At 71.6% G+C, this 92,664-nt stretch carries 80 protein-coding genes and 5 pseudogenes; 37 read left to right on the top strand and 48 right to left on the bottom strand.

Going from position 1 to position 92,664, the window contains the following annotated elements; genetic code table 11:
• Together AB0L95_RS22180 and AB0L95_RS22175 are read right to left on the bottom strand one after the other, a co-directional pair.
• The coding region (locus AB0L95_RS22180) for a maltotransferase domain-containing protein (RefSeq protein ID WP_365163735.1) at positions 1–641 on the bottom strand (641 nt) is incomplete at its 3' end.
• A gap of 81 nt (positions 642–722) precedes the next feature.
• A complete protein-coding gene (locus AB0L95_RS22175; RefSeq protein ID WP_365163734.1) occupies positions 723–1,067 on the bottom strand; it encodes a DUF5133 domain-containing protein in 345 nt (114 codons plus the stop codon).
• 323 nt (positions 1,068–1,390) lie between these two features.
• Here AB0L95_RS22175 and AB0L95_RS22170 point away from each other — a divergent pair, with 323 nt between their 5' ends.
• Positions 1,391–1,900 (top strand): pep a2, encoded by a 510-nt coding sequence (locus AB0L95_RS22170; RefSeq protein WP_365163733.1) that lies wholly within the window; start codon positions 1,391–1,393, stop codon positions 1,898–1,900.
• A 195-nt stretch (positions 1,901–2,095) separates the two neighbouring features.
• Here the strand turns inward: AB0L95_RS22170 and AB0L95_RS22165 are convergent, their stop codons facing one another.
• Positions 2,096–3,325 carry an erythromycin esterase family protein gene (locus tag AB0L95_RS22165; RefSeq protein WP_365163731.1) on the bottom strand — a complete coding sequence of 410 codons (1,230 nt, stop codon included), beginning with the start codon at positions 3,323–3,325 and terminating at the stop codon, positions 2,096–2,098.
• A 58-nt stretch (positions 3,326–3,383) separates the two neighbouring features.
• Between AB0L95_RS22165 and AB0L95_RS22160 the strand changes: the two genes are divergently transcribed.
• The 3 genes from AB0L95_RS22160 (at position 3,384) to AB0L95_RS22150 (ending at position 6,324) form a co-directional block, all read left to right on the top strand.
• Entirely contained in the window at positions 3,384–4,133 is a 750-nt protein-coding gene (locus AB0L95_RS22160; protein ID WP_365163730.1) for a TioE family transcriptional regulator, read from the top strand.
• A gap of 60 nt (positions 4,134–4,193) precedes the next feature.
• Positions 4,194–5,597 carry a Si-specific NAD(P)(+) transhydrogenase gene (gene sthA, locus AB0L95_RS22155; protein WP_365163729.1) on the top strand — a complete coding sequence of 468 codons (1,404 nt, stop codon included), beginning with the start codon at positions 4,194–4,196 and terminating at the stop codon, positions 5,595–5,597.
• Positions 5,598–5,703: 106 nt separating this feature from the next.
• Entirely contained in the window at positions 5,704–6,324 is a 621-nt protein-coding gene (locus AB0L95_RS22150) for an L-threonylcarbamoyladenylate synthase (protein WP_365163727.1), read from the top strand.
• An 87-nt stretch (positions 6,325–6,411) separates the two neighbouring features.
• On the opposite strand, the gene AB0L95_RS22145 is transcribed toward AB0L95_RS22150, so the two are convergent.
• The 3 genes from AB0L95_RS22145 to AB0L95_RS22135 all read right to left on the bottom strand — a co-directional run bounded on the left by AB0L95_RS22145 (position 6,412) and on the right by AB0L95_RS22135 (position 10,293).
• Positions 6,412–6,954: a hypothetical protein gene (locus AB0L95_RS22145; RefSeq protein ID WP_365163725.1), complete on the bottom strand. Its 543-nt coding sequence runs from the start codon at positions 6,952–6,954 to the stop codon at positions 6,412–6,414.
• Positions 6,955–7,021: 67 nt separating this feature from the next.
• Entirely contained in the window at positions 7,022–9,391 is a 2,370-nt protein-coding gene (locus AB0L95_RS22140; protein ID WP_365163724.1) for a glycosyl hydrolase family 65 protein, read from the bottom strand.
• Between the two features lie 26 nt (positions 9,392–9,417).
• Positions 9,418–10,293, bottom strand: a complete 876-nt coding sequence (locus tag AB0L95_RS22135; protein WP_365163723.1) for a universal stress protein — start codon at positions 10,291–10,293, stop codon at positions 9,418–9,420.
• Between the two features lie 587 nt (positions 10,294–10,880).
• Between AB0L95_RS22135 and AB0L95_RS22130 the strand changes: the two genes are divergently transcribed.
• Entirely contained in the window at positions 10,881–11,336 is a 456-nt protein-coding gene (locus AB0L95_RS22130) for a cyclic nucleotide-binding domain-containing protein (protein WP_365163720.1), read from the top strand.
• Positions 11,337–11,346: 10 nt separating this feature from the next.
• Positions 11,347–12,000 (top strand): CBS domain-containing protein, encoded by a 654-nt coding sequence (locus tag AB0L95_RS22125; protein ID WP_365163719.1) that lies wholly within the window; start codon positions 11,347–11,349, stop codon positions 11,998–12,000.
• A gap of 252 nt (positions 12,001–12,252) precedes the next feature.
• Here the strand turns inward: AB0L95_RS22125 and AB0L95_RS22120 are convergent, their stop codons facing one another.
• The 4 genes from AB0L95_RS22120 to AB0L95_RS22105 all read right to left on the bottom strand — a co-directional run bounded on the left by AB0L95_RS22120 (position 12,253) and on the right by AB0L95_RS22105 (position 15,545).
• A complete protein-coding gene (locus AB0L95_RS22120) occupies positions 12,253–12,852 on the bottom strand; it encodes a hypothetical protein (RefSeq protein ID WP_365163717.1) in 600 nt (199 codons plus the stop codon).
• Positions 12,853–12,990: 138 nt separating this feature from the next.
• Positions 12,991–13,728 (bottom strand): CBS domain-containing protein, encoded by a 738-nt coding sequence (locus AB0L95_RS22115; protein WP_365163716.1) that lies wholly within the window; start codon positions 13,726–13,728, stop codon positions 12,991–12,993.
• A gap of 52 nt (positions 13,729–13,780) precedes the next feature.
• Positions 13,781–14,455 (bottom strand): pyridoxamine 5'-phosphate oxidase family protein, encoded by a 675-nt coding sequence (locus tag AB0L95_RS22110; RefSeq protein ID WP_365163715.1) that lies wholly within the window; start codon positions 14,453–14,455, stop codon positions 13,781–13,783.
• A 19-nt stretch (positions 14,456–14,474) separates the two neighbouring features.
• Positions 14,475–15,545 (bottom strand): zinc-dependent alcohol dehydrogenase family protein, encoded by a 1,071-nt coding sequence (locus tag AB0L95_RS22105; protein ID WP_365163714.1) that lies wholly within the window; start codon positions 15,543–15,545, stop codon positions 14,475–14,477.
• 307 nt (positions 15,546–15,852) lie between these two features.
• On the opposite strand from AB0L95_RS22105, the gene AB0L95_RS22100 reads away from it, so the two are divergent.
• Positions 15,853–16,197 (top strand): STAS domain-containing protein, encoded by a 345-nt coding sequence (locus AB0L95_RS22100; RefSeq protein ID WP_365163712.1) that lies wholly within the window; start codon positions 15,853–15,855, stop codon positions 16,195–16,197.
• 297 nt (positions 16,198–16,494) lie between these two features.
• Complete coding sequence (locus AB0L95_RS22095; RefSeq protein WP_365163748.1) at positions 16,495–18,732, top strand: PAS domain S-box protein; 2,238 nt, start codon at positions 16,495–16,497, stop codon at positions 18,730–18,732.
• A 97-nt stretch (positions 18,733–18,829) separates the two neighbouring features.
• Here the strand turns inward: AB0L95_RS22095 and AB0L95_RS22090 are convergent, their stop codons facing one another.
• The 3 genes from AB0L95_RS22090 to AB0L95_RS22080 form a co-directional block, all read right to left on the bottom strand.
• The gene (locus tag AB0L95_RS22090; protein ID WP_365163711.1) at positions 18,830–21,211 is read right to left on the bottom strand and encodes a phosphoketolase family protein; all 2,382 of its coding nucleotides are present in this window, start codon (positions 21,209–21,211) and stop codon (positions 18,830–18,832) included.
• An 80-nt stretch (positions 21,212–21,291) separates the two neighbouring features.
• On the bottom strand, positions 21,292–22,197 hold the full coding sequence (locus AB0L95_RS22085) for a universal stress protein (RefSeq protein ID WP_365163709.1): 906 nt from the start codon (positions 22,195–22,197) through the stop codon (positions 21,292–21,294).
• A gap of 207 nt (positions 22,198–22,404) precedes the next feature.
• Positions 22,405–23,313 carry a universal stress protein gene (locus AB0L95_RS22080; RefSeq protein WP_365163708.1) on the bottom strand — a complete coding sequence of 303 codons (909 nt, stop codon included), beginning with the start codon at positions 23,311–23,313 and terminating at the stop codon, positions 22,405–22,407.
• A 405-nt stretch (positions 23,314–23,718) separates the two neighbouring features.
• On the opposite strand from AB0L95_RS22080, the gene AB0L95_RS22075 reads away from it, so the two are divergent.
• Positions 23,719–24,420, top strand: a complete 702-nt coding sequence (locus AB0L95_RS22075; protein WP_365163707.1) for a response regulator transcription factor — start codon at positions 23,719–23,721, stop codon at positions 24,418–24,420.
• 57 nt (positions 24,421–24,477) lie between these two features.
• Here AB0L95_RS22075 and AB0L95_RS22070 read toward each other — a convergent pair whose 3' ends face one another.
• Positions 24,478–26,211: a GAF domain-containing protein gene (locus AB0L95_RS22070; RefSeq protein WP_365163705.1), complete on the bottom strand. Its 1,734-nt coding sequence runs from the start codon at positions 26,209–26,211 to the stop codon at positions 24,478–24,480.
• Between the two features lie 313 nt (positions 26,212–26,524).
• On the opposite strand from AB0L95_RS22070, the gene AB0L95_RS22065 reads away from it, so the two are divergent.
• A complete protein-coding gene (locus tag AB0L95_RS22065; RefSeq protein WP_365163704.1) occupies positions 26,525–27,634 on the top strand; it encodes an AI-2E family transporter in 1,110 nt (369 codons plus the stop codon).
• Between the two features lie 290 nt (positions 27,635–27,924).
• Complete coding sequence (locus AB0L95_RS22060; RefSeq protein WP_365163747.1) at positions 27,925–29,334, top strand: N,N-dimethylformamidase beta subunit family domain-containing protein; 1,410 nt, start codon at positions 27,925–27,927, stop codon at positions 29,332–29,334.
• 30 nt (positions 29,335–29,364) lie between these two features.
• Here AB0L95_RS22060 and AB0L95_RS22055 read toward each other — a convergent pair whose 3' ends face one another.
• The 11 genes from AB0L95_RS22055 to AB0L95_RS22005 form a co-directional block, all read right to left on the bottom strand.
• Positions 29,365–30,897, bottom strand: coding sequence for an AMP-binding protein (locus AB0L95_RS22055; RefSeq protein ID WP_365163703.1), 1,533 nt, complete (start codon positions 30,895–30,897; stop codon positions 29,365–29,367).
• Positions 30,894–33,011, bottom strand: a complete 2,118-nt coding sequence (pabB, locus tag AB0L95_RS22050; protein ID WP_365163702.1) for an aminodeoxychorismate synthase component I — start codon at positions 33,009–33,011, stop codon at positions 30,894–30,896. The genes AB0L95_RS22055 and pabB overlap by 4 nt, the downstream gene beginning before the upstream one ends.
• A gap of 315 nt (positions 33,012–33,326) precedes the next feature.
• Positions 33,327–34,406 (bottom strand): hydrogenase expression/formation protein HypE, encoded by a 1,080-nt coding sequence (gene hypE, locus AB0L95_RS22045; RefSeq protein ID WP_365163701.1) that lies wholly within the window; start codon positions 34,404–34,406, stop codon positions 33,327–33,329.
• Positions 34,399–35,523: a hydrogenase formation protein HypD gene (gene hypD, locus AB0L95_RS22040; RefSeq protein WP_365163699.1), complete on the bottom strand. Its 1,125-nt coding sequence runs from the start codon at positions 35,521–35,523 to the stop codon at positions 34,399–34,401. The genes hypE and hypD overlap by 8 nt, the downstream gene beginning before the upstream one ends.
• A complete protein-coding gene (locus AB0L95_RS22035) occupies positions 35,520–35,828 on the bottom strand; it encodes a HypC/HybG/HupF family hydrogenase formation chaperone (protein ID WP_365163697.1) in 309 nt (102 codons plus the stop codon). Before AB0L95_RS22035 ends, hypD begins: the two co-directional genes overlap by 4 nt.
• A gap of 53 nt (positions 35,829–35,881) precedes the next feature.
• Positions 35,882–38,281, bottom strand: a complete 2,400-nt coding sequence (gene hypF / locus AB0L95_RS22030; protein ID WP_365163696.1) for a carbamoyltransferase HypF — start codon at positions 38,279–38,281, stop codon at positions 35,882–35,884.
• The gene (hypB, locus tag AB0L95_RS22025) at positions 38,278–39,129 is read right to left on the bottom strand and encodes a hydrogenase nickel incorporation protein HypB (protein WP_365163693.1); all 852 of its coding nucleotides are present in this window, start codon (positions 39,127–39,129) and stop codon (positions 38,278–38,280) included. The genes hypF and hypB overlap by 4 nt, the downstream gene beginning before the upstream one ends.
• A 3-nt stretch (positions 39,130–39,132) precedes the next feature.
• On the bottom strand, positions 39,133–39,528 hold the full coding sequence (locus tag AB0L95_RS22020) for a hydrogenase maturation nickel metallochaperone HypA (protein WP_365163691.1): 396 nt from the start codon (positions 39,526–39,528) through the stop codon (positions 39,133–39,135).
• Between the two features lie 167 nt (positions 39,529–39,695).
• Positions 39,696–40,271 carry a hydrogenase maturation protease gene (locus AB0L95_RS22015; protein WP_365163689.1) on the bottom strand — a complete coding sequence of 192 codons (576 nt, stop codon included), beginning with the start codon at positions 40,269–40,271 and terminating at the stop codon, positions 39,696–39,698.
• Complete coding sequence (locus AB0L95_RS22010; protein WP_365163686.1) at positions 40,268–41,581, bottom strand: hypothetical protein; 1,314 nt, start codon at positions 41,579–41,581, stop codon at positions 40,268–40,270. The genes AB0L95_RS22015 and AB0L95_RS22010 overlap by 4 nt, the downstream gene beginning before the upstream one ends.
• Before the next feature lie 118 nt (positions 41,582–41,699).
• On the bottom strand, positions 41,700–43,463 hold the full coding sequence (locus AB0L95_RS22005; protein WP_365163746.1) for an enoyl-CoA hydratase-related protein: 1,764 nt from the start codon (positions 43,461–43,463) through the stop codon (positions 41,700–41,702).
• Between the two features lie 313 nt (positions 43,464–43,776).
• On the opposite strand from AB0L95_RS22005, the gene AB0L95_RS22000 reads away from it, so the two are divergent.
• Both AB0L95_RS22000 and AB0L95_RS21995 read left to right on the top strand, forming a co-directional pair.
• The gene (locus tag AB0L95_RS22000) at positions 43,777–46,599 is read left to right on the top strand and encodes a SpoIIE family protein phosphatase (RefSeq protein ID WP_365163684.1); all 2,823 of its coding nucleotides are present in this window, start codon (positions 43,777–43,779) and stop codon (positions 46,597–46,599) included.
• Positions 46,600–46,736: 137 nt separating this feature from the next.
• The gene (locus AB0L95_RS21995; RefSeq protein WP_365163682.1) at positions 46,737–47,585 is read left to right on the top strand and encodes a chitosanase; all 849 of its coding nucleotides are present in this window, start codon (positions 46,737–46,739) and stop codon (positions 47,583–47,585) included.
• On the opposite strand, the gene AB0L95_RS21990 is transcribed toward AB0L95_RS21995, so the two are convergent.
• Both AB0L95_RS21990 and AB0L95_RS21985 read right to left on the bottom strand, forming a co-directional pair.
• On the bottom strand, positions 47,570–49,495 hold the full coding sequence (locus AB0L95_RS21990) for a DUF2264 domain-containing protein (RefSeq protein ID WP_365163680.1): 1,926 nt from the start codon (positions 49,493–49,495) through the stop codon (positions 47,570–47,572). The genes AB0L95_RS21995 and AB0L95_RS21990 overlap by 16 nt on opposite strands.
• The gene (locus AB0L95_RS21985) at positions 49,492–50,523 is read right to left on the bottom strand and encodes a hydroxyacid dehydrogenase (RefSeq protein WP_365163744.1); all 1,032 of its coding nucleotides are present in this window, start codon (positions 50,521–50,523) and stop codon (positions 49,492–49,494) included. Before AB0L95_RS21985 ends, AB0L95_RS21990 begins: the two co-directional genes overlap by 4 nt.
• A gap of 175 nt (positions 50,524–50,698) precedes the next feature.
• On the opposite strand from AB0L95_RS21985, the gene AB0L95_RS21980 reads away from it, so the two are divergent.
• Positions 50,699–51,043, top strand: a complete 345-nt coding sequence (locus tag AB0L95_RS21980; RefSeq protein WP_365163677.1) for an NUDIX domain-containing protein — start codon at positions 50,699–50,701, stop codon at positions 51,041–51,043.
• Here the strand turns inward: AB0L95_RS21980 and AB0L95_RS21975 are convergent.
• Together AB0L95_RS21975 and AB0L95_RS21970 are read right to left on the bottom strand one after the other, a co-directional pair.
• Positions 50,955–51,542, bottom strand: a complete 588-nt coding sequence (locus AB0L95_RS21975; RefSeq protein WP_365163674.1) for a cysteine hydrolase — start codon at positions 51,540–51,542, stop codon at positions 50,955–50,957. The two genes, AB0L95_RS21980 and AB0L95_RS21975, sit on opposite strands and share 89 nt — an antisense overlap.
• A 48-nt stretch (positions 51,543–51,590) precedes the next feature.
• Positions 51,591–52,421, bottom strand: a complete 831-nt coding sequence (locus AB0L95_RS21970) for an SDR family oxidoreductase (protein WP_365163672.1) — start codon at positions 52,419–52,421, stop codon at positions 51,591–51,593.
• A 120-nt stretch (positions 52,422–52,541) separates the two neighbouring features.
• Here AB0L95_RS21970 and AB0L95_RS21965 point away from each other — a divergent pair, with 120 nt between their 5' ends.
• A complete protein-coding gene (locus AB0L95_RS21965) occupies positions 52,542–53,108 on the top strand; it encodes a helix-turn-helix domain-containing protein (RefSeq protein ID WP_365163669.1) in 567 nt (188 codons plus the stop codon).
• A 118-nt stretch (positions 53,109–53,226) separates the two neighbouring features.
• Positions 53,227–53,676, top strand: a complete 450-nt coding sequence (locus tag AB0L95_RS21960; RefSeq protein ID WP_365163667.1) for a MarR family transcriptional regulator — start codon at positions 53,227–53,229, stop codon at positions 53,674–53,676.
• A gap of 148 nt (positions 53,677–53,824) precedes the next feature.
• Here the strand turns inward: AB0L95_RS21960 and AB0L95_RS21955 are convergent.
• Positions 53,825–54,184, bottom strand: a pseudogene (locus AB0L95_RS21955) (transposase); the annotation flags it as partial.
• Between the two features lie 287 nt (positions 54,185–54,471).
• Here AB0L95_RS21955 and AB0L95_RS21950 point away from each other — a divergent pair.
• Positions 54,472–55,002, top strand: coding sequence for a maleylpyruvate isomerase N-terminal domain-containing protein (locus AB0L95_RS21950; protein WP_365163665.1), 531 nt, complete (start codon positions 54,472–54,474; stop codon positions 55,000–55,002).
• A 263-nt stretch (positions 55,003–55,265) separates the two neighbouring features.
• Here the strand turns inward: AB0L95_RS21950 and AB0L95_RS21945 are convergent, their stop codons facing one another.
• The 3 genes from AB0L95_RS21945 to istA form a co-directional block, all read right to left on the bottom strand.
• Positions 55,266–56,006: a methyltransferase domain-containing protein gene (locus tag AB0L95_RS21945; RefSeq protein ID WP_365163663.1), complete on the bottom strand. Its 741-nt coding sequence runs from the start codon at positions 56,004–56,006 to the stop codon at positions 55,266–55,268.
• A 104-nt stretch (positions 56,007–56,110) separates the two neighbouring features.
• Complete coding sequence (gene istB, locus AB0L95_RS21940) at positions 56,111–56,935, bottom strand: IS21-like element helper ATPase IstB (protein ID WP_365163661.1); 825 nt, start codon at positions 56,933–56,935, stop codon at positions 56,111–56,113.
• Positions 56,932–58,569: an IS21 family transposase gene (gene istA / locus AB0L95_RS21935; protein WP_365163658.1), complete on the bottom strand. Its 1,638-nt coding sequence runs from the start codon at positions 58,567–58,569 to the stop codon at positions 56,932–56,934. Before istA ends, istB begins: the two co-directional genes overlap by 4 nt.
• A 152-nt stretch (positions 58,570–58,721) precedes the next feature.
• Between istA and AB0L95_RS21930 the strand changes: the two genes are divergently transcribed.
• Positions 58,722–59,180: a maleylpyruvate isomerase family mycothiol-dependent enzyme gene (locus AB0L95_RS21930; protein ID WP_365163656.1), complete on the top strand. Its 459-nt coding sequence runs from the start codon at positions 58,722–58,724 to the stop codon at positions 59,178–59,180.
• 194 nt (positions 59,181–59,374) lie between these two features.
• Here the strand turns inward: AB0L95_RS21930 and AB0L95_RS21925 are convergent, their stop codons facing one another.
• From AB0L95_RS21925 to AB0L95_RS21910, 4 genes and pseudogenes are all read right to left on the bottom strand, one after another.
• Entirely contained in the window at positions 59,375–60,763 is a 1,389-nt protein-coding gene (locus AB0L95_RS21925) for an MFS transporter (protein WP_365163653.1), read from the bottom strand.
• Between the two features lie 322 nt (positions 60,764–61,085).
• Positions 61,086–62,023, bottom strand: a pseudogene (locus AB0L95_RS21920) (SDR family NAD(P)-dependent oxidoreductase); the annotation flags it as partial.
• Positions 62,024–62,146: 123 nt separating this feature from the next.
• Positions 62,147–63,031, bottom strand: coding sequence for an MBL fold metallo-hydrolase (locus AB0L95_RS21915; protein ID WP_365163651.1), 885 nt, complete (start codon positions 63,029–63,031; stop codon positions 62,147–62,149).
• Between the two features lie 105 nt (positions 63,032–63,136).
• Positions 63,137–63,394 (bottom strand): annotated as a pseudogene (locus AB0L95_RS21910) (hypothetical protein); the annotation flags it as partial.
• Between the two features lie 185 nt (positions 63,395–63,579).
• On the opposite strand from AB0L95_RS21910, the gene AB0L95_RS21905 reads away from it, so the two are divergent.
• Both AB0L95_RS21905 and AB0L95_RS21900 read left to right on the top strand, forming a co-directional pair.
• A complete protein-coding gene (locus AB0L95_RS21905; RefSeq protein WP_365163648.1) occupies positions 63,580–64,158 on the top strand; it encodes a TetR family transcriptional regulator in 579 nt (192 codons plus the stop codon).
• Positions 64,159–64,271: 113 nt separating this feature from the next.
• Positions 64,272–64,991 carry a DUF2071 domain-containing protein gene (locus AB0L95_RS21900; protein WP_365163646.1) on the top strand — a complete coding sequence of 240 codons (720 nt, stop codon included), beginning with the start codon at positions 64,272–64,274 and terminating at the stop codon, positions 64,989–64,991.
• On the opposite strand, the gene AB0L95_RS21895 is transcribed toward AB0L95_RS21900, so the two are convergent.
• Entirely contained in the window at positions 64,963–65,388 is a 426-nt protein-coding gene (locus tag AB0L95_RS21895) for a phage holin family protein (RefSeq protein WP_365163645.1), read from the bottom strand. The genes AB0L95_RS21900 and AB0L95_RS21895 overlap by 29 nt on opposite strands.
• Positions 65,389–65,594: 206 nt before the next feature.
• Between AB0L95_RS21895 and AB0L95_RS21890 the strand changes: the two genes are divergently transcribed.
• From AB0L95_RS21890 to AB0L95_RS21850, 9 genes are all read left to right on the top strand, one after another.
• The gene (locus tag AB0L95_RS21890) at positions 65,595–66,845 is read left to right on the top strand and encodes a hypothetical protein (protein ID WP_365163643.1); all 1,251 of its coding nucleotides are present in this window, start codon (positions 65,595–65,597) and stop codon (positions 66,843–66,845) included.
• On the top strand, positions 66,817–67,362 hold the full coding sequence (locus tag AB0L95_RS21885; RefSeq protein WP_365163642.1) for a hemerythrin domain-containing protein: 546 nt from the start codon (positions 66,817–66,819) through the stop codon (positions 67,360–67,362). The genes AB0L95_RS21890 and AB0L95_RS21885 overlap by 29 nt, the downstream gene beginning before the upstream one ends.
• Positions 67,359–68,486 carry a hydrogenase expression protein HypE gene (locus tag AB0L95_RS21880; protein WP_365163641.1) on the top strand — a complete coding sequence of 376 codons (1,128 nt, stop codon included), beginning with the start codon at positions 67,359–67,361 and terminating at the stop codon, positions 68,484–68,486. The genes AB0L95_RS21885 and AB0L95_RS21880 overlap by 4 nt, the downstream gene beginning before the upstream one ends.
• Positions 68,483–70,276, top strand: a complete 1,794-nt coding sequence (locus AB0L95_RS21875) for a nickel-dependent hydrogenase large subunit (RefSeq protein WP_365163640.1) — start codon at positions 68,483–68,485, stop codon at positions 70,274–70,276. The genes AB0L95_RS21880 and AB0L95_RS21875 overlap by 4 nt, the downstream gene beginning before the upstream one ends.
• Complete coding sequence (locus AB0L95_RS21870; RefSeq protein ID WP_365163639.1) at positions 70,269–70,820, top strand: NifU family protein; 552 nt, start codon at positions 70,269–70,271, stop codon at positions 70,818–70,820. The genes AB0L95_RS21875 and AB0L95_RS21870 overlap by 8 nt, the downstream gene beginning before the upstream one ends.
• Entirely contained in the window at positions 70,817–71,407 is a 591-nt protein-coding gene (locus AB0L95_RS21865; protein WP_365163637.1) for a DUF5947 family protein, read from the top strand. The genes AB0L95_RS21870 and AB0L95_RS21865 overlap by 4 nt, the downstream gene beginning before the upstream one ends.
• 18 nt (positions 71,408–71,425) lie before the next feature.
• Complete coding sequence (locus AB0L95_RS21860; protein ID WP_311697690.1) at positions 71,426–71,632, top strand: hypothetical protein; 207 nt, start codon at positions 71,426–71,428, stop codon at positions 71,630–71,632.
• Positions 71,633–71,691: 59 nt separating this feature from the next.
• Entirely contained in the window at positions 71,692–71,841 is a 150-nt protein-coding gene (locus tag AB0L95_RS21855) for a hypothetical protein (protein ID WP_365163634.1), read from the top strand.
• A 283-nt stretch (positions 71,842–72,124) separates the two neighbouring features.
• Positions 72,125–72,355 carry a hypothetical protein gene (locus tag AB0L95_RS21850; RefSeq protein ID WP_365163633.1) on the top strand — a complete coding sequence of 77 codons (231 nt, stop codon included), beginning with the start codon at positions 72,125–72,127 and terminating at the stop codon, positions 72,353–72,355.
• 25 nt (positions 72,356–72,380) lie between these two features.
• Here the strand turns inward: AB0L95_RS21850 and AB0L95_RS21845 are convergent, their stop codons facing one another.
• The 3 genes from AB0L95_RS21845 to AB0L95_RS21835 form a co-directional block, all read right to left on the bottom strand.
• On the bottom strand, positions 72,381–74,564 hold the full coding sequence (locus AB0L95_RS21845) for a SpoIIE family protein phosphatase (protein ID WP_365163632.1): 2,184 nt from the start codon (positions 74,562–74,564) through the stop codon (positions 72,381–72,383).
• A 92-nt stretch (positions 74,565–74,656) separates the two neighbouring features.
• The gene (gene glpK, locus AB0L95_RS21840) at positions 74,657–76,171 is read right to left on the bottom strand and encodes a glycerol kinase GlpK (protein ID WP_365163630.1); all 1,515 of its coding nucleotides are present in this window, start codon (positions 76,169–76,171) and stop codon (positions 74,657–74,659) included.
• A 40-nt stretch (positions 76,172–76,211) separates the two neighbouring features.
• Positions 76,212–76,979, bottom strand: a complete 768-nt coding sequence (locus AB0L95_RS21835) for an IclR family transcriptional regulator (RefSeq protein WP_365163629.1) — start codon at positions 76,977–76,979, stop codon at positions 76,212–76,214.
• 142 nt (positions 76,980–77,121) lie between these two features.
• Between AB0L95_RS21835 and AB0L95_RS21830 the strand changes: the two genes are divergently transcribed.
• Positions 77,122–77,538 carry an ATP-binding protein gene (locus tag AB0L95_RS21830; protein WP_365163627.1) on the top strand — a complete coding sequence of 139 codons (417 nt, stop codon included), beginning with the start codon at positions 77,122–77,124 and terminating at the stop codon, positions 77,536–77,538.
• 18 nt (positions 77,539–77,556) lie between these two features.
• On the opposite strand, the gene AB0L95_RS21825 is transcribed toward AB0L95_RS21830, so the two are convergent.
• A complete protein-coding gene (locus AB0L95_RS21825) occupies positions 77,557–78,600 on the bottom strand; it encodes an amidohydrolase family protein (protein WP_365163626.1) in 1,044 nt (347 codons plus the stop codon).
• A gap of 61 nt (positions 78,601–78,661) precedes the next feature.
• Positions 78,662–80,257: an FAD-dependent monooxygenase gene (locus AB0L95_RS21820; protein ID WP_365163743.1), complete on the bottom strand. Its 1,596-nt coding sequence runs from the start codon at positions 80,255–80,257 to the stop codon at positions 78,662–78,664.
• Here AB0L95_RS21820 and AB0L95_RS21815 point away from each other — a divergent pair.
• Both AB0L95_RS21815 and AB0L95_RS21810 read left to right on the top strand, forming a co-directional pair.
• Positions 80,162–80,371: a hypothetical protein gene (locus AB0L95_RS21815; RefSeq protein WP_365163752.1), complete on the top strand. Its 210-nt coding sequence runs from the start codon at positions 80,162–80,164 to the stop codon at positions 80,369–80,371. The two genes, AB0L95_RS21820 and AB0L95_RS21815, sit on opposite strands and share 96 nt — an antisense overlap.
• A 173-nt stretch (positions 80,372–80,544) precedes the next feature.
• The gene (locus tag AB0L95_RS21810) at positions 80,545–81,822 is read left to right on the top strand and encodes a cytochrome P450 (protein WP_365163625.1); all 1,278 of its coding nucleotides are present in this window, start codon (positions 80,545–80,547) and stop codon (positions 81,820–81,822) included.
• Here the strand turns inward: AB0L95_RS21810 and AB0L95_RS21805 are convergent.
• From AB0L95_RS21805 to AB0L95_RS21795, 3 genes and pseudogenes are all read right to left on the bottom strand, one after another.
• Complete coding sequence (locus AB0L95_RS21805) at positions 81,743–82,606, bottom strand: tetratricopeptide repeat protein (RefSeq protein WP_365163623.1); 864 nt, start codon at positions 82,604–82,606, stop codon at positions 81,743–81,745. The two genes, AB0L95_RS21810 and AB0L95_RS21805, sit on opposite strands and share 80 nt — an antisense overlap.
• A 1,325-nt stretch (positions 82,607–83,931) precedes the next feature.
• Positions 83,932–84,102 (bottom strand): annotated as a pseudogene (locus AB0L95_RS21800) (helix-turn-helix domain-containing protein); the annotation flags it as partial.
• A gap of 156 nt (positions 84,103–84,258) precedes the next feature.
• Positions 84,259–84,939: a TMEM175 family protein gene (locus AB0L95_RS21795; RefSeq protein ID WP_365163621.1), complete on the bottom strand. Its 681-nt coding sequence runs from the start codon at positions 84,937–84,939 to the stop codon at positions 84,259–84,261.
• A 341-nt stretch (positions 84,940–85,280) separates the two neighbouring features.
• Between AB0L95_RS21795 and AB0L95_RS21790 the strand changes: the two are divergent.
• Both AB0L95_RS21790 and AB0L95_RS21785 read left to right on the top strand, forming a co-directional pair.
• Positions 85,281–85,634, top strand: a pseudogene (locus tag AB0L95_RS21790) (helix-turn-helix transcriptional regulator); the annotation flags it as partial.
• A gap of 62 nt (positions 85,635–85,696) precedes the next feature.
• On the top strand, positions 85,697–86,290 hold the full coding sequence (locus AB0L95_RS21785; RefSeq protein WP_365163751.1) for a hypothetical protein: 594 nt from the start codon (positions 85,697–85,699) through the stop codon (positions 86,288–86,290).
• Between the two features lie 33 nt (positions 86,291–86,323).
• Here AB0L95_RS21785 and AB0L95_RS21780 read toward each other — a convergent pair whose 3' ends face one another.
• Positions 86,324–86,449: a helix-turn-helix transcriptional regulator gene (locus AB0L95_RS21780; RefSeq protein ID WP_365163742.1), complete on the bottom strand. Its 126-nt coding sequence runs from the start codon at positions 86,447–86,449 to the stop codon at positions 86,324–86,326.
• A gap of 297 nt (positions 86,450–86,746) precedes the next feature.
• Between AB0L95_RS21780 and AB0L95_RS21775 the strand changes: the two genes are divergently transcribed.
• From AB0L95_RS21775 to AB0L95_RS21765, 3 genes are all read left to right on the top strand, one after another.
• Positions 86,747–87,982 (top strand): glycosyltransferase, encoded by a 1,236-nt coding sequence (locus tag AB0L95_RS21775; protein WP_365163620.1) that lies wholly within the window; start codon positions 86,747–86,749, stop codon positions 87,980–87,982.
• 100 nt (positions 87,983–88,082) lie between these two features.
• A complete protein-coding gene (gene helR / locus AB0L95_RS21770; protein WP_365163619.1) occupies positions 88,083–90,227 on the top strand; it encodes an RNA polymerase recycling motor ATPase HelR in 2,145 nt (714 codons plus the stop codon).
• 229 nt (positions 90,228–90,456) lie between these two features.
• Complete coding sequence (locus tag AB0L95_RS21765; protein WP_365163741.1) at positions 90,457–91,209, top strand: NPP1 family protein; 753 nt, start codon at positions 90,457–90,459, stop codon at positions 91,207–91,209.
• Positions 91,210–91,218: 9 nt separating this feature from the next.
• Here the strand turns inward: AB0L95_RS21765 and AB0L95_RS21760 are convergent, their stop codons facing one another.
• A complete protein-coding gene (locus tag AB0L95_RS21760) occupies positions 91,219–92,607 on the bottom strand; it encodes a M1 family metallopeptidase (protein ID WP_365163617.1) in 1,389 nt (462 codons plus the stop codon).
• Between the last annotated feature and the right edge of the window lie 57 nt (positions 92,608–92,664).

Below are 92,664 nucleotides of genomic sequence, written 5' to 3'. Positions count from 1 at the left end.
AACGCCCGCTCCCGCTCCACCAGCAACGGCAACGCATCCGAACACGTCACCGACTCCCGCAACGGAAACCGCCCCAACACCCCAACCACCTCGGGAGACAGGGCGGCGGCGAGCCGGGCGACCGGGGGCCGGGACTCGTCGCGCAGGGCGCGGGCGGCGGCCCGTACCGTCTCCCGCCGCGGTCCGTCCGGCACTTCGGCGGCGGCCCGCTCGTACAGGTCGGCGCCCTCCTCCAGGACCAGGGCGACGTCGATGCGGTAGGGCACCTTGATCCGCGCGTGCCGCCGCCAGGTGGTCACCGGATCGGCCCATGCCTCCACGGTGTACGTCCAGTTGCCCATCGACGTCGGGGTCACGTCCGCGCCCCAGCGATCCGACCCGGGCTCCAGTTCCCGCATCGGTGTCCAGGGACCGGGACGGCCCTCGGGGTCCCTGAGCACCACGTTGGCACCGATCGCGCCGTGTCCCTCACCGAAGACCGTTGCGGTGACCTGGAAGGTCTCTCCCTCCACCGCCTTGGCCGGATGCCTCCCGCCATCGACGGCGGGCCGCACGTCCACGATCGGGATGCGCCCGGTCACGGACCGCACGCCGCCGATGGCAGGGGTGTTCGCGTCCCGGTGCGTGGCCTGCGGTTCCATGGACTTCGCCTCCTCCGCCGTTCTCGAGCCTCGGTGAGCGCCGGCTCTGTGGGGTTCACTTCCAGCTCCGCCTGACGTGCGCTACGCGTTCGCCGACCGTGCGGGACAGGTCCTGGCTGCGGTCCGCTCACGAGGGTCGCGACGTTCTCGCGGGTCGCGCCGCTCGCGGGTTTCGCGCGGGCCGTACGGATCGTGCGGGTCGTACGGAACGCCCCCTGGACGGGGTTGACGGGGGTTCAGGTACAGCTCGGCGGCGTCGACGGCCTCACGGGCACAGCGCTTCCCCATCAGCACGCACAGCGTGTAGCCGGTGTTCTCGAAGCTGCCGCGGACGGCTCTGTTGTCGGGCGACGCGAGCATCAGTCGCTCCCAGGCCCGGTACTGCTCGAGATGGCGGGCGACCTCGGCTCTGGCCGGCTGCAGCATGGCACGGTCACCTCCCACTCAGCACTGAGCACGGATCCGGAGGGTCCACGGGTGCGCCGTCCGGAGGGTGCACGAAAGCCGGGCACGGAGCGGGGGTGATCCGTTACGGCGATCGAGTCCTTCACCCATGGTGCACGGTGCAACACAAAGCGTCCTGTTCAAATGTGAACTACCGTGGCGGGCGGGCTTCGTGTTGCACGAATGGAGTAGCGCTCTCACTCTGGGACTGACTCAGAAGCGATGAGTGCTCACGCTTCGTGATCGGGGTCGGTCCCCTGGGCCGGAAGGGAAGCGAGAGCTTCGCCGGTGAGGAGCCAACGACAATGAAGACCGCAGCACCCTGCTACTACCACCTCGACGTGGAACTCAGCCCGGAACGCATCGGGCAGGTCCGGCGGATCCTGGCCGCCCATCTCCGGCACTGGGACCTCGATACACTCGTAGAGCCCGTATGCCAGTGCACCGACGCTCTACTGCGCACGATCGACCGGCACGCGACGGACAAGAACACCACGATCGAGATGTGGTGGAACGGTCAGCACCTGATCACCGCGGTCCAGGACACCGAACGGGACATCCGGCCGCACTACGCGCCGAGCGGCTGTCTGACGCAGATCGCGGCGCTGAGCAACGGCTGGGGCTACTGCGCCACCGCCGCCGGCGGCAAGATCGTCTGGTTCTCGCAGCGGGCCCGGGCGGGCGACCGGGCCCCCCTCGTCCCGGTGTCACCCTCGCCGAGCCTGCGCGAGACCCGCCCCCTCCCGCGCGCCCTGCCGCTCCCGGCGGTGGCCGCGGCACGGGACCGGGAAGAGCCGGCCCTCATCGGCGTCTAGCGGCGCACGGCGGGCCGTGCGTGCCCAAGGGCTGGGCACGCACGGCCGCAGCTACGGGCGCTTCCCGTCCCTCGGCCAACTGCCCTCCCCGAAAGGGAACTTCCCGGGGCGTTAGGGGCGAAGTGCCGTCAACTCCGTTCCATCGGGCGAGGGGTGGGTGCTGTCAGGCTCCGCACGGACTCATCGACGCCCCCGTCAATTCTCACGGTCACCCTGGTGGTGCCGGCTCTGCGGGACGTCCTTGACGAACACGATGCCGTCGGTGTCCGTCAGATGGGCGGGGTCGAGCGGGGCGTAGCCGAACCAGGGGGATACGCGGGCCGCGGGCCGCGCGTCACCGAGGGCGGTGGCCAGCCGCGCGGCGTCGATGACGCAGCGGTCCTCCGGGAGCGCGTACAGGAGTCCTTCGACGGTGTCCGGCGGCGGCGTGTCCACTCCCTGGTGCCGGATCGTGCCGAGGGCCGTGGCCACGAAGGCGTACCCCTCGCCCAGTCGGCTGCTCACCAGCGCACCGGCGCTCCACCACTCCAGCGGCATCCCGCCCATCCGCATCGTGCTCCTGGCCCGCTGGAGATGCCCGTTGTGGGCGTGCGCCAGCGCCGGGGCCCGCTCGGCGATGGCGAGCAGGTTGGCGGCCATCATCGAATCCCGCACGCTCACCAGCCGGCTCATCCGGGCGGGTGAGGTGTCGGCCATCCAGTGGTGGTAGCGCAGCAGGCCGGTCGCCGTACGTCCGTACAGGCGCGCCCGGTCCCAGTCGTCCCGCGGGGTCGCCGTGATCAGATGCGGCGTCTGCTCGTCCAGCAGCGCCACCAGATCGTCGGCGAGCAGCCGCAGTTGACCGGCCTCGGCCGACTGCCCCACGGACCGGGTCGGGTCCGTCATCGCGGCGGGATCGGTCCACCGGCCGTCGGCGCCGAGCAGGCGGTCGAGCGTTTCCGCGGTACAGGGGAGCAGATCCGCGTCCACCTGGGCGGAGAGATAGCCGTGGAGTGCGGTGAGGGCCTGCCGGGGGCTCGCGGCGCCGGTGATCTCCAGCGGGCCGTCGAATCCGGCGAAGCGGAGCCGCTCGGACGCGGGCCGGCTGTCGTTGTAGGCGCGCATCCAGCGCACGAGCTCGCGGTTGGCCGCGAAGGTGCCCCAGCCGTGGCTGAATCCATGCTCCATGACCTCGTCGAGAGAGCCCGTGCCCGAGGTGACGTAGTCGTCCACGACCAGGCCCGTCATGCAGTCGCTCTCGATCGCGATCGTCCGGTAGCCCTGCTGCTCGACGAGCTGCCGGAAGAGCTCGTTGCGCAGGTCGAGCAGAGTGTCCTCGCCGTGGGTCGGCTCGCCCAGGGCGAGCAACCGGGGCCTGGCCGGGAGCAGCCTCATGACCGCGGCAGCCTCGACGACATGGACGGCGTCCTTGATGTCAGTAGCCATGCCTTCAACCGTATCGTTGAACCTTCGGTTGAAACTTTTCCGCGCTATCATCGGCCTTATGGGCCAAAACCTTCAAAGGGGTGTGCGCCTCAGGCCGGTTGATCTGGCGCGTGGGCACGGTCTGTCCACGCAGGCGGTCAGGAACTACGAGGAGGCCGGCATCCTTCCGGCCGCCGGGCGCACTCCCCACGGCTACCGCGCCTACACCCCGCTGCACGTGGGGGCCCTGCGCGCGTTTCTCGCCCTGGTGCCCGGCCACGGCCACCGAACGGCGACGTCGATCATGCGGGCCGTGAACCAGGGCGCGGTCGATGAGGCGTTCCGCCTCATCGACGAGAGCCACGCCCAACTCCTCGACGACCGGCACACCCTCCAGGCCGTGGAGAGCGCCCTCCGCGACCTGGAGCCGACCGCGGCGCCCGAGCCCGGTGTGGGGTCCGAGCCGGTCACGGCGCCCGAGTCCGGCGCCACGTTCATCGGGCCGCTGGCAGGGAAGCTCGGAATCCGGCCCGCGACACTGCGCAAGTGGGAGAGCGCCGGGCTGGTACGCCCGCACCGCGACCCGCGGACCGGGTACCGCGTCTACGACGAGGCCGACGTACGGGACGCCCGACTGACCCACCAGCTCAGGCGGGGCGGCTACCTGCTGGAGCAGATCGCCCCGCTGATCGCCCAGGTGCGGGCGGCCGGCGGGCTGAAGCCGCTGGAGGCCGCACTGTGCGACTGGCACGGCCGGCTGTCCGCTCGCGGGCGGGCGATGCTGACCGGAGCCGCGGAGCTGGAGGCGTACCTCCGCGAGCGCGGATGAGACGACTTGCCGTCAACTCCGCTCTTTCGGCCAAGGGGTCGGTGCTGTCAGACTCCGCACGTGCCCGACTTCGACATACTCGTCATCGGATCCGGACCGGGCGGCCAGAAGGCCGCCATCGCCGCGGCCAAGCTCGGCCGCCGGGTCGCCGTCGTCGACCACCCCGACATGGTCGGCGGGGTCTCCATCCACACCGGCACCATCCCCTCCAAGACCCTGCGCGAGGCCGTCCTCTATCTCACCGGTCTCACCCAGCGGGATCTGTACGGGCAGAGCTACCGGCTCAAGGAGGAGATCACCGTCGGCGACCTGACCGCGCGCACCCGGCACGTGGTCGGCCGCGAGGTCGATGTCATCCGCAGCCAGCTCTCCCGCAACCGCGTCTCCCTCTTCACCGGGACGGGGCGGTTCACGGACCCCCACACCGTCGCGATACGCGAAGTGTCCGGCGAGGAACGGCGGTTGAGCGCCGAGCACATCATCATCGCCACCGGCACCCGGCCCGCCCGGCCCGCGAGCGTCGAGTTCGACGGCCGGTCGATCATGGACTCGGACAACGTCCTGGACCTGGAGCGGGTGCCCCGGTCGATGGTCATCGTGGGCGCGGGTGTGATCGGCATGGAGTACGCCTCCATGTTCGCCGCCCTGGGCAGCAAGGTCACGGTGGTCGAGAAGCGGCACGCGATGCTCGACTTCTGCGACGTCGAGGTGATCGAGTCGCTGAAGTACCATCTGCGGGACCTGGCCGTCACCTTCCGCTTCGGGGAGACCGTCGCGGCGGTCGAGCGGCACCCAAAGGGCACCCTCACCGTCCTGGAGAGCGGCAAGAAGATCCCCGCCGACGCCGTGATGTACTCGGCCGGACGCCAGGGCCTCACCGACGAACTCGACCTCGGCCAGGCGGGCCTGACCGCCGACGCGCGCGGCCGGATCAAGGTCGACGCGCACTACCGCACCGAGGTGGGGCACATCTACGCCGTCGGTGACGTGATCGGCTTCCCGGCGCTCGCCGCGACCTCGATGGAACAGGGCCGTATGGCGGCGTACCACGCCTGCGGCGAACCCGTGGAGGAGATGACCGCCCTGCAGCCGATCGGCATCTACACCATCCCGGAGATCAGCTTCATCGGGCGGACGGAGGATCAGCTCACCGAGGACTGCGTGCCGTTCGAGGTCGGCATCTCCCGCTACCGGGAGCTGGCCCGCGGGCAGATCATCGGCGATGCCCACGGCATGCTGAAGCTGCTGGTCTCCCCGGAGGACCGCACCCTGCTCGGAGTGCACTGCTTCGGCACGGGGGCCACCGAGCTGATCCATATCGGCCAGTCGGTCATGGGGTGCGGCGGCACCGTCGACTACCTGGTCAACGCGGTCTTCAACTATCCGACGCTCGCGGAGTCGTACAAGGTCGCCGCGCTCGACGCGACCAACAAGATCCGGCAGATCGCCCGGCTCAAGGACTGACGGCCCCGGGGCGCATCGGGCCCGTTGGGCCGTGCGGATGACCTGTGCGGCGGCCGACGGGCGGCCCGCATGGACAGCACGGCCCTGTGTGATCGAGACTCGGCGGGTGGCCAGGTACTACGACGTTCACCCAGACAACCCCCAGCCGCGCACGATCGGTCAGGTCGCCGACAGCATCCGCGAGGGTGCGCTCGTGGTCTATCCCACGGACTCCTGCTTCGCGCTGGGGTGCCGACTGGGCAGCCGCGACGGCATCGACCGCATTCGCGCCATCCGCCATCTCGACGACCGACATCACTTCACGCTCGTGTGCCAGGACTTCGCACAGCTGGGTCAGTTCGTGCACGTCGACAAGGACGTGTTCCGTGCGATCAAGGCGTCGACGCCGGGCAGCTACACCTTCATCCTCCCCGCGACCCGCGAGGTGCCGCGCAAGCTGCTGCATCCCAAGAAGAAGACGGTCGGCGTCCGGATCCCCGACCATGTGGTGGCACAGGCGCTGCTGGCCGAGCTCGGGGAGCCGATCCTGTCCAGCACCCTGCTGCTGCCGGGCGAGGAGGAGCCGATGACACAGGGCTGGGAGATCAAGGAGCGACTCGACCACATGGTGGATGCCGTGGTCGACTCCGGCGACTGCGGTACCGAGCCGACGACGGTCATCGACTTCTCCAGCGGCGAGCCGGAGATCGTGCGCAAGGGGGCGGGCGACACTTCGCGCTTCGAGTGACGGACCGGCGCAGAGCGTCCCGGCGACCTGGTCGACCGGGGCTGCTCGCCGGTCCTGGTGCGCCGGCGGACCTCGGACGTCAGCCGGTCAGCCGGCGCCCGAGCGGGCAGCCTCGTCCACGGGTTCGCCGTGCAGCAGGCGTACGAGAGAGTCGCGGTGCAGTCCGGCGAGCGCGTCCAGCAGGTCCGGGTGGCGCAGCAGCGCAGCCGCGCGGCGGTCCCGCTCACCGGGATCGGTGAGCCTGCGGAAGTCGAACGCCAGGCCCGCCGTGTGGTCAGTGGTGGCCAGCGCGGCGACCGCGTCCCGGGCCAGGGACGGGGCGGTCAGCAACGCGGCCGCCCAGCTGGCGACCACTTCGTCCACCCAGGTGCGCCAGCCCGCGTCGGTCTCGTCGGCGGCCGCCGCATCGGAGCCGGTGAGCCAGTCCAGGCGGGCGGAGCCGCCCGGTCCGACGAGGGCGACGAGGCCGGCGTCGGTGACGGTGGGATAGCGCAGCCAGGCGGCGACCATCACGGCCTGGGACGCCTGGGCCTCGGCCAGGGCGGCGTCCAGGGCTCCGCCGGTGCCCGGGTAGGAGCGCAGCAGCCACTGTGTGGTGGCGGCTATGACGGGGGACAGGTCGGCTGACATCAGCGTCACCTTACCCATCGGGCGAATGGGTGAAAATGGTGCGCATCACATCCGGGGCGGGCGTCCGTCAGTCCGGAAGCAGCAGTTCGCAGGTCTCCCCCGGCTCCACGCGCACCTCGTGGTGCGGCAGGCGGACGGCGATGGGGTCGCGGTCGGACGGGGGCACGGTGATCTCCAGCCGGCCCCGCTCCAGCCGCAGCCGTACGCCCCAGTGCCCGCGGTAGCGCACGGCGAACTCGTACGACGACAGCTCCGGCAGCGGCGCGGGGTCGAGCAGGAGCGCGCCGCCGCGGGTCTCCATGCCGGTCAGTCCGCGCTGGACGAGGTCGAGGGTGCCCGCCATGGCGCCCAGGTGGATGCCCTCGCCCGTGGTCCCGCCCTGGAGATCGGCGATGTCGCCCCGCAGCGCCTCCTGGCAGAAGGCCCACGCGCCGGCGCGCCGGGCCCGGGCCAGCACCCATCCGTGGACCAGGCCGCTGAGCGTCGAACCGTGGCTGGTCCGGGAGAGGTAGTAGTCGACCGTGCGACGCCAGAGGTCCTCGTCCAGCCGGTGGCCCAGACGGCCGAAGAGGCGCCGGAGTTCGGACGGTGAGAAGAGATAGCCGAGCATCAGTACGTCGGCCTGCTTGGACGCGCGGTAGCGGTTGACGGTGTCGCCCTCCGTCTCCAGGATCCGGTCGAGGCGCCGGATGTCTCCGTAGCGCTTGCGGTAGCCGTCCCAGTCGAGTTCGGCGAGTTCGCCGTAGCCGTCGAACTGGCTGATGACACCGTCGTGGAACGGCAGATGGAGGGTGCGGGAGACCTCCTCCCAGCGGTCGAGTTCGCCGCGGTCCAGGCCGGTGCGCTCGACCAGCTCGCGCCGCCGGGGTTCGGGCAGGACACGCAGCACCTCCAGGGCGCGTTCCAGCACCCAGGCGGCGGTGACATTGCTGTACGCGTTGTCGTCGAGGCCGGGCTCGCGGGCGCCGGGGTAGGCGTCGTGGTACTCGTCGGGGCCGACCACACCGCGGATGCGGTACCGGCCGAGGCGTTCGTCGTGCGTGGCCGAGTCCGCCCAGTAGCGGGCGATCTCCAGCAGCATCTCGGCACCCTTGGTGTGCAGGAACTCGGCGTCGCCGCTGGCCTCGCAGTACTGCCACACGTTGTACGCGACCGCCGATCCGACATGCCGCTGGAGCCGGCTGTGGTCGGGCAGCCAACGGCCGGAGAGCGGGTTGAGGTGCAGTTCCTGGGTCTCCTCGCGCCCGTCGCTGCCGCTCTGCCACGGGTACTGGGCCCCGCGCCGGCCGCTCGCGCGCGCCGCCGAGCGGGCGCGGTCGAGCCGCCGGTGGCGGTAGTGCAGCAGGGCCCGGGACACCTCGGGGAAGTGCAGGTTGAGATACGGCAGGACGAACAGCTCGTCCCAGAAGACGTGCCCGCGGTACGCCTCGCCGTGCAGGCCCCGGGCGGGCACGCCCACATCGAGGTCGGCGGTGTGCGGCGAGAGCGTCTGCAGGACGTGGAAGAGGTGCAGCCGCAGCACATGGCCCGCCTCCCCGGGAACGTGGAGCGCGGCCCGGCGCCAGAGCTGCCGCCAGGCGGTGCAGTGCCCTTCGAGCAGGGCGTCGAAGCCAGGGGCCGCGCTCACCCGGTCGATCGCGGTGCCCAGCGGGTCGGTGATCGCGGGGTCGCGGGAGGTGTGCAGGGCCGCCGTCTTGTCCACGGTCACGGTCCGGCCGGGCACCAGGTCGAGCAGTACGCGCTGGACGGCGCGGGGGAAGGTGTGGTGGGTGGTGGCGGGGACGCTCGCGGTCAGCCGGGCCGCCAGGCCGATCCGGATGTCGGAGGTACGGGTGCGGCAGCGCAGCCAGACCGTGTCCGGGGCGTGGGTCCCGGTGTGGACGTGGGTGAGATGGCGGCCGTCCAGGTCGCGGTAGCGCGCCACGCCCGCGTTGGTGACGCCGCCGTCGAGCGCGGCCTCGACCTCCAGTGCGACGGCGCCGCCCTCGACCGTGAACTCGGTGCGCAGGGCCGCGAGATGGGGGTCGGCCATGTGCACCAGGCGCTGCTGGCGGACCGACAGCGTGCGGCGCCCGCCGAGCGCGTAGCGGGTGCGGCGCTCCAGCAGTCCGTCCGACAGGTGCAGGATCTGACGGTGGTCGAGCACGGTCCCCGTGTCCGGGGTGAGCCACCGCTGTCCGGCGAGGCGGAAGCGCAGTGGCAGCCAGTTGGGCAGGTTGACCATGTCCTCGTTCTCGACCCGGTGCCCCGCCCAGCGCGTGGTGAGCCGGTTGTAGCAGCCCGCCGCATAGGTGCCCGGGTAGTGCACCTGGTCCGCGGAGCACTCGGGGAGCGCCCCACGGGTGGCGAAGCAGCCGTTGCCCAGCGTGCACAGGGACTCCCTCAGCCGCTCGTCCCGGGGTTCGTAGCCCTCGTACTGCCAGGTCCAGCCCGTCACTGCGGCACTCCTCCCAAGCGGTGGGCTCACTCGTGCTGCGGCACGATCGCGACCGGGCAGTCCGCGTGGTGCAGCAGGGTATGGCCGACGCGGCCGAGCTGGAGGCCGAGGTGGCCCTTCCTGCGCCGCGCGCCGATGATCACGAGGTCGGCTGCCGCCGAGCGCTTCAGCAGCACCGTGCGGGCCGGCCCCTCCGCCGTGGCGGGCCGCACGCGGACGCCGGGGCGCTCGGCCGCCGGGCCGCGCAGCAGCACGTCGAGCAGCAGGGACGCGCGCTGCTCGTGCAGGCGTACCGGTATCCCGGCGGGGGCGGAGTGGTCGATGGTCTCGTGCGTCGGCCGGCGCCAGGCCCGTACGACGTCGAGAACGCAGTCGCGTGCCTCGGCCTCACGGAAGGCGAACCGCACCGCCTCGGCCGTCGAGTCGGGGTCCCCGGCCCCGAGCAGGATCCGCTCGTGCGTACCGGCGAGTCCGGCCCGGTCGCCGCGGACGACGATCACGGGACAGTACGCTCGTGCGGCCACGGACAGGCTGACCGAGCCGAGGAGCAGCCCCTTCAGTTCGCCGCGGCCACGGGATCCGGTGACGAGGGCGGCGGCGCTCTGGCCCTCGTGCAGCAGCGCGGACACCGCGTCCTCGGGCAGGACGTCCGTGCAGACCCGCACCGCGGGATCGCGTCGACGGGCGCGCTCGGCCGCCGACTCGACGACGTCGCCGAGCCGCGCTTCCTCGGACCGGTACTCGGGATCGCCCGACGGTGCCCCGCCTTCGTAGCGTTCCCACAAGGAGGCGTACACCAGCCGCAGCGGCAGCCCGTGCCGGGCCGCCTCGTCCACGGCCCAGTCGACCGCGGCGAGACTGGGCTCCGATCCGTCGACGCCCACGACCAGGGGCAGTTCCATCCTTTCCACCGCCTTCCGCCGGGCTGCGGTTGGCGCGCAGCGCCAAGCGTCTCCTTTCACCATCGCACCATGGACCGGTTCGGCATCAGGGCCCGTGCGGACTTCTTCGGGGACGCACGGCCCTGCCCCTCAGACCTGGCGGTTCCGCCGCTCGCGTGGTGTCCTGAAGGGGACGGGAAGGGCCCGGGAAAGACGCGGAGCAGCGGCTTGCTTCCGCGCACCGCGCAATCAGGATCCGCGAGAAGCGGATGGGGTCCTTCCCGCCTCGTCATGGCGGACCGGTGGAGCCGCCGGGCGGCCCGGACGGCCGTGGGCGGCCCGGGCGACGAGCGTGGACGCGCGCCCCGCGAGGACCACACGCCCCCGTCCGGACCGCCCGGGAGGCGTCCTCGTGAGTCGTCCGGTCCCGGGACGGGGCCGAACGACCCCCTGCCGGGACCGGGCGGCCCGTGGCGCGGTTCGCCGTGCGCGGCCACGCTGAACACAGAAATGACACGGTCTGCCGCAGAGCGCGGGAGGAAGCCGCTGCGCCACGCGAAGGACTCGCTGACCGGCCCCCGGCGACCGTAACGAAAGGACAGGGAGCGATGACCTCTGCCACCACCATGACCGCCGCCCTCCCGGTCGAGCACCGCGAACGGCTGATGCAGATCGCCCGCCACGTCTCCTTCCCGGAGGGAACCCGTCTGTTCGAGGAGGGCCGGCACGCCGACCGGTTCTGGATCGTCAGGACCGGCACGGTGGCGCTGGATCTTCATGTGCCCGGCCGCCGGGCCCCGGTCATCGAGTCGCTCGGCCATGGCGAACTGGTCGGCTGGTCCTGGCACTTCACCCCGCATGTGTGGCAGCTGGGCGCCGAGGCCATGACTCCGGTGCGGGCCTACGAGTTCGACGCGGTGACCGTGCGGGCGATGTGCGACGCGGACCCCGAGTTCGGCCGTGCCATCGCCGTCTGGGTGGGCCGCGTCCTCGCGCACCGGCTGCACGCGGCCCGTACCCGGCTGCTCGATCTGTACGCCCCCTACGGCAGCGGGGAGCGTTGAGGAGGACACCGTGACGGGCAGCCCGCACCGGGTGGAGGACGTGATGACCCGCGCCGTCGTCGCCGTCGGCCGTGACGCCCCCGTCAAGGACATCATCGGCCTCATGGACCGGTGGAAGGTCAGCGCCCTGCCCGTGCTGGAGGGCGAGGGCCGTGTCGTCGGTGTCGTCTCCGAGGCCGATCTGCTGCCCAAGGAGGCGGTACGGGAGAGCGACCCGGACCGATACGCCGAGGCGTGCCGGCTGCCCGAGGCGGCCGGGGCGGAGGCGATGACGGCGGGCGAGCTGATGTCCTCGCCGGCGATCACGGTCCATCCCGGGAGCAGTCTCGCCCAGGCCGCCCGGATCATGGCCCGGCGCCGGGTCAAGCGGCTTCCCGTCGTCAATGACGAGGGGATGCTCGAAGGCGTGGTCAGCCGGGCGGACCTTCTCAAGGTGTTCCTGCGACCGGACAACGACATCGCCGACGAGGTGCGGCGCGACATCGTCGACATCCTGTTCCCGGCCCCGGTCGAGCCCGTCCACATCATGGTGACCGAGGGCGTCGTCACCCTCACCGGGAAGGTCCCGGACACCACCGTGATCCCGGTGGCGCTGCGCCTGGCCCATGCGGTCGAGGGTGTGGTCGACGTGGACAGCCATCTGTCCGGAACCGACCGGGAGTGACTAGGGCGTGTTTCGAAAGTAGCGTCGCCCGCCCCGAAGGGCGGGGCCCGCGGCGTCTGGTGCGGTGCATCGCAAGGCGGAGGGTCGTCCGCGTACTGGGCGTACGCGGATGCCCCCGACAACGCGGCGAGGTGCCGTGCCTGGGGGCACCTCCCAGCCGCCGGGCTGGGGGAGTCGCGGGCCGGACGGGACTTTCGAAACACGCCCTAGGCCCGCCCGCGGCCGGCAGGCCGCGCCGGCCGCGGGGGCGGGTCAGCCGGCCCTCCTGCGCCACTGCGGGCCGAACCACTCCCACTCCCGGTCCCATGCCTCCATGCGCCGGCGGTTCAGCCGTCCGCGCAGCAGCCGGCCGCAGACCAGCACCCCGGCCGCGGCGGCCATCCCGGCCAGCGTTCCCACGACCTGGGCCTGCGTCCGCGCCTGATCCGCGGTGGCCGGCCTGGAGACCAGCGCGCCCGACCGGTCCGTCCACACGGTGACCGCGGTGCCCGCCCTGGTACCCGGCTGGACCTTGGCCAGACCCGTGTGCGGCGAACCGGAGGCGGTCCAGCTCACCTGCGCCCACATGCCGCCGTCGCCGTATCCGGACAGCGCCCCCGGCTTCCGGCCCGCGTCCTGGGTCAGCACGGCGCGGGCCGCGTGGGACCGGGCGCGGTGCGCGGCGAGCGTCTGGTCCACGACTCCCGCCGCCGCCCGGCCCCCGAGCACGCCGGCCAGGAGCACGAACGCCCAGATGCCGAGGACCAGCCACGCCTCCAGCCGGTCGCTGCGGCGCCGCAGCGGATTGCGCCGCCACCGCCACAGCCAGGCGCCCGGCCGTCTCGTCCCCCTGATACGCCCTGTCGCTGCCATCGGCCGTCACCTTCTCGCGCGCGCCGTAGGACCGCTGTCTCGCCGTGTGCCGTGGGATCGTCCTCCTCGTGCCGTGGAACCACCTCGCGGGCGAGGCGGGATCATGAGCCGCCGCCGGAACGGCGCGGGCCGGTGTCATCACGGGATGCTGCCGACGCCCCGGGCCCCGTGCACGACGCGGTCCGCGGGGTCGTCTGCGGGCAGGTCGGGGTCGAGGTCCGGGCGCCGGGGCGGACCCGAGAGCGCGCAGTCCACGTCCACCACGCCCTCGACGCCGCGCACCAGGCGCGTCACCACCGGCACGAGCGAGGTGTCCGGGACGCGCCCGATGAGCCTCACGACCCCGTCGCACACCTCCACACGGACCGGCTCCGGCGGGGCCGGGAACAGATGGGCGACGATCTCGTCGCGGACCTCCTCGGCGATGTCCTCGTCCTCCCGCAGGAACACCTTCAGCAGGTCGAAGCGGCTGACGATACCGAGCAGCGCGCCGTCGTCGCTGACGACGGGGAGCCGTTTGACGCCGGACCGGGCCATGGTCCGGGCCGCCTGGCCGAGGGTCGCGTTGGCGGAGATCGTGACCGCCGGGGCGGTCATCAGCTCCTCGGCGGTCACCGCACCGGCCTTGACCAGCTCGGACAGCCGCTCCAGGCGGGACTGCCGGTCCTGGTCGCTGTCGCCGCGGTACTCCTCCTTGCGCAGCAGATCGGCCTCGGAGACGACGCCGACGACCCTGTTCTCCTCCTCCAGCACGGGCAGGGCGCTGACGTTCCACTGCCGCATGGCCTTGACGATGTCCTTGAACGTCGCCGCTCGGCCCAGTGCGACGACCTTGCGGGTCATGACGTCGCCCACGAGGCGCGGAGTGCCGTGCATGGTGTCCTCCCGTGATGTCGAGGCGGGGACGGGGTGACGAGCCGCACCCGGGTCATACGGTGATGCGCCGCCCGGTGATGCTGAGGGTCTCGATCCGGATCCACAGGTCCCGCTCCCCGCCCGCCCACGGCTCGCTGTACGCCTGCTCCTCCAGCCGTTGTACGGAGTCGGGATCCGTGACCGTGCTGGCGTGCCCGCGCACCAGGACGCTCCAGCCCTGGCTGAACGAGGCGTCGATGCGGTCGACCTCGAAGGCCACCTGGGTGCCGGACGCCTGGGACGGCACGGTGCCCGGGGCGGTTCTGAAGACGACGGCGCCGTCGATGACGCCGTAGTTCACGGGGACGATCTCCGGTCCCGAGACGGTGGGCACGGCCAGGCGTCCCACACCGTGCGACGACAGCAGGTCACGGCACTCCCGGATGGTCATCTCGGAGAACTTCGGATGCGCCCCGGCCTGCCCCAGGCCGGGGGGCAGCTCGACGTCGCCGCCGGTGAGTTCGAGCACCGTGGTCTCGAGCGCTCCGGCCAACCGGAGCAGGGTGCTCACGCCCGGCGCGGCGGTGGGCTGCTCCTCCAGATACTGCAGATAGCTGGAGGCCATCCCCGCCCGGGCGGCCGCCTGGCACCGGGACAGACCGAGCTCCTCTCGCCGCAGCGCGAGCCTGCGCCCTAGAGCGCCCGCGGGATGGCCTTCCGTCGTGTTCGACGATCCCTGTACGGCCATGGCCCGTCACTCCTTCTCCTCACGCCGCTCGGACGGCGACGACCTCGTGCTGCTCCCCGCCCAGTACCACCTTGAGTGCGCCGGTGTCGGCGCCCCGGCCGAAGACGTCGTAGGCCTCCTCCATCTGATCCAGCGGGAAGGTGTGCGTGACCAGAGAGGAGGTGGGCAGCCGGCCGGCGGCAGCCATCCGTAGCAGCGTGGGGGTGGAATAGGTGTCGACCAGGCCGGTGGTGAGGGTGATGTCCTTGCTCCAGAGTTCCTCGAGGTGCAGGGTCACGGGCTTGCCGTGGACGCCGATGTTGGCCACGTGTCCGCCGGGGCGCACCATGCGGGTGCACAGCTCGAAGCTCTCCGGCGCCCCGACCGCCTCGATGACCACGTCGGCGCCGAGCCCGTCGGTGAGGTCCGCGATCAGCTGCTCGGGGGCCTGGTCGGCGTCGGACAGGGCGTCCGCACCGAGCTGTTTGGCGGCGTCCAGCCGCGTCGCGGCCCGGTCCACGGCGACGATGCGTTCGGGGGCGAACAGCCGGGCCGTGGCGATCGCCGCGAGCCCGATGGGTCCCGCTCCCACGACGGCGACGGTGTCCCCGGGGCGTACGTGTCCGTTGAGCACCCCCACCTCGTAGGCGGTGGGGAAGATGTCCCCGAGGAGCACGGCGTCTTTGCTGTCCACGGTGCCGGGCAGCGCGTGGAGGGACAGGTCGGCGTAGGGGACCCGGACGTACTCGGCCTGGGTGCCGTCGATCAGCCGGCCGAGGATCCAGCCCCCACCGCCGCGGCACTGGCCGTACGTCCTCTCCCAGCAGTAGCCGCACCGGCCGCACGCGGTGATGCAGGAGACCAGGACGCGGTCGCCGGGCCCCACGGTGTGCACATCGTTGGCGGTCTCGACGACCTCGCCGACCGCCTCGTGGCCCAGCACGGTGCCGGGGCGCGTCTCGGGCACGTCGCCCTTGAGGATGTGCAGGTCCGTCCCGCAGATGGTGACGGTGTCGACGCGCACGATCACGTCGGTGGGGTCCTTGATGGCGGGATCCGGGACCTCTTCCCAGGCGGCCTGTCCGGTGCCGTGGAAGACGAAGCCCTTCATGGCGATCCTCCCTCCTGTCCCCGGGCCGGCTTCGGTCGGGGGACGCGTGGAAGCCGTGGGGCCGGACATCCGGCAGGATGCGAGTATTGCCCTTCCTATCCAGCTTGTCCGATTCTCTCAGGATCCGCCTGGGCCGGACAGTCCCGATCGCCCGGGCCTCGGGGCGCCTCCCCCGTCGGCACGCCGCCTGCCCCGTTCGGCCCCGGTCGAAGGGGGCCGAACGGCCCTACCGGAAACGGGCCCGTTCCGCTTGGCTCGCAGCATGTTCGCAGTGCAGTCCGGGTGGTCGTCAGGGGGGCCTGGACACATGGGCAGCGCGACGGCGGTCGTGCGGCTGAGTGGCGAGATCGACATCCTCGCGGTGCGGTCCCTCGGCCCCCGGCTGGACGCCCTCACCACCGAGTCGCGTCCGGACCTGGTGCTGGATCTGCGCCCGGTGTCCTTCCTCGACTGTGCCGGGCTCGGTCTGCTGTGCCGGGTCCGCAACCGCGTCCTCGCGCGGGGCGGCCGACTGCGACTCGTCGTCGACGGCACCCGGGTGCCGCGCGTCCTGCGCAGCGCCCGGCTGACCGGCGTCTTCGACGTGCACTCCGACGTCCCGGAGAACATCACCTTCGCTCACGGCCAGGACATCACCGCCGCGGAGGGCTGATTCCGGCCTCGGGACGAGCGGAGACCGCCCCTGCCCCGCGGCCGCCGTGGCGCGGCGGGCGGACGCGGTCCCGTACCGGTCACCGGAGCGGTCACCGAGGCAGCGCCGGCGGACAGGTTCGGCCCTAGTCAGGCCACTAAGCGACATGTCCCGCCAGGCCCGCCCGGCATGCGCTGGGATGGCCCGACTCATGGTGAATCGGAACCTGGGGTCGGGATGGAGATGAGCGACGTGACCGAACCACTGCCGCCATGTGCCGTCGATGCGGTCGCGCCTGAGGGGTGCGCGTGCGGCAGCCTGATCCACACCGGCCCCAAGGCGGCCGAGGAAAGGTTCCGGGGACTGCTGGAGGCGGCACCGGACGCGATGGTCATCGTGGACGACACCGGCATCATCAGACTCGTCAACGCCCAGACCGAAGCCCTCTTCGGCCACCGCCGCGAAGAACTCCTCGGCCGCCCCGTCGAACTCCTCGTCCCCGGCCGCTTCCGCAGCGCCCACACCGAACACCGCAACGCCTACGCCCACAACCAGCAGGTCCGCCCCATGGGCGCCGGACTCGACCTGTACGGACTGCGCAAGGACGGCACCGAGTTCCCCGTCGAGATCAGCCTCAGCCCCCTGGAGACCTCCGACGGCCTGCTCATCTCCGCCGCCGTACGCGACGTCAGCGACCGCAGGGCGGCCGAGGAAAGGTTCCGGGGACTGCTGGAGGCGGCACCGGACGCGATGGTCATCGTGGACGACACCGGCATCATCAGACTCGTCAACGCCCAGACCGAAGCCCTCTTCGGCCACCGCCGCGAAGAACTCCTCGGCCGCCCCGTCGAACTCCTCGTCCCCGGCCGCTTCCGCAGCGCCCACACCGAACACCGCAACGCCTACGCCCACAACCAGCAGGTCCGCCCCATGGGCGCCGGACTCGACCTGTACGGACTGCGCAAGGACGGCACCGAGTTCCCCGTCGAGATCAGCCTCAGCCCCCTGGAGACCTCCGACGGCCTGCTCATCTCCGCCGCCGTACGCGACGTCAGCGACCGCAAGCGCGCCGAGGAGCGGATCAACGAACTCGCCGCGCTGGTCGAGTCCTCGCAGGACGCGATCCTCGCCAAGACCCTCGACGGCCACATCACCTACTGGAACGCCGCGGCACAGCGGCTGTACGGCTTCACGGCGACCGAGGTCATGGGGCGGCACGTGTCCGTGCTGGCACCACCCGACCGGCAGCAGGAGATCACCGCGCTCCTGGAGCGGTTACGCGAGGGCGAGAAGGTCGAGCACTTCGAGACGCTGCGCCTGACCCGCTCGGGCGAGATGCTGGACGTCGACGTCACCCTGTGGCCCACGCGCGCCCCCGACGGCTCGGTCATCGGGGCGTGCGCGATCGTCCGGGACATCAGCGACCGCAAGCGCGCCGAGGCCGAGCTCACGGAACTCTACGAGCAGCAGCGGCACATCGCGCTGACGCTGCAGCGCAGTCTGATGGGTACGCCGCCCGCCATCCCCGGCCTGGCGACCGCCAGCCGCTACCGTCCCGCGACCCAGGGCGCGGGCGTCGGCGGCGACTGGTTCGACCTGATTCCGCTGGGCGCCGGTCGCGTCGGTGTGCTGATCGGCGATGTGATGGGCCGCGGTCTCGAGGCGGCGGCGGTCATGGGCCAGCTCCGTTCCGCCTCGCACGCCCTGGCGAAGACGGGGCTGCAGCCGCGTCAGCTGATGCAGGCCCTGGACACCGTGGTCGCCGACCTGGACGTCCCCGACCAGCTGGTCACCTGCTGCTATCTGATCATCGCCGCCGACACGGGCGAGGTGACCCTGTGCTCCGCCGGGCATCTGCCGGTCCTGGTGGTCGCTCCCGGTGAGGACACCCGGACACTGCCCGCGCCGGTGAACGCGCCCCTCGGGGTGGGCGGGGTGATCTACGAGCAGTCGTGCAGCACGATCGCCCGCGGCGCCACCCTGGTGCTCTACACCGACGGTCTGATCGAGACCCCGGGCACCGACATCGAGGACCAGCTCATCCAGCTCGTCGCCACCCTGGACAAGCTGGCGACCACGTCGCCCGACCTGGAGGGCGTCGCGGACCATGTGCTGTCGACCCTGCTGGCCGACGCCGACGGCCACGACGACGTGACGCTGCTGCTGACCCAGTTGCCCGCGGCTCCGCTGGCCACGGCGGCGACGGATCTGCCCTGCGATCCGCGCTCCGTCCCGGCGGGCCGCGAGTTCCTCGACAAGACCCTCGCGGACTGGGACTGCGCGGACCGCACGGACGACGCCCGACTGCTGCTCTCCGAGATCCTCACCAACGCGGTGCAGCACGGCCAGGGCCCGATCGGGGTGCATGTGTGCCGGACGGAGACCGACCTCACCGTCGAGATCAGCGACCGCAGCCACCATCTGCCCCAGCCGCGTGAGGCGGCCGAGGACGAGGAGTGCGGACGGGGCCTGCTGCTGGTGCGGACGGTCGCCGACGGCTGGGGCGTCCGGCCGACGGACGAGGGGAAGACGACCTGGTTCAGCCTCAAGGTCTGACACCGGAGGCTCGGCCTCAGGTGTGGAGCCCGGTGGCGGGCCGTGGACGCCGTCGGCCGTCCGTCCCCTCGATCTCTCGATCAGTCGGCCCTCAGTGTCAGGACGCCCATGTCCAGTCGGCGACCTCGGGCAGATCGGTGCCGTGCTCGCGGATCCAGGCCTCGTGGCGGATACGGACGTCGGCCATCTGCTGGCGTACGGCGGCGGCGCGGACCGCGAGCCCGGGGACACGGTCGATGACGTCCATGACCAGTCGGTAGCGGTCGAGGTCGTTGCGGACCACCATGTCGAACGGGGTGGTCGTGGTCCCGGACTCCTTGTAGCCGCGCACATGCAGATGGCGGTGGCCGTTGCGGCGGTAGGCGAGCCGGTGGATCAGCCAGGGGTAGCCGTGGTAGGCGAAGACGACCGGCTTGTCGACGGTGAAGAGGCCGTCGTACTCGAAGTCCGTCATCCCGTGCGGGTGTTCCTCGTGCGGCAGCAGCCGGGTCATGTCCACCACGTTGACCACCCGGACCGCGAGCTGGGGCAGATGGCGGCGCAGCAACTGGGCGGCGGCCAGCACCTCCTGCGTGGGCACGTCGCCCGCGCAGGCGAGGACCACGTCCGGCTCGCCGCCGATCTCGGTGCCCGCCCACTCCCAGATCCCGGCGCCGCGGGCGCAGTGGACACGAGCCTGGTCCATGGAGAGCCAGTCGAAACAGGGCTGTTTGCCGGCCACGATCACATTGACGTAGTCACGGCTGCGCAGGGTGTGGTCCGCGACCGACAGCAGGGTGTTGGCGTCCGGGGGCAGATAGACGCGCACGACCTCGGGGCTCTTGTTGAGGACGTGGTCGACGAAACCGGGGTCCTGGTGCGAGAAGCCGTTGTGGTCCTGGCGCCACACATGGGAGGTGAGCAGATAGTTCAGGGAGGCGACGGGGGCGCGCCAGGGGAGTCGCCGCGCGGTCTTCAACCACTTGATGTGCTGGTTGACCATGGAGTCGACGATGTGCACGAAGGCCTCGTAGCAGGAGAACAGCCCGTGCCGTCCGGTGAGGAGGTAGCCCTCCAGCCAGCCCTGGCACAGGTGTTCCGAGAGGATCTCCATCACGCGGCCGTGCCGGTCCAGGTGTTCGTCCACCGGGAGCATCTGGGCCTGCCAGGCCTTGCCGCTGGCGCGGAAAACGGCCTCCAGCCGGTTGGAGGCGGTCTCGTCGGGGCCGACCAGGCGGAAGTCCCGCCGGGCGGCGGTGTCCTTCATGATCTGTTCGAGCAGTCCGCCGAGGACCCGGGTGGGCTCGTGCAGGGTCGCGCCCGGCTTGTCGACGGGCACCGCGAAGCCGTCCAGGTCGGGGATCGGCAGGTCGCGGACGAGCAGTCCGCCGTTGGCGTACGGGGTGGCGCCCAGGCGGCGGGCGCCCGGGGGCACCCATGCCAGGACGTCGGCGCTCGGGCGGCCGTCGTCGTCGAACAGTTCCTCGGGCCGGTACGACTTCAGCCACGCCTCCAGTTGCCGGAGGTGCTCGGGGTTCTCGCGGACTGCGGCGAGCGGCACCTGGTGGGCCCTCCAGGTGCCCTCGACCGGTACGCCGTCCACCTCCGCCGGTCCGGTCCAGCCCTTGGGGGTGCGCAGCACGATCATCGGCCAGTGCGGGCGCTCGGCCACTCCTTCCTCGCGGGCGGTGCGTTGCAGCAGGGCGATGCGGTCCAGGGCGTCGTCGAAGGCCGCGGCGAGGGCCCGGTGGACCTGGCGGGGGTCGTCGCCGCCGACATGGATCGGCTCGTGGCCGTATCCCCGCAGCAGCGCGTCGAGTTCGGGCTCCGGGAGCCGGGACAGCACCGTCGGGTTGGCGATCTTGTATCCGTTGAGATGCAGGATCGGCAGCACCGCGCCGTCGTGCACCGGGTCGAGGAACTTGTCGGAGTGCCACGAGGCGGCCAGCGGTCCGGTCTCCGCCTCTCCGTCGCCGATCACACAGGCCACCAGCAGATCCGGGTGGTCGAAAGCGGCGCCGTAGGCGTGGGCGAGCGAGTAGCCCAGCTCGCCGCCCTCGTGGATCGAGCCCGGCACCTCGGGCGCGACATGGCTGGGGACGCCGCCGGGGAAGGAGAACTGACGGAACAGCTTCGCCATGCCCTGGGCGTCCCGGGTCACGTCCGGGTAGGTCTCGCTGTAGCTGCCCTCCAACCAGGAGTTGGCGAGCACGGACGGACCGCCGTGCCCCGGCCCCCAAACGCACAGGGCGTCGAGGCCGCGGGCTGTGATGACCCGGTTGAGATGGGTGTACACGAGGTTGAGCCCGGGCGAGGTGCCCCAGTGGCCGAGCAGCCGCGGCTTGATGTGCCCGGGCCGCAGGGGCTCGGTCAGCAGCGGGTTGGACATCAGGTAGATCTGGCCCGCGGCGAGGTAGTTGGCGGCCCGCCAGTGGGCGTCCAGGGTGCGCAGTTCGTCGTCGGTGAGTGTGGTCCCGGTCGGCTGGTCGGCCTGGGGCATGGGTGACTCCACAAGTCGTCAGAGGGTGCTGCTCGGCGGGCGGGGCGGCGCGGGACCGTGGCTGTGCGCCGCCGGGGCGGTCAGTCGTGGGCGACGACGGCGACGGGGGCGGGGGAATGGTGCAGGACGGCGTGGGTGACGGAGCCGATACGGGTGCCGAGCGGGCTTCGGCGGATCCGCCGGCCCACCACGACCAGCGACGCCTCCTGCGAGGCGTCGGCCAGCAGTGCGGCGGCGCTGCCCATGCGGGACTGTTCGACCACCTCGACCGCCGGATACTTCTGCCGCCACGCGCCCAGCACCTCGTTCAGGGCGACGGACCGCTCCCGCGCATACTCGTCGTACAGGTCGACACCGGCGGCCAGGGCGTCGACGGAGGTGAACGGCATGTCCCAGGCGTGCACGACATGCAGTGCGGCGACGCGTTGGGCGGCCTCCTCGAAGGCGAACCCGAGCAGCGACGCGTCCGGGCTGCGGATGTCGAGCCCGAGGACCACCGGGCGAAACGGGGCGGCCGCGGACGGGATCCCCACGGGGTCCCGCTCGTGCTCGTCGGCCGCCTGCTCCCCGCCCCGGACCAGGACCACCGGCCGTACGGCGTGGGCGACGACGGCGAGCGACACCGAGCCGACCAGGAATCCGCCGATGCCGCTCAGCGCGCGCGTCCCGAGGACGAGCAACTCGGCGTCCCCGGCCGCCCGCACCAACCACTCGACGGGCCGTCCCGCGAGGTGCTCGGTGGTCACCGCGACGCCGGGGTGCCGCAGTCGCAGCCCCTCGGCGGTCTCACGGGGGATCCTCTCGGTCCAGTGCTGATCCGTCTCGGCGCCCAGCAGCGGGGCCTGCATCAGGGGACTCGGCGCGGGCTCGCAGACATGGACCAGTGTGAGCGGCAGGCCGCGCAGCTTCGCCTCGCGGGCGGCCCACTCGGCGGCGGCCCGGCTCTCGGACGAGCCGTCGAGGCCGACGATGACGGGGCGGGGCATGATCTCCACCTCCTGAATCGTGGATCCCGGGGCTTTCCGGATCCGCTCCCAGCGTCGCCGTGCGGGGCCCGTACGGTGCAGGGGCCGCAGGTCCCCTCCAGGGGCCGACCGGCCCCTTGCGACCGGGTCGGCGAAGCCCGCCGAGTACCCCCGTGCCCGCCTCCGAACCGGTCACCGGACCGTCCGCGTACGCGCCCCCGAACTCCTTCAGGTGTAAGGGACCACGGCGACGGGGCAGTCGGCGTGGTGCAGCACCGCATGGGTGACGGCGCCGATGAGCGGACCGAGACGGGTGTCCCGCTGACGGCGCCCCACGACGAGGAGGGATGCGCACACGGAGGCATGCACCAGTTCGGCGGCGGCCCGCCCCTCCGTGACCGTCTCGGTGACACGGACCCGGGGGAACTTCTCGCACCAGGGGCGCAGCGCCGCCACCACGAAGTGCTCCCGCTCGGTCGCGGATTCTCCGGGGCGTACCGTGTTCGACCGGCCGGAGGCGCCACAGGCGGGCGCGGTATCGAGGGCGTGGATCACGCGCAGTCCGGCGCCACGCCGGCGGGCCGACTCGAAGGCGAACCCGATCAGCTCGTCACAGGGGTGCTCGGTGTCCAGTCCGAGGACGACGTCGCGGTAGGGGGTCTCCGGTATCTCGTCGGGCGAGAGGCCGTCCAGGGCGGGCAGATGCTCGTCGGCGCAGGCCTCGCCGGCGCGGACGAGCACCACCGGCCGCGGTGACCGGGCGACGACGCGCTGGGACACCGAACCGAGCACGAAGCCCGCGATCCGGCCGAGGCCCCGGGATCCGAGCACCAGTACCTCCGACTCCTCGGCAGCCGCGAGCAGTACGGCCACCGGCGGGTCGGGCACCATCGCCTCCTCCACGCGCAGGCCCGGGTGCGCGGCACGCACACTGGCCACCGACCGCCGCAGATCACGCTCGGCGGCGCGGAGCCGTCCGGTGTCGACGGGCACGGCGGTCCCCGGCGCCGGCGGCCGGTGCCAGGCGTGCACCAGGCGGAGCCCGGCGCCGCGCCGCAGCGCCTCCCGGGCGGCCCAGTGAGCGGCGGCGAGGCTCTCGGCCGACGCGTCGACTCCCGCGGTGACGTGCTGAGCCATGGTGCGCACCTCCAGCGCGTGCGGCGTACGGGCCGTGGTGCCCTCACGTCGAACCTCGTCCGGGTGCCATGAGGTGCGCAGGGGCCGCTCAGACCTGTCAGGGGGCCGGACGGCCCCTGGCCGGGGCGGGACCGCGGGCCCGCACTGGGCTCCCCGCCCACCGGAAGGGTGTCCCGGGTTCCGCGCCCGCAGCGAGGTGGTGACGGACGCTTCCCCGACGACCAGCATGCTCCGCGCGGTGCCCACCGACCACCGGGAGCAGCCGATGCGACCGCTCTTCAGACCGTCACCGGGACCCGTGAGGCAGTGGGCCGAACGGCCCTAGTGCTTCCGGTCCCCCGTGGGCGAAGATCGTGATCGCGGGCGTCCCGCAGCCCGCCCCCGCACCGAGAACGAGAGGTTGCGATGGCCGAGGCGCCCACCTTCACCGGGGAGCACCCCATCCGGGTCTTTCTGCTGGACGACCACGAGGTCGTCCGACGCGGCCTGGCCGATCTGCTGGACGCCGAACCCGACATCTCGGTGGTCGGGGACGCCGACACCGTGGAGCACGCACTCACCCGCGCCCCGGCGCTGCGACCGCACGTCGCCGTCCTCGACGTCCGCCTCCCCGACGGCGACGGCATCAGCGTCTGCCGCGAGCTGCGCAGCCGGATGCCGGAGCTGGCCTGTCTGATGCTGACCTCGTTCGACGACGAGGACGCGCTGCTCGACGCGATCATGGCGGGAGCCTCGGGCTATGTGCTCAAGCAGATCAAGGGTTCCGACCTGATCTCGGCGGTGCGCACCGTGGCCTCCGGGCAGTCCATGCTGGACCCCGCGACCACGGCACGGCTGATGCGCTCGCTGCGCTCCGACCCCGCCGAGCAGCAGCCCGTCGCCTCCGAACTGGCGAGCCTGTCGCCGCGCGAGCGGGACGTCCTCGCGCTGATCGGGGACGGGCTCACCAACCGGGAGATCGGCAAGAAGCTGTATCTGTCGGAGAAGACGGTCAAGAACCACATCTCCCGGCTGCTCGCCAAGCTGGGGGTGCAGCGACGGGTCCAGGCCGCGGTCCTCGCCTCCCAGCTCGCGCCGCCGGAGTCCCGGAGCGGCCCGGCCCGGTGAGCCGGCGGCCCCCGGCACCGTCCGGGTGAGGTGACTGCGGCCGGATCCGCCGGGCCGTCAGTCCCCCGGCGGCCGTACCGGGACGCACCACACCAGCCGTGTCCCGCCGCCCTCGTGGCGTTCGCCGACCGTGAGCGTGCCGCCCAGGGCGACGGCCCGTTCCTCCAGGTTCCGCAACCCGCTGCGGTCCGCGTCCTGCGGCACCCCGCAGCCGTCGTCGGCCACCGTGAGCGTCAACTCGCCCGTCGCGAGCCGCAGGTGCACATCCACGGAGCGCGCCCCGGAGTGCCGGGCCGCGTTGCTCAGGGCCTCGCCGAGGACAGCGATCGCATGGTCGGCCGTGTCGTCGGGCACCTCGGTGTCCACGAGGCCCTCGATCCGCAGGGCGGGGGTGAAGCCGAGGGAGGCGGCCGACCCCGTCACCGTCGCGGACACCCGGGCGCGCAGACCGGTCTGCTCCTTGGTCTGGCTGCCATGGGTCCGCAGCCCGAAGATGGTCGACCGGATGATCTTGATGGTCTCGTCCAGGTCGTCGACGGCCCGCGACAGCCGCTCGGCGGCCTCGGGGTGGTCGACGAAGCGCTGGGTGCTCTGCAGCGTCATCCCGGCCGCGAACAGCCGCTGGATGGCCAGGTCGTGCAGGTCGCGGGCGATACGGTCACGGTCCTGGAGCAGCGCGATCTGCTCGGCGTCCCGGCGGCGCTCGGCCAGCTCCAGCGCGAGCGCGGCCTGTCCCGCGAACCCGAGCAGCGGACCGGCGTCGGCGTCCGTGAACGGGGTACGGCCCGCCGCGCGTCCGAGCAGCAGCACCCCGAGGGACTTGCCGCTGGCCACCAGCGGCACCCCGAGCACGGGCCCGAGTCCGGCCCACAGATCCGAGTCCCGGTTGATCCGGACGTCCTTCTGGATGTCGGCGCTGACCACCGGCTCCGCCGTGCTCAACGCGGCCTCCACGAACCCGTCCTGTCCCGACACCACGAGGCCACGGCGGCGCTCGGACTGCGAACCGACCGCGAGCAGCGGCCGCAGCACGGTCTCCCCGGACATCCGCTCGGCGATCATGCCCTCGTCGGCGGAGACGATCCCCAGCGCCTGCTCGACGATCAGCTCCAGTACCTCCGGGCCCGGGGCGCCCGACAGCAGAGCGCTGGTGACCTGGGAACTCGCCCTGAGCCAGCGTTCACGCAGCCGTGTCTCCTCGTAGAGCCGGGCGTTCTCCACGGCGACACCGGCGGCCACCGCCAGCGTGGACAGCACCGCCTCGTCCTCGGCGTCGAACTGCGCGGCGCCGCGCTTCTCGGTCAGATAGAGGTTTCCGAAGACCCGGTCGCGCACCCGGATGGGCGCACCGAGGAAGGAGTGCATCGGGGGATGGTGGGCGGGGAAGCCGTAGGAGGCCGGGTGCTCCGAGAGCTCGGCGAGGCGCAGCGGCTCCGGATGCCGGATCAGCTCGCCGAGGATGCCGTGCCCGCTGGGCAGCGCCCCGATCTCCGACCGCTGCTCCTCGCTGATGCCGACGGTGTGGAACTCCGACAGCATACGGTCGTCGCCGATCACGCCCAGCGCGCCGTACTCGGCGTCCACGAGGACCACGGCCGCCTCGACGATGCTGCGCAGCACCTGCGGCAGGTCCAGTTCCCGTCCGACGGAGAGTACGGCCTCCAGGAGACGGTGGACCCGGTCCTGGGTGCCGCGGGCCGCGTCGATACGGGCCTGCAGCTCGTCCAGGAGCTCGTCCAGCCGCAGTTTGGGCAGGTTCTGCTCCGACCGCCCCGGCCCTTTGCCGCTCATCCCGTCCTCCGACCGCATCACACAGACAAGGTGCGGACCGCCAGCGCCCCCTAGGCCCTCACGATACTGGCTGGGGGCCTGACCGAGGAGCGCCACTCACGCAAAGTGACACTCTGGCCAGGGACTTTCACCCGGAGGGCCGCCGCCGCCGAGCGGGCGCGTTGCGCCCGATCACCGACCGCTTTGCACCTAATGTGCTATGAGATGACCACATGTGCTGTGGGGATGCCACGGCCGGGACACGGGAGCTGCGGTGGCGCATACGGGCGGCCCGGCACACGGGCCGGGGCGAGGGCGCAGGACGGGTGCCGTCGTGCTGGGCAGCCGGCCGTCGCACTCCGTACGCGTCACCCGGCGCGCCCCGGCCGACTCCGTCGCGGCGGCCGACCGCACGGTCGGCTGGCTGCGCGTCACCGCCGCCTATGCCTGGCGACTGATCCTCGTCGGGATCGTCGTCTACGGCGTCTTCGCCATCCTGGGACGCTTCCAGCTCATCGCTGTGGCCCTGTTCCTGGCCCTCGTCATCACCTCGGTGCTGCGGCCCCTCACCGACCTGCTGAGCCGCCGGCTCCCCCGGTCCCTGACCGTCGCCGTCTGCCTCGTCGGCAGCATCCTCCTCCTCTTCTCCGTCCTCGCCCTGGTGGGCGACGCGGTGGCGGGCGAGTCGGCGAAACTGGCCGACGAGTTCCGCGGCGGCATCCGGGAGATCCAACAGTGGCTGGAGCGCTCGCCGTTCCGGCTCAGCCCGCACAAGCTCTCCGATCTTCAGCAGCAGATCGTCTCCTATCTGTCCTCCCACCGGACCATGCTGCTCAACAGCGCCGTCAGCGGCCTCGGCCGGATCGTCGAACTGGTCACCGGAGCCGCGCTCGCGGTCTTCTCCTCGGTGTTCTTCCTCCACTCCGGCGAGCGGCTGTGGCGCTGGACGCGGGACCGGCTGGTGCCCCGGGCCGGGCGAGAGGCGTGGGACCGGGCGGGGCACGCCGCCTGGCACACGTTCGCGGGGTACACCCGGGGCATCATCATCGTCGCCGCCACCAACGCCGCCCTCGTCGGCATCGCCCTGTTCCTGCTGCGGGTGCCCCTGGCGCTGCCGCTCACCCTGCTGGAGTTCTTCGCCACGTTCGTACCGCTGATCGGCTCGCCGGTCGCGCTCGCCGTAGCCACGGTGATCGCGCTGGCCGGCCGCGGCCCGCTCACGGCGGCGGCCGTGCTGCTGCTCATCGTCGTGATCGGCCAGATCGAGGGGCATGTGCTGCACCCCCTGGTGATGAGCTGGGCCGTCCGTCTGCATCCGCTCGTCGTCGCCGTGTCCGTCATCGGCGGCAGCATCGTCGCCGGCGTGATCGGGGCCATCGTCGCCGTCCCGTTCATCTCCGTCGTCTGGGCGGTGCTGCAGGCGCTGCGGCCCGCCCCGTCGTAGCGCCCGGGATCCGCCGCGCGGGCGGCCCCCACCGCGCTGTGCCACCCTGGCCGGGGAAAGGCGAGGGGCGTCGACCGAACCGTGCGGGAGGCGATGTGGGCCCCGAGAAGCCGAACCGGGCGGAACAGGGACAGCACCAGCACCAGCACCGAAGTCAGGACTCCGACGGGACCGACCACCTGGGGCGCAGGCACTTCCTCGGCGTGTGCGCCTGCCTCGGGCTCGCCTCGGCCACCGCCTGCGACCCCGCCCCTGCCGCGCACCGGCGCCCCCGGGGGACCGCTTCCCGCCTGCCCGAAGCCGAACGGGACCGCCCGGGAACCGCCGACTGGCACGTCCGCTCGCCGGGTCCCGCACCCGCCGTCGCCGGTTACGCCGATCGGGTGAGTGTGACACCGGGCGAGGAGTGCGGTCTGTATGTGTCGACGACCGCGTCGTCCTTCCGTGTCTCCGCCTTCCGCGTCGGCTGGTACGGCGGGACCGGTGCCCGGCTCGTCTGGTCCTCGGAACGCCTACCGGGGCGCGCGCAGCCGGGCCCCCGTATGCTCCCCGGCACCCGCACCGTCCGCGCGGACTGGCAGCGCACCCTGACGGTCGGCACCGAGGACTGGCCGGAGGGCGCGTATCTGCTGCGGCTGGAGACGGACGACGGCCACCAGCGCTATGTCCCGCTGATCGTGCGCTCCGTCCGCGGCGCTGGCCGCACCGTGCTGATGCACGCCCCCGCCACCTGGCAGGCGTACAACCGATGGGGCGGCTACAGCCTCTACGAGGGCCAGTCCGGCGGGTACGCCACCCGCTCACTGGCCGTCAGCTTCGACCGGCCCTACGACGCGGACGGCGCAGAGAAGTTCCTGGTGTACGAGCGGGCGGCGGTGGTCCTGGCGGAACGGCTCGGCATCCCCCTCGCCTACACCACGGGCCCGGACGTGCACCGCGATCCGGCGGTGCTGAGCGGGGCGGCCGCCGTCGTCAGCCTCGGGCACGACGAGTACTGGACGCCGGAGCAGCGCCGGCACGTCACCGAGGCCCGCGACGCGGGCACCAATGTCGTCTTCCTCGGCGCCAACACCTGCTTCCGCCGGGTGCGCCTCGAACAGGACGACGCGCGGCCCGAGCGCACGGTGGTCTGCTACAAGACCGACGTCCGCGCCGACCCCTGCTACACCTCCCGTCCCGCCCTGGCGACGACGGACTTCCGCCAGGCTCCGTCGGCCGACCCCGAGTCGTCGCTCACGGGCGTGCTCTACGAGGGCTACCCGACGGACGCGCCCTACGTCGTCCGGGCTGCGGACCACTGGCTCTACGAGGGAACGGGCGTGCGCCCCGGGGACGGCTTCGACCACCTGGTCGGCGTCGAGTACGACCGGGTCACCCCGGGCGCCCCCGTCCCCGAACCGCTGGAGATCACGGCGCACTCGCCGCTCGTGTGCGGCGGCCGGCGCAGCCACAGCGACTCGGCGTACTACACGGTCGAAAGCGGCGCCGGCGTCTTCGCGACCGGCACCATGCGCTGGGTGGAAGCCCTGCTGGCAGGCACCCCCGACGGCGGCCGCGACCACGGCATGGACGCCCGTACCGGTGCCTTCGTGACCCGCACGACGGAGAACCTCCTGCGCGCCTTCGCACTGGGCCCCGCCGCACGGCACCGCCCCGCGCCCCGCCCGAACGTCGACGAGGTCTACCCGGGCGGTGGCTGACGGGCCGTCGGGGCGGGGCCTCGGAGCAGATCACCACGCTCCCCGTCGGACCAGATGGCGGCGGAGTCTTCCGGAGGGGGTACGGGGCAGCGACGGCACGAAGCTGACGCCCCGGGGGACCATGAAGGCGGCGAGGTTCTCCCGGGCCAGACAGATCAGGTCGGCCTCCAGGCCCACCGGGATCGGAGTCACGGGCACCACGAAGGCGCGCAGGCGGTGCGCTCCGGCATGGTCGGTGACGGCGACCACCGCCGCCTCCCGCACCGCCGGATGCGTCCGCAGCAGCTCCTCGGCCTCCAACGGGGAGACGGCGACGCCGCCGACCGTCTCCATGTCGTCCACGCGGCCCAGATGGGTGAAGGTGCCGTCGGGTTCGCGGCGCGCCCGATCCCGGGTGGCCAGCCAGCCGCCGACAAGGGCGCGCCCGTTCTCCTCAGGCCGGTTCACATACCCGGCCGTCACCGTCGGTCCACGGGCCCACAGTTCCCCGTCCCCGCCGTCCGGCACAGGATGCCCGGCCGGGTCGCGCACCTCGACCTCGAAGCCGGGTACGGGGCGGCCGACGGTGCCCGGGTGGTTGTGGTCGAAGCTGTTGGCGCAGAAGGCGTGTCCGGTCTCGGTGGAGCCGAGCTGTTCCAGGACGGGTGCGCCGAGCAGGCCGGTGATGCGGCGGGCCAGCCCGGCCGGCAGGGCTTCGCCGGAGGAGACGGCGGCCCGTACGGACACGAAGCACGCCTCGTGCCCGTCCGCCCGCTCCGCGACGAGGGCCGCGTACTGGCCGGGCACCGCGTACAGCAGGGTCACCCGGTGCCGTACGACGAGTCCGTCCACGGCGGCCGGGTCGGGGCGCCGGCCGGGAAGCACCGCGGCGGAGCCGGAGAAGAGCGGAAAGACGAAGGCGTTGCCGAAGCCGTAGGCGGAGAACAGGTGGGACAGCGACAGCGTGACGTCGTCCGGGGTGATGCACAGCAGCCGTCGGGCGATGAGGTCGTGATACGCCTTCGGGTCGCCGTGGGTGTGCACGACACCCTTGGGGCGGCCGGTGGTTCCGGAGGTGTACTGGACGAAGAGCGGGGCGTGGGCGTCGACCTGGTGCGCGCCGGCGGTGGGCCGGGCGGCCCCGGTGAGGGCGGTCAACCGGTCGGCGGCGAGGCGGGCGCGGCGCGGGAACCGGTCGCCGAGGCCGGGGCCGGTCACGCACAGCACGGGCCCGCTGTCCTCAGCCAGGAACTCCAGTTCGGGCGGGGTGAGCCCGGGGTTGACCAGGACGGCGACCGCGCCGAGGCGGGCGGTGGCGAGGAAGGCGGTGACCCAGGCGACGGAGTCGGGGAGGGCGAGGAGGACCCGGTCGCCGGGGCCGACGCCGTGCTCGGCGAGCACGGTGGCCGCCCGGGCCGCGAGATCGTGCACCCCGCCATGGGTCCAGCAGCGGTGGCCCTGGTGGAAGGCGGGCCGGCCGCTCCAGCCGCGGCGTTCGGCGAGCGCGGCGAGCTGGGCCGCGAGATTGCCGGGAGCCTCCGCCTCGGCCGGCGGCAGGGCGGGCCGGGGGGTGGTCATGGTCATCGGGCCGCCTCCTCGGTGGCCGGTGCGGTGGTGTGCTCGTGGTGGGCGCGCATCACGGCGGCCGTCTTGAGCAGCATCTCCTCGTACTCCGCGGCCGGATCGGAGTCGAGGACGATGGCGCCGCCGGCGCCGAGCTGCATCAGGCCGTCGGCCAGTACGGCGGTACGGACGACGAGACCCAGGTCGGCAGCGCCGCTGCAGCCGAAGTAGCCGAGTGCCCCGGCGTAGACGCCCCTGGCCTCGGTCTCCAGCGCGCCGATGATCTCCATGGACCGCAGCTTCGGCGCACCGGTCACCGAGCCGCCGGGGAAGCAGGCGCGTACGCAGTCCACGGCATCGGTGTCCTCGCGCAACCGGCCCTCGACGGTGGAGACCAGCTGGTGCACAGCGGCGTAGGTCTCCGTGGCCATGAGCCGGGCGACCCGTACCGTGCCGGTCGCGCACACCCGGCCCAGGTCGTTGCGGAGCAGGTCGACGATCATCAGGTTCTCGGCGCGGGTCTTGTCGTCCACGGCCAGCGAGTGCCGCAGCCGGGCGTCCTCCGCCGGGTTCGTACCGCGGGGCGCGGTGCCCTTGACGGGTCTGGCCTGCGCGACGCCGTCCCGGGTGATCCGCAGGAAGCGCTCGGGCGAGGAGCAGGCCACGTCGAGATCCCCGAACCTGAGGAAGGCCCCGTACGGCGCCGGGTCGACACGGCGCAGCACCCGGTAGAAGTCCTGGGCGTCCTCGGGCGCGGGCAGCCGGGCGGCGTTGGTCAGACAGATCTCATAGCTGGTGCCGGCCTCCAGCTCACGTCGGCAGGCCTCGATGTCCGCGAGATAGGCCGTGCGGTCGCGCACCAGCCACGGCTCGGCGGCGGCCGGCCCCGGTTCCACGGGGTCGGGGGCGGCGGGGGGCTCGCCGGAGGAGACAAAGGTGAGCTGGGCCATCGCGCTGTCGAGCCAGTCGGCCGCCTCCTGAGTGGCCGCCGGGTTGTCCTCCGCGACGCACACCGCGTAGGTGGCGCCCTCCTCGTGGTCCACGGCGATCAGCCGGTCCGCGAACAGCCAGCAGGCGTCGGGGGTTTCGGCCCGGTGCGTGTTGGGCGAGCCGCACTCGGCCTTGGTCTCGTAGCCGAAGTAGCCGACATAGCCGCCGGTGAAGTCGAAGGGGAGGCCGGTGGCGTCGACATGACGGGTCGCCAACTGCCGCTTGAGGTAGTCGAAGACGCTCGCCCGGACCCGGCGCACCGGCCGCCCGGGCCGCTCGATCTCGCAGACGCCGCTGTCGACGTCGTAGCGCACGAACTCGGCGAGCGGACCGGTGCCGTCCCCGAAGAAGGAGAAGCGGGCGAGCCCGGGCTCGACGCGCGCGCTGTCCAGCCAGAAGGCCCGGGGCGCGTCGGCGCACATCCGGACGAACGCGGCCTCGGCGTCGACGGCCGTGGCGAGCCGGCGGTAGTGCAGCCGGTGGGCGGGCCGGACGCTGCGGCGCGGGCGGGGAACAGCGGTCGCGGACTGCGGGATCGTGGTGTTCTTCGTACGGGTCCTGCGGGCACGCTCGGCGGTCAGATTGCGGAAGTTGACGAGCATGCGGTGGCCGTAGTCGGTGAGCACCGACTCGGGGTGGAACTGCACGCCCCACAGGGGCCGGGTGCGGTGCCTGAGGCCCATCACGACCCCGTCCTCCGCCCAGGCGGTGGCCTCCAGGGTCTCGGGCAGCGGCTCGGCCACGGACAGCGAGTGGTAGCGGACCGCGGTGAAGTTCTGCGGCAGGCCCTGGAACAGGTCCCGGCCGTCGTGCCGGACCGTGGACAGATACCCGTGCCGGGGCCGCGGCGCCCGGGCGACACTGCCCCGCTCCCCCACCGCGATGCCCTGATGGCCGAGACAGACCCCGAGCACGGGGATACCGGCCCGTGCGATCACTCTCGCGCCGATGCCGAAGTCCCGTGGCTCGGCGGGGTGTCCGGGTCCCGGCGACACCACCACGTTGTCGAACGCCGCCAGATCCGGCAGGTCCTCGACGGGGGTGTCGTTGAGCACGACCACCGGCTCCTCGCCATTGACCTCGGCGATCAGCTGGAACAGGTTGTACGTGTAGGAGTCGTAGTTGTCGATGAGCAGGGTCTTCACCCGCCCACCTCCCTCGTGTCGGACTCGGGCCTGCCCGGGGCCGCCGCGCGGTCGTCCGCGGCAGGGCCCGCTCCCCGAGTGGAAGTCCGCCTCACGGCCCGGCACCACCCGATGAGCGACGGCGGCGGTAAGGGGCTCCGTGAGGTCACATCGACGAGTACGCAGCAACGGCGGATCTTGTTCAAAGCCCCGGGCGCGCCCAGCCGGCGGCCGGCCCCTCCCGGCGGCCCACCGGACACGGCGGCCGTACGACGGGGGTCGTCGCGTCCACCGTGGGAGGCGGGCCGCCGCCGCGCGGCGTCCGGACCGAACGGGTCAGCAGATCCTGGGCAGTTGCTCCCCGATCGGCAGGTCGACCACGCGGGTGCCGCCGAGGCCGGTGCGGGCCACGACCATGCCCGGGTGCTCCGCCACCGTCTCGCCGATGACCCTGGCCTCGGCGCCCAGCGGATGCGCCCGCATCGCGTCCACGACGGCGTCGGCGTGCTGCCGCGGTACGAACGCCACGAGCTTGCCCTCGTTGGCCACGTACATCGGGTCGAGGCCCAGCACGGCGCAGGCGTTGGCGACGGCCGGCGGGACCGGGACCTCGCGCTCGGTGATGACGACGCCGGTCCCCGAGGCGACCGCGATCTCGTTCAGTACGGCCCCCAGCCCTCCCCTGGTGGGATCCCGCAGCACATGCAGGTCCGGGGTGACGGCGAGCATGGCGTCCACCAGTCCGCCCAGCGCCGCGCAGTCGCTCTCGATCTCCACGCCGAACTCCAGGCCCTCACGGACACTCATGATCGCCACACCGTGGACACCGATAGGGCCGCTGACGATCACGACGTCGCCGGGGACTACCCGCTGCGGCCGCAGATCGACGCCCGCCGGGATCAGCCCGATACCGGCCGTGTTGATGAAGATGCCGTCGCCGTGGCCGGCCTCCACCACCTTGGTGTCGCCCGTCGCCACCTCGACCCCGGCGATCCGCGCCGCCGCGCCCAGCGCGTCGGCGACCCGGGCGACCGTCTCCAGTTCGACGCCCTCCTCCAGGATGAATCCGCAGGAGAGGTACGACGCCCGGGCACCGCTCATGGCGAGGTCGTTGACGGTGCCGTTGACCGCGAGGTCGCCGATGCTGCCGCCGGGGAAGAACAGCGGCCGCACCACGAAGGAGTCGGTGGAGAACGCCAGTCGCAGTCCCCCCAGCGACAGCGCGGCGGCATCGCCGAGCTGCGCCAGCGCGTCTCCTCCGTAGGCGGGCGCGAAGACGTCCCGGACCAGCTCGGCGGAGAGCGCCCCGCCGCCGCCGTGGCCCATGACGACGCGGGACCGGTCGTGCAGCGGGGCGGGGCAGGTCCAGGCCGCCGGGTCCACGGACGGCATGCGCAGATCGGTGCTGTCAGACAACGGGGGTCGCCTCCCGGGCCGCGGGGGTCAGGTCCAGGCGCCGGTAGAGGTAGTACGCGGCGCAGGCGCCCTCGTTGGAGACCATCGTGGCTCCGAGCGGGGTGCGCGGGGTGCACAGGGTGCCGAACACCTCGCACTCGTGCGGCTTGAGCAGGCCCTGCAGGACCTCTCCGCTGCGGCACTCGGCGGGTTCGAGGGTCCGGATGCCCTCCACCGCGAAGCGGTGCTCGGCGTCGTGGTCGCGGTACTTGGGGGACAGCCGCCAGCCGCTGTCGGGGATCACGCCGATGCCGCGCCAGGCGCGGTCGGCGACCTCGAAGACGTCCTCCAGCATGGCCTTGGCGGCCGGGTTGCCCTCGGACCGGACGGCACGGGGGTAGGCGTTGTCGACTCGATGCTCGCCCCGTTCGAGCTGGGCCACGGTGCGGCGTACCCCTTCGAGGATGTCCAGGGGTTCGAATCCGGTGACCACGATCGGGACCCGGAAGCGCTCCGCCAGGTCCGGGTACTCGTCGACGCCCATCACGCTGCACACATGCCCCGCGGCCAGAAAGCCCTGGACGCGGCAGCTCGGCGACCGCATGATCGCCTCGATCGCGGGGGGCACCCGTACATGCGACACCAGCATGCTGAAGTTCCGGATGCCGAGCTTGCGGGCCTGATGGACCGTCATCGCGTTGGGGGGCGCGGTGGTCTCGAAGCCGATACCGAAGAACACCACCTCCCGGTCCGGGTTCTGCTGGGCGACGCGCAGCGCGTCGAGCGGGGAGTAGACGACCCTGACGTCCCCGCCCGCCCCCTTCACCTGGAACAGATCACGGCCGGTGCCGGGCACCCGGAGCATGTCGCCGAAGGAACAGAAGATCACCCCGGGGCGGGAGGCGATCTCCAGCGCCTTGTCGATGACCTCCAGCGGGGTCACACACACGGGGCAGCCCGGGCCGTGGATCAGTTCCACTTCCGCGGGCAGCAGTTGGTCGATGCCATGGCGGATGATGGAGTGGGTCTGGCCGCCGCAGACCTCCATCAGGGCCCAGGGCCTGGTCACCGTGGCGTGGATCTCGTCGAGGAGCCGGCGTGCCAGATCCGGGTCCTGGAATTCGTCGATGTACTTCACTGACGCGCCTCCTCGCGTCCGGGCGGGAGCGTTCCGTCCGCCTCCGCCGCCTTTTCCCAGGGGTCGCCGAACTCCTCCTGCAACATGCCGAGGGTTTCGAACAGTTCGAGCGTCTGCTTGGCCGACTCCTCGTCGAGGCGCTGCAGGGCGAAGCCGACGTGGACGATGGCGTACTCGCCGACCTGGATGTCGGGCAGGTACTCCAGGCACACCTCCTTGACGACACCGCCGAAGTCGACGGCGGCCATCCGGGTGCCGTCGCGTTCCTCGATGTCCAGCACTCTGCCGGGTACCGCAAGGCACATGGGCCTCTCCTCGCTGTGGATGGTGCGTCGCCCGGCGCTGCCGGGACGGTCGGTCAGTCGGGGACCGTGGGCCGCTCCCCCGTGCGGGCGGCCACCACGAGCTGGCCGAGCGCCAGACCGCCGTCGCCCGGGGGCACCAGGTGGTGGCGCAGCACGGTGAAGCCGTCCGCGCTCAGGTCCCGTGCGCAGGCCGAGGAGAGCAGGGAGTTGAGGAACACACCGCCGGTGAGGGCGACCGTGTCCACTCCGTGCCGCTCCCGAGCCCGTACGCACATGGCGTGGACGAGGGCGGCGACGGCCCGGTGGAAGCGGGCCGCGATCAGCTCCGCGGGCACTGCCGCGCGCAGGTCGTCGACGATCGCCGTGATCACCGGCGCCGGATCCGCCCGCACCGGGCCGCCGTCCGGCCCCGGGGACCCGATGGCGAAGACGTAGGCCGCGCTGTCCCCGGCGGGGGCTCGCAGCGCGGCGGCCTCCAGCTCCACGGCGGCCTGGGCCTCGTACCGTGACCGGTGACGGACACCCGCGAGGGACGACACGGCGTCGAAGAGCCGGCCCATGCTGGAGGTGGGGACGCAGTTCAGGTTCCGCTCCAACTGCCGCTCCAGCACTCGGCGTTCGCCCTCCGGGCAGGCGTGCGCGCAGGGCAGGCCGGCGGACCAGTCGATGCCCGCCCGGCGCAGATGCGCGAGGGCCATGCGGTACGGCCGGTGCACCGCGGCGTCGCCCCCGGGCAGCGGCGCGTACGCCAGATGCCCGAACCGGAGGAACCCGTCGTAGTCGGCGAGCAGGAACTCCCCGCCCCACACCGCCCCGTCGTCGCCGTAGCCGGTGCCGTCGAAGGCGACGCCGAGCACCGGCCTGCCGCCGTCGAGTCCGTGCTCGGCCATCGCTGCGGCGACATGGGCGTGATGGTGCTGAACCCGCACGACGGGACGGCCCGCCGCATTGCGCAGGGCCCATCCGGCGCAGCGGTAGCCGGGATGCCGGTCGGCGGCCAGCAGCCGCGGCCGTACCGGGGTGATGGACTCCAGTTGTGCCACAGCGCGTTCGAAGGCCCACTGGGTGGCGAGGTCGTCCATGTCGCCGATGTGGGCGGACAGCCACGCCAGTCGGCCCGCGCCGAGGCAGAGCGTGTTCTTGAGGTCTCCGCCGACGGCGAGGGCCGGACGCACCTCGACCGGAAGGGTCAGCGGCAGCGGCGCGTATCCCCGGGCACGGCGCACGAGAAGCGGCTGTCCGTCGCACACGCGCACCACGGAGTCGTCGCACGGCACATGGATCGGCCGGTCGTGGGTGAGCCAGGCGTCGGCGAGGTGGGCCAGCCGCTCCAGCGCCTCGGCGTCGTCGGTGACGATGGGTTCGCCGGAGACATTGCCGCTGGTCATGACGAGCAGCCGGGGTCCCTCGGGGTCGCCGGGCAGGCCGAGCAGCAGGTGGTGCACGGGGGTGTACGGCAGCATGACGCCGAGGTCGGGGCTGCCGGGCGCGACGCCCTCGGCCGGGCGGAGGGCACCGGGCGCGATGGCGCCGTCGGTGCGGCGGCGCAGCAGCACGATGGGCCGGGTGGCGTCGGTGAGCAGGGCGCGCTCCTCGGGAGCGAGCCGGACGAGGGGCTCGATGTCCTCGACGCCGGCGGCCATGACCGCGAACGGCTTGTCCCCTCGGGCCTTGCGGTACCGCAACCGGTCGACGGCCGCGGGATCGGTGGCGTCGCAGGCGAGGTGATAGCCGCCCAGCCCCTTGACCGCCAGGACGGCGCCGCGCGCCAGGAGCCGCCGGGCCCCGGCGACCGGGTCCCCCTGCGGTTCCGGGCCCGGCGGGCCGCCGGCGTCCGCGCGGCCGACGAGCAGCCGCAGCCGCGGCCCGCAGGCCGGGCAGGCGATGGGCTGGGCGTGGAAGCGGCGGTCGGCCGGATCGGAGTACTCGCGGGCGCAGTCGGCGCACATCGGGAACCCGGCCATGGTGGTCTGGTCCCGGTCGTAGGGCAGACCGGTGACGATCGTGAACCGTGGGCCGCAGTGAGTGCAGGTGATGAAGGGGTGCCGGTGGCGCCGGTCGCCGGGGTCGGCGAGTTCACCGAGGCACGCGGCGCAGGTCGCCGTGTCCACCGGGATCAGCGTCCGCGCGGGGCCGTCGGTCCGGGAGGCACGGATGGCGAAGGCGGTGTCACCCGCGACAGGCATGTCCTGGTGGTGGACGCGGTCCACCCGGGCCAGCGGTGGCGCGTCCTCGGCGATGCGGTCGCAGAACCGGGCGACGGCCACCGGGTCGCCCTCGATCTCCACGACGACGCCCTCGGGGGTGTTGGTCACATACCCGGACAGGTTCAGGGCGGTGGCGCTGGCGTGGACGTAGGGCCGGAAGCCGACGCCCTGCACCACGCCGTGGACGGTGACCCTTCGACGCAGCCGCGTACGGACCGCGGTGGTCGTCGGGGGCGGGCCGCTCACGAGCGGGGCTGCGCCATCGCGGCGGTGCCGTTCGTGTGGTCCTGAGCGCCGTCGCCGGTCCGGTGGTGGGTGTGGTCGGCACGGGCGCCCGTGTGGTCGCTGTGCTCGTGGGTGTGGTCGGCGTGGGCATCATCTGTGTGGTCGTGGCTGTGCTGATGCGGCTCACGGGCCATCACGGGCGTGTGGACGGGGGTACCGGCCGCGGCCGCCAGGGCGCGGTCGAGCAGGAGACCGACCCCCGCCTCCCGGCGGGCCGAGGTCAGCAGCACCTCCACCCCTGGATTGACCCGCTCCACGTTCGCGCGGAACGTCTCCTCGTCGAAGCCGACCGCCTCGGCGATGTCCGTCTTGGTGACCACCACCAGGTGGGCCAGTCCGAAGGCAGTGGGGTACTTGAGGGGCTTGTCCTCGCCCTCGGTCACGGAGGCGAGCACGACCCGCAGCGTCTCCCCCAGGTCGTAGGAGGCCGGACAGACGAGATTGCCGACGTTCTCCACGAACAGCAGCCGCACGGGGTCGGGCAGCCACCCCTCCAGATGGCCCGCGAGCATCCCTGCCTCCAGATGGCACAGACCGTCGGTGAGGACCTGCTTGACCGGGACCCCCGAACGCGCGAGCCGTGCCGCGTCGTTCTCGGTGGCGAGGTCGGCGGTGAGTGCCGCGACCGGCACCGCGCGGTCCCGGGCCTCGACCAGTTCGCGTTCCAGGAGGGCTGTCTTGCCGCTGCCGGGGCTGGAGAGCAGGTTGACGACAGTGGTGCCACGGGCCGTGAGTTCGGCGCGCAGGGTGTCCGCGGCCCGGTCGTTCTTGGCGAGTACGGCCTGGTGCAGGTCGACCACACGGCACATGGTTCAGCACTCCTCGGGGATCGGTTCGCGGGTGGGTTCGGGCGGGCGGCCGTCCTCCCACCGCACACCGACGATCTGCAGTTCACGGCCGGACAGCAGATCGGTGGTGCCCGCGTCGCAGCGCGGGCAGCTCAGCAGCGGGGGCATGCCGACGGCCCACTCGTGTGCGCACGGTGCGCAGCGGGCACGTCCGGGCACGAAGTCGGTGACCAGTTCGGCGCCTTCGAGCACGGTCCCGGCGCAGGCCAGTTCGAAGCAGAAGGACAGGGCGTCGGGGACGACACCGGCCAGCTCGCCCACCTGGAGTCGGACCTCGTGCACCGCCGTGACGTCACCGGCCCGCTCGGCCGCCTCTTCCACCTGGCCGATCACCGCCAGCGCGATCGACATCTCGTGCATGGGTCTCCGTCCCGGCGGGAGGCCGGGGAGCGGCCCCGTGGGACGGGGCGTGCGCGGCCCGCCGACGTCCATTAGAGGTGAGGCAGCATCGGCTCGGTGACCGGCACGCCGGGGCCGCCGGGCGGGTCCGCCGTTCGCCGCAACGGCCGGGGCGGGGGCATCTCGGCTCAGTGTGCGGCGTCGTCCACGAGGGCCTCGCGCGCGGCGGCTCCGTCCGCCTGGGCCTCGGGTGCGGGGTCGGCCGTCGCGTCGGGCCGCAGCAGCTCTTCGATCAGCTGGACGGCCCGGGGCACGGCGTCCGACACCGCCGGGCTGAGGCCGATGCGCTCCTCCACACAGACGGGCTCGCACCCCACCACCACCGTGCGCCGAGGCGGCTGCCCGCCCGTTCCGGCGCAGAGCGTGCCGAGCAGGGCGAGGACGGCGTCGGGGGTCATCCGGTGGCCGTCCATCGGCGCGCTCGGCACACCGTCCGCCGCGCCCTGGTCGTGCTCGATCACGTACAGCGTGCCGGGGTCCCCGCCGCGCGCGGTGGCGTCCACCAGCACCAGCGTGTCGTAGCCGTCGAGGACCTGGTAGGCGAGGTGCACTCCGCGCACCCCGATGTCCAGGACCTCGACCTGCGCGGGCAGTCGACGGCCGCTCAGCGCGTGGACGGTCTCCACGCCGAAACCGTCGTCCCCGAGAAAGACGTTCCCGATGCCGGCCACCAGGACCTTGCCGATGTCGCCGCCAGGGCTCATGTCGCGTCCTCCACGGGGGTCACCTCGTCGGTCCGGAAGTAGAGAAAGCTGCCCTGCGCCCGCCGGATGTCGGCGCCCGGGTCGCCCTCCACCGTCACCGCGAGATGCACCGAGCCGTCCACGTCATGCAGCACGGACTCGACGGTCGCGACACGGCCGCGCAGGAACAGATCCTGCGCGTCGGTGCGCCGCAGTCCGGGGCGCAGTCGCACCCGGCTTCCGGCGCGCACCGGGCGGCCGTCCACGACGGCCTCGTCAGGGGCCGGGGCGACGTCCGCCTCGACCGCCGGGGCACGCCGGGTGTCTGGGTGCACGACCCCGTACTCGTCGGGGAATCCTCCGGCGGACGCCGCCCCCGTCACCGCGCGCACGGCGCCCGGGGTGAGGGGCCCGTCGGCGGCCACGGGCGCGTAGGGCGAGCCGGGGCCGTCGGGTCCGGGGTGTTCCGGGGGGACGGCCGGATGGTCCCCGAGGATGACCGGCGAGGACAGCACCACGTCCGCGCGCCCGGGTTCGCCGGCGAGGACGGGCCAGGTGTGCAGATTGCGGCAGGAGGCAATCGCGTCCTTCGCCCATTCGGGGGGTTCCGTCATCGACAGGAAGGACCCGGCGCTCAGTCCCAGCAGGAGGTGGGTGGCCATCAGGGAGCGGGGCAGCGCCGAGCCCCGGTCGGCGGCCTCGTCGTCCGCGGGGGCCCAGGGGCTGGTGTTCTCGACGACGGCGGTCAGCCGCATGACCCGGAAGGGACCGTCGAGTCGACGTGCCGACAGCCGCAGGGTGCCGTGGATCTCCTCGTACCGGCGTACCAGGCGGCCCACGGCCCGGCCGTCCTCGTCGAGGACCGGCTCGCTCTCCTCCTCCGCCGGGCGGACGAAGGCGAGCGTGACCCCGTCGCCCTCGACGAGCTCGGCCGGGGTCACGACCGCTTCGACGCGCTCCACGGTTCCCTCGTCCAGGGGAGCGAGGACGCGCTCCCCCAGCCGGAGTTCGGCAACCGTGGTGAACGTGCCGTCGGCCCGGGCCTGCTGGACCGTACGGCGCCGGGCGCGCAGGAACCGCAGCTCGACCGCCAGGGCGGCGTCCGCGCCGGGTTCCATCAGGCACTCGGTGTGCTGGAAGTCGTACTCCTCCTCGCGGTCGGCACCCCAGGCGGGCGGTACCAGCACCCCGAACTGTCGGCGCAGCCGGTGCTCGGCGGCGGAGCCGCGGTAGGGGTGGAGCGCACAGCCCTCGAAGAGGACGGTGTCGGCCACCCGCCGGGCAAGGGCGAAGCGTGCCTCCGTCTCCGGGGCGAACACGGTCACGCTCACGGGGCGGTCCTTTCGGGCGTGGGCGGGCCGCGGAACGCGGCGCGGAGGCGGTGGTCCTCGGTGTGGGGGCGGCGGCGGGCGAGGGGCGGTCCGCTCCGGACCGTCGGGCGTCCCGCCATCAGTCGTGCCACCGTCGTACGGCGGCGTCCTCGGGGGCCGTGGTGGCGTCCGGGTCCCCGCACCGGGCCGGTTCCGCCGCCGTCCGGGCGGTCGGGACGACGGTGAGATGCGGAGGCGTGCACGACGGTGTCTCCTTGCGGGCGAACGCGCGTCGCAGCGCGTGGTAGGGCGCGTCCGGATCATGGAAGGTCCGGTGCATCCGGGCAAGTTCCCGTTCCCTGAATGCGGCCGGCGGCTCCTTGCTCTGCTGGAACTCCAGCTTCGCCTTCTTCGCCGCGATCCGGGACCGTGTTCCCGGCAGTGTGGCCAGCCGGGCGGCCAGTCGGCTGGTCTCCGCCGCGAAGTCCTGCGGTCCGCACTCGACCACCCGGTCGACGAGTCCGAGGCCCCGGGCCCGCGCGGCGCTCATCGGCAGGGCCTCGTCCAGAAGCCGGTCGGCCACCGTGGCGCCGACGCGACGGGGCAGCGTGTAGGTCCAGTACTCGGAGCCGTACAGGCCCATCAGCCGGTAGTGCGGGTTGAGGACGCAGCCGGCCCGGCACCAGACCTCGTCGGCCGCGAGGGCGAGCATCACGCCGCCCGCCGCGGCGTTGCCGCCGAGCGCGGCGACGACCAGCCGGTCCGTGGTGGCGAGGACCGCCTCGACCAGGTCGTCGATGGCGTTGATGTTCGCCCAGGACTCGGCCGCGGGGTCGTCGGCGGCCTCGATGACGCCCAGATGGATGCCGTTGGAGAAGAAGTCCCGCTGGCCGCCCAGCACCAGCACCGAGGTGGGGCGCGCGCACGCGTCCCGGTAGGCGGCGAGGAGCCGCAGGCACTGGGCGGTGCTCATCGCGCCGCCGGGAAAGGCGAACGCGAGGAAGCCGACGCCGCCCTCCTCGCGGTAGCGGATGTCGGTCCAGGCGGGCCATGCGGCGTCCGGGGCCACGGGCAGCTCGGGCAGCGGGGGCAGCCGGTCGCCGAGGGCCTGTACGGCGGGGAGCTTGATCGGGCGCGGCTGTCCCGGCACGCGCCGCCGGCGCAGTTCGGGAATCCACACTGCGCCGTCCGCGGTCGCCCGGCAGATCGCTCCGGCCCTGGTGGCGAGCAGTTCCCCGGGGATTCCGCGCAGGCCCTCCGCGGGGTGACCGCCGTGCAGGTACCACTCCTCGCCGAGCAGCACGTCGAGCACGCCGGGCTGGGAGTCGGCGGCCCGCAGCTTGCGGACGACGACCGGTGTCGGATCGGCGGCCCAGTCGATCCGGCGGACGCTCTGGTCGAGGTACGGGCGGCTTCGCGCAACGCGCTGGGCGAGGGGGACGTAGGTCCCGGAGGCGAAGCGCTCCACGGCCAGCAGGACGGCCGCGAGGGCCGCGTCGGCGATCTCGCCCCGGTACAGATCGCTCTTGGACACCGGCGGTACGGGGCATGCCACGGACGCCCAGACGGCGCCCGAGTCCATCTCCTCCTCCGCCTGAAGGACCGTCACGCCCCACCGTGTGGCACCCTCCGTGATCGCCCAGTCCAGGGAGGACGGCCCACGGTCTCCGAGGGGGCCCGGGTGGACGATGAGGCTCGGGTACGCGGTCCACACCTCCCGGGGGATCGCCGTCCTCAGCATCGGCGCCAGTACGAGGTGCGGCGCGTGCCGCCGTACGGTGTCCGCCAGGGGAACGCCCGGCAGGGCGAGTTCCACCGCCACCGTGTGGCCCCGGTCGCGCAGCTCGGCGTGGACACGCTGAGTGAGGCTGTTGAACGCGGTGGCCACGAGGAGGATGTGCACGGCGGACTCCCGGCGGACGGTGCGGGCGGGGTTGCCCGGCCGACTGCGATGGTCGTGCACGGCCGTCCCGGGGTTTCGCCGACTGGCTGCGAAGTCACTCGAAAGTGGGCGTGGCGCCGCCACTCGGCGGTGACAGCGGCCGTCTCCTCCCGGCGGGACGGATCAGGCGGGCGGGCCAGGTCGAAGGGGCCGGCGGATGGGGCCGGCGGAAGGGGCCGGTGCCACCGTCCGGGCCGCCTCGCGCGCCGAGGAACGCACGACCAGCGCGGGTGATCTCTCGCCTCCCGCCGCCGGGGAGTGTAGACATGGCAACATGGTCCGACTTCTGGGTCGAACCGGTCTCCGGTCGTCCCGTCGTCCGAGCGGTCCGCGTCCCCCGGACGCGCAGAGCCGCGCCGACCTGGTGTCCGCTCCGGATGCCCGGCAGACCGCAGACGGGCCGCAGACACCGTCCCCGCCGCCCGCCGGGCAGGAGCGGGAGACGGGCCGACGGCGTCCGGGAGCCCTCGCGGCGCTGCGCTCGGCGTTGACCGGGCGCAGCGTCGCCGGACAGGTGTTCCTGCTGCATGTGATCATCGTGCTGCTGCTGGTGCTGACCGCGGTGGCCGCGCTGCTCCTTCAAGTGCGGCACGACACCACCCAGGAGGCCCGCAACCGTTCCCTCGCCGTCGCCGAGACGTTCGCGAACGCCCCGGGTACCCGTGAGGCGCTGAGCAGTCCCGACCCGTCGGCCGTGCTGCAGCCGGCCGCCGAGGCCGCCCGTACGACGTCCAAGGTCGACTTCATCGTCGTCATGAACAACCAGGGGGTCCGCTACACCCATCCGGTGCGCGAGCGCATCGGCCAGCAGTTCGTCGGGAACCTCCAGCCCGCGCTGGCCGGGAATCCCGTGGTCGAGGAGATCAACGGCACCATCGGCCGGCTGGTGCAGGCGATCGTCCCGGTCAAGGCGATGGACGGCAGAGTGGTGGGCCTGGTGTCGGCCGGTGTCACGACGGAACACGTGGGCGGGGCCGCGGACCGGCAGCTGCCGCTGGTGCTGGCCGCCGCGGCCGCCGGGCTGGCCACGGCCACGGCGGGCACGGCGCTGGTCAGCCGGCGGTTGCTGCGCCAGACGCATGGCCTCGGGCCGCGCGAGATGACCCGGATGTACGAACACCACGACGCGGTGCTGCACGCGGTCCGCGAAGGCGTGATCATCCTCAGCGGCGACGGCAATCTGCTGCTCAGCAATGACGAGGCGCAGCGGTTGCTGGACCTTCCCGATGGCGCGGAGCGACGGCATGTGACCGACCTCGGCCTGCCGGCCGACACCGCCGCGCTGCTGGCCTCCGGGCGGACCGCCACCGATGAGGTACGGCTGGTCCGGGGCCGACTGCTGGCCATCAACCAGCGGCCCACGGACCAGGGAGGGGGCCCGCCCGGGAGCGTGGCCACCCTCCGTGACTCGACGGAGCTGCGTGCCCTGTCCGGCAAGGCGGAGGTGGCGCGCGAGCGCCTCACCCTGCTGTACGACGCCGGGGGCGCCGTAGGGACGACCCTGAGCGTGCGGCGCACCGCGGAGGAGCTGGCGGAGCTGGCCGTCCCCCGGTTCGCCGACTTCGTCACCGTCGATATGTTCGAAGCCGTGCTGGAGGGCGAGGAGCCGGAGGCGGGGTCCGATCTGCGCCGTACCGCGTCCACCGGGATCCGCGAGGGCGCCCCCCTCTACCCGCTGGGGCACCGGATCCGGTTCGTGGCGTCCTCTCCGCAGGCGAAGAGCCTGTGCAGCGGCAAGGCCATCCTGGAGCCCCGGCTGAGCAACGCCCCGGGCTGGCTCGCACAGGACATCGAGCGCACCACAGCGGTCGTGGCGTACGGGATCCATTCGCTGATCACCGCTCCCGTGCGGGCGGGGTCGCTGACCCTGGGCCTCGTCAACTTCTGGCGCTCCGAGAAGCCGGAGCCCTACGACCAGGAGGACGTGGCGCTCGCCGAGGAGCTGGTGGCCCGTGCCGCGGTCGCCATCGACAACGCGCGCCGGTACACGCGCGAACACAGCATGGCCGAGACGCTCCAGCGCAGCCTGCTGCCGCAGAGGCTGCCCGAGCAGGGCGCCCTGGACGTCGCCTACCGCTATCTTCCGGCGAAGGCCGGGGTGGGCGGCGACTGGTTCGACGTGCTGCCGCTGTCCGGCGCCCGGGTCGCGCTGGTGGTGGGCGACGTGGTGGGCCACGGCCTGCACGCGGCGGCCACGATGGGACGCCTGCGCACGGCGGTGCACAACTTCTCGGCCCTGGACCTGCCGCCGGACGAACTTCTCGGTCTGCTGGACGAACTGGTGGCCCGCATCGACCAGAACGAGATGGCCGAGGACACGAGCGCCCCCGTCACGGGCGCAACGTGTCTGTACGCGATCTACGACCCGGCCTCGCGGCGCTGCACCATCGCCCGTGCGGGCCATCCGCCGCCGGCTCTGATCCAGCCCGACGGCGAGGTCGGCTTCCCCGACGTGCCGGCCGGTCCGCCGCTCGGTCTCGGCGGGCTGCCGTTCGAGACGGCCGATCTGGAGCTCGCGGAGGGCAGCCGGCTCGTTCTCTACACGGACGGGCTCGTCGAGGACCGCGAGCGGGACATCGACGACGGACTGGAGCTGCTGCGCGCCTGGCTGGCGAGCGCGGGACCGTCGCCCGAGGACACCTGCCGGGCCGTCCTGGACGCCCGGCCGCCGTCCCGGTCCAGCGACGACGTCGCGCTGATCGTGGCGCGCACCCGGGCCCTCCTGGCCGACCAGATCGCCGAGTGGGACGTGCCGATGGATCCGGCGGCCGTCGGGGAGGTGCGGGCGTCGGTGACGCGGCAGCTGGCGGAGTGGGGGCTCGACGAGCTGAACTTCACGACGGAGCTGATCCTGAGCGAGCTGGTCACCAACGCGATTCGCTACGGCAGTCCGCCGCTCCACGTACGGATGGTGCGGGAACACAGTCTGATCTGCGAGGTCTTCGACGGCAGCAGCACCTCGCCCCATCTGCGCTACGCGGCCATGACGGACGAGGGCGGACGCGGCCTGTTCCTCGTGGCGCAGCTGGCCGAGCGCTGGGGGACCCGCTACGCGCCGACGGGCAAGGTCATCTGGGCGGAACAGCCGCTGCCCTGAGGCGGTCTCCGGCGCCGGGGACTTGTTCGACTCTACGAACCTCTTGCCTGACGGGTACCCATCATCTCCCGCTTCTGATAGGAAACCTTCCTATCAGTACAGCCACCCCCCGACCCCCCACCTCCATTGGAGTCCCCGTGGTGCATCGCTCCCCCGACGCGACAGGCCCGACGCATACGTCCCGGCGCACCGTGCTCGCCCTCATCGGCGCCTCCCTGGTCGCCGCGCCGCTCCTGAACTCCCCGTACGCCTCGGCGGCACCCACGGCCGCCAAGGCGGTGGGGCTCGACGACCCGGCGAAGAAGGAGATCGCCATGAAGCTGGTCTCCAGCGCGGAGAACTCCTCCCTCGACTGGAAGGCCCAGTACAAGTACATCGAGGACATCGGCGACGGCCGGGGCTACACCGCCGGCATCATCGGCTTCTGCTCCGGCACCGGCGACATGCTCGACCTGGTCCAGCTCTACACCGACCGCAAGCCCGGCAACGTCCTCGCCAAGTACCTGCCCGCCCTGCGCGCGGTGAACGGCAGCGACTCGCACCAGGGGCTGGATCCGCACTTCCCCGAGGACTGGCGCAAGGCCGCGCAGGACACGGCGTTCCAGCAGGCGCAGAACGACGAGCGTGACCGGGTGTACTTCAACCCCGCCGTGCAGCAGGGCAAGGCGGACGGGCTCGGGGTGCTCGGGCAGTTCACGTACTACGACGCCATCGTCATGCACGGCGACGGGGACGACCCGACGAGCTTCCGCAACATCCGCAAGCGCGCCCTGCGTTCGGCGAAGCCGCCGGCGCAGGGCGGCAACGAGGTGACGTACCTCAACGCCTTCCTCGACGCGCGGGTGTGGGCCATGAAGCAGGAGGAGGCCCACAGCGACACGACCCGGGTCGACAGCGAGCAGCGGGTCTTCCTGCGCAAGGGCAATCTGAACCTCGACCCGCCGCTCGACTGGAAGGTCTACGGGGACAGCTACCACATCGGCTGACCCCGGGCCGAGTCCGCCCAGCGCAACAGGGTCACGGTCAACGGCCGGAACTCCACCCGCGACCGTGCACCGTCCCCGGCCCAGGTCACCTCGACGCCGTCGTCATCGGCCACCACGGCGGCGACGGCGTCCACCGGCGGCGCGGGCCGGGGCTCGGCCGTGAGCACGGCCAGGCTGACATGCACCGAGGTGCCCCCGGCCCGTCCGCGCAGCCGGGGCACCCGGGCCCAGCGGGTGTAGGCCGTGCCCTGGGGCGCGGGCACCGGTTCGGGGCCCTCGTCCCAGCCGTGGAGCCCGTGCAGCGCCGACACCACGGGCTCCTCCGGCCCGGTGGCCCAGCCCGTATGGGTGACGCGGGCCCCGTCCGGGGCTCCGACCACACGGTGGACCCGCAGTTCGTAGCGTCCCCGGACCACCGTCACGCTCTCCACGCGCAGGCCCGGCACCATCGGCGGCCCGGCGGCGAAGACCGGCCGGTGCCAGGACGCCGCCCACCCCCAGCCGTCCCCGTGCCCGGCGCCCAGCGGGTGGATACGGCGCCGTACGCTGCCCCGGCCGTCCACCTCGACGGACAGATGGTTGTCCGCGATGTTCCCCGGGGCCGTGGGCCCGGTTCGGGTCGAGTACGCCTGGCGCCCGTAGTGGGGATCGTTCTCGGCCGCCGACTCGCCCTCGTGGGGACGTACATCATCGCTGCCGTGGTTGTGCAGCCGTACGATCCCGTCGGCGCCCGTGGTCTGCACGAGCAGCCCCGGCGCGGGCAGGGCAAGGACCCGGTCGGCCCCTTCGGCGGGCGCGGACTCCTCCCGGGCCGTCCACAGCGGATGGTCCCCGGGCGCCAGCAGGGACACAAACGCCTTCGAGGCCCAGTACGGGGACGCCGGACCCGAGTAGCCCTGGAGGGTGGCATCGTGGGGGCCGTACCAGCCGAGGGCGAGCAGCCCGTCGTCGGTCAGCGCGCCGCGGTCCAGGAAATGGCGCAGACAGCCGCTGATCAGGCGCCGGGAGGTGCCCGGGGACAGTGGCGTGTGGCCGGTCAGCGCGCCCAGGCCGACGGCCGCCGTGGCCGCGAACCGGTAGGTCAGCGAGCGGCCGAAGTGCAGCGGCGCGCCGTCCGCGCCGAACATCAGCGAGAAGCCCTCCAGATGCTCCCGCAGCCGGGCTCCGTGGCCGGCGGAGGGTGTGCCGTCCCCGGCGAGGTGGGCGTCCAGTACCGGATACAGATGCAGGGCCCAGCCGTTGTAGTGGTCGAAGGCGCGCCCGTCGCCGTCCGCGTACCAGCCGTCGCCGCGGTACCAGCCCTCCAGCAGGTCCAGCGCGCGCCGCCGGGCCTCGGCCGTCTCCGCGTCGCCGCGGCCCGCCGACTCCAGGAACCCCGCGACCGTGAAGGGGAAGAGATACCAGTTGTTCGGCGCGGGCTTGTGGCGCAGCGCGCCGCGCAGCCATTCCTCCGCCCGGTCCTGGACGCCCGCGTCGAGGTTCTTCCACAGCCAGGGAGCAGTCAGCCGCAGTCCGAGGGCGACCGACGCGGACTCCACCATCGGCTGGCCCTGCACATCGTGGTCCAGGGCCAACGGCCATGACTCGGCGTCGTCCCGGCCGGGGGCACGGGTACCGGCGGCGAGGCCCGCCGCGTACCGCTCCAGCCAGCCGTGCGGGTCGCTCCCGCCGGCGCCCGCCACCCGGAAGGCGGCGGCGAGGAACGTACGGGCGTAGCCCTCCAGGCCGTCCGACCGCACCCCCGAGCGTGAGGGCCGTCCGGGCAGGTCGAGCAGGGCACGGCCCGGTGTGCTCCAGCGCCAGGCAGCGGCCAGCAGTCCGTCCGCCACGGCCTCCCAGTGGGCCCTGGTGTATCCCGTGTACGGGCTCGACTCCCGGTCCTCCGCAGGCAGTTCGAAGGGGATGTTCATGCCTCGAACACCATCCTCTCGCGTCGTACGGGGTGCAGGAACCCGGCACCGGACGCCCAGCGCGCGGTCTCGGCGAGGGCGAGGTCGGCCAGCCGACGCCACTCGTTGCCCTGGGAACCGGCCAGGTGCGGGGTGATGAGCACGCTGTCGCAGTCCCACAACGGGTGCCCGGGGGGCAGCACTTCGGGGTCGGTCACATCGAGCACCGCTCGGACGCGCCCGGCCAGGGCGGCGTCGGTCAGCGCGTCCTGGTCGACGACCGCTCCGCGCGAGGTGTTGATCAGCACGGCCCCCGGGCGCATCGCGTCGATCTGGCGCCGGCCGACCAGGCGGCGGGTCGAGGGCAGCAGCGGCGTATGCACGCTGACGGTGTCGGCGCGCGCGAACAGCTCGTCCAACTCGACCTGCTCGACGCCAAGTTCGACCGCGTCCGGACCGGCGACGTACGGGTCGTACAGCAGCACGTCGACGTCGTGCGGACGCAGCAGCTCGATGACCCGGCGGCCGGTGCGCGACGCGGACAGAACGCCCACGGTACGACGGTGGTTGCCGACGGTGCGAGGCGTGCGCAGCCAGTCGTCGCGGCTGCGGGTGGCGCGGAAGTCGCGGGCGCGTTCCAGGATGTCCTTGCCGGTGAGCAGGATCATCGCGAGGGTGTACTCGGCGACCGGGACGGCGTTGGCGGAGGCCGCGGAGGACACTTCGATGCCGCGTTCCCAGCAGGCCTCGGTGATGTGCCCGCGGACGCTGCCCGCGGTGTGCACGACCGCGCCCAGTCGGGGCGCCGCCGCGAGCACGTCCCGGTCGAGCGGAGGGCAGCCCCAGCCGGTGACCAGCAGGTCGACGTCGGCGAGGACGGCCCGGGCGCGCGGTGTGGTGAGGTCGTCGAGGACGGGCGGCGGGGCGAGGTCGCAGATCGCGGCGAGGGCGTCGAGGGTCGCGGGGTCGAGGACGGCCGCGGCGGCCTCCCCGGACATGGCGAGGGCGGCACGGGGGCGGAAGCCGGGGCCCGGCGCGGCGGCGGTCATCGGGGAGTCGGTCATCTCGGGGCGGGAACTCCTCACGGGTGCGGCGGACCGGGCTGCTTGACGGCACCGGCGACCAGTAGGCGCGGAGCGTGAAGGCGGGGTCAGAGCGACCGAGCCACTTCGCGAACGACACAATCGACATCCCCGCTTCGAGCCTGACCGACGCGTAGGCGTGATGGTCGGCGGCGCCTTGGACGTGGGTGAGTCGTATGAGGAAGCGGCGGCCCGTGAGCTGTCCGAAGAGCTGGGCGTGCATGTGCCGGTGCGCTCAAGTTCAAGTTGCGCCGGCATTTGGTGCCTGGGTCCAGCAGCTGAAGAGCGTTTCCCTGGCGGATCTGCCGATGTCAGTGGCGGCTGCGATGCCGGCGGCATGATCGAGGCGGGCCGGGCACGTGGTCGAGATGTCCGGCCCGCTGGTGGGGGCATGTCGCTCAGGCGGCACGCAGGAGTTCGCGCAATGCGGTGGTGTCGACGAGGTGGGCCCGGGAGGGGAACACCTTCTCCACCAGGACGCGGTTGACCTCTGGGTCGTGGTCGGCGACGCCGTCGGTGAGGACGTACACGTGGTAGTCGCGGTCGGCCGCGTCCATGAGCGTGGACAGGACGACACCACTGGTGCTGATCCCGGAAAGGACCAGGGTGTCGATGCCGCGGGCGTCCAACTGCTCAAGCAGGTCGGTGGTAGAGATGCCGCCGAAGCGGACCTTGCGGACGACGATGTCACCGTCGGCCGGGGCGATGCGCTCGTCGATCTGAGTCGACTGGTCCTCGTGGTGCATCAACCGTGCGGCGGCGACCGCGCTGAAGGTCTTGTTCCGCTCGGGAATCGTGCCCCAGTCGTCCTCGGTGAAGGCGACGCGGACGTATCCGATGACGCCACCGGCGGCACGAACGTCGGCTATCGCACCCTTGACCCGTTCCACCAGGGCGTCCGGCTCGGTGATGGTCTGGACGATGCCGTTCTGGAAGTCCATCGCCAGCAGCGCGGTCCGCTTGGGATCGAGCACGGGGGTGGTCATGGGTGGTTCTCCTTTGTCGGGGTTCGTCACTGCGGGAGCGGGTGGGGCTTACTGCTGAACGCCCTGCGCACGCTGGGAGACGTGCGCCCAGTCGTCCCAGGTCTTCAGGCGGTCCGCGTAGACGTTCTTGGCGATCTCCAGGCCGTCCGTGCCGAAGAACACCCGTAGCGGCGGGTTCTCCGCGTCGACGATCTGCAGCAGGGCGGCGCCCGCGTCGCTCGGGTCGGCGTAACGGGCATCACCCATCTGAGCCGCGATGGCCTCACGGACCGTGTCGTACGCGGGGATCCGCTCGGCGTGCTTTGCGGACGAGCCGGCCCAGTCGGTGGTGAAGCCGCCCGGCTCCACGATAGTGATCTTGATGCCCGTGCCCGCGATGGTGAGCTCGTGCGAGAGGGACTCGCTCAGCGCCTCGAGGGCCCACTTGGACGCGTTGTAGACGCCGATGGTCGGGAACGCAGCGATGCCGCCGACCGACGAAATCTGGATGATGTGGCCGCTGTCCTGAGAGCGCAGGATCGGCAGGATGGCCTGCGTCACCCACAGCGCGCCGAAGAAGTTCGTCTCCATCTGCGCGCGCGCCTGTTCCTGCGAGGTCTCCTCGATCGTGCCGAACAGACCGTAGCCGGCGTTGTTGACCACGACGTCCAGGCGGCCGAACTTCTCGTGCGCGGTCATGACGGCGGTGTCGACTGCGGCCTTGTCGGTGACATCGAGCCGCAGCGGCAGGATCGCGTCGTCGTACTTGGCTACCAGATCGTCCAGGGTGGCGATGTCTCGGGCGGTTGCGGCGACCTTGTCGCCGCGCTCCAGGGCGGACTCGGCGAACGCGCGGCCGATGCCACGCGACGTGCCGGTGATGAACCAGACCTTGCTCATGATTTCTCCCTCCGGGTCTGTCGCCACCGTACCCCCGAAACATAGACTCGTCCAAAAAGAGACTCGTCCAGGAATCGTGGGGCGGGACGTACGATGACCCGAAGGGAGGAACGAAGAACCATGAACCTGCGGGAACGCAAGAAGCTGGCGACCTGGCGCGCCGTCCGGAACGCCGCACTGGGGCTGCTCGCGGAACAGGGCTACGACGCAACGACGGTCGAGCAGATCGCCGCCGCGGCGAATGTGTCACGCGCCACCTTCTTCAACTACTTCGCCAGCAAGGAGGCCGCGGTCCTCGACCCCGACCCCGAGGAGCGGCGAGACTGGCAGCAGGCGATGCACGAGCGCCCGGCGGACGAGCCGTTGTGGGATGCGCTGACTGCGATCCTGACCGGGTGGTGCACAAGCCTGCGTGACCGCATGCCGCTGCAACGCCGCCTCAAAGCGGAGTCGCCGGCCTTCGCGCAGACCGCCCAGAGCTTCGGCGAGCAGTTCTTCGCCGACCTCAGGGAGTGGGTGTTCTCCCGTACCACCCAGTCCGACCGGTTGACCGTGACCCTGCAGGTGAACCTCGCACTGGCCGCTATCAACACGGCCTACCAGACCTGGCCCGAAGACGAGTCCTTCGACGGCTTTCTGCAGCGGCTCGAACGCTGCCTGCTCCAGGCGCGCCCATCGACCGAGTAGTGCACCGTCGGCTTCGCCACGAAACCCGCGCTCGTCGGCCGAATGACGGGGTGTGCGCTGAACGTCGGCGTTCATGTGCGAAATGCCAGGCGGCCTGCTCACTGGCTACTCTTGCCGGGTGGGTAGCGCAGCAACACCGGAAGCAGAGATCGCCGCCGAGTTGATGAAGGCGATGACTCGCCTGCGCGCCCGGCTGCGTTCCGAGTCCGCGCCTGAGGAAATGCGATGGACCTGGTCACAGATCAACACCTTGGCGCGAGTGATCACCGAAGGGCCCACCACCGTAAGTGCCCTGGCAGCGGCGGAACATGTGCGTCGCCAGTCGATGGCTGAGACGCTCTCGGCCCTGCGCGCCGACGGACTGGTGACTGCCAGCCAAGATCCCACCGACGGGCGGAAGACGCTCATCCACGCGACAGCCCATGGGCGGGCGCTGGTCGAGACGATGCCGGCGGCCCGCGAAGCCTGGCTCGAGGCGGCGCTGAGAACCCAACTCAAGGCGGATGAACGCAACACTTTGCTCAAGGCTGCCGCGCTCATGAACCGGATCGCCGACGGCGCCTCATGAAGGGCCTGCGCTGACCGGCCGAAGGCAGTCTGCGGGACAGGCGACCCGACGCGGACGTCGCGCGAGCGGGCCCGGGACAGCCCTGCCTGCACGTGCGACAGTACGTCCCCGGGGACCGCAGCCAGGGCCTCAGGCTGAGAGCCTGTCCTCTCTTCCGCCCTGTCGTTCGCTTCCCGGCATCGCATCCACGCGCCTCGCCGCCCTCGCTGGTCTTGATCGACTGGGCGTCGATCACGGCGGCCGACGGCTCAGGGTCGCGTCCGGCCCCGATCCGGAGCCGGCGGCGCAGTTCATCGTGCATGCGGTCCCAGCTGCCGTCCCGGCGCCGCTTGGTGAACCAGCGGTGCGCCGCATCCCAGGGCATCAGGTCGCGCGGGAGCATCCGCCACTGGCAGCCCGAGCGCAGTACGTAGAAGATCGGGTCGAGCACCAATCGGTCTCCGTACTTACGCACCCCGCCGCCCTTCCGCAGGTTACGCACGGGAAGGAGCGGCCGGATGACCTCCCACATCTCATCTCAGGCTGGACGGACAGCACGGGCCGCTGACGGCCTCGGAGTTGTCGCACTGGCACACACCACGTGATCATTCCGGGGCCGTCGCCGTGCCTGGAGAGCAGATCGCCACCGTCACGCGTCTCGCATGACCAGCCAGCCCGACACGCGCTGCGCCGCCGTCGAGGAAGCACGGTGGTCCCGTGGTGCCACGAGCCCCACCACCGAGTGGGCAGACTCCGGCGACATCGGAGTCTGCCCGCACACTTCGTCTCCGCGGTTGGTCAGGAAGGAGTGGCACCATGGCGGACATGTTGAACTACAACCTCGCCGTCCCCGATGTAGATGACGCCGGTGTCCTGTCCGCGCTGGTGGCTGAGGGTGACGAGCTCGACGTCCTGGTCAGGGCAGTGGACGACTGGTCCGTACCGACACCGGCACCGGGCTGGACGGTCGCCCACCAGATAGCCCACCTCGCGTGGGCGGACGCGAACGCACTCAGCGCCTTACGCACTCCGGACGCGTTCGGCGCCGAGCTCGGGCGGGCGGAAGCCGAAGGCAGCGGGTATGCAGACAAGGCCGCCGCCGCGGGAGCGGCCAAACCGCGGTCGGTACTTCTGGACGAGTGGCGGGCCGGTCGAACGGAACTGGCGGCGGCACTGCGCGACACGCCATGGGACCACGCATTCCCCTGGTTGTTTGTGGCAGGTTCTGTTGGCCCCACTCCGACATCGATGTTGGCTCCACTGGGGGTTGGACGAGGACTGGGCGGGGTCGTCAACCTCGCTCCGACAAGTTGTTTTGGCCCCACCCCGATCGGGTGGGTTCCCTAGCCTCGAGAGTGGGTTGGGGCGGTAGCGTGAAAGGCATCGGATCCGACACGGACCCCGGGCCCCCGACAGGCTCGACGGCTCCGCGGATCTCGACCCGTGTTCGATCCGGGACCGCTGGATTCTCCGATCCGCGGTGGACGACGAGGACGGGCATTGGCTCGGCCGGCGGAGAACGGGCGGGCTCGGCATGGCGGAGGCCGGCGCCCCTGAGGGGCGCCGGCCTCCGTGCGTGATCGTGTGGGTCGGACGGCTGGGCGGATTGACTAGAGGTCGGCGATGAGGAGCCGGTATCCGACGTCAAGGGTTTCTTGATCAAGCAGGTCGGCATGGCTCTTCTGCCACCGCCCGGAGACCAGGTCGTCGGAAAGCCGGGCCAGACCGGCGTGCAGGGTTTCCTCCCCGACGAGGGCGAGGTGGGACATGCCCGCCCGCACGGCCGGATCGAGATAGGCCTCGGGCCGTCTCCAGTACGCAGCGCCGAACCCGTCGGAGCAGTCATGCGGGATCGGGACGGTCTCGATGCGGGCACCTCCCAGGAGTTCTGTCAGCTGGTCGATCGCGACGGCACGCTCCTCGTCGAACGCCGCAGCCTCGGGCAGGTACTCATCAAGGAGCCAGAACTTTCGATTGATGTCCTGATCCCAGGTGAAGATGACGATGCGCTGCCTGGCGATCCGTCGAAGTTCCCGGATGCCGGCCTCGAGGTCATTCCAGTGGTGCACCGTCAGGACTGCCATCGCTGCGTCGGCGGAGTCGTCCGCGATCGGTATGGACTCTGCCGCTGCCTGTAATGCCCGTGCTGAATCCGCAGGCCGCTGGGCAATCATCGTGGCGCTGGGCTCGACGGCAAGAACTGTCTGCGGCGGCTCGTAGGAGCCGGTGCCGGCTCCCACGTTGATCACCGAGGCAACATTGCCAAGGGCTCCATGGATCCGGGCGGCGATCCGAGGATCCGGCCGTCGCGTAGTGCTGTAAGTTGCACCAATGTTCTCGTAAGTCGTCACAGCGGACAGTATGTCGCTCCGCCAAGACGCGCTCTCGAACTGGTGCCTCTTCCCGGGACGGACGCGCGCTCGCGCACCATGGAGCCCCCTTTCGACAGGTTCCGTCAGCCTTGGCGGCGTCTCTTCTGGGTCTGGGCCAGGCGGAAGGAGTCGGTGCCGGTCTCGACGATGTGCGCGTTGAAGGTGACCCGGTCCACGATGGCCGCGCAGAGCCGGGGGTCGGTGAAGGTCTGCTTCCACTCCGAGAACGGGGCGTTCGAGGCGATGGCGATCGCGCGTCGTTCCTCTCGCTCGGTGAACACCTGGAACAGCAGCTTCGCGCCGGCCTTGTCCAGGTCGAGGTAGCCGAACTCGTCCAGACACAGCAGGTCGACGCGCCCGTAGCGGGCCAGGGTGCGGCCGAGCTTCTTCTCGTCGGCCGCTTCGGCGAGCTCGTTCACGAGGTTCGCGGTGGTCGTGTATCGGACGCGCATCCCGGCCTCGGCGATCGCCGTGCCGATGCCGATCAGCAGGTGTGACTTGCCGGTGCCGGAGTCGCCGATCAGGCAGAGAGGCAGGCCGGCCTTCACCCAGGCCGGGTCGGCCAGGGTGTTCACCTGCTCGGGCGTGACGTTGGGATTCTTGTCGAACTCGAAGTCCTCCAGTCGCTTGGGGCGGGGGAAGCCAGCTTCCCTGACCAGCCGGGTCTTCTTGCGTTCCTCGCGCTGGAGACACTCGGCTTCCAGCAGGTCGGCCAGGAAGTCCTTGTAGCTGGCCCGCTCCTTCAGCGCGGTGGCGGCGATGTCCTCGAAGCGGGACCGGATCGTGGGCAGGTGCAGAGTCCGGCAGGCTTCGTCGATCACGGTCTCGACGGCCCCGGCCGCGGAGGCGTCCTTGCGGGGCTGCGGAATGCGCTCACCGACGTCGAACAGGGCGGTGGTGTCGGTCATGCGGAACCTTTCGGCTGGCGGGTCAGCAACTGGTCATAGCGGTCCACCGACGGCGGTGGACGCCTGTCCTCAGGCAGAGCGGCCCGTCGTTGGGGCAGTGACAGCACCCGCCCGACGTGCTCCTGTGCCCAGGGCGGAGGATCGTTCTCGTCGTCCTCCGGCTCGGGGTCCCGGGCGGCGGACTCGGCCTTTCGGGCCTCGATGGCCACCACGTCCGGGCTGGTGGAACCGGCCTTCAAGGCGGCGGCCATGCCGACCTGGACCGCTTCGGCGGGCATCCGCCGGTGCAGCAGCAACACCTCGATCAACACGCGGGTGCCCTCGGCATCCCCATGGGTCTTGAGAGCGGAGGCCCAGAACGCCTCGTGGACGGCCGTGAACGTGCCCTCCGGCCGGGCAGTGGCCAGCGCGGTCGACCCGGCCATGGCACCGGGCTTGACCAGCAGAATCTCCAGGTAGTGGTCAAGCACGTCGCGGTATCCGTGCCGTCTGGTCAGCCGCGGGTGGCGGGCGACGATGTCCCGCCGCTCGAAGACCAGCAGCTCGTTGCCCCGCAGCAGAACCCGTACGCGCTCTCCGATGAAGCGGGCGGGCACCGAGTAGTAGCACTGGCGGACGCTGATCCGGCTGGTCCGGTCGACCTTCGGCGTCAGGGTCAGGCCGCACTCGAAGTCCTCGGCCGGCAGCGGCGCCAGCTCGTCGGCCTCGATGCGGAAGTTGAAGCCGATCGTCGTCAGCTTGCCCCGCAGCATCCGCTCGTCCTCGGCCTCATCGATCACGGCGAGCCGCGCGTTCAGCTCCTCCAGCGAGGCGACATCCGGAACGGGAACCAGATGTGACCTGCGGAAACGCCCGCCCTCCTGCTCGACCCCACCCTTCTCATGGGCGCCTTCCTGACCGGGCATGCAGTAGAAGGCGTCGAACCCGTAGTGCGACCGGAAGGTGGTCCACCGCTCGGATTCCACCCGGTTCCGGCCGGTGCAGACCTGCCGGACGGCGGGCTTGAGGTTGTCGTACCGGATGTGCCTGGTCGGGACCCCGCCCAGCACCCGGAAAGCCTCCGCATGGCCCTCCATGAACGACTCCTGGGCCTGCGAGGCGAACACCCGATGCACCGCCTTGCCCGAGTAGGACAACCGCAGCGTGAACAGGTGGCACTTGACCGCCTCACCGGCGACCCGCACCCACACATCCGCGAAGTCCACCTCGGCTTCCTCACCAGGAAGATGAGCCTGCGGCACCATGCCGTCCAGATGCCGGCGGCCGTCACGGTCCTCCGCCGCGATCTCCGGGCGGCGTTTGCGGACGTAGTCCCGCAGTGTGGAGTAGGAAACCCGGTCGAAGTCGTGTTCCTCCGCCAGGCGTTTCTGGATCCGCTCGACGGTGTGCTTCTGCTTGCGCGGGGCATTCAGGTCTTCCCGCAGCATCGCGTCGATCCACTCGGCGGCCGGGTCCAGGACCCGGAACTTCCGCCTCACCGCCTTGCGCGGCGGCGGGATCGCCGACGCGATCGCCTGCCGGACCGTGCGGCGGTGGACGCCGTACTTCGCAGCCAGTGCCCTCTGCGAGACCAGCGGGTCGAGACGCCTGTCCCGACGGATGTTTTCGAACAGCTCGACACGCGACAGACGCACCTCGGCCTCCCGACACGGCCATGACCAACAGCACGGCCTCCGACATGACCGTGAACGACGGACACACCCTGTCGGGATCGGGCAGACAGCTCACGTCATTCACTCGCAGGTGGGCATGTCGTCTCTCAGCGGGACAGGTGGGGCCAAATCAAATGTCGATCAACTGGGGCCAGACCACCCTGCCGGAGTGGAGCCACTGGAACCTGTCACAGACACCCTGGTACATGTCGAAGGTGACCCCGGCCCTGATGGCGCCCCTTCGTCTGATGGAAACCTGGGCACACGGGCAGGACGTCTTCGATGCTGTGGGCGTGGCACACCGCCCGACGGATCGACTGCAGCACGTGGCGTCGCTGGGGGTGTGGGGACGGGCGCTGTCCTTCGCCGCCGTCGGACTGCCTGAGCCGGCGGACCCCTTCCGCGTCGAGCTGACAGCACCTGACGGACGGACCTGGGTGTGGGGCCCCGAGGCTGCCGTGCAACGGGTACAGGGCGGCGCCATCGACTTCTGCCTGTGTGTCACCCGGCGTCGCCCCTGGTCCGAGACCAACATGACGGCGACCGGCGAGGACGCCCAGAAGTGGCTGGAGGTGGCGCGCGTCTTCCTCTGAAAGCGTGTCGTGGTGCCTGGGCCATGCGAGACGCGTGACGGTTGCGATCTGCCCTCCGGACACGGCGACGGTCCCGATCACGTGGTGTGTGCCAGTGCGACAACTCCGAGGCCGTCAGCGGCCCATGCTCGGCGTAATCAGCTGGCCACCCGACAGGCTCTGAGCTGAAAGGGCGTGGTCATGCCGATCATGTCCTAGGGCGTGTTGGTACGCGTGCGCTCTCGCGGCTCCTGGTCAGCGGGTTCCTTGCGGGGGGCGTCGCCCAGACGTCGGTCGAAAACCGTCATGCAAAGGACGATGGCGCCGATGACGACAAGAGCCCATGAGATGTGGTGCAGGCCGGTGTCGTCGACACGGTCGCGGAAGGCGATACCGGTGATGGCCGCTGAGGCGATGGAGCCGACGTATCCGAAGGTGCGCAGTAGCCCTGAGGCCGTGCCGATGGTCTCGGCCGGGGCCTCCCGGTACAGGACGGTCTGGTTCGCCACGGTGCTCGCCCCCGACGTGAGTCCGAACAGAGCGGTGACAGCAACGAGGGCGATGATCGGCGTCCCGGTGCTCAGAGGCAAGGTGGCGACGGCGCCCACCAGCAACAAAGCCGCGGAAGCGATGAGCCAGGCTCGGACCCCGCTGCGGCGCGAGGCGATTCGTGCTGTGACGGCCGACAGGGCGCCCATCGGGATGAGGACCAGACCGGCCTGGAAGCTGGGCAGGCCGCGAGCGGCCTCAAGCCACTGGGTGAGTCCGTAGAGAATCACGTACGTACCCAGCAGGGTCAGGCCGTTGCGCAGGTAGGTGCTGGTCAAAGCGAGGTTTGAGGCCAACAGGCGGACGTCCAGGAACGGGTTGACCGCCCTGAGCTCCCAGGCAACGAGCGCGCCCGCCAGCACGACTGTCACGACCAGGAGGGTCCAACTGGGCTGCTGCAAGTCGTTGAGGAAGATCAGAAGTGTGATCAGGGTACCGGCGAAGACGACCATGCCCAGCAGGTCGAGACGCTGGGCCATCGTGCGCAGGGAACGCTCCCGCTCACGGGCGGGGTCCTTGCCGATCCACCCCAGAGCCATCACCAAAGCCAGCAGTGCAACGGGAGCGTTGATCAGGAACGCGGTCCGCCAGCCAAACCACCCGACGAGAAGGCCGCCTACTGCCGGGCCGATCGCCACGGTGGCCGCACCGGCAACCGCCAGGCCACCGAGAACACTGCTGGGCGGCTCCTTCAACCCCGCTGTCGCAGCGCGCCGACGGATCAGCAGCATCGCCGACGGGTAGCAGGCCGACGTGCCGGCACCTATCAGGACGCGGGCAACGATCAAGGGGGCCATGCCCCAAGCGAAGCCGCCCAGGATTCCCGCAGCGAACACGGTGAGGGTGCCGACCAGAAACACCCGCCGCGCGCCGAATTCCTCGGCGAGCCGTCCGGCGGCGGGCTGCGCTATGGCGCTGGTCAGGTACAGGGTCGAGATCAGGACCGCGGTCTGACCGACGGCTATGTGCATCGCCGCGGCGATAGGCACCAAGGCCGTCGCGATCATGGAACTGTTCACCGGGTTCAGTGCGGCGCCCACATACAGCGGTGTCACGAAGCGCGCACCGAAGGGCTTCCCGTCTGCGCTACTCGTCCTGTACTGACCCGCCGGGTCAGCACCGCCTGTGACCTTCATTCGCGACTCCCTCATGCGTGTCCCGGCGGTCGGCCCTCAAGGAGAACCCACGCCAGGAATTTTAGGCAGGCTGCCTGACAATATTAGCAGGCAGCCTGCCTATGCCGAGGAGCGCTCGATTGGCGTTACGACATTCCGGACAAGTCACGCACCCATGAACGACGCTCGGCGTGACTGGTGGGGAGCTCTTTTCCCGAGCCCGACGACTACGGGTGGCCTCACGCTTTCCCGCACAGGTTTCGGACACGGCCCACAGCCGGGCGGCGTTCTCCCGGTCCAGGGCATACGGCGCCACACCGGCGATGGCACCGGCTCGTTCAGTGACCGCCTGGGCCTGAGCACAGTCTTCGAAGCAGCGGCCGGTCATGCCTTCGACGGTCGGCGAGACGGCCAGCAGCACCGAGGTGGCGGCGCCCTGCTCGATGGTCTTCCCAGGGGGCAGTGCCAGTCCGGTTGTGCCGATGAAGCCGGCCAGTTGCTCTGGGTCCATGTGCCGGGCCAGGGACGTGTCGGCGATGTTGCCCGGCATCAACGCGTTGGCGGTGATGCCGTCGTCGGCCCATCGCTCGGCGGCGCCGACGGCGAACAGGATGTCGGCGGTCTTCGACTGCCCGCAGGAGGTCCCGGGGTCGTACGGGCGGAAGCGATAGTCGAGGTCGTCGAAGACGACCGGCGAGAAGAGGTGGCCGATCGAGGCGACCGAGACGATGCGTGCGCCGTCCGCCGCCGCGAGTGCCGAGTGGAGACCGACGACGAGTGCGAAGTGGCCCAGGTGATTGACGGCGAACCGCATCTCACGGCCGTCAGGGGTGCGGGTGAGTTCCGGGAAGGCCATCACGCCCGCGTTGTTGACCAGGATGTGCAGCGGGCCGGACCAGTCGGCCACGAACGAATCGACCGTCGACCGGTCCGCCAGGCCGAGCCGTCCGACGGTCAGTTCGCCTGATGCGCGCGGGAGTTCGGCCTCCAGGCTCGCTGCGACGCGGGCCCCGTGTCGGTGTTCCGCACGGCCAGGGTGACGTCGGCACCGGCGACGGCAAGCGCCCGGGCCGTCTCCACGCCGATTCCGGAACTGGCTCCGGTCACCACGGCCCGACGGCCGTGCAGGTCGACGCCGTCAATGAGGTCGACGGCGGTGGTGTGCGCCCCGAACGTGTGGGGCGCCTGGGGTACGGACATGAGGGGTCTCCTGACTCGGGGCGCCGGGTGTCCGAACCTGCGGTTCGTGCACCGCTGGTGGTCGGCGCCCCGGCCTCCGGGGAAACGGCGGGAACTGACTCACACCCGGCGTGACACCGATGGTCATCCGGCAGCAGGCGCGTGCTCGACAGGGGTCCACGTGTATGTGCCGCCCGTCGGCGTGACACGGCCGAAGACGCCGTGGGTGAAGTGCCCGGCGGCGATCACGGTGTCCGGCCGCTGAAGCACACGGTCGCGCACCGCTCGGGCCTGTTCCGGATCGACGTCCGAAGAGAACGCACACATCGGGTCCGCGATCTCCACCGGAGCGTGGAAGATGTCTCCGGCGATGAACACCGATTCGGTCTTGGCGCCCGAAGCATCCCGCACCACGACCGCCAGGTGTCCGGGGGTGTGACCCGATGTGTCCTCGACGGTGACGCCCGGCGCGATGACGTCGCCGCCCTGGATGAACTCGACCACCCCTTCGAGTGGCTTGATGGTGGCCTCGGCATCCGGGCCGCCCATCTCGCCGGCCGCCTCGGTGGTCCAGTAGCGCCACTCGGCCTCCGCCATGAGATGCCGCGCCCGGGCGAACGTGAGGCCCTTGGGCGTCTTCGTCTCGGGTGCATTCGGAGTCGGAGCGATGTCGCTGGTCCAGCCGATGTGATCGAGGTGCAGATGGGTGTACACCACGGTGTCGATGTCATCGGGGGACAGTCCTTCCGCGGCAAGGCTCTGCAGAAGCTTTCCGCCCGTCACATGAGCAAGGCCGGGAATGTCGACATCCATGTCGCCAAGGGCGAGATCCACGAGAATCTTCTGACCCCCGGCGCGAATGAGGAAAGATCCGAACGTGAGGACGAGCCGGCCGTCTTCGAGGGAGCCAGGATGTGCCGCCCAGTCCACTCCAGGCATCATGGTGTCGGGATTGTGCACGCCGTGTCCGTCGGCAAGATAGGTGATCGACGTCTCGCCGATGGCTATACGGCGGCCCGGTGAAGCCATGTCAATATCCTTCGTCGTATTGGTGTCGAGATGCGGGCGCGGAGTCCGCCCCGCGATGAACAGGTACAGAGCGTCGGCGATTCACCGCCGCGCGTCTGTGTGCGCTCAGCCGTTGAGGAATCCCATGTGCTCGGGCGCGTTACGGTCGCCGGTGACGACGCCGTGCGGGGCGACCGCCTCGATCGCGGCGATGCCGTCGGCGGTGAGCGTCACCTCGGTCGCGGCGACGTTCTCCTCCAGGTAGCGACGGCGCCTGGTGCCCGGGATGGCGTGGGCCCGCCGGATCGTCCGCGCGGACGCCTCGCATGCACCGATGTGACGGACCTTGCCCTCCGCGACCAGCTCGGCCAGCGCGCCGACGGTCACCCTCCACGCCGGTCTTGGTGGCGAGGACGACGCGTTCCCTGCGCCCGGCCAGCGCCTTGCCGGTCAGCTGCTCGGTGTTCCATGAAGACTCCCTACAGCTCAAAACTAACCAGATAGATACAAGCTAACCTCCCATTTGACAGGCGTCAATAACTGGATAGTTACTGGGTAGAGTGGCGTACATGCCACGCGACTCCAACGCCACCAAGGCCCGGCTGCTTGACGCCGCCTTCGCCGAATTCGCCGCTTACGGCATCGCCGGCGCCCGAGTGGACCGGATCGCCGAGACGGCAGGCGCGAACAAACGACTGATCTACGTCTACTTCGGCAACAAAGAACAACTGTTCGACGCCGTGCTGGAGCGGGCCCTGACAGCCGGCGCCGACTCGATACCGTTCAACGTCTCCGACCTGCCCGGATACGCCGGTGCGATCTTCGATCACCTCGTCGCCCGGCCGGACCTTATGCGCCTACGCCTGTGGAAGCTGCTCGAACGCCCCTCGGCCACGGGACTTGAACCGGACGCCTTCCGTCGCAAGACCGAGGAAGTCGCCGACGCGCAGCAGCGTGGCAGCCTCGCCCCCGAGATGACGCCCGGGGACCTCCTGACCATGGTCCTCGCGGTCGCCCAGGCATGGTTCTGGGCCGCCGAGGGTGCAGAGGAAGAGCGGCCCTGGTCGTCGGAGCGTATGGCCCTGCACCGCTCGGCGGTCGTCGAGGCCGCCCGCCGGCTCATCGAGCCAAGGACCGCCAGCGAGTAGTCCCACACGAAAGGCGCCGACGCACGACGCTCCCCGCGCTGCCGCCGTCTCATCCGTCACGACCGGGGACTCTGCGCACGAACCGCCAGCCCTTGCGCGCGTAGCCTTGAGGCATGGTGTCCAGGACCGCCGAGCACCATGTCGTTCTGCCCCTGGTCGAGGCACGGTGGCTGAGCCAGACCTTCGTCCACTGGCCCTATGAGCCACGGATCGTGCAGGCGCTGCTGCCGTCGGGGCTCACCGTGGACACGTTCGAGGACGCGGCATGGGTCGGGTTCACGCCGTTCGTGATGTCGGACCTGCGCCCCGGCGGTCTGCCGCCCCCGGGGTGGTCCTTCCCGGAGACCAATCTGCGCACCTTCGTACGCAGCGCCGACGGCCTCGACGGCCTGTGGTTCCTGTCCCTGGAGGTCGGCAGGGCCGTCATGCTCGCGGGCTGGGCCATCGGCGCGCCGTATCACCTCGGCGCCCTGATCCTGCACGAGGAGGACGGCACCGTGCGGTACGCCGGGGTCCGCCGCGGCGGCTTCCCGTCCTACGGCCTCACGGTCCGCCCCGGCGCGCCGGTCGCCGCCCGCGCCCTGGACATCTGGCTGACCTCCCGGTGGCGTGCCTTCACCCGCACCGGCCGTGTGCTGTGGCAGACGTCCGTCGACCACGAGCCCTGGAGGTTGTGCCGGGCCGATGCGGTGGAACTCCGCCAGACACTGACGGCGGCGGCCGGCCTCCCGGCGCCGTCCGGTCCCCCGGTGCTCCACTACTCGCCGGGAGTGCACGACGTACGGTTCGCGCCGCCGCTTCCCGCTACCCGGGTCCGCCGTCCCGGCCGCTGATCTCGGGCCCGCTCGCGACGGCCTGGTCCGCCTCGTCGAACGCCTCCGCCGACGCCTGGAACCCGGTACGCACACGGTCCCGCGCGGCCGCCCCGAGGGCCACGGCTCCCGCGGCGTAGGCACAGCCCATCAGGGCCGGCGCTCGTGGGCCGGGCAGTTTCGACTCCAGTGCCCGCAGCGCGGTCTCATGCGCGGACCACAGCGCCAGGACGCCGAACACCCCGGCGGCGCCGAGCAGCGCGCCGCCCGCGCCGATCCGCCGCAGGGCCGCTCTGATCTCACTCTGCACCGCGAGGATCTCGTGACGGACCAGCTGCGCGGTGTCCTGGGCCAGCCGGGCCGCCGTGTCGCCCACGGTGGGCCTGCCCTCCGACGAGTCGCCGCCTTGCACATGCATCGCTGCCGCCTCCGCCTTCCGTCTCGCTGCGCACCGGGTGCCGGGTCCGCCGACGCCGGGGCCCACGGCCGGGGTTCCTCTCCCGCAGTACCCCGCCAGTCCACCCCATCACTCACCCATATGCACCTAATACGCGCCTCACGCAATAAAAGGTGTGATCGTTGTCAACGAATGCCCTGCAGATGTTCAGTCAGCGAGGAGCAACGGTGAGCGACCCTGACCCGAAGCGCGGTTGCGCACGCCATGCGGATCCCGCGTTCGAGGAGGCGTGCGCGGTGGCCGACGCGGTCCTCTACGAGGGGTATCTGCTCTATCCGTACCGCAGGTCCTCCCCCAAGAACCGGGTGCGCTGGCAGTTCGGCATCCTCGCGCCGCGCGCCTGGGCCGAGGCACACGGCCCGGTGGCTTCCGGCCTCTCGGGGTCCGTGGAGTCCTGGCGGCAGCAGACCGAGTGCCTGCTGCGGGCCGAACCCGATGCCGTGGTGCGGGTACGGGTGCGCTATCTGCACACGCAGGCCCGGAGCGTCGAGCGCCGGACCGAGGACGGCCGCCATGTGCCCGTGGACGGCCTGGAGGCCGCCGGCACCGTTCATCTCTCCTTCGAGGAGGCGGTGCCACGGGAGCGGGATCTGGTCGTACCGCTCGCGGATCTGCTGGCTGCGGACCGGGAGTTCGACATCGGCGCTCCCGGCGGCGAGGAGACCGAGCAGCTTCCCGCAGGTGCGGGACGCCTGGTGCGCCGGCGCCGTCCCGTCGAGGCGCGGACGACGCTGAGGGCCGAGCGGCTCCCTGGCCCCGGCCCCCGCTACCGGCTGCGGGTGCACACGGAGAACACCGGCGGGTCGACACCCGCCGGAGCGCCGCGGGACGAGGCCCTCGGCTATGCCCTGGTCGCGGCGCACACGCTCATCGGGGGTACGGGGCTGAGCTTCTTCTCCTCCATCGATCCGCCCGACGAGGTCGCGGAGCTCGTGCGCGACTGCCGCAATGTGCACACCTTCCCGGTGCTCGCCGGCGCGGAGGGATCCGACGGCCTCGTCCTGTCGGCGCCGATCATCCTGCCCGACCATCCGCAGGTGGCGCCGGAGAGCCCCGGCGATCTGCACGACGCGGCGGAGATCGACGAGATCCTCACCCTGCGGACGCTGTTGCTCACGGACGACGAGAAGCGGGAGGCACGCGCCACCGACCCGAGAGCCGCCGGGATCCTGGACCGGGTGGAGACCATGCCGCCGGAGGTGTGGGCCCGGCTGCACGGAGCCATCCGTTCGCTGGCCCCCGCCACCGTGTCCGGCCCGGCCCCGGCTCTCTCCCCCACGGACGGCTCCCCGGCCGCCGGCGTTCCGGCCGAAGGCGGCGGCGAACCGTGCCCGCACGCCCTCGGACCGGGCGTACAGGCGACCGCCGCCCCGGACCAGGAAGGGTGTCATGGACGCCATCGAGTTGCTGAAGCATGACCACCGGATGGTCGAGCAGTTGTTCCGCGACTACCACTCCGCCGCCTCCGGCCGGCAGCGCCGGGCCGTGGTCGAGACGCTGGTCCAGGAGCTGTCCCGGCACACCGCGCTCGAAGAACTGATGGTCTATCCGCTGGCCAAGAGGGTTCTGCCGGGCGGGGTGCAGGAGACCGAGGAGCTCCTCTCCGAGCACATGGCGGCCAAGAAGACGCTTCTGGCCCTCGACAAGTTGTCCGTGGACGACGACCGCGAGGAAGAGCTCGTCGAGCAGTTGCGCCAGGAGATCGAGGACCACGTGCACGAGGAGGAGGGCGAGTTGCTGCCCCAGCTCCGCGATGCCGTGTCCCAGCAGGATCTGGACCGGCTCGGTGAGCTGCTCGCCCAGGCGAGGCAGACCGCGCCGACCCGACCGCATCCACACGCCCCGGACGAGCCCCCCGCGCTGTCGCTCGCCGGACCGGTGGCCGCGGCCTACGACCGACTCCGGGACCGACTGCAAGGGAGGCCGAGGACATGACCAGTGAAAGCGGGACCACGAAGGTCAGCCACCCGCCCGCCAGGGCTGAGGGCAGGCAGGGCTTCGACGAGGTTCACATTCTGTGGATCTCCGAGGGCATGAGCTGCGACGGCGACACCGTGTCCATGACCGCGGCCGGCCAGCCGGCGATCGAGGATGTCGTCCTCGGACTCGTCCCAGGCCTGCCGAAGGTGAACCTGCACAACAAGGTGCTCTCCCCCAGTCTGGGCGGCGAGGACTTCCTCGCGCCCTTCCGGGCGGCGGCACGCGGCGAACTGGAGCCGTTCGTGCTGGTCATCGAGGGTTCCGTCCCCAACCAGAACATCATCGAGGGCGACGGCTACTGGACCTCGTTCGGCAACGATCCGGAGACCGGCAACCCGCTCACCCTGAACTGGTGGCTCGACCACCTCGCCCCCAAGGCCTGGGCGGTCGTCGCCGCCGGAACCTGCGCCACCTACGGCGGGATCCACGCGATGGCGGGCAATCCCACGGGCTCCATGGGCCTTGCCGACTATCTGGGCTGGGAGTTCAGGTCTCGGGGTGCGCTGCCGATCATCAATGTGCCGGGCTGCCCCATCCAGCCGGAGAACTTCATGGAGACGCTGACCTGGCTGCTGTACCACGCGGCCGGCTCGGCGCCGCCGCCCCCGCTGGACCATATGCTGCGCCCGCAGTGGCTGTTCGGGAAGACGGTGCACGAGGGCTGCGACCGCGCCGCCTACTACGAGCAGGCCGACTTCGCCAAGGACTACAACTCGCCCAAGTGCCAGGTGAAGGTGGGCTGTTGGGGCCCGGTCGTCAACTGCAACGTACCCAAGCGCGGCTGGATGTCGGGCGTGGGCGGCTGCCCGAACGTCGGGGGCGTGTGCATCGGCTGCACCATGCCCGGATTCCCGGACGCGTTCATGCCGTTCATGGACGAGCCGACGGGCGCCACTTTCTCGTCGGCCCTCATCCGGCCCTACGGGGCCGTGATCCGCAGGCTGCGCGGCATCACCAACATCGCCGTCAACCGCGAGCCCCGATGGCGTCATGACAAGGGCGAGTTGACCAGCGGTTACGACCCCTACTGGCGTCCCACGGAGGGCGCGAGCGAGAGAGCGAGGAAGGCTCGGACATGACGGCAACCGAGGCGCGGGGCACCGCACGCAAGCCTGCGCAGATCGTGGACATGTCGTGGGATCCGATCACCCGGATCGTCGGCAATCTCGGCATCTACACGAAGATCGACTTCGCCAACCGGGAGGTGGTGGAGTGCCACAGCACTTCGTCGCTGTTCCGGGGCTACTCCGTCTTCATGAGGGGCAAGGACCCGCGCGACGCGGGCTTCATCACCTCACGCATCTGCGGGATCTGCGGCGACAACCACACCACCTGCTCCAACTACGCCCAGCAGATGGCCTACGGCGTCAAACCGCCGCCGCTCGCCGACACCATCGTCAACCTGGGCGAAGCGGCCGAGTACATCTTCGACCACACCATCTTCCAGGACAATCTGGTGTTCGTGGACTTCTGCGAGGCCATGGTCAAGTCCACCAACCCGAGCGTCCTGGCCCGGGCGGAGCGCACCGAGGCACGCAACGGCCGCATCCACGGCTACCGGACCATCGCCGACATCATGCGCGCCTTCAACCCCTTCGAGGGCGAGGTGTACAAGGAGGCGCTCAAGGTCAGCCGGATCACCCGGGAGATGTTCTGCCTGATGGAGGGACGCCATGTCCACCCCTCCACGCTGTACCCGGGCGGGGTCGGCACGATGCCGCAGCCCACCACGTTCACCGACTACCTCTCCCGGCTGCTGCGGGTCCTCGACTTCGTGAAGAAGGCCGTCGTGATGAACGACGACGTCTTCGACTTCTTCTACGAGGCGCTGCCCGGCTACGAGGAGGTGGGCCGCCGGCGGATCATGCTCGGCTGCTGGGGCGCCTGGCAGAACCCGGACGTGTGCGACTACCGCTACGAGACGATGAGCGAGTGGGGCCGGGCGATGTATGTCACCCCCGGTGTCATCGTGGACGGCAAACTCGTCACCAACGACCTGGTCGACATCAACCTCGGCATCAGGATCCTGCTGGGCAGTTCGTACTACGACGACTGGGTGAACGAGGAGCCGTACGTCACCCGCGATCCGCTGGGCAACCCCGTCGACATGCGCCACCCGTGGAACCAGACCACGGTGCCGATGCCCCAGAAGCGCGACTTCGACGGCAACTACAGCTGGGTGATGAGCCCGCGCTGGTACGACGGCAACAGCGGCGACCACCTCGCCCTGGACACCGGCGGCGGCCCGCTGGCGCGGCTGTGGTCGACCGCGCTCAACGGGCTGGTGGACACGCCGTACGTGAAGGCCACGGGCCACAGCGTGCGAATCTCGCTGCCGAAGAGCGAGAAGCTGCCGGAGACGACGCTGGAGTGGAAGATCCCCAAGTGGAGCAACACCCTGGAACGCGACCGGGCCCGGCCGTACTTCGTCGCCTATGCCGCCGCCATGGCCTTCCAGTTCCTGGAGACGGCGATGGCCGCCGTCCGCGCCGGTGAGACCAAGGTCTTCGAGAACTACGAGGTGCCCGACGAGGCGATCGGCTGCGGCTTCCACGAAGCGGTGCGCGGTGTGCTCTCGCACCACCTGGTGATCAAGGACAAGAAGATCGCGAACTACCACCCGTACCCGCCGACCCCGTGGAACGGCAGCCCCCGGGACATCTACGGCACCCCCGGCCCCTACGAGGACGCCGTCCAGGGCCAGCCGATCTTCGAGGAGAACGGCCCGGACGACTTCAAGGGCGTCGACATCATGCGCACCGTGCGCAGCTTCGACCCGTGTCTGCCCTGCGGAGTGCACATGTACCTCGGCAAAAACAACACCCTGTCCAAGCTGCACTCACCCACCTACGGGGCGGCTCATGCCTGAGACGGTACGGCTCGACGAGGCGGCGGTCGCGGAGCGGCTGTCGCGCGTCGACCGGCTGCTGGAGCAGCTCCAGGACGCTCCCGGTCCGATGACCGGCGCGGCGATCGAGGCGGTGCAGGCCCTCACCGAGATCTACGGCGAGGCGCTGGCCCGGGTGCTGGACGGTGCCGACGGGCCGCTGGCGGAGCATATGGCCGCGGACGAGCTGATCGGACATCTCCTGGTGCTCCACGGCATCCATCCGGAGCCGCCGGAGCGCCGGGCCGCGCGCGCCGTCGCCGGACTGCGGCCGGCGGTGCGCGAGCGGGGCGGAGACATCGAACTGGCCTCCGTGGAGGAGGGCGTCGCCCGGGTGCGGGTGTCGGCCAAGGGGTGCGGGACGTCGTCCGCCGCCTTGGAGGACGCGGTCCGCCAGGCCGTGCTCGCCATGGCACCCGAACTCACCGCCGTCGAACGGGCGCCGGGGGACGACGCGCGACGGACCGCCTTCGTCCCGGTCGAGTCGCTCACCCTGCGTCCGGCGTCCACCGGAGGGCGGTCATGACCTCCGGCGCACTGGCCCGTGTCATCCGCTCCGCCGCCGACCGGCGACCGGACGCGGAGCGGTGCGACCTGTGCGGTGCCGAGGTGTTCTCCGGGCACCGGCACCTGTTCGACACAGGCCGGGAGTCGGTGCTGTGCGCGTGCCGGCCCTGCTCCGTGCTCTTCGTCGAGGAGGGCGCGAGCGAAGGACGCTACCGACTGGTGCCACAGCGCAGGGTGCGTCTCCCCCCGGTGGACACACAGGGGCTCGGCGTCCCGGTGGGGCTGGCCTTCTTCGTCCGCCACGCGGACGACACGGTGACCGCGCATCTGCCGAGCCCGGCGGGAGCCACCCGCTGGGAGGCGGACCAGGCGGCCTGGCGCGATGTCGTCTCCGGCTGCCCGCAGCTCGCCGGCCTCGCGGCGGACGTGGAGGCACTGCTGGTGAACACCGCCCACGGGGCGCGACAGCACTGGATCGCTCCGGTCGACGACTGCTTCCGGATGGTGGCCGTCGTCCGACGGGAGTGGCGGGGTCTGTCCGGCGGCAGCCGGGTGTGGCCCGCCGTCGAGCAGTTCTTCGCGGAGCTGCCCGAACAACCGCAGTAATCGGCAAGGGAGCAGACGATGGGAAGGATCCGAGTAGGCAAGGCGCAGGTGAATCCTGATACGCCCCAGCACGTCTCCGGACTGCATCAGGGCAACAAGGGCCCGAACAAGCGGCAGACCGGTCACCACAAGGACGGGACCGCCGACGCGCGGCGCTCGACCGGGGTGCACTGGAGGGCGCACAACGCGATCACGAAGACCATGCCGAACCTCCCTCCGGGATGACTCGGCCTCCACGGCCGCGCCCGCACGGGCGCGGCCGGCCCAGACGAGAGGAGTTGGGGATGACGGCCAAACGCGTGCTGATCGCCCAGGGGCTGCTGGTGGGCGCCGCGGCGCTGACGCTGCTCGCCAGGGAACTGCCCGGACTGGTCCGTGAGGTCAGGATCTGGCGGATGGTGGGAGTCCGCACCGGCTCCCGGCACACGTACTGAGCGTCCCGCCGGCAGACCTCACGCACGTCACGGCGGACCGCACCCGCCCGGCACACCTCACCGCGACGGGAGCGGTCCGTCGGCGTGCCCCGGGTCGTGCCGGTGCCGTCGCCGGGCACGGTCGTGGGCGGTCGGCGCGTCGCCGCACCGGACGCCGTGCCAACTGCCGTTCGGAGCTGGGGGGATGTGCGGCCCTGTCCCCCGAATGGCCCCCTCTGTCCCGCGCGGACGGCTCGGGCGGGGTCTCCTGGAAGGGGAGAGGCATCCGCCAAAGGAGCCGATCATGTATGAGATGTGTGCGGGCCCCGAGAAGCCCGGCGGCGTGCTGGTGTGGCACGTCATGGTCAAGCAGACCACAACCACCCTGTGCGGGCAGCGGCTTGTCGAGGCGGTGGACGCGGCCGGCGCCCAGCAGGCGGGCCACTGTGCGGCGTGCATGGCGTCGTTCGCGAAGCTGATGACGGCCCCGCCCGGGACCGGTTCCTCGCCCGTCGCCACGCACGACAGAGTCTGATGCCCCGACGGGCGAGGTTCTGCCGTCAGGTCTCGGGCCCGGCCGTGGGCTGTGCCTCGACGCTCAGCAGAAGCAGGGCGGTGTCGTCGGTACGGTCGCCCGAGGGCTGGGCCTGCGCGAGCAGCGCGTCGGCGATGCCGTCCAGCGGACCGCAGGCGTCGGAGAGCACGGCCGCGAGTTCCGCGATGTTGGCGTCGTGGTCCTTGCCGTGGGTCTCGACGAGCCCGTCGGTGTACGCGGCCAGCAGGGTGCCGGGGCACAGGTCGATCTGCGTGGTGGGGTACTCCGCCGCGGGGTCGACGCCGAGCAGAGGACCCGGCGGCAGGTCGAGCACATCACTGGGCCGCCCCGGAGGACGCAGCAGGGGCGGGACATGGCCGGCGGTGGCCAGGTGTCCGCAGTGGCCGGCGATGTCGATGTGCGCGTACAGACAGCTGGTGAGCAGATCCGGGTCGAGGTCGCTGAGCAGGCGGTTGGTGCGGGCCAGCACTTCGCCCGGGGTGGCGCCCGCGACGGCGTAGGCGTGGACGGCGGTGCGGACCTGGCCCATCAGACCGGCGGCGCTGACGTCATGGCCCTGGACGTCGCCGATGACGGCGGCGGCCTCCGTGTCGGAGAGCCGGATGAGGTCGTAGAAGTCGCCTCCGACGTCCATGCCGTGGCTGGCGGGAAGATAGCGGGCGGCCATCTGGAGTCCCTGGATGCGGGGCAGGGTGCGCGGCAGCAGACGGGCCTGGAGGCCTTCCGCCAGTTCCTGGGCGGCGTCGTACTGCCGGGCTCGGTCCAGGGCCTGGGCGATCAGGGCGCCGAGGGAGGTCAGGGTCGTACGTTCCTGCAGGGTGAACACGTGGGGGCGTTCATAGCCGACCACGCAGATGCCGACGGCCCGCCCGGAGACCATGAGCGGCAGCCATGCCCACGCGCCCATGCCGTCGTCGATGTCGGCGGTCTTGGGATGCACCGCGCGCATCTCCTCCCGGTTCGAGAAAAAGGCGGGCACCCCCTGGTTCAGCTCCAGGGACGGCGCACCGGCGGTCATCCCCGGCACGGCGACGTCCGAGACGAGGGGGGCGTGGTCGACGAGGTCCATCACGTTCGGGTTGAAGCCGCGGTGGCCCACGATCCGTACCCGCCCCGCCTCCGAGACGAGCAGGGCGAAGGCCTGCGCACGCAGGGAGAGCACGAGGTGGTCGGCCACCAGGTCGACGATCTGGCGTACGGAGGCCGCTTCGGCCAGGGCGCCGGACAGGCACATCAGATGGGAGAGCGCGTCCGGACGGACGGGGCCGGCCGACGCGTCCGTGTCGGGGGGACCCGGGCTCCTGGGCGTGAACACGTCGTCCACGAGGCCGATGCGCACGCTCACGCCCGTACGGTCAGGGTAGATCTGGAACAGCAGCCGCCCGCCGAGCGGCCGTTGCGCCGTGAAGGTGGTCGGCAGCTGTTCGGCGACCGCGATCCGGTGCCGGTGTTCGTGGACGGCGTGGTCGAGCCAGGGCACCGCTTCCCAGGGCCGGGTGCCCAGCAGCTGTGTGGCGCTCACGCCCAGCAGGTCGGCCGCGGTGGGGTCGACGAAGATGATCCGGCCGCGGGAATCAAGCCGGCAGCCCCCTTCGGGCAGGGAGGCGACGAGGTCGGCGGCGGCTCGGGCCTCGCCCGGCGCCACGGTTTCGGTGCTCGGCAGGGGCAGGAAGCGCGGCTCGGGTCCGGGGACGAGGCGGTGCCCGGCAGCGGCGGCGCCCTGCAGCATCCAGGCGATGCAGCGGCCCGCGGTGGTGAGCCGAAGCCGGGCGTCCTCGTCGGGTCCTGGACCGTTCTTCGGCATCAGCACCAGGAGGGCGCCCCAGACGGCCGACGGGGTGAGGAGCGGGGCCACCGCGGTGCCGCGTGGATACGGGGAGAGTGCGGCGTGCTGCAGGCGGCCGCACCCCGGTTCCTCGCTCTCGCCGGAACCGGTCCACACCGGTTGCCGCAGGTGGATGGCCTCGACCACGGGGTCCCCGGGGTCGTCCGTCACCCGGACACGGCCCGGCAGTCCCATGAACTCCCAGGGCAGCCCGACGCTCACGTCCACGGCCAGGACGTCCGCACCGGGGTCGAGCAGAACGAGCGCCCCGGCGCGCGCGCCCAGGCCGTCCACCGTCCGGGCCAGCATGTGATCCAGCAGGTCCTGGACGGTGGCCGTCCGTAGATCCTCGCCTGTGCCCATCCGCTGCGCTCACTTCGCGGAGAGTTCCTCTTCCTGCATGCTAGGCGGGGCGCCCCCGGACGTCAGGCCGCCCCGGCGTCCCGGCGGCGGCCTCAGGGGTGCTTGGGGGGCCGGACCCAGCCCAGGGAGCGCTCGACGGCCCGCTGCCAGCACTCGTACTCCCGCTCCCGCCGTTCGGGGTCCATGTCCGGCACCCACTTGGCGGCCATGTGCCAGTTGCGCCGCAGCACCTCCAGGTCCGGCCAGTAGGTGGCCGCGAGTCCGGCGGCGTAGGCCGCGCCGAGGGAGACCGTCTCGGCGACCATCGGCCGGACCACGGGCACGCCGAGGACATCGGCCAGGAACTGCATCAGCAGATTGTTGGCCGTCATGCCCCCGTCCACCTTGAGCTGCCGCAGCGCGAGCGGGGAGTCGGCGTTCATGGCGTCGACGACCTCCCGTGTCTGCCAGCCGGTGGCCTCCAGCACCGCCCGGGCCAGATGGCCCTTGGTGATGTAGGAGGTGAGGCCGACGATGACGCCGCGGGCGTCGCTGCGCCAGTGCGGTGCGAACAGACCCGAGAACGCGGGGACGATGTAGCAGCCGCCGTTGTCCTCGACGGTGCGTGCCAGGGTCTCGATCTCGGGCGCGCTGTTGATCAGGCCGAGCCGGTCGCGGAACCACTGGACGAGCGAGCCGGTGACCGCGATGGGTCCCTCCAGCGCGTAGACCGTGGGCTGGTTGTCGATCTTGTACGCGACGGTGGTGAGCAGCCCGTGCCGGGAGTGGACGACCTCGGTCCCGGTGTTCATCAGCAGAAAGCTGCCGGTCCCGTAGGTGCACTTCGCCTCGCCGGGCGAGAAGCAGGTCTGTCCGAACAGGGCCGCCTGCTGGTCGCCCAGGGCGGCCGAGATGCGTACGCCCGGGAGCAGCAAGCGGGCCTCGCCGTAGATCTCGGCCGACGACCTGATCTCCGGCAGCATCGCACGCGGCACCCCGAAGAAGTCCAGCAGCTCCCGGTCCCAGGTCAGTGTCTGGATGTTGATGAGCATGGTGCGGCTGGCGTTGGTGGCGTCGGTGATGTGCAGGCCGCCGTCCGTGCCGCCGGTGAGGTTCCAGATCAGCCAGGTCTCCATGGTGCCGAACATCACTTCTCCGGCCTGGGCGCGGCGTTCCAGGCCGTCGACGTGGTCGAACAGCCAGCGGATCCGGGGCGCGGAGAAGTAGGTCGAGGGAGCCAGGCAGCAGCGTTCGATGAAGAACTCGTCCCCCGGCTGCTCCCTCAGTGCGTCGACCAGCGGAGCGGTGCGGGTGTCCTGCCAGACGATGGCCTTGCCGAGCGGAAGCCCGGTCTGCCGGTCCCACAGGACGGTGGTCTCGCGCTGGTTGGCGATGCCGATGGCAGCGATCTGGGCGGCGTCGATGTCGGCGTTCGACAGCGCCTCCGGGACGATGCGCTGGAGATTGCGCCAGATCTCCACGGCGTCGTGCTCGACCCAGCCGGGCCGGGGGAAGTACTGCTGGTGCTCCCGCTGGGCGACCGACACCAACCGGCCCCGGTGGTCGAACAGGATGCAGCGCGTGGATGTGGTGCCCTGATCGATGGACATCACATACCGTTCAACCATGATCGGGCCTGCCTTCCGATGCGTCGTGGCGGTGCGGGACCTACCAGCGGGCCGCGCCGAGATCTCTGGAGATCGCCCGTGAGGCCTCCCGGAGCAAGGTGATGAGGGCGGGCTGGGGCCGGCCCTGGCTGTCGCAGATCCGCTCGACGGGCCCCGACACGCCGATCGCTCCGACGACGAGGCCGCCCTGTCCCCGGATCGGCGCGGCGACGCCGGCCTCGCCCATGCTCATCTCCTGCACCTCGGCGCCCCAGCCGAGCTCCCGGATCTCGGCGAGCGAGCTGGTGAGGTCGGCGGGAGAGACCACGGTGTGCCGGGTGTACGCCTCCAGGCCGGACTGCAGCAGCGGGTCGACGGGGGCGGCTCCGTAGGCCAGCAGGACCTTGCCGAGGGAGGAGGCGTGCAGGGGCAGCAGTGTTCCGACGTCCAGGGTCTGGAGGGTGTCGTCCGGGCGGAAGACATGGTGGACGACGAGCACCCTGCCCTCCAGAGGCGTGCCCAGCCGGACGGCCTCCCCGCTGCGGGCGGCCAGGGCGTCGGCCCAGTTGATGGAGCGGGACCGCAGCTCGTTGACGTCGAGGTAGCTGGTGCCGAGGTGCAGCAGCGCGGCCCCGAGCTGGTATTTTCCGGTGGCTTCGTCCTGTTCCACGAAGTCCACGTGCTGGAGAGTGCGCAGAATGCCGTGGGCGGTGCCCTTGGCCAGTCCGAGCGACGCCGCGACCTCGCCCAGTCCCAGGCGTCCGGGACCGCCGGCGAGCAGGCGCAGAATCGCCGCTGCCCGTTCTATGGATTGGACCGGGCCGGCCATGAAGCGATCATAGTCCGGATTGCCACGATCCACATGCCGTTCGGTAATGACGACCACAGTTCATTGACGTCGGGCGCTTGTCTCCATAACGTGCGCTGACGTCCGGTTTCCGGCCGGCCGTGCTTCCGGGAGAGGAGGGCTCATGACAGTAACGCAGTTCGACATCGCGTCTCGCGCGGGCGTCGAATACGTGTTCCCGCTGCCATACGCCCCGAGAGCCGTCTCTGCCGTCCGGCGGCGCGTATGCGCGGTTCTCGCCACCCTGGGCCTGTCCGCCGACGCCGCAGACAATGTGCTGCTGGTGGTGTCCGAGCTGCTCACCAACGCCCTGGTGCACGCATTGCCGCCGGCCACGCTGCGGCTCACCTCGGTGCTGGTGGAGGGGCGCGGCGCCGTGCGCGTCGAGGTGACCGACAAGGGGCCCGCTGCCCCGGGCCGGCCCGTCGACCCGGACGAGCACGGCCGGGGCCTCGGAATCGTCACCATGCTGTCGGCGCGGTGCGGTGTCCAGATGCACCCGGACGGCACCTGCCGCTGGGCGGAGGTGCCCGCCGGGTGAGGACGGCCGGTGCCGTACTCAGGAGCTCCGGGTGCGGCCCGCCGCGAGCGCCGGCAGCAGCCGGTGGGCGTTGTCGCGGTTGATGCGGCGGCGCTGATCGTCGTCGAGTGCCGGGTCGTTGTCGAGCGCGGGTGCGGTGACCCCCGTCACCAGATGGGAGGGGGTGGGGGGCCAGTCGCTGCCGTACAGGATCCGGGACGCGCCGACCGTGGACAGCAGGGTCGGCGTCGCGGACGGTGACATGGGGCCGGCGGTGTCGTAGTAGAAGCGATGAAGGTGGTCGCGCACCTGGGCCGGTTCCACCTTCGGTGACAGATGGCGACTGAACAGCTCCACACGGTCCGCGATGTAGGGCAGGAAACCGCCCCCGTGCGGCAGGATGAAGGTGAGATTCGGGTAGCGGTCCAGAGTTCCGTTGACGATGAGGCTGAGGGCCGCCCGGGTGGTGTCCATCAGGAAGTCGCACAGGAACGGCGGCACGCCTTCCAGCTCCGCGTTCCCCCCGGGGACCTCCATGGGATGGGTGCTGATCACGGCCGAGCGCTCGTCGAGTTCCGCGAGGATCGCGTCCTGGGACGGATGCCCGAGGTACACCCCTCGCACGCTGGTGCGCGCACTGACTCCGACCGCCCCGAGGTCGTCCATGCCGTGCCGGACCGACCAGAGCGAGAGCTCGGGACTGTCGAGGAAGACGGGGGCGTAGAACGCGAAGCGGTCGGGATGGGCTCGGCAGAGGTCGCTCGCGGACTGCAGGGCGACGCGCGCGCTCTCCTTGCGGCTCTTCGGCTCCTGGAGGCGCCCCAGCATGGCGACCGTGAGCACACTGGTCCGGATGCCCGCCCCGTCCATCAGCGCGAGGGCGCTGGCGAGGTCCCACCGTGTCCACGGGGGCAGGCTTGCGCGCCGGACGATGTCGTTCTTCTCCGCCCAGTCGATCCATTCCGGCGCGGTGTAGTGGTGGTGTACGTCCACCCGTCCCCGACGCGCGTCGCCGTCCGCCGACATGCCGTCGTCCACGCCGGCCACCGGGGCCGCGCCGGTGGCCGTGTGCAGTGGTGTCATGGGCGGGGCCCCGTTCCTGTGGTCGCGTCAGAAGGGTTGCGTCTGCGGGCGGTCGGGGTGCTCAGCGCCCGAGGACCTGGCGGAGGACGTCGGTCAGCGTCTCTTCGCCGTGCGCGGGCCGGGCGTCGGCCCGCCAGGCCACGAAGCCGTCCGGCCGAACGAGGACGGCGCCGTCCGCTGTCGTACCGTGCACCGTGGCCCAGTCGGCCGCGTCGCCGGTGTCCAGGTCGTACTCCGCGCCCCGGCCGATCGAGTACGCCTCGAGCGGTACGTTGAGCAGCCTGCCCACCGTGCGGGCGGCCTCGCGCCAGTCCGGGTGTCCGCAGAGCAGGACGAAGGAGCGCTCGTACATGTCGATGGTGGAGACCGTCTCCCCGTCGCGTGTGACCCACATGTGCGGTGCGCGGGTACCGGGGTCGGCGCGCAGGCACAGGGTGTCCGGGATGAGCGGCTCGTCCGTCGACGCACCGACCACCGCACCGGAGACGTAGCGGTATCCGAGCGCCGTGGTCATCAGGTCGGCTGCGTCGTTCGACGCCGTCCTCGCGGAGTAGCCGGGGTGCTGCTCGCGGGCCGCCTGCACGGTGGCCCGGGCGCTGGTGACCTGGGCCACCGGGCGGCGTTCGATCTCGTAGCTGTCCAGCAGCGCGGGACCCGCCCAGCCGCGCAGTACCGCGGCGATCTTCCAGGCGAGGTTGTGGGCGTCCTGGATGCCCGTGTTGGAGCCGAACGCCCCGGTCGGCGGCATCTCGTGGACGGCGTCACCCATGAGGAAGACGCGTCCCTCCCGGTAGCTGTTCGCGACGCGGTCCGCCGCGTGCCACGGTGCCCTGCCCGTGATCTCGACGTCCAGGTCACGCACTCCCGCCGCGGCCCGGATGTGCTCGATGCACCGGTCGTCGGTGAAGTACTCCATGGTCTGTCCGCGCTCGGGGAACCAGGGCACGTGGAACACCCACTGCTCCTCGTTGTCCACGGGCAGCAGGACTCCCTCGCCCGCGGGATCGGTGACGTAACACACCACGAAGAGCTGCTCCCCCGCCACCTCGCGCAGCTTCTTGCTGCGGAAGGTGACGCTGATGTTGTGGAACAGGTCGCCGGACCCGGAGTGTTCGATGCCGAGCCGCTGGCGCACGGGGCTGCGGGGACCGTCGGCGGCGAGGAGGTAGTCCGTGTGCACCGTGTGGGTCTCACCGGACGTCCGATCCTGCACGACGGCCCGTACCCCGTCCTCGTCCTGGGTGAAGGACAGCAGTTCCGTGCTGAAGCGCACCTCTCCGCCGAGGTCGCGGGCGCCTTCCAGCAGCGCCGGTTCGAGGTCGTTCTGGCTGCAGGCGCAGCGGACCGTGGAGCACACGTCGGCCTCGGGCGGCCTGCCCGTGATCCGCGCCGAGAGCCACCGCTGGTTGCCGCTGTGCAGCGTGTCCACCTGGAGGATTCCGTGGTTCTTCGACAGGATGGCCGCGGCTTTGCGGATCTCCGGTTCGAGACCCGCCGTCCGGAACAGCTCCATCGTCCGCATGTTGTTGCCGCGGCCGCGCGGATGCGCGGACGTGGCCGCATGACGTTCGACGACCCGATGCCGAATGCCGAGGCGTCCGAGAAAAACGGAAGCGGACAAACCGACGAGCGATCCCCCGACGACCAGAACGGGCACGTAATCGTTCCCGCGATCTTCCATCGCGTTTTCTCCTCTGCGGTCAGCATCTCCGTGGCACGGCGGCCGAGGCTTCCGTGGCTCGCGCCCTGTTCTTTTGCCACGCCGTGGTGAGCGATACGCAGTAATCACTCGTACAGCGGCAGGAACTTCCGCCGGACGCCGGGCACGTGGCCAGACGGGCGAATCTCGTTTGCGGCCCGGATCCCACCGGGGAATGGTTGACCCGAAACTCGTAGACCTGCTGTCCCGTGGCCGGGGCGGGAGCCTTCAGAAAGGCCGAGAGAATGACTCAGCTCGATGAACGGGACACCACGGACGCCACCACCGAGGCCATTTCGGCGGCCTCGCGCGGCGCGGCCGCGTACCGCGCCGACCCTTATCCGGTCTACGCCCGCCTGCGCGAATCGGCGCCCGTATGCCCCCTTTCCCCGCCGCACGGGGTGGACACCTATCTGATCACCCGGTACGACGACGCCAAAACCGCCCTGACGGACCCGCGTATCAGCAAGGACATGTACGCGGCCATCGACGCGTACCACACCATTTTCGGCGACTCGTCCGTCGCGCTCGACGACAACATGCTCTTCTCGGACCCGCCCAAGCACACCCGGCTGCGCCGCATCGTCAACAGCGCGTTCACCCCGCGTCGTATCGAGTCCCTGCGTCCGCGCATTCAGGAGATCACCGACGAACTGCTGGACCGCTGTTCCACCGACGCACCCGTGGACCTGCTCACCTCCTTTGCATTTCCGCTGCCGCTCATCGTGATCTGCGAACTCATCGGAATTCCCGAGGAGGAGCGGTCGGACGTCCAGAAATGGTGCGCCGTCGTGGCGCGCACCGGATTCAGCAAAGAGGACAAGGAAAAGCTGGCGGTGGCCGAAGGGGCGCTGCGGGACTATTTCGTCGACCTCATCGCACGCAAGCGCCGGGAGGCGACCGACGACCTCCTCGGCGCGCTGATCCGCACGCAGGACGAGCAAGGGGCCATGAACGACGGCGAGTTGCTGTCGACACTGTGGGTGCTGCTCTTCGCCGGGCACAAGACGACCGCGTATCTCATCGGCAATGCCGTCTTCAACCTGCTGACCCATCGCGACCAGCTGCGGGAGGTGCTGGCCGATCCCGAGCTGCTGCCGAACGCGATCGAGGAGGTGATCCGCTACGAGGGCTCGGTGGAGAACGCCACCTTCCGGCACGCGCTCGAGGACCTCACCATCAGGGACACGGTCATCCCCAAGGGCACTCTGGTCCAGATCGCGGTGGCGTCCGCGAACCGGGACCCGGAGAAGTTCGAGGCGCCGGACACCTTCGACGTCAAACGCCAGGGACTGCAGAGCGCGCATCTCGGCTTCGGCAGCGGTCCGCACTACTGCCTGGGTGCGCCGCTGGCCAGGATGGAGATGCGGATCGCGCTGACCACCCTGTTCGAGAAGTTCCCGGACATCGATCTCGTGGCTCCCGCGCACGAGGCGGAGTGGCTCAAGGTTCCGTTCCCCGCGTTCCGCGGCCTGGAGAAGCTGCCCGTGGTCCTGGACCCGTCACGGCTCCTCGACCGCTGAGGCCGCTGCGCCGGTGCCGGCCGACCCTTCCGGGGGGCCGGCCGGCGGTGTCCAGGCGGGCGAGCTGTTCCCGTGCCCGCGTGACCTGTTGAGGGTCGGCGCCTGCGCCCAGGCCGATGCAACGGGTGAACGCCGCGCGTGCCTCGTCCGGCCGCCCGTGCGTGACCAGCGCGATCCCCAGATAGGTCAGACAGCGGCTCTCCAGGCCGGTGTTGCCGCTGTCCCGGCCGAGCTCGATGGCGGTCCCCAGATGGGTGACGGCCTCCTCGACGCGTCCCATGCCGGAGTAGGCCCGCCCCATCATCATGTGCAGATTGAGCCGGCCCATCAGTGCGATGTGCGGCTTGATACGGTCTCCGGCGCTGTCGAGGAAGGCGAGCGTACCGCTCTCCGCGGCGAGCGCCTGCTCGACCAGGCCCGCGTCCAGCAGGGTGCCGCCGCGGCCGATCCTGGCTTGCAGCGCGCCGTGCAGATCACCGCCGGCCTCGAACAACCGGGCGGCCTGAGCGTTGCGTTCGGCCGCCGCCGCGTACTCCCCGAGCAGACGCAGTGCCCAGGAGCCGTAGTGGTGGGCCCAGGCCTGCTGGACCGTGTCCCCGGCCCGCTCGGCGGCTTCGAGTGCCCTGGCGGAGGGAACGAGGCTGTCCCGGGGACGGCCCTCGCACAGCAGCAGGGCCCAGGCGTGGTAGTTGAGCTGGGTCGCCGCGACGACGGGATCGCCGAGCGCCTCGGCGCCGGCGGCGGCCGTGCCGAACACCTCGGCCAGTGCCCCCAGAAGATCCACTGGTCGGAGAAGCAGTGCAGGGCCTCGGACACGTCCACCACGGTCCGGTGCCGGCCGGTCGCTGCGGCGGTGCGCAGGGCGGCCAGCCAATGGGCACCCTCCGCCTGCAGCCAGCGGCGCGCCGCGTCGGCGGTGGACAGATCGACCGTGCCCTGCCAGGTGGGGGGTGGGGCGCCGTGGTCCGGCTCGTACCACCGGCCGGCCACGACGGCCCCCTCCAGCAGCCACTCGTGCAGCGCCGCACGGGCCTTCGCGGCGTCCTGCGGGCCCTCCTCGCTCTCCCCGGACGGGAACGGGCGAACAGCCGCAGCAGGTCGTGGAGTCGGTAGCGGTCCTGGTCGGTGCCGAGCAGTCCGGTCTCGACGAGTTCCTCCCGGGTGTCCTCGGCGTCGAACACCGGCTGTCCGGTGAGCCGGGCGGCGCCCGCGGCGGCGACCGTCGACCCCTCGACCAGACAGAGGCGGCGGAACATCCGGACGGCCTCGGGGGTGAGCTGCCGGTAGGACAGATCGAAGGCGGCCGCCACGCGTACGTCGCCGGTCTCCAGTGCGTCCAGACGCTGTTCCTCCTGCGCGAGGCGGTCGGCCAGGAGGCGTACGGTCCAGCCGGTGCGCACGGCCAGCCAGTTGCCCGCGACGCGCAGGGCCACGGGCAGATGGGCACACCGCCGGGCGACCTCGGCGAGGGCGGCCGGCTCGGCCTCGGCCCGCTCCGGCCCGACCAGGGCGGCCAGCAGCACGGCGGCGTCGCTCGGGCTCAGCTCTCCGAGGGTGATGCGGTGCACGCTCTCCAGTCCGGTGAGCATGCGCCGGCTGGTCACGATCGCCATGCCCGATCCGGTTCCGGGCAGCAGCGGGCGCACCTGGGCCTCGTCGCGGGCGTTGTCCAGCACCAGCAGACAGCGACGGCCCGCCAGTACCTGCCGGTACAGTCCGGGGTGACCCCCCGTTCCGGTCCTCGCGAGGTCGCGGTACACACCGAGGGCCTTCAGCACGCGCAGCGTCAGCTCGGCGGGAGTCGGCCGGGTCCTCGTCCATACCGCGCAGGTCCACGACCAGTTGCCCGTCCGGGAACCGGTCGGCGAGTTGCCGGACGGCCTGCAACGCGAGCGTGGTCTTTCCGGTCCCCGGCGATCCCGAGACCGCCACCACCACCGGCTGCCCGGGGCCGGTGTCCGGACCGGCGCCGAGGCCGAGGGAAGAGGTGCGCACTCCGACCGGGCTGTACCCGGGGGTGCGTCCGGCGCGGGCTGCCGCCAGCAGTCGCTCCCGGTCGGCGTCGGCCGGCGCGGGACCGTCGGCGAGCGCGGCCACGGTGCGCCGCTGCGGAGCCCCCCGACGGCCGCGTTCCAGCTCCCCGATGCCCCGTACGCTGACGCCCGACGCCTCGGGCAGTTCCTCGATGGTCGGTGCCGCCGCGAGCCGCAGTCGGCGGAGCAACGCACCGAAGTTCTCCGCCTGGTCGGCCGTCCCGTCCCCGCCCCGCCCTTCACACACCCCGCGCTCGCACTGCGGGAGACGCCGGCCCGGCCGGGCCCCCCACCGAATCGTAAGGGGTTGTCCGGAATGCTCGTGCCGCCCTCCACGCCCGGCCCCGGTGTGGAGGACACCAGGGCGGAGGGCGAGGACGGCCGTGGCATGCCCTGTGGGCGCTCAGTCGTGGTGGTCGTGCCGGTCGTGCGCGCCGCCCGCGGTGGGCAGACCCTCGCTGGTCACGAAGTAGAACACCGGAAGGATGCCGAACACCGCAAGGGCCAGCAACGGGGTGACCAGCACTCCGAGCGCTCCCGCGAGAGCGTAGGCCAGCGCCCCGGCCCAGGAGCGCAGCAGGCCGTGGCGCACATAGGTGGGCTCCACATCGTGGGCCAGCAGTGCGGGACGCCGGGCGAGCCACTGGTAGAAGGCGACCCAGCTCAGGCACATCGCGGCGGCGAGGCCCGCGTAGAGGGCCACGGCGACCCGCGCGTCGGCGCCCTGGGTGTCGGCCCGCAGCGCGTCGGCCAACACGGCCGTGGGGAAGGAGAGCGCCCCGGTGGTGAACAGCAGAAAGAGGTTGGCCGCGTGCAGACCGCGGTCCATGCCGGCGATCCGGACGAAGGCCTGGTGGTGGTTGAGCCAGATGACCGCCACATAGCTGAAGGAGGCGAAGTAGCCGAGATAGGCGGGCCATTGCTCGACCAGGGCGCGGCCCAGGCCGCCCGGCTGGTGCGGCGGGTCGTCGAGGCCGAGGACCAGGAGGGTGACGGCGATGGCGAACACGCCGTCGCTGAAGGCCTCGGCACGCGTGGTCTCCGAGCGGGAGAACCTGCCGCCGCGTATACGGGGTCCGGACACATCGGCTCCTGACGGGGGCGATCACTGGGCGGTCGGTACCGAAGGAGCGGCCCTCGGTTCCGGGCGGCTCCGAGGAGGCGTACGTCACAGGGAGCGCCGATGGCCGCCGTGGTGGAGGAGACCGGGAGCACGCCCCGCCCGGACGTCTTCCGCGGACCCGCACATCGGGACGATACCCCGGAATCGTCGCCGTCCTCGGCCGGGAGGGAGCCGCGATCAGGCTTTACGATCCATGAGGCCGACTGCTCGGCCCGGAACCGTGCGGGGTTCCGAAGAAACAGGCGGGTGGGTACGTGGTGGGGCGGGGCTCGGACTTCGGGGCGTTGCTGCGCCGGCTGCGGATGGAGGCCTCGCTGACGATCGAGGCCCTGGCGGAGGCCTCCGGTGTGAGTGTCCGGGGCATCGGGGGTCTGGAGCGGGGGCGGCGTGCGGCCCCGCAGCGGCGCACGGTGGCCGCGCTGGCGGAGGGACTGCGGCTGGACGAGGGGCAGCGCAACCGGCTGCTGGCCGCCGCCCGGGGCGTCCGCGACACCAGCTACGGCCCGGCGGACGTACGGGCGTTGCCCCGGGGGATCGACGACTTCGTGGGCCGACGGCACAAACTGACCCGGCTGGCCGCTCTCGTGGCACGGTCGCCCGAGCCCGCGGATTCCGGGCCGCCACAGGTCGTGGTGGTGTCCGGACCACCTGGAACGGGCAAGACGACGTTCGCCGTGCACGCGGCCCGTCACCTGGCCGCCCGGTTTCCGGACGGCAGATGGTGCCCGACCTGCGCGGGACGGACGAGGCCCCTCCCCCGCCGGACGAGCTGGTGCTGCGCGTGCTCAAGGCCCTCGGCACGGCCGACCTCGGTGACCTCGGCCCCGCCGGGGAGCACAGTCGGGCGGCCGTCCGGCTGTTCAAGGCCGCCGGTGATCTCCACGGCGCTCTGCAGGCCCTGCATTTCCGGGGGTTGCTGTTCCTGGACGAAGGCCGGTGCGAGGACGCGGTCGCCGCGGTCCGGCGCACCCTCGCCTTCCTGGAGGAGCACGGCGAGGCAATCGAGCCGCACATCGCCGAGTTCGCCCGTACGAATCTGAACGCCACCGCCGGCCAGGCCTTCATCCGTCCGGAGCGGTGGGCGGAGGCCGTCACGTCCCTCCCCACGGCCATCGGCCTCAGCCGCGCCGACGGGAACACGGGCGTGGAGAGCCGCTGCCTGGTCCATCTCGGCACGGCCCTGGAAGGTGCCGGGCAGCGGCGGGACGCCCATGCCGCCTACACCCGCTGTGTCGGCCTCGGCATCGACGCCGACCCGCGGTCGATCGCCGAGGCCCGGCTGCGGCTGTCCCGCCTCGATGCCGCCCCTTGAGTCCCGGGGCACCGGTCACACAGGGCCCTGTTCTCACGCCGCGGCGCCGGGGTACACATGTTCCGGGACGGTGTGCAGGCGCCGCCACTGGCTGGGTGAGCAGCCGTACACCGCGCGGAAGGCGCGGCTGAAATGGTTGGGGCTCCTGGCACAAGACAGGCAGAAACCCGGGTCGCCGGGTACGGGAGCGTCCGCTTCGGGTGTGTGCCGGCCCGCCCCTCGCGGCTGCTCCCACCCGGGACATCAGGGGACACGAACAGGCCATGGAATGCGGCTGTACGCGTGCGCCGCCGCTTCGAGAGGGGGTTGTCCGTCCGCATCGGACGCCGGAAAGGGGAGTACCCGCTCCTTTCCACTCTCAACGTATAGCGCACCGGGGGGCTTGCGGCAAGGCCCGGGTCGTGCCGCAGAATCATCGACCGAAGCCAGAACCAGCGGAAATGGGTGACTTGCGAAGTGCGTGTGTTGTTGTCGACGTATGGGTCGCGCGGGGACGTCGAACCGCTGGCGGGACTCGCGGTCCGCTTGCGGGACCTCGGGGCGGAGGTGCTGGTGTGCGCGCCACCGGACGAGGAGTTCGCGCGGCGGTTGGCCGGTGTCGGTGTGCCGCTGGTGCCGGTCGGCCGGTCGGCGCGTGCACTGACGGCCGAGGCACCGGCGCCGTCATCGCTGCCCCAGCGCGCGGCCGAGTTGATCGCCGGCCAGTTCGACGCGCTCGTCCCGGCGGCCGAGGGGTGTGATGCGCTGGTGGCGACCGGGGTGCTCCCCGCCGCGGCCGGCGCGCTGTCGGTGGCCGAGAAACTGGGCATCCCTTCCGTGTCCGTGACCTTCCAGCAGCTCACTCTGCCGTCCCCGCACCATTCGCCGCTGGCGTATCCGGGCCGGCCGTTCCCGCCGGAGGTGACCGACAACCGGACGCTGTGGGATCTGGACGCCCGGAGCATCAACGAACTGTTCGGCGCGGCGCTCGACACGAACCGGGCGTCGATCGGCCTGCCGCCGGTGGACGACGTGCGCGACTACGTCATCGGCGACCGGCCGTGGCTCGCGACGGACCCGATCCTGGATCCCTGGCAGGGCACACCGGACTTCGACGTCGTCCAGACCGGCGCGTGGATCCTGCCCGACACTCGCCCGCTCCCGGCCGAGCTGGTGGCGTTCCTGGACGCGGGCGCACCACCGGTGTACGTGGGTTTCGGCAGCATGCCGCTGCACGCGTCGACGGACGCCGGCCAGGTGGTCGTCGAGGCGGTCCGGGCGCGGGGCCGCCGCGCGGTCGTGGCCCGCGGCTGGGCCGAACTGGCGCTGATCGACGCGCGGGACGACTGCTTCGTCGTCGGTGAGGTCAACCACCAGGTCCTGTTCGGCCGGGTGGCCGCTGTCGTGCACCACGGCGGCGCGGGCACCACGACGACGGCGACCCGGGCCGGAGCGCCTCAGGTGGTGGTGCCCCAGGCGACGGACCAGCCGTACTGGGCGGGGCGGGTGGCCGACCTGGGCATCGGCGTGGCTCACGGCGGTTCGACTCCGACCGTCGAGTCCCTGTCAGCGGCGCTGGAGACGGCCCTGGCCCCCGAGACCGGTGCACGAGCGAGGTCCGTGGCCGCCACGGTCCGCACCGACGGCGCGGCGGTGGCCGCGAAGCTGCTGCTCGACGAGACCAGCCGAGAGCGGCCGCCCGTACCCGCGTGAACCACGCGGGACCGTCGAGCCGGAACCCAAGAACCTGCTGTCCGGACGCCATGCTGTGCGCACACCTGGTCGCAAGCGACCTCTTTTCGGAGCTGATGACGTGAACCTCCCGACCACCGGCGTGTTCGACCTGCCCGACCGCCTCTCCCCCAAGGCCGATCCGATGTTGATCGCCGACGACGAACGGCACTTCGCCGCCATCGGGGAGTGCCTGGAGCAGTCGATCGCCGAACTGTCCGACCGCCTCGACGCCGAACGCAGGGCGCCCGGTGGCCTGGGCCGGCAGGCGATGGACCGGGACGCGGAGATCTACCGGCTGACGGCTCGTCTGCGCGCTCTGCGGCGCTTCGGTCTCGACCTGTGCCTCGGACGCATGGTGAGCGCGGACGACCCCGAGCCCGTGTACGTCGGGCGGCTCGGCCTGACGGACAGCACGGGTCGTCGGCTGCTGCTCGACTGGCGCTCCCCCGCGGCCGAGCCGTTCTTCGGCGCCACCCACGCCAACCCGATGGGGCTGACCAGCCGCCGCAGATATCGCTGGACCCGCGGCCGGATCAGCGACTACTGGGACGAGGTCTTCACCTCGGACGGAATCGTCGGGCACGCCGCGCTCGACGACCAGTCCGCCTTCATCGCCGCCCTGGGCGGCAACCGGTCGGACCGGATGCGTGACGTGCTCGCCACCATCCAGGCCGACCAGGACGCCATCATCCGCGCGGGATCCCGCGGCGCACTCGTGGTCGACGGTGGTCCGGGTACGGGGAAGACCGTCGTCGCCCTGCACCGCTCCGCCTACCTCCTCTACTCCGACCCCCGCCTCGGTCACCGCCGCGGCGGTGTGCTGTTCGTCGGCCCGCACCGGCCCTATCTGAACTATGTCGCCGACGTCCTGCCCAGCCTCGGAGAGGAGGGCGTGCAGATCTGCACCTTGCGGGACCTCGTCGCCGAGGGCGCGACAGCGGCGATCGAGGCCGACCCGGACGTGGCGCGCCTGAAGTCGACCGCGAACCTGGTGAAGGCGATCGAATCGGCCGTCAGGTTCTACGAGGAGCCGCCCGCCGAAGGGATGACCGTCACCACCCACTGGTCCGACATCCCGCTGACCGCCGACGACTGGGCCGCGGCGTTCGAGGCGGCAGAACCCGGCACCCCGCACAACGACGCCCGCGAGGAGATCTGGGAGGAACTGCTCACGATCCTGATGGACAAGCACGACGGCGACGCCTCACCCGCCCTGCTCCGCAAGTCGCTGGTGCAGAACAGGGAGTTGCGCACGGCCTTCAACCGTGCGTGGCCGCTGCTCGAAGCGGCCGACCTCGTCGGAGACCTGTGGACGGTCCCCGCCTATCTGCGGATGTGCGCTCCCTGGCTCGGCGCCGATGAGGTCCGCAAGCTGCAACGCGGGGACGCCCAGGCCTGGACGGTGTCCGATCTGCCCCTCCTGGACGCGGTCCGGCAGCGGCTGGGCGACCCGGAGGCGGCGCGCCGTAAGCACCGGCACAGCGCCGCTGTCGCTGCCGAACGCGAGCACATGAACAAGGTCGTCGACGCCTTGCTGGAGGCCGACGACGACGGCGAAGGGGCGGTGACGATGCTGCACGGACAGGACCTGAGGGACGCCCTGGTCGACGCGAGCGCGCCCGGCGCCGAACCGGATCTGCTCGCCGGCCCGTTCGCGCACATCGTCGTGGACGAGGCGCAGGAACTCACCGACGCGGAGTGGCAGATGCTGCTGCTCCGGTGCCCGTCCCGGAGCTTCACCATCGTCGGGGACCGTGCCCAGGCCAGGCACGGGTTCACGGAGTCATGGCAGGAACGGCTCGAGCGGGTCGGGTTCGACCGGGTCGAACTGGCCTCGCTGAGCGTCAACTACCGGACGCCGGAGGAGATCATGGCGGAGGCCGAGCCGGTCATCCGGGCCGTGCTCCCGGACGCCAACGTGCCGACCTCCATTCGCAGCGGCGGTGTCCCCGTCGTCCACGGGTCCACGGCGGATCTGCACGCGATCCTCGACTCCTGGCTCGCCGCACACGACGACGGGATCGCCTGCGTCATCGGCGATCCCACGTTCCGGGCGACGTCCCGTGTCCGGTCGCTGGCCCCGGAGCTGTCGAAGGGGCTCGAGTTCGACCTGGTGGTCCTCGTCGACCCGGAGGCGTTCGGCAAGGGCATCGAAGGAGCGGTCGACCGTTATGTCGCGATGACCCGGGCGACGCAGCGACTCGTCGTCCTCACCAGCGCCTGACGCCGGCCGGAGGGCAGAAGCGTTCAGTCACCTTTGGGTCAATGTTCAGGCGCCCAACTCGTCTTGCTGGTCCAGTCCTTGCGAGACTCTCGGCGCCCGGTCCGCACGCTCGTCGGACCCCGGGAATCGCTCCGTCGTCATATGTCCGTAGGGAGTTGACGTGCGCAACCCGGTACCCCCCACAGCACCGCACAGCACCACGGCGTCCGGCCGCAGGCCGCGGCGCCGGCTGCGCCGTTCCGCGCTCGCGAGTGCCCTGGCGGCCGTCGCGCTCGTGGTGGCGCTCCCCACGAACGCCGATGCCAGCGTTCTGCAGTTGCTGCCCCAGAACGCCGACGGCCTGGAGCAGTCGTTCTCCCCCGCCTACGACTACGACGGCGACGGCTGCTACGCCACGGCCGCCATCGGCAGCGACGGCACCATCAACCCCGGTCTGCGACTGGGCGGCGACGTCAACGGGCACTGCCACGACTACGCCCAGCTGGCCAACGCGAACACCTACTCGCGCGAGAAGTGCAACAACGGCTGGTGCGCCGTCGTGTATGCCAGTTACTTCGAGAAGGACCAGGCCACGCTCGGGCCCGCGGCCATCGGTCACACCCATGACTGGGAGCACGTCGTGGTGTGGATCAACAACAACGAGGTCCAGTACGTCTCGGTGTCGCAGCACACCAGCTACCAGGTGGCCCCGCGGTCGTCGGTGCGCTTCGACGGCACCCATCCGAAGATCGTCTATCACAAGGACGGCGTCTCGACCCACGACTTCCGCTTCGCCAACAACAACGACGAACCGCCGGAGAACGTCACCGGGGGCTGGTTCTACCCGCGTCTGGTGGGCTGGAACGGCTACCCGGCCGGCTTCCGCGACAAGCTCATGAGCGCCGACTTCGGCGCGGCCACCATCAAGATCAAGGACGGCGACTTCGCGTACGCGCTCGCGCACTCCATGCCGTCCGGGATCCCCTTCGACCCGAACGCGTGACACCGGCCGTCACAGGGCGCCCGCGTTGCCCGGCGGATACGGCGGGTACGGCGGGCGCATCGGCACCACGGCCGCCTGGGACGGCAGCGGCGGCAACGCCGCGTCGTCCACCCAGGCGGTGAACAGATCGTCCAGGGGCCGGTCCGCGTAGCGCGCGGCGTGCTTGGTGAAGGCGCCGGTCGTCACCGTAGCGCCCCGGTGCACGGCAGCCCAGCCGCGCAGCATCCGGTGGAAGGCCTCGTCGCCCAGCGCGCAGCGCAGCGCGTGCAGCACGAGGCCGCCGCGCTCGTAGAGCCGGTCGTCGAACATCCGCTTACGGCCCGGGTCCGACAGCCGCAGGTCCTGCGGCAGCGCGGACAGCTTCCGGTGTACCGTCGCGGCCAGTTGGGCGGCCGTGAGGCCGCCCGACCGCTCCGACCAGAGCCACTCCGCGTACTTCGCGAAGCCCTCGTTGAGCCAGATGTGCCGCCAGTCGGCGACGGACACGCTGTTGCCGAACCACTGGTGTGCCAGCTCGTGCGCCACCAGGCGCTCCGAACCCCTTGCGCCGTCCACGTGGTTGGAGCCGAACAGCGACAACCCCTGCGCCTCCACGGGGACATCCAGCTCCTCCTCGGTCACCACCACCGCGTACTCGCCGAACGGGTAGGGGCCGAACAGCTCCTGGAACAGCTCCATCATGGCGGGCTGGCGCGCGAAGTCCCGGGAGAACTGCGGGAGCAGGCGCGCGGGAAGGTGCCCGTACTGCGGCACACCGCCCTCGCCCGGATCGCCGAGCAGGACCGTCTGGTACCTGCCGATCGCCAGTCCCACCAGATAGCTGGAGGTCGGTACCGACTGCTCGTACACCCAGGTGGTCGTCGAGGCCTTCGTCGTACGGGTCAGCAGGCGCCCGCCCGCCACCACCGTGTACGCCGAGGGCGTGGTCACCGAGATCTGGTACGACGCCTTGTCCGCCGGGCGGTCGTTGCACGGGTACCAGGACGGCGCCCCGATGGGCTGGCTCGCCACCAGCGCCCCGTCCTCCAGCTCCTCGAAGCCGATCCCGCCCCACGGGCTGTTGACGGGCTTCGGATTGCCCGACCAGTGGACCTCGACGGTGAACGCGGCACCCGCGCGGATCGGCTTCGGCGGGCGGATGCGCAGCCGGCCGCCGCGGTGCGTGTAGTGCGGCGCCCGGCCGTCGACCTTGATCCGGCCGATCCGGAAGTCGGCCAGGTTGAGCTGGAACTCGGTGAGCGGGGCGCCGCCTGCTATGGCGCCCAGTCGGGCCGTCCCGGCGAGCCGGTTGGGGCCGGGGCGGTAGTCCAGCGTGAGCTCGTAGCGGTTGACCCGATAACGGGGGTCGCCGTTGTCGGGGAAGTAGGGGTCCGCTTCCACCTTCTGCTGAGGGCTCACTGCTGCGTCTGCTCCCTGCGCTGTGCTCGTACGTCGTGCCGGTGCCCCGTCATCCGG

Origin of the sequence: Streptomyces sp. NPDC052036, from assembly GCF_040680495.1 — a bacterium.
Taxonomy (GTDB): Bacteria; Actinomycetota; Actinomycetes; order Streptomycetales; family Streptomycetaceae; genus Streptomyces.
This window is presented reverse-complemented; position numbering and strand designations above follow the sequence as displayed.

Coding starts and splice junctions, on each gene's coding strand:
- AB0L95_RS21830 (WP_365163627.1), top strand. CDS start 77,122: ATGACAGTAACGCAGTTCGACATCGCGTCTCGCGCGGGCGTCGAATAC.
- AB0L95_RS21870 (WP_365163639.1), top strand. CDS start 70,269: ATGCCTGAGACGGTACGGCTCGACGAGGCGGCGGTCGCGGAGCGGCTG.
- AB0L95_RS22100 (WP_365163712.1), top strand. CDS start 15,853: ATGGGCAGCGCGACGGCGGTCGTGCGGCTGAGTGGCGAGATCGACATC.
- AB0L95_RS22020 (WP_365163691.1), bottom strand. CDS start 39,528: ATGCACGAGATGTCGATCGCGCTGGCGGTGATCGGCCAGGTGGAAGAG.
- AB0L95_RS21990 (WP_365163680.1), bottom strand. CDS start 49,495: ATGAACATCCCCTTCGAACTGCCTGCGGAGGACCGGGAGTCGAGCCCG.
- AB0L95_RS21950 (WP_365163665.1), top strand. CDS start 54,472: ATGGCGGACATGTTGAACTACAACCTCGCCGTCCCCGATGTAGATGAC.
- AB0L95_RS22135 (WP_365163723.1), bottom strand. CDS start 10,293: ATGGAACTGCCCCTGGTCGTGGGCGTCGACGGATCGGAGCCCAGTCTC.
- AB0L95_RS21900 (WP_365163646.1), top strand. CDS start 64,272: ATGGTGTCCAGGACCGCCGAGCACCATGTCGTTCTGCCCCTGGTCGAG.
- AB0L95_RS22090 (WP_365163711.1), bottom strand. CDS start 21,211: ATGCCCCAGGCCGACCAGCCGACCGGGACCACACTCACCGACGACGAA.
- AB0L95_RS22015 (WP_365163689.1), bottom strand. CDS start 40,271: ATGAGCCCTGGCGGCGACATCGGCAAGGTCCTGGTGGCCGGCATCGGG.
- AB0L95_RS21885 (WP_365163642.1), top strand. CDS start 66,817: ATGGACGCCATCGAGTTGCTGAAGCATGACCACCGGATGGTCGAGCAG.
- AB0L95_RS21930 (WP_365163656.1), top strand. CDS start 58,722: ATGTCGATCAACTGGGGCCAGACCACCCTGCCGGAGTGGAGCCACTGG.
- AB0L95_RS21860 (WP_311697690.1), top strand. CDS start 71,426: ATGGGAAGGATCCGAGTAGGCAAGGCGCAGGTGAATCCTGATACGCCC.
- AB0L95_RS22055 (WP_365163703.1), bottom strand. CDS start 30,897: ATGACCATGACCACCCCCCGGCCCGCCCTGCCGCCGGCCGAGGCGGAG.
- AB0L95_RS22130 (WP_365163720.1), top strand. CDS start 10,881: ATGACCTCTGCCACCACCATGACCGCCGCCCTCCCGGTCGAGCACCGC.
- AB0L95_RS21865 (WP_365163637.1), top strand. CDS start 70,817: ATGACCTCCGGCGCACTGGCCCGTGTCATCCGCTCCGCCGCCGACCGG.
- AB0L95_RS21895 (WP_365163645.1), bottom strand. CDS start 65,388: ATGCATGTGCAAGGCGGCGACTCGTCGGAGGGCAGGCCCACCGTGGGC.
- AB0L95_RS22000 (WP_365163684.1), top strand. CDS start 43,777: ATGGTCCGACTTCTGGGTCGAACCGGTCTCCGGTCGTCCCGTCGTCCG.
- AB0L95_RS21855 (WP_365163634.1), top strand. CDS start 71,692: ATGACGGCCAAACGCGTGCTGATCGCCCAGGGGCTGCTGGTGGGCGCC.
- AB0L95_RS22035 (WP_365163697.1), bottom strand. CDS start 35,828: ATGTGCCTTGCGGTACCCGGCAGAGTGCTGGACATCGAGGAACGCGAC.
- AB0L95_RS21845 (WP_365163632.1), bottom strand. CDS start 74,564: ATGGGCACAGGCGAGGATCTACGGACGGCCACCGTCCAGGACCTGCTG.
- AB0L95_RS21985 (WP_365163744.1), bottom strand. CDS start 50,523: ATGACCGCCGCCGCGCCGGGCCCCGGCTTCCGCCCCCGTGCCGCCCTC.
- AB0L95_RS21970 (WP_365163672.1), bottom strand. CDS start 52,421: ATGAGCAAGGTCTGGTTCATCACCGGCACGTCGCGTGGCATCGGCCGC.
- AB0L95_RS22105 (WP_365163714.1), bottom strand. CDS start 15,545: ATGAAGGGCTTCGTCTTCCACGGCACCGGACAGGCCGCCTGGGAAGAG.
- AB0L95_RS21975 (WP_365163674.1), bottom strand. CDS start 51,542: ATGACCACCCCCGTGCTCGATCCCAAGCGGACCGCGCTGCTGGCGATG.
- AB0L95_RS22170 (WP_365163733.1), top strand. CDS start 1,391: ATGAAGACCGCAGCACCCTGCTACTACCACCTCGACGTGGAACTCAGC.
- AB0L95_RS21835 (WP_365163629.1), bottom strand. CDS start 76,979: ATGGCCGGCCCGGTCCAATCCATAGAACGGGCAGCGGCGATTCTGCGC.
- AB0L95_RS21875 (WP_365163640.1), top strand. CDS start 68,483: ATGACGGCAACCGAGGCGCGGGGCACCGCACGCAAGCCTGCGCAGATC.
- AB0L95_RS22160 (WP_365163730.1), top strand. CDS start 3,384: ATGGGCCAAAACCTTCAAAGGGGTGTGCGCCTCAGGCCGGTTGATCTG.
- istB (WP_365163661.1), bottom strand. CDS start 56,935: ATGACCGACACCACCGCCCTGTTCGACGTCGGTGAGCGCATTCCGCAG.
- AB0L95_RS21915 (WP_365163651.1), bottom strand. CDS start 63,031: ATGGCTTCACCGGGCCGCCGTATAGCCATCGGCGAGACGTCGATCACC.
- AB0L95_RS22075 (WP_365163707.1), top strand. CDS start 23,719: ATGGCCGAGGCGCCCACCTTCACCGGGGAGCACCCCATCCGGGTCTTT.
- AB0L95_RS22085 (WP_365163709.1), bottom strand. CDS start 22,197: ATGCCCCGCCCCGTCATCGTCGGCCTCGACGGCTCGTCCGAGAGCCGG.
- AB0L95_RS21810 (WP_365163625.1), top strand. CDS start 80,545: ATGACTCAGCTCGATGAACGGGACACCACGGACGCCACCACCGAGGCC.
- AB0L95_RS21785 (WP_365163751.1), top strand. CDS start 85,697: ATGGTGCCCGACCTGCGCGGGACGGACGAGGCCCCTCCCCCGCCGGAC.
- AB0L95_RS21825 (WP_365163626.1), bottom strand. CDS start 78,600: ATGACACCACTGCACACGGCCACCGGCGCGGCCCCGGTGGCCGGCGTG.
- AB0L95_RS21850 (WP_365163633.1), top strand. CDS start 72,125: ATGTATGAGATGTGTGCGGGCCCCGAGAAGCCCGGCGGCGTGCTGGTG.
- AB0L95_RS22110 (WP_365163715.1), bottom strand. CDS start 14,455: ATGGCCGTACAGGGATCGTCGAACACGACGGAAGGCCATCCCGCGGGC.
- AB0L95_RS22165 (WP_365163731.1), bottom strand. CDS start 3,325: ATGGCTACTGACATCAAGGACGCCGTCCATGTCGTCGAGGCTGCCGCG.
- AB0L95_RS22175 (WP_365163734.1), bottom strand. CDS start 1,067: ATGCTGCAGCCGGCCAGAGCCGAGGTCGCCCGCCATCTCGAGCAGTAC.
- AB0L95_RS22145 (WP_365163725.1), bottom strand. CDS start 6,954: ATGTCAGCCGACCTGTCCCCCGTCATAGCCGCCACCACACAGTGGCTG.
- AB0L95_RS21815 (WP_365163752.1), top strand. CDS start 80,162: ATGACGTTCGACGACCCGATGCCGAATGCCGAGGCGTCCGAGAAAAAC.
- glpK (WP_365163630.1), bottom strand. CDS start 76,171: ATGGTTGAACGGTATGTGATGTCCATCGATCAGGGCACCACATCCACG.
- AB0L95_RS21965 (WP_365163669.1), top strand. CDS start 52,542: ATGAACCTGCGGGAACGCAAGAAGCTGGCGACCTGGCGCGCCGTCCGG.
- hypB (WP_365163693.1), bottom strand. CDS start 39,129: ATGTGCCGTGTGGTCGACCTGCACCAGGCCGTACTCGCCAAGAACGAC.
- AB0L95_RS22120 (WP_365163717.1), bottom strand. CDS start 12,852: ATGGCAGCGACAGGGCGTATCAGGGGGACGAGACGGCCGGGCGCCTGG.
- AB0L95_RS21980 (WP_365163677.1), top strand. CDS start 50,699: ATGGTCGGCGGCGCCTTGGACGTGGGTGAGTCGTATGAGGAAGCGGCG.
- AB0L95_RS22115 (WP_365163716.1), bottom strand. CDS start 13,728: ATGCACGGCACTCCGCGCCTCGTGGGCGACGTCATGACCCGCAAGGTC.
- AB0L95_RS21880 (WP_365163641.1), top strand. CDS start 67,359: ATGACCAGTGAAAGCGGGACCACGAAGGTCAGCCACCCGCCCGCCAGG.
- AB0L95_RS21905 (WP_365163648.1), top strand. CDS start 63,580: ATGCCACGCGACTCCAACGCCACCAAGGCCCGGCTGCTTGACGCCGCC.
- AB0L95_RS22070 (WP_365163705.1), bottom strand. CDS start 26,211: ATGAGCGGCAAAGGGCCGGGGCGGTCGGAGCAGAACCTGCCCAAACTG.
- AB0L95_RS22080 (WP_365163708.1), bottom strand. CDS start 23,313: ATGGCTCAGCACGTCACCGCGGGAGTCGACGCGTCGGCCGAGAGCCTC.